Consider the following 89,794-nt stretch of genomic DNA (forward strand, 5'->3'; position numbering starts at 1 on the left):
GAGCTTAAATCAAGGATACAGCTATGATTATGATGGAAAAATTTTAAAAGTATATGAAAATTCCAAAGAACTTCAAGAGGCAAAAGATGCTAATAAAAATTTAAACACCCTAATGCTTGATAATAAAATTGGAGATTTTGCTTTCAATTCTAGCGTCGAAAATACTTCAAATAATCCTATAATCAAACCTTATTTAAGTAAAAACGGAGAAGTTACAAAAAGTGGGTTATTATTAAATTATATTTATAATGATGTAAAAAGTCAAAATGAACAAAAAGCAAATTTTTTCATGTCTCCTATAGAGCTTGATTTTTCCTCTAATGTAAAATTTCAAAAATTAATGAGAGGTGAGCTAGATCCAAAAGATTTCATCGATGAAAACAATAAAGAAAAAATGAGCTTTGATTTATATCTTTACATAAATGGAGTGGATAAAAACACTACTTCAGAAGATAAACTTTCTGTATTTTTTCAACAATACATCAACTATCAACACAGTATCAATATGGAAGAATTTGCAAATTCTAGTTCTATATATAGCCTTTATGTGGAACAAACTCAAAATAGTTTTGAAAAACTCAAAAATGACTTCAATCATAAAAGCGATCATATCGATCTTGAAAAAATAAACTCCCAAAAAGCGTTTTTAGATACTCAGTTTTTAGAAAATAGAAAAAGACAAGCTAATATCAATAAAATTTTACACTCTTATTTGAATGCAATGGCTTAACTTGTGTTAAAATATCAACCATATTTTACACAAGCTAAAAACTTACCTAAAGTTTAAAGTTAAATTTAATATTTTAGTGTATATTACAAAAAAAGATAAAAATTATCCTAATTAAAAGGAGTAAAATTTTGAAAGTATATTTGGATAATAATGCAACAACACAATTAGCTCCAGAAGCATATGAGCTTATGAAACCTTTTTTTGAAGAAAATTATGGAAATCCAAATAGTCTTCATCAATGGGGCAGTGCAACACACCCTGCTTTAAAAGAGGCTATGGATAAACTTTATACTGGACTTGGAGCAAGTGATTTAGATGATATTATCATCACATCCTGTGCCACTGAGAGTATAAATTGGGTATTAAAAGGTGTATATTTTGATCAAATTTTAAACAAAAATAAAAATGAAATAATCATTTCAAGCGTCGAGCATCCTGCCGTAGCTGCAACAGCTATGTTTTTGAAAAATTTAGGTGTTAAGGTTATAGAGCTTGGAGTTGATCATGAAGGAATCCCAAGCGTACAAGATCTAAAAAATGCAATTTCAGACAAAACAGCTCTTGTAAGCATAATGTGGGCAAATAATGAAACAGGAATGATTTTTCCTATAGAAGAAATGGCTCAAGTTGCTCATGAACATGGAGCATTGTTTCACACAGATGCTACTCAAGCAGTGGGTAAAATAAAAGTAAATTTGACAAAAGCTGGGGTTGATTTTGCCTCATTTTCTGCACATAAATTCCATGGACCAAAAGGAGTTGGAGGATTATTTATAAAAAAAGGTTTAGAACTTACTCCTTTATTGCATGGTGGAGAGCATATGGGAGGAAGAAGAAGTGGAACTTTAAATGTTGCTTATATTATTGCTATGGCAGAAGCTTTAAGAATAGCAAACAATATGCTTGATTTTGAAAATTCCCATATTAGAAGATTAAGAGATAAATTGGAAGATTTAATTTTAACTATACCTGATACTAGCGTGGTAGGAGATAGATCAAGAAGAGTACCAAATACTATTTTAGCTAGTATAAAAGGTGTTGAAGGAGAAGCTATGCTTTGGGATTTAAATAAAAATGGCATAGCAGCAAGCACTGGTTCAGCCTGTGCTAGTGAAGCACTTGAAAGCAATCCTATCATGGAAGCAATTGGCGCAGAAAATGATTTAGCTCATACTGCTTTAAGACTTTCTTTGTCAAGATTTAACACAGAAGAAGAAATCGATTATGCAGCTGATCAAATAAAAAAAGCAACACAAAGATTAAGACAAATTTCAAGCACTTATGCTTATAAGCCACAAAATAATTAAAGGATAAAAAATGGCAAAAAATAATTTAATTGGTGGATCAATTTGGGATGAATACTCAAATAAAGTTCAAGATAGAATGAATAATCCAAGACATATGGGTGAATTTACAGAAGATGATGCAAAACAAGCAAATGCAAAATTAATCGTAGCTGATTTTGGAGCTGAAAGTTGTGGTGATGCTGTTAGACTTTATTGGCTTGTAGATGAAAAAACGGATAAAATTATAGATGCTAAATTTAAAAGCTTTGGTTGTGGAACAGCTATAGCAAGTAGCGACACCATGGCTGAACTTTGCATAGGAAAAACAGTAGATGAAGCCGTTAAAATCACAAATTTAGATGTAGAATTTGCGATGAGAGATAATCCTGAAACTCCAGCAGTTCCACCTCAAAAAATGCATTGTTCTGTTATGGCTTATGATGTTATAAAACAAGCTGCAGCTCAATACAAAGGAGTTAATCCTGAAGATTTTGAAGATCAAATCATAGTTTGTGAGTGTGCTAGAGTAAGTCTTGGAACAATAAAAGAAGTTATAAAATTAAATGATTTAAAAAGTGTAGAAGAAATCACTCAATATACAAAAGCAGGAGCTTTTTGTAAATCCTGTGTAAAAGCTGGTGGTCACGAAAAAAGAGAATATTATCTAGTAGATATATTAGCCCAAACTCGTGCTGAGATGGATAAAGAAAAATTAAAAGAGCAAAGCAAAGGCGATCTTTCTTTTGATGAAATGACCACGGTTGGACAATTAAAAGCCGTAGAAGCTGTTTTAGATAGCGATGTGCGTCCTATGTTACATGGTGATGGTGGGGATTTAGAAGTAATTGATATTCAAAAAAGCGATAATAAAAATATAGATATATATATTCGTTATTTAGGAGCTTGCAGTGGTTGCTCAAGCGGAAGTGGTGCGACTTTATATGCTATTGAAAACATCTTACAAGAAGAACTTAGCCCAAATATACGCGTTATTCCAGTTTAAGTAGTTTTCTACTTAAACTTTTTATACAAAAATAAACCTTTTATGATAAAATATTTATTTAATCTATATTAAAAGGTTATTTTTATGCAAAGACTTCAAAATCTTATAAAAAGCGAAACTTTTCCTGGAGTTTTATTAATATTTTTTACAGTACTTGCTCTGATTTTACAAAATAGTTCATTAACTAATCAATATACAGATTTTTTAAATATTCCTTTTGGATTTCAAGCTGGAAGTTTAGAAATTTTCAAACCCTTATTGTTATGGATAAATGATGGTTTGATTGCGATTTTTTTCTTTGCAATTGGACTTGAATTAAAATATGAAGTTACAAGAGGACAATTAAACAGCATAAAAGCCATGTCTTTACCTGTATTTGCAGCACTAGGAGGGATGATAGTTCCAGCTTTAATTTTTGCATTTTTTAATTATAAAGATCCTTTTGCTTTACAAGGTTGGGCTATACCAACTGCGACTGATATAGCTTTTGCAATTGGAATTTTAATGCTTTTAGGAAAAAAAGTACCTATTGCTTTAAAATTATTTTTGCTTTCTTTGGCTATATTTGATGATTTGGGTGCTATTATAGTAATAGCGTTGTTTTACACAAGCGAACTTTCAGTGGTTGCAATGATCATAGCTTTAATTTGTATGTTAGCACTTTATATCTTAAATCATTTTCATGTGACTAAAAAATCTTTTTATATTATCGTAGCTATTATTTTTTGGATTAGTATGTTAAAAAGCGGAGTTCATGCTACTTTAGCAGGAGTTATCACTGCATTATTTATACCATTAGACACTAAAGATGGAAAATCTTTTTTAAAAGAAATAGAACATGATTTAGCACCTTGGGTAAGTTATTTTATACTTCCTATTTTTGCTTTTGCAAATGCTGGGGTAGATTTAAAAAATATGGATCCTAGTTTTATGTTTTCTTCTGTTAGTTTAGGAATCATACTAGGACTTTTTGTTGGAAAACAAATAGGGGTATTTTTATTTTCTTACATTAGCATCAAGTTAGGTCTTGCAAAACTTCCACAAAATGTAAATTTCAAACAACTTTATGGAGTGTGTATCCTAACGGGCATTGGTTTTACTATGAGCTTTTTTATCGATGGTTTAGCTTATCAAAATAGCGATATTTTTGCATATTCTGATAAGCTAGCTATCTTAATAGCATCATTTTTAAGCGCGGCGATAGGATATCTTTACTTAAAAATTATTTATCGTTCTTCAAAAACATGAACATAAAAAGATATTTTAATTTTATATCCATAGAAATTCTAGGAGGATTGTTGCTATTAGGTGCGACAATCTTTGCTTTGATATTAAAAAATAGTTCATATGGTGATAGCTATATGGAATTTCTTAGTGTCGAGATGGGTTTAAAGATAGGAAATTGGGAGCTTTTTAAACCTTCATTACTATGGATAAATGATGGTTTGATTGCGATTTTTTTCTTTGCAATTGGACTTGAATTAAAAAAAGAATTCACACAAGGAGAATTTAAAACTCTTAGTAATATCACACTACCACTCATAGCTGCTATAGGTGGTATAGTAGTTCCTGCTTTAATATTTTATGTTATAAATTTTAACGACCCTTATGTTTTAAGAGGATGGGCTATACCTACTGCTACCGATACTGCTTTTGCGCTAGTAATACTAGCTATGTTAAAACAACGCATTCCAAGCTCATTAAAAGTATTTTTAGTCTCACTTGCAATTTTTGACGATGTAGGAGCTATTTTAATCATAGCCATTTTTTATACTAATGAACTTTCTGCTTTAGCTTTTTTTGTAGCATTTTGTTGCATATTAGGCCTATTTATTTTAAATCGTCTAGGAAATGAAAGAAAATCTTTTTACTATATACTTGGCACCCTACTTTGGCTTAGTGTTTTAAAAAGTGGAGTTCATGCTACTTTAGCAGGTATTATAACTGCTTTGTTTATACCTGTTTATACTAAAAACAATCATCCTTTGCTAGAAGAAATCGAACATGGACTTAAATTCTGGATAGCTTTTGTTATTTTGCCATTATTTGCCTTTGCAAATGCTGGAGTTGATCTTTCTAAAATCGAATCGCATATGCTTTTTAGCGGTGTTAGTGTGGGAATTTTTCTAGGTCTTTTTGTTGGAAAACAACTTGGAGTATTTGGCTTTGCTTATATGGCGATTAAATTTAAATTAGCAAAATTACCAAAAGAAGCCAATTTTAAACAACTTTATGGAGTGTGCATTCTAACAGGCATTGGCTTTACTATGAGCTTTTTTATCGATGCGCTTGCATATGAAGTGAGTGATATTTTTAATTTTGTGGATAATTTTGCGATTTTACTTGCCTCACTAGCTTCTGGTATATTTGGTTATTTTTATTTGCGTTTTATCAAATAATTAATTTTTTTTTAAATTAAATTCAGATATAATTGCATTTTTAAATTTGGCCCATTCGTCTAGCGGTTAGGACATCGCCCTTTCACGGCGGTAACACGAGTTCGAGTCTCGTATGGGTCACCACTTTTTAACTTCTAAATGACTTCATAGCAAAAAGATTTAGAGCGAAATTTGCGTTGAAAATTACAAATAATCTATCTAATTAAATGTAAAAATGATTTAAAAAGATAATAAATCTCACTTACCCCAGAGATTGTAAGATTTTATAAAAAATATGATGGAATTTATTAAAAATATTTATGGATAATAAAGCTTACTCTTTAAAAGTTTATAAAATAAAAATTTAGCTTTATTTGTTCTCGCTATCTTTAAAAGAAAATATAGGCAAGCTTAAACCATAATATATCGCCAAAAGTCTTGCTATAGTTCCTACAATCAACGAAGCAAGAATAACCCATAACTCATCAATACCTAAAGTATATAATGTATAATACAAAGCTCCTGTTAGTATAGCCACGCCTGCATAAATTTCTTTTTGAAAAACCAAAGGAATTCTAGCACATAAAATATCTCTTAATATTCCTCCAAAAACCCCGGTAATCACAGCAGCGCTCACAGCTATTATAAAGCCATATCCCATTTGTATTGCAATTTGTGCTCCCAAAACACTAAAAACTACTAAACCTATAGCATCTAGCACTAAAAAAAGTTTTTCAAGTCTAATTACATATTTTGAAATTTTTGTTGTAATCATAGCTGCTATGCAAATTAAAATCACATATTCAGGAGTTTTCACCCAAGTTAAAGGATAATGATCAAGCAAAATATCCCTTATAGAACCCCCACCAATTGCAGTTACCAAAGCTATGAAAATCACACCAAAAAGATCCATCTTATGACGCCCAGCAGCAATAGCTCCAGTCATCGCATCAACGGTGATACCTATAATGTAGAGTATGGTTAAAAGCATGGCAGAAAGACCCTTGTAAAAACAAGGGCTTAGTTATTACTTACGATGTTAATGATATTTTGAGCAACTTTTTTAGCAATAGGCTCAACAAATTCAGCAGGAGAAGTAAATCCTACACAAGAGCAATTAATCTCACCTAAAACATATTTATCTTTACCATTTTCATCTGTGTCTAAAATAAAATCTGCTGTCCAAATCAAAGGTATATCGTAATTTCCAAGTTTTGAACGAATTTCTGGCAAGGTTGCTAAAAACCAATCAACCAATTCTTGCCAATCTTTTGGCTCATCGTATCTATATTTTGCACCTGAAAAAAGTGTAGCAGAAAATGCATCAGCACCTTCAGCAGGTTTTTTATGCACTACATAAATTGGAGTATGATAAAGCATTAAAATTCTAATTTCGCCTTCTTTGATACGAGGTAAAAAAGTCATATCTACAAGCATTCCATTATCACCAACTATATATTGCTCACAAAAATCCATAAATTCACCAAGCTCTCTTTCTTCTGTATGATTATCTTTAGCTTCTGTGCATTTGATTTTTGCATTTAAAGGCACACTTGTAGCTCCCGCCGGCAATTCATCTATCAATCTCACACGCCAAATACCCTCACCAGTTGAACCACGATTTTGTTTTAAAACTCTCTCACCTTTTGCTAAAGTCTTAACAAAACTTTCTTTAAAAGTTTTGATATCATAGTATGCATAAGTATCTTCAGGTACTAAAGCAGTTTTATTTAGCTTAGTTAAAGCATCTTTAGCACCATAACCAATCATCGCATCAGGATGAGGCATACCTATAACACCATTAGCACAAAGCTTTCTTAGCATGTCAAAATATTCATTTTCTTCTTTTAAATTTCCTGGATTAATCCTAGAAACATAAGCATCAGCATTATTTTTTACATATTCATAAATTTCATCTTTTTTTTCAACTTCAAAAAAGATAACCTCAGCATTCCATCCTTGCTCTTTTAAAGCATTTACCATAGGCATAGTATCTTTTCTATGTCCATCTTCGCCTTTGTCGCTTCCGCCTCTAACTTCAAAAAAAACAATATTTTTTTTCATACTAGTTCCTTTTTATAAAATGTAATAAAATAATAACCAAGCAAGTATTAAATTTCATTTATAAATTTTCTTTAAATTAGATAAATTTGAATTTGCGTTTAATAATAACACATCTGCCATCACAACTCTAGCCATAGCATTTACCACTATAGCTCCTCTTATACCTACACAAGGATCATGCCTACCTTTTAACTCACATATGACATTTTCACCTTTAATGTTTTGGGTTTGCTGTGGTAAAAATATAGAAGGAGTTGGTTTAAAAAATGTTTTAAATTCTATAAAATTTCCATTTGAGATTCCTCCTAAAATTCCACCACTATGATTGCTTAAAAATTTATCATCTTTGATTTCATCATTATTTTGACTACCAAGCATATAACTACTTTTACACCCGCTACCAATTTCTATAGCTTTAACCGCATTTATACCCATAATAGCATGAGCAAGTTTAGAATCAAGCTTATCATACAAAGGCTCTCCTAAATTTTTAAAAGGATTTTTAATTCTAGTAAAAACCCTCGCTCCTATGCTATCTTTTGCCTTTTTAGCTTTTAAAATCTCATCTTTAAAACTCTGTTCTAAATTCACATCTAAAGCATAAATTTCACTCCTTGATGCAAATTTAAAATCAAACTCATCATTTTTTAATTGACTCTCAATCTCTCCAACCCCATAAACACCACTCATAATTTCTATATCAAATTCTTTTAAAAGCATTTGTGCCACAGCTCCAGCTGCAACCCTAGCTATGCTTTCTCTAGCGCTTGCTCTTCCACCACCTGTATAATCTCTAATACCATATTTGTGAAAATAAGTATAATCAGCATGAGCAGGTCTAAATAGCTCTTTTAAATTTTCATAATCTTTTGAATGTTGATTTTCATTAAAAACCATTATAGCTATAGGAGTTCCTGTGGTATAACCCTCAAAAACACCGCTTAAAATTTGAGCTTTATCATTTTCTTTACGCGGAGTAGAAAATTTATTTTGTCCTGGCTTTCTTTTATCAAGCTCATTTTGTAAAAATTCTTCATCAAATTTAACACCAGCTGGCATACCATCTATAACACATCCTATCGCCCTGCCGTGTGATTCTCCAAAGCTTGTAAATTTAAATTTTGTTCCAAAGGTATTCATAATTGTCCTAATTTCTCTAAAGCTATTTTTGCACATTGTTGTTGGGCTTCTTTTTTACTACCTGCTATTGCTCTTGCAAATTCTTCACCTTGAATTTTTACAGCAATTTCAAATTGTTTTTTATGATCAGGCCCAAAAGCTTTAACAACAATATATTCTGGAGTTACTGCCATATCTGCTTGAGTGATTTCTTGCAGTTTGGTTTTATAATCTTTAAACAAACTTTGCGTATCAATATGCGGATAAACTTCTTCTAATAATTTTAAAGCTATATGTTTAGTTTTTTCAAAACCTATCTCTAAATACAAAGCCCCCATTAAAGCTTCAAATGCATCAGAAAGTATTGATGGTTTATTGCGACCATCATTGTTTTCTTCTGCAGCCGACATAAAAATACATGCTCCAAGATTTAATTTTTGAGCTAAATGTGCAAAAGATTTTTCATTTACCAAAGCAGCTCTTAATTTAGAAAGATTTCCTTCAGAATCTTTTTGAAATTTAAAAAATAAAAATTCCCCTACCACTAAATCCATAACCGCATCGCCTAAAAATTCTAATCGTTCGTTATTATAAGGCTTTTTATAACTTTTGTGGGTTAAAGCTTCGATTAATAATTTTTCATCTTTAAAAGTATAGTTTAAACACTCTTGAAGTTTTTTAAGCATTATTTAGCCTTTCTTCTTGAAGTTTTAAAGCTGCTTGCCTTGCCAATGTATCACAACGCTCGTTAAATTCATGCCCATTATGTGCTTTTACCCAAATAGCACAAATATCATGATTTTTTGCTACTTTGATATATTCTTTCCATAAATCCACATTTTTTTTACCCTTAAAATCTTTTTTTATCCAATCTTTTAGCCATTGATTAATACTTTGAACCATTAAATTAGAATCAGTGTATAATTTTATCTCACAGGGTTCTTTTAAAGCTTCTAAAGCTTTGATAATAGCCATTAATTCCATACGATTATTAGTTGTATTTTCACAAGCACCACTATGTTCTTTAATATGATTTTTATAGCTTAGCACATAAGCCCATCCACCAAAACCAGGATTATTTAAACACGAACCATCGGTATAAATTTCAATACTTTTCAAGTTCTAACCTCATAATAAATCTTACATGTGTTAAATTCATAACATATTGGACAATGATAAAAAAACAACGGGTGTTGGTTTTTACAATTATTACAAACATAAGTAAAAAAAAGTCGAGCTTTTATATCATTATCATTTAAAATTTTTAAAATTTTAAATTTTTCATTAGTCAATTTAATGGCCGTTTTTTCAATACCTTTAGCATAAAAAAATTCATGATATTTTAAATCTTTGATATTAAAAGCTTGTGTAAAATTATCAAGCAAATCAATGATATTTTCAAAACTAGGCATTATTTGCATATCATCTTTATAGTAAGTAAAACAAAGCCTTAAAACACTTTCATTATCTTTTGAAAGAGCTAAAATTTCTTGTTTTTTTTCATCTTCACTTTTAGCACTTGCTTGAATTTTTAAAGCCTTGATTAAAGCTTTTTCAGTATAAATATTTTCTCCAAGCTCAAACAAACATTCTAAAACTTCTAAAACTCTATCATAATCTTTTAATTTCAAATAAACTATTTTTAAAAGTTTTAAGCTTTCTTTGTTGCGTGATTTAATTTTTAAAGCATTAAGTAAAGCTTCTATGCTTCTTTCTAAAAATCCTGCTTTTAAATACACACTAGCTAAAGAAAAAAAGATATATTCTTTTTGATTTGCGTCATTAGATTTTTGCAAGGCAATCAAATATATACCTACTGCTTTTTCAAATTCTCCACTTTTAGTAAAAATTTGGGCTAAAAAATTTAAATTTTCTATGCTTAAATTTGCATTTTTTAAAAGTTGCTGATGAGTTGAGTTGATTTCAAATTTTTTAACAAAACGATCTAGTTTATTTTTTTGATCTTTACTAGCAAACATACGCCATATATAATGCGAACTAGCCACGCATAAAACCAAAGCAGTTAAAACAATTAGTCCAAACAAAGGATCTCTATATTCTACAAAGAAAAAATCCATCTAATCTCAACTTAAACTTCATAAATTTATAACAATTATAGCTAAATGCTTATATAATTTTCTTTAAGGTTTAAAAATGATAGAACAAACTAGTATAGAACAACTTTTACAAAAAACAGACATTGTTGATATCATAGCTCATTATGTAGAAGTAAAAAAACAAGGTTCAGGCTATGTATGCGTATGTCCTTTTCATGATGATAAAAATCCAAGTATGCATATTAATTCTATTAAAGGTTTTTATCATTGCTTTGCTTGCAAAGCTGGGGGAAATGTCTTTAAATTTGTAATGGATTATGAAAAATTAAACTTTGTTGAAGCAGTCGAAAAAGTCGCTTCGTGGAGTAATTTTTCACTCACTTATACTTCGCAAAAACAAGATAATAAAAAATCTATTGTGCATATATTGCCTAGTTTGAATGCCTTTTATAAACAAAATCTAAGTAAAAACAAAGAAGCCTTAGCTTATCTTTACAAAAGAGGCTTAAATGATGAAGACATTAGAAAATTTGAGTTAGGCTATGCTCCTAGTTCAAATGAAACTTTAAGATTATTACAAAATGAACAAATTAATACCCAAGAAGCCTTAGAAGCTGGAGCTATAAAGCAAAATGAAAGTGGAATTTATGCAAGCTTTATTAATCGCATCACTTTTAGCATTTATGATCATAAAAATTTACTCGTAGGCTTTGGCGGTAGAACCTTAGATGAAACCAATATGGCTAAATATGTCAATTCTCCTCAAAGTAAATTATTTGACAAATCAAGAATTTTTTACGCACTTCATTTGGCAAAAGATGAAATTTACAAACAAAAAGAGATGATAATTTGCGAAGGTTATATGGATGCTATAGCTTTACATAAAGCTGGTTTTACTAATTCTGTAGCAGTTTTGGGCACAGCTTTAGGGGAAAATCATATTCCTTTGATTAAAAGATTACAAGCTAGAGTGATTTTATGTTTTGATAATGATAATGCAGGATTAAATGCTGCTCTTAGATCAGCTCATTTGCTAAGCTTGGCAAAAATTGATGGTAAAGTTGTCTTGATCGAAGGAGGTAAAGACCCTGCAGAACTTGTAGCAACACATCAAGAAAAGCTTTTATTTTCTATACTAGAAAAAGGCATAGAACTAGGCGAATTTTATATAAGAAATTTAATCACTCATTTTGATTTAAATTCAGCATTAAATAAACAACAAGCCTTAGAAGAAGTGCAAAAATACACTTTTTCGCTAGAACCTTTAATAGCAAATTCATATGTTAATTTGGTTGCAAATTTACTTGGAGTAAATCATCAAGACATTAAACTTAGCAAAAACACAAAGACTCAAAATACTTTTTTAAAATTACGCCCACAAAAGCAAAATTTTACTAACAATATAAGCGAATTAGAATTATTAAAATTTTTACATGAAAATCCAAATTCCATATCTATTTTTAATGCTATAAGTTTGCAAGAATATTTTTTACACCAAGATATCATACAAGCTATTTTAACCCATCAAAATTTTGAGAATGCAAGTATAAGAGAACTTTATGAGTATAAAAATATCAAAGATTTGGCTAATTTGGAAGAATTTTTATATGCAATTTGTAAAATAAATTTAGCTTTTTTTAATAGATTAAAAAATCTTGATTTTACTCAAGCTTTAAAAAAACAAATTTTTAATTTGCTCAACCAAAATTTAGAAAAAATCAAAAAAATCTATCAAAATGAAGAAATTTTTCTTTCTCACTTAAATGAAATTTTAAAAACCATACAAACATTAAAAGACGATGAATTAGAACTTTTTTTTATCAATTTGCAAAGAAATATCAAAAACAAACAAGAGCTTTATGTTCATTATGATGAAACTTTTTAAATTTTAGAAAATAAATTAAAAATCTTTCAATAAAATTATGAAAAAAATGAAAGGAAAAAATGAAAGCACTAGCACTTTTTAGTGGTGGACTTGATTCTATGCTTGCTATAAAACTCATTACTTCTCAAGGCATAGAAGTTAAAGCTCTAAATATCAACATAGGATTTGGTGGAACAAGCGATAAAAGTGAGATCATGGCCAAACGCGCTGCTATGGCAGGAGCTAGTTTTGAAATGATAGATGTAAGAAATGCTTATTTGCAAGAAGTTTTGTTTAATCCACAATATGGATATGGAAAACATTTTAATCCTTGCATAGATTGTCATGCTTTTATGTTTAAAACTGCTCTTTCTATGTTAAAAGATGAAAATGCTGATTTTATCATCACTGGAGAAGTTTTAGGCCAACGCCCTATGAGTCAAAGAAATGATGCTATGGCAAAGGTTAAAAAATTAGCACTTGATGAAGAAGATCTTGTCTTGCGTCCTATGTGTGCTAAAAATTTACCTTTAACCAAGCCTGAGCGTGAGGGTTGGGTTGATAGGCAAAAACTAGAAAATATCAGCGGACGCAGCAGAAAAAGACAACTTGAACTAGCTGCCAAATTTGGATTTGAAGATTTTGAAAGCCCTGGTGGTGGCTGCTTGCTTACACTTGAAAGCTTTGCTAATAAAATTAAAGATTTCATAAAATTTGATAAAAATATGCAAGTAAATGATGCTCAGCTTTTAAAATATGGTCGTCATTTAAGGCTTCCAAATGGCTCTAAAATGATCATTGGAAGAAATGAATTAGAAAATCGATTTTTAAAAGAATTAAAAACTCAAAAATACGAAGAATTAAAACTTTTTGATTTAGTAGGAGCTTATTCTTTAGTGGATGAAAATATAAATGATGAGGATTTAAATTTAGCTCTTATTATAGCATTAACCTATGCTAAAACTAGCCCAAATACTCCTTATAATATAGGCTTTAAGGATAAAATTTTCCAAAGCATAGCTTTTGAAAGCAAAGATAAAATTCAAGAATTTTTCATCAATTAGCTCTACAAAGGTATTAAAATACCTTTGTATTTTCACAATACATTAAAATTTACAAAATCACTCAAGCCGCTTTGACTAATGATATTAAGTGTGTATTTGCCTTTTTTTAAATCAATATAAATTTGATCATCATTCCCTTCAAATACTAATTTTTGATTTAAATACCAAAATACCTTCTCTTTTTTTGGATTTGAAATTTTAATGAGCAGTTTTTGCTTTGATGTTAAATCTTTTGGCAAGATGATATTAAGATTGTTTAAAGGATAAATAATTTTTATTGTATTGTTTGAAATTTTAAAATTTTGCTTTTGTTTAGAAAAAAATTCTTGGGCGTATGATGGTAAATTTAAAATAGTTTTTTTACTCGCATAGATAAAATTTTCATCTTTTGAATTTACTTGTTTATCTTCATACAAAAAAACTTCTTTTAAAAAAGGAGAAATTCGCAAGATCTTTGCACTTTGAGGATATAACACCTCTTTAAAATCAAATTGATCATCATAACGATATGCTGTTTGATTTTCTATTTTAACAAAAATCAAATCATTAGGTTTATTAAATTCTACATTTACCTCATCAAGTAAAGATAAAAGTTCAAAAAATAATTCCCCAGCTACACTTACCCCAAAAAGATTTGCATTAGCTTCACCTGTAAAATTACCAACCCACACCCCTAAAGTGTATCTAGGTGAAACTCCAACCGCCAAAGCATCCTTTCTACCATAGCTAGTTCCTGTTTTCCAAGATACAATAGTGTTAAAATCATATTGTTTTAATCCTACCCTATCTAAATCTTTTAAAACCTCTAAAGTTAAATAACTTGCACCATCGCTAATAAGTTTTTTTTCATTTAAAATATGTGCATTTTGTTCATATAATACATCTTTAAATTTTCCATAATTTCCAAGACTAAGATAAATTTTTACTAAATCTTCTAGACTTAATTCTTTAGTGCCTAGTATCAAAGAAAGGCCGTATTTTTTAAAATTTTCATCATCAAATTCTAAAATTTCTTTAAGTTTATAAAAAAATTTTTCATAACCATACTCTAAAAGTAAATTGACAAAAGGGATATTAAGAGATTTTTGCAAAGCTTCTTTAGCACTGATTAATCCATAGTATTTTTTATTAGCATTTTGTGGTGCAAAATTTGAAAAATATGTAGGCACATCAAGCACTAAAGAATCAGGAACCAATAAACCTTCATCTATGGCCAATGCAAAAAGTAAAGGTTTTAAAGTCGAACCCACACTACGCTTTGCAATAACCCCATCTACTTGACCAAAATTAGCAAAATCATAAAAATCATTAGATCCTACATAAGCTAAAACTTTATTTGTTTTTGTATCAGCAAGCAAGATGGCTAAATTCTTAATGCCTTTTTGGTGGAGTTTGTAGCTATATTCTTTTGCTTTATTTTCAAATTTAAGCTGAATTTTTTTATCAATACTTGAAATGATTTTAGTTTGATTTTTTAAAAGCCTACGAGCTAAATGCGGAGCTATATTTTTCCTTGATTTAAAAGTAGGCAAATTTTCAGCAAGAGCTAATTGTAAAATGTCTTTGGAAAAATAACCCTTTTCAAAAAGTCTTTGAAGTAAACGATTGCGTTTTTGCAAAAGTTTGTCTTTATTTTTTTCAAGATTAATAAGACCAGGATTATTTGGAAGCACTGCAAGTAAAGCTGCCTGACTCCAAGTGATATCTTTTAAATTCTTTTCAAAATAAAACAAACCAGCACTTGCAACACCAACTAAATTTCCACCATATGGAGCATTATTTAAATAAAGCTTTAAAATTTCTTCTTTACTATAAGCATTTTCTAAAGCAAAGGCTTTAATGATTTCATTAAATTTATTAAAATAAGTGCGTTCATTTTGCTCTAAAAGCTTTATAGTTTGCATAGAAATAGTGCTTGCACCGCTTCTTTTTTCTGAAAAAAGATTGTTTTTAAAAGCCCTTAAAAGAGCTAAAAAATCTACTCCAAAATGAGAATAAAAATTTTTATCCTCATATAAAATCACAGCATCTTTAAGTTTTTGTGGTATATCATTGCTTTCTAAATGCCATTGTTCATTTGCATCTAAAAAAACACTTAAAATTTCTTCGTTTTTGTCTAATAAAACCTTGCTATAAGAATCTTTAAATAAATTCTTACTATCAAAAAAACTATATACAAAAGCTATATAAGAACAAAAACTTACAAAACATATGCAAAAAAATATTTTCAATTTTACCAAGTCACTTTAACTCTCTTACTTTGGCTTAAAGCTCTATAAGCATTATCATACATTACTTCAACATAAGCTCCACTTAGTGTATAAATACCTGGGGTAATTGCGTTTAATTTTACAAAAAAATTCTTTTCTTTCTCAGGATAAAGCGAGAAAAAATACATTATCTTATCATCTCTAATATCTACAAAATCATAATTTGAATCATTTATAAATTCAGGTTTTTCACTACTTAAAAAATCATGCACTATTTCCCACCCGCTTGGTAAAATTTGAGTTAAAGCAACATTGTGAATTTCTTGGCTAGTTTTATCTAAAGATATGGTTAATTTCATATAAAAAATTTGCGAACTTTTGATTGAACTTTCATCGATTTCATTGCCATTTTCATCATAAAAAGTTCTTGTGATAAATAACCCTTGCGCAAAAGGCAAAGCTACTTCTTTTTTAATGCCTTCTATACCAAAATGCACAAAAGTATCTTCTTTAGCTTTTATTACGACCTTGCCTTTGTTAAATTCAAACTGCTCAAAAGAAGTTTCATTTAAATTTTGAGTTTTTTCATCAATATTTATAGTAGCATTGAGTGTTTTAGAATTTTTTTCATTAAAACTATTTGATAAAGCATATAAAGCATATCCTGCACTTTGAGTGCTAAGCCAAGCATTACTTTCTAAATTCCTTTTAATATTTTCCAATAACTCCTCATTGTTTTTACCATAGATGATTTTATATGCATTAGCTATAATAGCTTCATCTCTTAAAAACGATCCATATGTGCTAGTATAATCATCACTATCAGGCTTTATGCTTAAATTTTTTACCAAATTTAAAGCTATCTCATCAAAACCAGCAAGTTTATACGCACTACCAAGCTGCCAAAGACTGACATTGCTTAAATTTTTTAAATATTGTTTGTTTTCATAAATACTATTCATAACGCTTAAATTTGGCTCTTTAGTTAAAGCTAAAAGATATAAAGAATTAATTTTTATGTCTTTATTTACATCATCTTTTAAAATATAGGCTTTTTCATAATCAAGCCAAGCATTAAACATAGCATCACTTACATAATAACCCTTTTCTTTGGCTAATATCAAAAACATACCAGCATAATTACTACCCCAATCATCAGACTCTTTTAATCCTTGCCAATATGCAAAACCTCCATTAGAAGTTTGAAAATTTATATATTTATTAATCAAAGCATTAGTATTATCAATAATTTTTTGCTTATTAATATCTAAATTTAATTTGTCTAAAAACAATTGTGGTAAAACCGCTGAAGTGCTTTGCTCTATACATCCATAAGGATAATTTTGCAAATATTTTAATCTATGATTGATATTTAAAATAGGCTTAGAGCTAATGCTTAAAAATGCACTTGGATTGATGTATTCTTTATCGATGTTAAATTCCATGGTGCTATTAGCAGGAATTTTTAAAGATTTTCCTTCATAGCTTATAGTGTTTAATGCTTTTATATCAATTTGGGTATTTTGCGTATAAGTATAATCTTTTGCATTTAAACTAAATTCTAATTCTTCTGTGCCTAAATTATCAGAATCTACCTTAGCATCAATATAAACATCTTTAACTTTTTCATTATCAAAATCAATCAAAATTTCATTGCTATTAAAGCTTATAAGTGAATTTTTAGCCTTTAAGGATAATTTTGCATTTTTTACATCCTCATCTATTTTAAATACTTGCACCAAAAGCCTAAATTCATCACCCATTCTTAATGCTCTTGGCAAAGTTTCAAGCATTATAACTGGCGCACTAACTTGTATATTTTTAAAAGCACTACCAAAACTATTTTGATTATTTGCTACTACCATTACCCTTACAGAGCCCAAATAAGAAGGCATTTTAAAATTAAGTTTTGCATAGCCATTTTCATCGCTTTTAACAGGCTCTTGAAACAAAACTATGGGCTTAAAGCGTCTAGCTTTTTCATCGCTTTTGCTTTTATTTGCTCTACTTTCTAAAAAGCTATCTCCACCTGTGGTTAAAACTTTAGATACATTAGAAGTATTTTTTGTGATAATCTTATCGTAAGTATCATATATGCTCATATTAAAGCGAATTTTTTGATAAAAATATTCCCAAATATCTGGAGTTTTAAAAGCATTAATATCTAATAACCCCTCATCTACAATAGCCACAGTATAAGTATAGCTTTGCTTATCTTTGCTTTGAATTTCTATTTGAAAATCTTGTTTGGGCATAACTTTACTAGGAGCTTTTATATCAAGCTCGATTTTACTATGTTCATCAACTACTTTTAAAGGTACCACACCAAAAAGTCTCAAAGCTCTATCATTGGTATAATCATTATAATCTTGCAACAATATTACACTTGCATAGATATTTGGTGCATATTCTTTGCTTATAGGAAATTCAACCTTGGTAGTATTTTCTTTTGTCTCAAGCACAAAACGCTTTAAAATTTTTGTATTGTCATTAAAAGTAACAATAGCTTTTGCACCTTTAACACTTTCAAATTCTATCGTTGCAATATCATTTGGTTTGTATTCTTTTTTATCGCTTTTAATCTTTAAAGAACTTACAATATCACTATCACTTGGTGCACCAAAACTACTAATATAAAAATACTCTCCTGTGCTAGTTTTATCTTGGACATCTTCAAGTTCTATAAACATTTCTCCATGATAATCTTTTGGATCAAATTCAATTTTTACTGGTTGATCTTGGCTTATAATTTCACCCTGATAAATGATTTTAGTGTTTTTATCTCTTTTTAAAGATTTTAAAAAATCATCGTAATTATCATAATCCCACCACCAAGAATAATCATTAGCATAAATAGTATATTTGATTTTTCTATTGGCGATTAAATTCTCTTTTAAATCACTTACAACCACATCAAAATTTACTATAGACCCTGAATTTAAATAACGATTTTTAAGTTTTTTAATACCTACAAAATTTTCATGCAAAATAATTGGAGTTTGCGTCACAGCTTCTACTGATCTTGCACCTGTTTCAAAAACCCTAGTACTTAATGTAGCTTCTAAATTATAAGGAATGTTTTTAAAAAAATCTTGAAATACAAAATGCTGTTTAGTTTGACCATTTTCATCCAAATTTCCTTCTAATTTATCTTGGTATTGATAAATTAAAACACTAGGATTTGAAAAAATATACTCTGAGTATTTGGAATTTTGATATTCTTTTTTATTTACAAATAAATCTGTTTGAAATTTTAATTTACTAGCTGGTGAGCCAAAAAGATATTTTGAACTTATATTAAAATCAAGTTGTTCATTTTCTTTTAGCATTTTTGGTGCTTGCATAGCTACTTTAATGCGATTTGCAACTATATTTTGGACTAAAATTTCTTTATCAAAAACTAAATTTGCAAATTCAACCCTAGCTAAATATATCCCGCTTTGAGCTTGCGGATTTAAATTTATTTTCTTATAAAAAGTTCCATTGCTTAAAGGCTCAAGTTTGATTTTATCTAAAAGTTTTTTATTTCTTGGATCAAAAAAACTTAAAAATACAGGATGATTAATAACTCCTTTATCATTACGCCCAACTATGCTCAAATGTATATCATCACCTGGCCTATACACTCCTCTTTCTGTATAAATAAACACTTTGTTTTTAGAATTTAATTCTAATCCTCCTACATCAAAACCATCATAAAGCAAAGGTGAAGATAAACGCACTATAGAAGCTTGATTATCTTTAGAAGCTAAAACAAAAAGTGCATCACTTTTTATATCATCAAAAACCACCAAACCATTTTCATCACTCAATTTAGACGCTAAAATTTGATTTTTATTACTAACTACCTCAACTTTAACATCTTTTAATGACTTTTGAGTAGTAAAATCTCTTATATCAATAAAAAGTTTTTGATCTAATTTTTGGACAATCAAAGCTATATCTGAAAAGATAAGATTTTTACTAATTCTTGCTTTTTGATTAAAAAATCTATATTTTTTCCAACTTTCTATATCTTTATCAAAAGTAAAATCTACATCCTTTTCTTCAAAATAAAGTTTTACTATAAAAACACCGCTTAAATCTTTTAAACCATCTAAAGCAATTTCATGCTCAACCCATTCATTTTTTACATTTTCAATATCAAAAGATTTTTTAAGAACCATTTGGCTTGTATAATCAGTTTCTGAAAAAATATCACTATCATAATCGCTTAATTTCTTAGAACCTTGGAGATTTTTATAACGCAAATATTCACTTAAGTTATTTGAAAAAATTTGCCAAACTTCTAAATGAACTTTTTTAACATTTAAACTTTTAAAACCTATTTTTTTATCTGCTTTGCTTGATAAAAATACACCTTGACTTGAAAAACTAATAGCAGGCTCATAATCTTTAAAACTTACTTGTGTTTGATAAGTATTTTTAATATTTATATTTTCATCACTCTTAAGACTTGAAGAAATATTTATATTATAAGTTGTATTAGGATTAAAATTGCCTATAAGTTTGATTTTGTTTGAGATAGCTAGTGCTTTAAATTCTACACTAGGATTAATAGAAATTAGCTCTGCTAAATTTTGATTTTGCAAGATATTTTGCGAAAAAAACAATTCTATATCTTTATTAACTATATTAGCATTTTGGAAAATAAAATCATTTTTTGCAAGTAATACATAATCAAATTCTAAATTCTTTTGCAAACCTAAAACATCTTTATCAAAAACAACTTTGATGTTTGTATTAGTATTTTTAATACTTAAATTTTTAGAATAAACACTAGCTATGTTATCTTGAACTACAATTTTATCTATATTTATGTTTTGAGCTTGAGTGCTTATTTTAATTGCTTTTAATAAATCTTGTTCATTTATAGCATAATAGCTTTCAAGATTTAAAATTAGCACACTTTCTTTAGAAGTTTGATTTTGAAAAAAACCCTGCACAGCTAATTTTTCAAAAGGAGTTTTTATTTTAAAATTTAATTTTTCATTGATTGCTATATCATTTAAATCTATAAAAATATCATAGTTTTGATTAGCCTTTAAAGGAGCAAAAATATACAATCTTGAAAAACTATCAAATTTAGACTTAGCCTTTATTTTTTCGCCATTAAGTGTTATTTCTCGTTCTTTGATGATGCCTAAGTTTTGATTAGAAATATTAGTGTTAAATTCTATAAAAATGCTTTGAGTTTGCTCATCAAATCCATAAGCTCTAACAATAGAATTTTTATCTTCATTTTTAGCACATGAAAAAAATAAACTTGCTATTAAAATTACAAATAAAAATTTTAAAATTTCTTTCATGTTTTTCCTTAATTTTTTATGTAATATTTGGTAAATTATAACCAAATTCACTCTTGCTTCACTTAAAAGATTATATAATTTTATCAACAATTTAAAAGGAGAAAAAATGAAAAAGAAAATGATTGCTTTTTTAGCAGTATTGGGTTTTTCAAGTTTTGCTTATGCATCAGATGGGATATATGGAACAATAATTGATATTAATGATGGTGCAAAAACTATTGTAGTAGATACCACTTATGGTCAAAAAATAAATATGAAAGTATTACCAAATACAGAAATAGATATGGATGATTGTGGAGTTTTTGGTATGGATAAAACTGGAACTTTTGCTGATTTAAAAGTAGGTAGTTTTATAGAAGCTGAACCTTTCCATTCAAATATCCAACAACCCTTAGATCAAACGCAAAGTATTACAGTTAAAGAAATTAAAATAGATTGTAAAAAAAGAGCTTACTAAGATTTTTGATGTAAAATAACTCCAAAAAAGGAGTTATTTTATGAAAATTTTATTTATTTTATTATTTTTTACTAATTTTGTCTTTGCTTATAAAGTACAAGGTGTTTTAAAAAATACCACTCAAAATACTCTTAGCTTACAAACTAATTTTGATAATAATCTTATCATAACTATACTACCTCAAACAACAATCAATATTTATGGTTGTGGAGTATTTGGAAATAATAAAAAACAAGGCAACATTCAAGATTTAAAAAAAGGAAGTATAGTAAAAGTCAATGGACAAAAAAATGGCAGTATAATTTTAGCTAAAGAAATTTTGGTTGAATGTGAAACAAGAGCTTATTAAAAGCTCTTGGAAAGTTATTCTTTGTTGATTTTTTCTATATACAAACTTTGCGATGGAAAGGCAAAACTAAGATTATTTTTTTCTACAATTTTCATTAATTCTAATAAAATAGCTTGTCTTGCTTCTCTAAAACCTCTAGCATCTACAGCTTTAGTGTAAAAATATACTTCTATATCTATAGAACTTGCACCAAAACCATATACGCTTACATACGAAGCATTTTTATAACCTTCTAAATCATTAACTGAAACTAAATTTTGTCTATATTTAGCACGACTTCCGCCTTTTTTCAAAGCACTATCATCTACTTGAGCTATCAAAGGACTACTAGCTAATAATTCTTTTATATCTTCAACGCATTTTTCTAATTGCTCTGGTCTTGCATCATAAGTAACACCTATAAACATTTTAACATGTCTACCAATTTTTCTTTTACTCCAGTTTTTAATATTAGTTCCCATAATGGTAGAATTTGGCAAAAATACCAAAGAATTATCAAAAGTTCTAATCGTAGTCTTTCTAAGACCTATTTCTACTATGGTTCCTTCTATACCTGAAATTTCAACCCAATCACCTTGATTAAAACTATCATCAAAAAGCAATAAAACTGAAGCAAAGAAATTTGCAATGATGTCTTTAGTAGCCAAAGCAACTGCCAAACCACCTATACCCAAAGAAGCAATTAATGCAGATATATTAAACCCTAAATGAGCTAAAATAAACAATGCTGCTATAACTATAATGATAAAATATAAAATTTTAATGATTAAATTTACAACTTCTCTTTTACCACTTTTTTCTGCTAATTTTGCAACTACAACCATACCATAACTATCAAAGATATTGATTGCAAGCCATGCTATTAAAATCGCATAAACAATATATAAAATATTACTAATTCTAATATCTACTGGAACTGGATAATAAACAATCGTAAAACAAATCCCCAAAGCATATACAAACAAAAACCACCCAATAGGCCCTTGTAATTTTTCTAAAAAATGGGTTTTTATGTCAATATTGTCTGAATTTTTGCCAAATAACCTAATCAAGAAAAAATATAAAATTTTTGCAAGATAAAATTTTAAAGAATAAAAAAATACTATCACGGCAATGGAAATAACAATTTTTCCAAGATTTACACTTTCTATAGATGTTTGCTCATTAATATAATTAATAGCATTTTGTAATCCTAACTCACTAAATAAAAAATTCGTTTCTAGTAAATTTGCATTATTTCTTAAATATACCAATATTTCATTATAAGATTTAACAGTATTTCTTAAATGATTCTCGGCTATTTCTAAAGCTTTAAGTTGCTCTATATCAATAACTTTTTCCTTGTCTAAAGAAAAATCAAAAGAAACATCTTCTTTTAAAGAATCAATACTTTTATCAATAACAATCTTTATCTTATCGCTTTGTGCTCCTTGTATAAACATCGCTTCAAGCTCAAAAATAGAGCGATAAAAATGCTCCCCTGAAATCAAAGTTAGTAATTTAATTTTTTTATCTACATATTCATAATATCTTTTTTTAGCTTCTGCAGTTTTGACCTCTTGCTCAAGTTTTTGCTTTATACTTAAAAATTTACTTACTTCTTTATCATCAATCTTTTGAGAAACCATTCTTAATGGAATTTTAGTAAGGATATTTTGTTTTTGTTTTTCTATCTCTTGGATATTATCTTTAAATTCACTGATATTAGAATCACCATTTTTAAAACTTTCTAAAATCAAATTTAATTCTATATAATTTTGAACTAAAGCAAAAATACTATTTTTATCTTTAAAAACATTTTTTTCTTGCGCATGCAAAGTGTTCATAAAAAAGATAAACAAAATAGCAACAAAAATTCTTTTCATTTTCCAGTCCTTTCTTGTATTAGTGTAAAATTTTCTGATTTAAAACTATATTCATAAATTTCACCTGTTTCAATGATATAATACCAAGCATGAAGTTCAATCTCATTTTTATTTAAAGCTTCTTCTATACCAGGATAAGTAAGCAAATTTTGTAAAGAATTTACTAAATTCATTTTTTCAGTCATCCAAGCTCTCATAGCCTGATCTTTTTTAGCTATCTTGCTAACTTCTTCTTTTATGGGCTCAAGCAAAGTAAGCCATTTTTTTACATTTGGCATTTTTTTTAATTCTTCTTCGCTAGCATATAAAGCTGCACATCCTCCACAATTACTATGACCGCAAACTATAATATTTTTAATGTGCAAAGAATTAAAAGCATATTCTATAGCAGAAGTTGTCGCTAAAAAATCATCTCCTACTCTATAAGGAGGGATTATATTTCCGATATTTCTAATCACAAAAAGCTCTCCTGGGCCTGTATTTGTAATTAAATTTGGTATAACCCTAGAATCAGCACAACCGATAAAAAGAGTATGAGGATTTTGCTTATTTTTCAAACTTTCAAACAACTGAGCATGTTCTTTAAAATCTTCTTGCATAAATTTTAAAGCACCATTAATCAAATCTTTCAAAAATTTCCTTTAAAAGTATCATTGTAAAAATTATACTAAATATTCCTCTTTATTTATAAATAGACAAATTTATTTTTTGTTATATTTTTGTAAAATTTAATCTTTTATTTATCTTTTTTTTGTAAATTTAAAGTCTTATTTTTAAAATTTATTCGGAGGAAATTAATGAGTCTTTATGATAGAGATTGCTCAAACTCTAAAACTCAAGAATTTGAAGGTTATGCTAGAAGTGATTTGAGTATTTTTATAAAACAAACTTATCAGCTTTTTGCTGCTTCATTGTTGGCTGCAACTGCTGGAGCATATGTGGGAATTTATGCATTAGCTCATCTTTTTGCACAATCTCAAGCAACTTTTTGGATTTTATTTATTGTTGAAATTGGTTTATTGTTTGCATTACAATGGAAAAAAAGAGAAGCTCCTTTAAATCTTATATTACTTTTTGGATTTACTTTTTGTTCTGGGCTTACTTTAACACCTCTTTTATATTCAGTATTAGCGATGCCAAGCGGAGCTGATATCATAGCTCAAGCCTTTGCTTTAACAACAGTAGCTTTTGGAGCACTAAGTGTATTTGCAATGAATACAAAAAGAGATTTTACTATGATGGGTAAAATGCTATTTGTAGCTTTAATTGTGCTTGTAGTAGCTTCTTTAATCAATCTACTTTTTCAAAGTTCAATTTTAAGCTTAGCTATATCAGGAATTGGAGCGATACTGTTTTCATTCTATATTCTTTATGATACGCAAAATATTATAAGAGGAAATTATGAGACACCTATAGAAGGCGCTGTTGCTCTTTATCTTGATTTTGTTAATCTTTTTATTTCTCTTCTTAATATTCTAAGAAGCTTCAATAATAGATAAAATTTGCGAGATTTTTTCTCGCAAATTTATTTTCATCTTTTCAAGTTAATATCAAGCTTTTTAAGTTAAAATACCTTTTTTATAACACAAGGAAGATCTTATGACTACTCTTTTGATTATTTTACAATTTGCTATTGTTGTTATTATTTGTATTGCTGTTTTATTACAAAAAAGCTCTAGCATAGGACTTGGGGCATATAGTGGGAGTAATGAAAGTTTATTTGGAGCAAAAGGTCCTGCAGGATTTTTAGCTAAATTTACTTTTATTATGGGTGTATTACTTATTGCAAATACTATTGCACTAAGCTATATGTATAACAATTCTAGTTCAGATTCTTTAGCTACAAAAGCTGAACAAATTTTACCAAAAGCACCAGAAGTAAATGCAAGTGTACCTATGGCACCTATTACCCAAGAAGTAGAAACAAACACTAGCAAATAAAGGAAAAAATATGCTAAATGAAATTTATACTAAACAAAAACAACAATCAGACAAAAGCTTAGAAAGTTTAAAAAAAGATTTTACAACCATTAGAACTGGGAAAGTAAATATCAATATCTTAGATCATGTTCATGTTGATTATTATGGTAGTGCAACTCCTTTAAATCAAGTAGCAACAGTCTTAGCAACAGATGCTTCAACCATAAGCATAACCCCATGGGAAAAAACCATGCTAAAAACAATAGAAAGCGCAATTGCTGCTGCAAATATAGGGGTAAATCCAAATAATGATGGAGAGAGTGTAAAATTATTCTTTCCACCTATGACAAGAGAACAAAGAGAAGAAAATGCTAAAAGCGCAAAAGCCATGGGAGAGAAAGCAAAAGTAGCTATAAGAAATATCAGAAAAGATGCAAACGATGGTATTAAAAAACTTGAAAAAGATAAAGCCGTTTCTGAAGATGAAGCAAAAAAAGCTTACGATGAAGTTCAAAAACTAACCGATAACTACACGGCTAAAATCGATGAATTAGTAAAAAATAAAGAAGCAGAACTTTTAAAGGTCTAAGATGAATTTAGAACAAATTTACAAAGATTGTGGTGCTTATCTGCAAGGGCATTTTTTACTAAGCTCAGGTAAGCATTCTGAATTTTATCTTCAAAGTGCTAAAGTTTTAGAAAATCCAAAACTTGCTGGAAAATTATGCAATGAATTAGCTAAAATCATTGCAAGTTATAACATTACTTTTGATAGTATTTGCTCTCCTGCTCTTGGTGGAATTTTAGCAGGATATGAGCTTGCAAGAGCTTGTGATAAACGCTTTATATTTACCGAACGCGTAGAAGGTATAATGACTCTTAGACGCGGATTTGAAGTAAAACAAGGTGAAAAATTTATAATTTGCGAAGATATTATAACCACAGGTGGTTCCGCATTAGAAAGTGCTAAGATTATTGAAAGTTTAGGTGGAAAAGTTGTCGGCTTTGCAGCGTTAGCAAATCGTGGATTTTGTTCTGTTAAAAATTTAAATAACCCTAGAAAAGAAAATGCTAAATTACCTGAAGATTTGCCTCTTTTTGCACTAGGAAATTTTGAATTTGAAATTTATGAAAGCAATAATTGCCCATTATGTATAAATGGAAGCAAAGCTATTAAACCAGGTAGTCGTGGTAATTAATGAAAGCAAAGGCAAAAATAGCCTCTCGTTTTTTAAGGTTTAAGGCTTTTTTAATAGACATGTTTTTGCTTTATGTGCCTATTTTATATTTATTTTATTTTGCTTTAGGCTCAAAAGAAGCTTTTTTAAATAATCAATTTATCATATTTTTATGTCCTTTGCTTTTTGGATTTTTACAAGCTTTATTTTTAACAAAATCAGCTCAAAGCCCTGGATTAAAAGCTTATGATTTATATTTAATCAATATAAAAACTGGAAAAAAGTTGAATTTTTTCCAAATTATTTTTAGATATATTATATTTATAGTCAGCTTTGGCTTGCTTATAGGCTTTATAGTAAGTTTTTTAAGAAAAGACACACTCACTTTGCATGATGTATTAAGTCAAAGCACTATTGTCGTAAAGGTAAAAAATGAATAGAAAAAGAATCTACAATCCAAAATCAAACGAAACATTAAATGATAGAAAAGTGTTTAATGGTAATCCTCATGGAATTTTAAATTTCACCAAAGCAAAATACACTTGGGCTTTAAAACTTTGGGATTTGATGGAAGCAAACACTTGGTTTCCAAAAGAAGTTGATACCACTAAAGATGCATTAGATTATCGCTGTAATCTTACCTTAGCAGAAAAAAGAATGTATGATCTTGTATGGTCTCAGCTTATTTCCATGGATAGCTTTCAAACTAATAATCTAGCAGATAATATCAATCCTTACATCACTGCGCCTGAAATCAACGCGGTTTTAGCAAGACAAGCATACGAAGAAGCCAATCACTCAAAATCTTATGCAGTAATGGTTGAAGCAATCTGTGAAAACACTGATTTAATCTATGAAATGGAAAAACATGATGAAACTTTAAGAGAAAAAAATGATTTCATTTCAAGCATTTATGAAGAATTAGCAGGTGAAGTAGATGATAATAAACTTTTACTAGCTATGGTAGCAAACCAAATTTTAGAAGGAGTGTATTTTTATAGTGGCTTTACAGCTATTTATGCGCTAGCTCGTGCAGGAAAAATGCTAGGCTCAGCTCAAATGATACGATTTATTCAAAGAGATGAAATTACTCATTTATTATTATTTCAACATATGATTAATTCAACTCGCAAAGAAAGACCAGATTTATTTAATGATACTAATATCAATAAAATTTATGATATGTTTAAAAAAGCAGGAGAGCTTGAAATAAAATGGGGTAAATACATCACTCAAAACCAAATCATGGGATTTACTGATGATATTATAGAAGAATATATCCATTATCTTGTAGATCAAAGATTAATTGCTATCAACCTTGATAAGATTTATAACGCTAAACATCCTATAAAATGGGTGGATGATTTTTCTAAATTTAATGATCAAAAAAGCAATTTCTTCGAAAGCAAAGTAACCAACTACTCTAAAGGTAGTTTAAGTTTTGATGACTTTTAGTCTCAAAGCTTAAACTATACAAATTAAATTTTAGTTATTTTTTTATTAGTATTTCATATTTATTCAACTTTTTGATATACAATCGCTGATTTTAATTATTTTTCTAGGAGATATTATGGAGTTTTTAGAACTTTTATTAATTCTAATTGCCATAATCTTAATGATAGTAAAACCAGAAAAAGAAAAATTGGCTTTTTCTATACTTATAGTATCATGGGGTATTATGGTATTTGACTATTTAGGTCGTAAATCAGGCGCAATTTTGGGCTTAATGAATCTATAAGGCGGGTAAAATGTGTGATATTAATAAAACTAAATTCTTTTATTTTTTAATGTGTTTAGCAGGATTTTTAATCATATTATTGCCTGTTGGGATTGCGAATTTAATTTTTGGTTATATTCTTGCTGATAGTCCTTGTACTTCTTGTTGGGGTCAAAGAGAATCTATGATTTTCATAGGTGTTGCAGCTTTATTTATAGTGCGTTATGGTATAAAAGGTAAATTTTTAGCCTTTATGTTGATTGCAACTGCATTTGGTTTATGGCAATCATTTAATCATATTAGTTGGCATGCTCATCGTGATCTTGATCAAGGCTTTGGATTGCCTATTTTTGGATTACATACTTATTTTTGGGTTGAAGTAGTATTTTGGGCTGTTGTTTTAGTATTAGGTGTGATTTTTGCATTTGCTCCAAAATTTGGATCTTTTGAGAAAGAAATCAATGGAGAAAAATTCAGAAAACTTACAAAATTTAATTTAGTTGCAATGTCTATTGTAGCGTTTATTGTGGCTTCAAATGTATTTCAAGCTTTCGTAAGCACAGGACCAGTTCCATATAGCGGTCAAGGAGATCCTGTTAGATTTAGTCTTAATCCAAAATATATCATTTGGGATGACTCAGGATGGAGTAAAAGTTGGAAAAGTGTTTCTTTCCTAGGAAAACGCGATGTTAAAGATCCTGATTTTGCATTTGCTCCAGCTAATGAAAAACTTGGAATCACTTTTGATAATAATATTAGTAATTCTCCATTTGTAAATATTGATGAAAATTTAAAAATCATCAATGAAACCAAATTAAGCGTTAGCAAACCTTTAAATACACTTGATTATATCAACAATGAATATGTAGCTAGTTCAAAATACGATGTATATTTTTTAGATGATAATTTTAATATTAAAGAAGAATTTATTTTAGATCCATATTTTTCAGCTACTATAACCCCAATTATTGGAATCATTCCATATCTAGAAAATAAATACATCTTAATGGGGTCAAACAAAACATTTTTAAGATTTGCTAAAAATCCAAATGCTGATGATGCTTTACAATATGCTGATTTTGTAAAAGGTTCAGATAAATTTGAAGGTCAAGGCAAAGATTTGGGTCGTGGAAGAATTGATACAGTTAGAGCTAAATTTAATCATATAGCTAGTATAACAACAGATGATAATTACATATACACAGCAACAGTTCCAAATAACAAAGATGCAAAAACATTTGTAATTTCTAAAATTTCGCTAACAGATAGAGTTCTTTCAGCAGAATTTACTCCAAAAGCAAAATTAAAAGATAAAGCTAGTTTGGGCGATCTTTATATTACTTCCATGGCTTATAAAAATGGCAAACTTCATGCAATGAGTAAAAAATACAATACTATTGCTGTAATTGATCTTGATAAAGAAGAAGTAGTTAAAACTTTATCTTTCCCAGAAAACATCACTAACGCAAGAAGTTTATTTTTTAAAGATGGTAAAATACACATTTTATCTTATCAAGATAACACAAACATCCTTTATACACTAGATTAATTCTTAAGGCTTTATGGCCTTAAGAATTTAAGCTTTATAAATAAAAACTAAGATAAAATAACGCTTTTATTTAAGGGGTTGTTATTGAATCATATATTTGAACAAAAACAATGCCAAACTATGGCAGAAGAAATCAAAAAAAACACTTTTATCAATGAAGAATTATTTAAGGCATTTTGCTCTACACCTAGAGAAATTTTTTCTCCATTAAAAACCCATGCTTATAGACTTGATGCGCTTCCTTTGATGGGAAATCAATGGATTAGCTCTCCATTAACTGTGGCAAAAATGACTATGGCTTTAGATTTTAAAAATGCTGATAGTGTATTAGAAATAGGCTGTGGAAGTGGTTATCAAGCTGCGATTTTAAGCAAGCTTATACGAAGAGTTTTTACTATAGAACGCATAGAAAAATTAGCAACTAGTGCTATAGAAAAATTTAAAAAATTAAATTATCAAAATATACATGTAAAATTTGATGATGGGCAAAACGGATGGAAAAATTATGCTCCTTATGATAGAATTTTACTTTCTGCTTATATAGAACATATTCCAGATATTTTATTTGATCAGCTTGAAGATGGTGGGATTTTGGTTGCTCCATTACTTATAGGAAACCAACAATTTATCACGAAATTTATAAAAAAAAATGGTGAGATTAACAAAGAAATTTTGGAAGAATGTTTATTTGTACCTATTAAAGATGGCAAAGAGTAATTAAAGTTTCATTTTTAAAGCAACAAAAATATTTATCTGTGCATCCATCTCTTGTATAAATCCAAATTTTTATAAAAATAATACGCTTATTTGTTATCTTTATTTACTTTAACAAATTTCAAATCACATTCATTTAAAGCTTTAGACATCAAAGCAAAAATAGTACCTTGATTAAAATATTGAGGTTTTAAAAACAACATTTCGATTTTTTTCTCATCAAATGCCAAAAAACCTATCATCTTATCATCAATATAACAAACTAAATATTTTAAATTAAAAAATATTTGAGAATCTAAAAGTTCTTTTTTTTATAATTTCTTTATCTTTTTTAGATAAAAAATGATGAGAATGCTCGATACCATCTTCCCATATAAGTATCAATTGACTTTTAATTTGATTTGTAATTTTTTCAATATATTTAATATCAATATAATTATTTTTTAATATAAGCTTTCCGTATGATATATTTTCCTATAATTATAACAAAAAAGGAGATATGATGAAAATTAAAATTTTATTTATAAGTGCTTTGCTAACTAGTATACTTTTTGCTTATGAATCCATTCCACAAAATGCTTCTCATGGAAATTTTACCGATAAAGACAAATGGAAAAATTTAGATAAAAATTGGGTATATTGTGAAAGTGGATTCAACCAAGATTTTATAAATCTTGACACTAAAAATGCTATCAATAAAAATCATTCTTTAGAGTTTAATTATCTTGATGATTCTTTTGGACTAATTAATGATGGCTATACTATAAAAATGCATTTTGCTAGCAATGGAAGTAATATTGCGTTAGATGGAATAAATTATAATTTATCTCATTTTCATTTTCATAGTCCTTCGAAAATTTCTTTAAATAAACAATCTTATCCTTTAGAAATTCATTTTAGTCATGTCAGCCAAAAAGGTGATATAGTAGTAATAGCTGTATTTTTTCAAGAGGGTGAAGAAAATCAATTTTTAAAAAAAATCACTCGTGCTTTTCCTAAAAAAGAAGGTGATAAGCTTTATGTACAAGGTTTAAATGCAAAAAAATTACTACCAAATAATACCAATTCTTTTTATATATTCAAAAATAAACTCAATCAACCTTGCAATCAAGAAATCACTTGGGTAGTATTAAAAGAAAATTTAAAAGCTTCCAAAGAACAAATTCAAACCATAAAATCTTTAATGGGCAAAAATGAAAATCTAAAAATTCAAAATATTAAAAAAATAGAAGAAAACAATTAAACAAGTTTTACTTGTTTAATTGTCTAAAAGTGTTTGAATTTTTTCCAAATTAACTCTAAAAAGTTTAAAATTCAACTCACTAGATATTTTTAAATCTGCAAAAAAAGGATTTTTTAAACATGCTATAAGTAAAAAGTCATCTTTTTTTAATATTTTTTGTATAGAAAATTCTTTATCTTTAACTTTTTCAAAAATATCATTTGTCACTTGTATGTCTTGTTTTAAATTCTTACTACAAAGCAAAATACCACAAAAGAAATTTCCAAATTCATCTTTAAATTTCACATCATATAAAGTAAAATTTTTAAAAACAAAAGAATTTTGAGAATGATAATTTTTTAAAGTAAAATCAAAGCCAATTTTTTCAAAATATTCTTGTTTAAAGCCTTGTTTATCAAAACTAGCATTGTTTTGTTTTAAAAATTCTTCACACATTTTAAACACAAGTTCATTACGACCCCACATGAGTTTTTTTCCTAAAATTCTAAAAAACAAAACTCCAGCCAAACTTGCTCCAAACAAAGCAATAATCAAATCTTTGCTAAATTGAAATATCAAAAAAAATACAACCAAAGCTTCAGCAAATGCTAAAATTTGCAAAGCTTTGAGTCTTTTGTTTAAGGCTATTCGTATAGCTTCAAAGTCCATTAAGACTTAGCCTTTTCCATTCTTTTTCTTTGAGTTGGATCAAGATATCTTTTTCTAACCCTTATATTTTGAGGTGTAACTTCTACTAATTCATCTTCTTCTATCCACTCTAATGCTCTTTCAAGGCTTAATTTTCTAGGTGGAACTAATTTTATAGCATCATCGCTTCCACTTGCTCTAACATTGGTTAGATTTTTACCTTTGATAGGATTTACATCTAAATCATTTGGACGAGAATGCTCACCTATAATCATACCCGTATATACTTTTGTTTGAGGCTCTATAAACAATACTCCTCTATCTTGAAGATTAAATAAAGAATATCCCAAAGCTACTCCATTTTCCATAGATACTAAAGCGCCGTTATTTCTTTTTTCAACTGCCCCGCTAAATGGACGAAATTCTAAAAAGCTATGATTCATCACACCTTCGCCTTTAGTATCTGTTAAAAATTGCGATCTAAAGCCTATAAGCCCACGCGCTGGAATTTCAAATTCTAATCTTGTTTGACCATCTCCTGTTGGAGTCATAGTTTTCATTTCAGCTTTTCTTTTTCCAAGTTTTTCTATCACAACTCCTGTAAAATCATCAGGCACATCAATTACCAAATGTTCAAATGGTTCAGTTTTAACCCCATCTTCAACTTTTACTATAACTTCAGGTCTTCCCATACAAAATTCAAAGCCTTCTCTACGCATATTTTCAGCCAAAATGGTTATTTGAAGTTCTCCTCTACCACTTACTTTAAATTTACCTTCACCTGTGCTTTCATATTTCATAGCTATATTTGTTTTCATTTCAGCTTCTAAGCGTTCTGCTATTTTATTTGATGTTACATGTTTTCCTTCTGTTCCTGCTAGTGGTCCATCATTTACTGAAAAAACTATGCTTAATGTAGGCTCTTCTATATGTAAAGGATCAAGTGGTAAGATGTTGTTTGGATCACATACACTATCTCCTACATCTAAAGCTTCAAAACCAGCTATGGCTACTATATCTCCACAATATGCTTCATCTATATCCATTTTTTCTAAGCCCATAAAACCTATAAGTTTTGAAACCCTTCCATTTACTTTTGTTCCATCAGCTTTTGCTAAAGTAACGCTTTCATTTTTCTTTACTTTTCCATTAAAAATTCTAGCAATTCCTATTTTTCCTACGAAATTATCATATCCTAAAGTAAAAACTTGAAGTTGTAAAGGATTATCTACGCTTCCACTTGGTGCTGGAACGCGTTCTAATATAGTTTTAAATAATGGCTCCATATTATTGTTATCATCTTCTAAATTTAATTTTGCATAACCATTTTTAGCAGCTGCATACACCACAGCAAAGTCAAGCTGTTCATCGTTTGCTTCTAAAGCTACAAAAAGATCAAAAATTTCATTAATCACGCGTTCTGGATCTGCTGCTGGTTTGTCTATTTTATTGATAACTACTATTGGTTTAAGTCCTAAAGATAAAGCCTTTTTGACTACAAATTTAGTTTGAGGCATTACTCCTTCTTGAGCATCAACTAAAAGTAAAACTCCATCTACCATTTTTAAAACACGCTCTACTTCACCACCAAAATCAGCATGGCCTGGAGTATCTATGATATTTATTTTAGTACCTTTATAATCTATAGCCGTATTTTTAGAAAGTATGGTTATACCTCTTTCTTTTTCTATATCATTGCTATCCATTACGCGTTCGGCTATTTGTTCGCGTTCGCTAAAAGTTCCTGATTGTTTTAAAAGTTCATCCACCATAGTAGTTTTACCATGATCAACATGCGCTATAACTGCTATATTTCTTATGTTATCCAAATTATTCTCCAAAACTTAAATTTAAAATAAGATTATATATAAAAAATACTTAAAAATTAAATCTAAAAAATTGGAACACTTATTGCTTTTAGTATGGTAGTTATTATTTTTAAGGAGAAAAATATGTCAAACTTAGATACTCAAATCTTAAACACTAATTTAGAAAAACAAGGAACTTCAGTTTTAAATAGTGTATATTTTATGGAACTTTTAAATTATTTAGAAGTTATAAAATCAGAAGAAAAAGAATTAAATTATGCAAAACTATCAGGTCAAATGAGTGAAATTTTAGATGATGCTCACAATGAAAATGCTATTTTAAATGCTAAAAATATAGAAGAATTATTAGTTGTATTTAAAAATTTCAATCTTTCGCATGAAAATCTTAAAGTTGATTGCGTAATGCAATTGCAAAATTTATTCCCAAATTTAGCAAAGAGTAATTTTATTATAGGTTAATTTATGTCAAATGTGCAAACAAACGAGGCTTTAAATTTATTAAGCCTCACTCCAAAAAATGAAAACATCACAAAAGATCAAGAAAAAGGCGATGGAGAAGAATTTTTAAAATCTTTAATCCAAGCGATTGATGAAAAAAGCGCAAGCTTACCAAAAGATTACAAAACTCCAGAAAAAAAAGATACTAAAGATATCAAAGATACTAAAGATCTAGTTTTACCAAATGACATCAAAGCTCTTGATGATAAAGATGCTTTAAAATTGTTTGAAAATGCAAATTTTATACAAATTCTTTCTTTGTTAGAAGTATTACAAAGCGATAGTAAAGATATAAAATTAAACAAATTAGTTAAAGATAATTTTGCTTTATTAAGTGTTGAAAAAAACATCCACAAATTAAAAAGCATTAAAAACATTAATGAACTTTTAAATATAGCTAAAGATTTAGGTTTAAATATCAAAAATATAAAATTTGAACAAATAAAAGATTTAAAAGAAGCTTTTCCAAATTTAGATAAAAAAGGATTTTTTGATATTCCTAAACAAAACAACACAAATGTTTTTCAAGATTTAATCAATCAAAAAATTTCAAACTATTTAAAAGAAGAACCTGTTAAAAAAACTACTTTTAATAAAACTAAAGAAAACGATTCAACATCATTGCTATCATCAGCTTTAAAAAACATAGATTTGTCTAAAAAAACTAAAGAGCTTGATAAAAAAGATGATATTAAAAAACTTGACTTAAAAGAACATATCGATGAAAAAATTCAGCTTAATAACGAAAAAGAAATAAAAGATAAAAAAATTATTGATAATCCTTTAGAGACAACCAAAACAAAAACTACTTCTAAATTAAATGATGTAGAAATTATCAATCTTGCTCAAAATTCCAATAAAGATTTAACTCAAGATAAGAAAAAAATTGATAAAAAAATAAACACAGAAGAGCTAAAAATAACAAACAATGAAGAAAGTTTTTCCAAAAAAATAAATTCTGTTTTAGAAAATTCAAAAGAATTAAAAACTGAGCCTGCTAATACAAAAAATCAAACTTCACAAGTTCAACAAGCTCAGCAAATTCAGCAAGAAAATAAAATAAATTTAGAAAATTTGTTAAGTTCTCAAGATAAAACTTTAAAAACTCAAAAAAATGAGCAAAACTCTACCATGTTTAGTGATATATTTAAAAATACTCAAGAGCATACAAAAAATGATGAGCAAACACCACAAGAAAATTTAAATTCTTTTGTAAAAGACATGAATAGAGTATCGAATAATTTTATTAAAAATCAAAACATACCAATGAAAGAAACTTTTAATGATTTTGCTCAAGAATTTAAAGAAAAGGTAGAAAGTTATAAAGCACCTATTACTAGATTTAGCATTACTTTAAATCCTCATAATTTAGGAGAAGTTGAAGTAACATTGGTTCAAAGAGGATCTAATCTAAACATCAGTTTTAACTCAAATCAAAACACACTAAATCTTTTCATACAACACCAAGCAGAATTTAAAAATGCTTTGGTAAATATGGGATTTACTAACTTAGAAATGAATTTTAGCGATCAAGGAAGAAAAGAACAAAACCAACAACAAAAACACAAGCAAAACAACAATCACAAAGAAGATAAGGTGAATTTTGAAAAAGAAATTCAAGAAAAACCAAGCTTAGAAATGGTTTTAGCAAAATATTTCTAAATGGAATATTTTTTGCTTGATAGTTAAAAAACTATAAAAAAGGATTTTTATGTCAAATATCAACACACAAAATTTACAAAGTCTTTTGACTGCAAACACAAGAGATGCTCAAAGTCCTTTAGCAGCTAGTGCAAGAAATGCTCAAAATCCTTCCACTGCCAATACAAGAGATGTTAAAAACACAAAAGATGATTCTCATATAGAACAGGGCAATGATGGTATAGTAAGCAACCCTGGTGCAGAACTTGACAAAGATGCTTTCTTAAAACTTCTTTTGATAGAGCTTCAGCACCAAGATCCAACAGATCCTATGGACACAGAAAAAATGCTTACTCAAACAGCTCAGCTTTCAGCACTTGAAATGCAAGATAATACTAATAAAACTATGACTCAATTAGTTGGAGCGATGACGAAACTACAAAATTCCATCGCAGCAAGCACAGGTATGAGCGCACTAGCTGCTGTTGGAAAACTTGCAACTGTTAGAGATAATTATCTTATAGTAGCAGATGATGATATACAATTTCAAATCAATATGTATTTACCTAAAGAACCTCAAAAAGGTAATAAAACAGATGTTGAAACTAAAGAATTTGAGCTTAAGAAAAATGGTGAAGATAAATTAGATATCACAGGTAAAGTAGATAAAGAAGTTGCAAAACCTGGTGATACCATCCACATTAAATTAAAAGATGATAAAGGCCAAGAAGAGACAGTTCAAGCTGTTGTAGGAGAAGATCAAACATTTAAAATATTAGGTCATACACCAAGTGTTGATATCAAAACTGCTAAGATTGATTCAGCTTATAAATCTGATAGTGCTCCTGTTACTTTTACAATTTATAACGAAGCTGGAGATCCTGTTAGAACTATGAGTGTTAAAGATATGAGCGCTGGTATGAAACAAATAGTATGGGATAGAACTGATGATAGTGGAAATCCTGTACCATCTGGAAAATACTATGTTAGAGCAAGCTATGTAGCAGAAGGTGGCGAAACAGTCAATTCAACTTATGGTGCATACCCTATAACCGGTGTTAAATTCGAAGAAGGTGAAGCCTTAGTTGGGATGGGCGGTAGCTGGGTTAAATGGGAAGATATTAAAGAGATTACAGGATAAAATATGTTTACAGCATTTTATAATGGAGTAAATGGAGTAAAATCCCAAAGTTATGGTATAGACAATACCGCTCATAATATCTCTAATGTTAATACAGTAGGTTTTAAATACTCTGAAGTTGGATTTAAAGATGTATTTTATAGCACTTTAACAACCCAATCTTACAATAATGGTCAAGTAGGATATGGCTCAGTAGCTGGATCTGCAACAGATATATTTGAACAAGGTCCTTTAGTAGCAACCGATCATGAATTTGATGTAGCTATAAATGGAAAAGGATTTTTTGGAGTATCTAATGGCAATGGGGTGTATTATACTAGAAACGGAGCTTTTAGACCTGATGCTAATGGAAATTTAGTAGATGCTAATGGAAACTATGTCTTAGGAACTATGAATCCATCATTACAAGAAATTCAATTAAGCGATAGAGTTTCAAATATGTTTGGACAACAATTTGGTCAAAAAGTAACCACTGCTATCACAGGAAAACCTGGAGAAAATTTCCAAATAGGAGGGGTTAATACCCAAGGTCCAATTTCTGTTCCTAAAAATCTTTATTTACCACCTCAACCAACCCAAAATATAACTTGGAGTGGAAATTTAGACACAAGCACTAAAACTGAAGCTGTAAAGGTTGATGTTGATATTAAAAAAATTAATTTTAAACAAAACGAAGATGGCACTGTAAATATTTCAGGTAGTGTTAAAGATGATAAAATATTTGGATTAAAACCTGGTGATAGTATTTATTTTACCATAGCAGATGAAAAAGGAGCTACTCAAACCCTAGAAGCTAAGTTGGATGAAAATTTTGCTTTTACTTTAGAAAATAAAAAATTAGACAAAATTGATACTACAACTGCCAAGCTTCAAGAAGCACACTTAAGCGTAGAAAAAGAAGTAGCTGATAGCACCGAATTATCAGCAAAATTGATTAATCCTGATGGTTCTACAAGCTGGGTAAAAGTTAAACTAGATAGAGTCTTACCTCAAAATGGAACCAATTTAGAATACAAAGCCGTAGCGCAAGTATATGATCAAGATGGAAACAAAACAGGCGGGACAACAGAAGGCTTAATAACTTTTAATGAATCAGGAGCTTTAGTTTCAAACACACTAACTTCTATAGATAACAATGGGGTAAGAGTAAATATAAATCTTGGTTCATACTATGATCCAAATATACCAAATTCAGGGTATGATGGTCTTCATGCACTAAAAAATAAACAACCTTCAGTGCATACTAAAACAGATGGTCTTGGAGAAGGGTTTTTAAATAATTATGCTATTAATACAGATGGAACTATTATCGCAACCTTTACAAATGGCGAACAAATTCCTATAGCAAAATTAGCATTATTTAATTTTATGAATGAACAAGGTTTAGAAAAACTTGGTGAAAATTTATACGGACAAACTTCAAATAGCGGTGCTCCAACTTTTTTACTAAGCGATAATGGAACCTTTAGCACAGCTTCATTTAAGGGTAGTTATTTAGAGCAATCTAATGTAGATTTATCTATAGAATTTACCAACTTAATCACTTTACAAAAAGCATATGATTCAAGCAGTAAAAGTATCACTACTGCTGATCAAATGATACAAAAAGCTATTAATATGAAACGCTAATTTTATTTGGCGTTTCTTTGTTTTGATCTTTTTCTATAATATAACCTACTTCTTGTTCAAAAAATTCAATCACTCTTTGTTGGATCAAAGAATCTTCTTCATTTTGTTCTAAAAAAAGCTTAAGTTTATCAAAATTTATCTTTTGAGCATAACGCGGATGAGTTTTTAAAAGAAAGGCTATATTTTTAAGCAAAGAATCCAAACTCATAGCATTTTTCAAAACCCTTTCTGCATATTCTTTGGAAGTTTGGACTAAAACAGCTTGCCTACTTTTATCATTAGGATAAATATCTTTAGCTGCTTGAGCTAAAACATCCCATGTTTGTGGTTTTATATTTTTACTAGTTGCTATTACTGCTGCAAAAGATTTTGCCCTAAATTCTAAAGATAAATGACTTGGAACAAAAATTTCTCTAAATTTAGATAAAAAGTTTGCAAATAAATTCATCATTTTACACCTCAATGTTTTTTAAGATATTTTAAGCTATCATTTTGTTCGCCTTCTCTTAGACCTGTGCAATGCTATTTTTAAGCACCGCTTCAGGGTGGGAACACAGCAGAGCACTTGATCTTAGTGTGTGCCGCAGTCATCTGGGAGAGGGTTTTAAATTTTAAAATACTCTTTAATATTCTCACATATCTTAAAGAAATTTACTCCATTAATTGTTGGATTTTCCTTAAAATTATCAAACATTCCATTAAAGCCACTTTCTAATTCTTTAGACTTTACCCCATAACTTATAGACAAAGCTGCTTCTATAAATGCTGCAAGTTTATCACAATATTTTAAAGCCTTACCATCAATTGCTTTAAAATGATCTTCATTAACCGCATCCAAACTTCCACTATAAACGCTTGGCTTGTTATTAAAAATACGATTTTCAAATTCATTCTTTATAAATACATTATCAGATTTTTCTCTAATACCTAATATATAGCTAAATTCTTCTTTTAAAGAATGTGGTATAAAAGGTAAAATCTTCTCATTTATAAGCTTCATCTCATATTCATTAATAATTTCATTTAAACCATCTATGCCATATTTCACAGGAGATATAATATCTCTTGTCAAACTCTCTGGCAAATCATGAAATAAAGCACAATAAAAATTACTTTCTAACCTACCATCGCAAGCATTTATTTTTAAAGAATAAAAATAACTTAAAATCGCCACTACAAGCATATGACCTAAAACTGCAGTTTCTGGAATCCTTGGAGTTTGAGCCCAACGCTTTTGAAAACGCAAACGCCCGCTTAAGTCAATGATTTTTGCTATTTTTTGATTTAGAGCAATTTTTCTAGCTCCAATTAACTCATAATAATCTTCTAATTCTTCTTCAACCTTAGCTTTAATCTCATCAATATCATGTAAAAAAGAACTGGTTTGATACACTATATTAAATTCCCATTTTGTAGCAAAATACGAAGCAGCTTTTAAAATAAGTCTTTCTTTTGCGTGATCTTGCCCTTTTAAAAAATTTTCATATCTTGCTAAAAATTGACCATTTTCTATATCTTGTATCATAGGAGAAATTTTACTCAATACCCAAGCACTCATTTGCTCATTTTTAGCACGCATAATCTCATGATACACATCAGGACGGATGTCAGTTACTACAACCCTGCTTAAAAATTCAAAAATCCCAGCTTCTATAATAAAACACATATTGACATCTTTTTCCATCTTAGCCATAAAATATGCGATAATAAATTTATGTGCTTGTTTATCAAGCTCAACTAAATTTGTCATTCTAGGATAATCATTCCATCTTGAAATAGACGCAGCTTTAAAAATATGCTCTATTAATTCTACACTAATCATTATTTGCCTTTTTAATTGTGATTTTACTTTATTTTAAAATCTTTAGCAAATTTTATTTATCTTTTATATATTAAAATCAATATAATTGTTTTATTTTATAAAGCATATATCCTTCATAATGATAACTTGCATCAATCCCTCTTGCAAACACATTAAAACTATTAATATCGTCACTCAAGGCATTTTTGATTAAAATTTTTATTTCTACATCTTTAATAGGACTTCTTTGCATGGCCATTATATAATCATCTTTGTCTATCAAACTCCAATCAACTACTTTTTTTAATTCTTTTTTGAGTATCAAATCAAGCCAGATTCTCATACTCCTACCATTTCCTTCTCTAAAAGGATGGGCTATATTCATTTCTACATATTTTTCTATGATTTGTTCAAAACAAGATTGTTCCATAAGTTCGATTTTTTTAATTGCTTCATGCAAATAAACAGCGGGAATAAATCTAAAATATCCTTTTGAGATATTTACATCTCTAATTTTTCCTGCAAAATCATAAATATCTTCAAATAATTTTTGGTGAATTATCTTTAAACTTTCAAATTTTCCAGCTTTCAAAGTATCTAAAAATCCGCTCTCAAACAATGCTTTTACTTTTAGTTTGCTTATTTTTTCTTCTTCTTTGGCCAGCTCTAATTCATTTTTTATGCCAAGTTTATTATCAAGTATCATATCCTAAGCCTTTAAAGCTTATATTTTATAAAATATTTATTATAAAATTGATTAATTTTTGCAATTTAAAGATCTTTTATATTATTTAACTTAAGATAAATTTTTTCTCCTATAGTAATTTTTTCATTATGATAGATACTAAATTTATTTCCTTTTAAATCGAGTCCAATTTCATAAAATTCACCATAAAAATTACACTCTAAAACCAAAGCTTGCAATGAAGTTTGATTTTTAGAAATTTTAAGATCATTTGGACGCAAAATTCCATTTTTTTTCTTTAAATACTCTTTAAAAGCAAAATCACTAATTTTAGCCTCATCGATATAAAAAGCCTCTCCTAAAAATCTTGCACTTTCGATATTTTTAGGGAAATAATACAAATTATAAGCATCATTATAATCTAAAATTTTACCCTCATGGATTAAAGCAATATTATCAGATAAATAAAAAGCATCTTCTTTATCGTGTGTGACAAAAATCGCACTAAGCTTGTGAGCTTTTAAAATATTTTTAATTTCTTTACGCATTTTTACGCTTAAAGTGTGATTTAAATTTGAAAAAGGCTCATCAAAAAGTACTAGTTTTGGCCTTGCGACTATAGTCCTTGCCAAAGCTACTCTTTGAGCTTGCCCACCACTTAGCTCATTAGGATAACGACACAAAAGCTCATTTAAATTTAAAATTTCTAAAAGCTCATTTAATCTTTTATTTTGTTCATTTTTATTTAAATGTGAAATTCCAAAACAAATATTTTCTTTCACATTTAAATGAGGAAATAAAGCATAATCTTGAAATAAGACCCCAACATCTCTTTGCTGAGGAGGTAAATATAATTTTTTTGAAGCAACTAGCTTATCTTCTATATAAATTTCTCCTTCATTAATTTCAAAAAACCCAGCTATACACCCAAGCAAAGAACTTTTTCCACAACCACTCTCACCTAAAATGCTTAAAATTTCACCTTCTTGCAAACTAAGAGAAATACCCTTTAACACACTTGTAGTTGAAAATGATTTGTGTAAATTTTCTATTTTTAATACTTGCACGAATTTTCCTTTTGGTTATTTTTATCTTGTAAATAATGCATCAAAAAAGTAGGAATAATTCCAAATATAACAATCACCAAAGAAGGCAAAGAAACATTGTAGATTAATTCTGTTTCGCTATATGCAAATACCAAAGAAGATAAGGTTTGAAAACCCGATGGTGAAAGTATGGTTGAAATAGGAAGTTCTTTTAAAATATCTACACAAATTATCACCACAGCCAAGGCTAAATAATGCTTCATTAAAGGCAAATGAATTTGAGTAAAAATTCTAAATGGACTACTTTTTAATGTCAAATTTGCATAGTCTATGTTTTTAGAAATTCTTTCATATCCTGATTGAGTGGCAAAGATTCCAGAAGCTAAAAATCTCACAAAATATCCAAAAAACAAAACTAAAAATCCCCCGCCAACTGCATACTCAAAAGATAAAAAATCAAAAAACCAGTTTAAACCACCAAGTATCACTAAAATTCCAACAGCCACAACAGCTCCAGGTAAAGAATACCCAAGAGTAGTAACCCAAAGAACAAATTTTGAAATTTTATTATCATTTAATCTTGTAACAAAGCACAAATAAAAAGCTACAAAAACTATGCAAAATGAACTCACCAATGATACGCTTAAACTATAAAAAGCAGGAGTAAGGGTATTATAAAAATTTTGTATAAAATCAAATTTAGCCCAATAAATTAGCCAAACTATAGGCACAACAAAAGCTAAAAATCCCAATACAAAACACCACAAAAAAGCTAAAAATGATTTAAAGCCCTTAAGCTCATCTTTTGGAGTGGCTATAAAGACATTTTGGGTAAAAGTTTTTCTTCCTCTTTGAATTTTTTCTAACAACATCAACAAAGCTATAAAAACAAGCAATCCAACGCTTAAAGCCACAGCACTAATTTCATCACCACCACTTCCCCAAGTCCTAAAAATTCCAGCACTAAAGGTATCTACTCCAAAATACGCTACTAAACCATAATCACTTAAAGTTTCCATAGCTACTAAAAATAAAGCTCCAACTATACCTACTCTACAAAAAGGCAAAATAACTTTAAAAAATGTCTTTAAATTAGAAGCTTTAAGGGTTTTTGCACTTAAAATGATATTTCCAAGTCCATAAGAAAAGGTGTTCTTAGCAAAAAAATACACATAAGGATAAAGAGCAAATGATAAAATCACCACCACTCCATATGCATTCATGATATCTATGCGCTTATCTACTCCTAGCATACTTGGTATAATACCTTCAAATTCAAATAAGTCAATCCAAACAAAACCCATCACATAAGAAGGTATAGCCAAAGGCAATATCAAAAACCACTCAAAAAATTTAGAACCAAAAAATTTATAAAACGATATCAAATACGCACTGATTAACCCAAGTATCAAACAAAGCACCAAGGTGCCAAATAAAATCAAAGCACTACCATAAATATAACGAGGCAAGACATTTTTACTTAAATGTTTTAAGGTATCAAGATCTATAAAAGGGATATGAAAGATGATAGCGATTATAGGTAATATTATAATTACACAGAAAAAAAAGGTGGCCAAAGACCACCTTAAACTTAAAAATTTCAAATTTTAATTTTCCTTTATTTCCATTGAACTTCATCAAATATTTTTAAGGCTTCTTTAGCATTTCCCCAATAAGCTTCAAAATTTGGTTTTTCTATTTTAAATTCGCCCCAAGATTGTAAAATTTTAGCAGGTTTTACTTCTTTATTAACTGGATACTCATAGTTTTGATTTGTTAAAATTTCTTGTGCTTCTTTTGAAAGCATAAATTCTATGAATTTAATCGCAGCTTCTTGATTTTTAGAAGTTTTTAAAACACCTATACCGCTTACATTTATGTGAGTTCCTCTATCTTCTTGATTTGGAAAAATCACTTTTACAGAATTAGCTGCTTCTACATCTTTTGGATTTTTAGAATTAGCTAAATGTCCTAAATAATAACTATTTGAAATTGCCACATCTCCTTCTTTTGCATAAATTGCACGAATTTGATCACGATCTCCACCTTTTGGAGTTCTAGCAAGATTTTCAGCTATACCCTTAGCCCACGCTTTTGCTTTTTCTTCACCTAAAGTATCTATCATAGCACTAAGTAAAGAGATATTATAAACATTGTTTGAACTTCTTACTAAAACCTTACCTTTAAATTTTGGATCAGCTAAATCTTCATAAGTTTTAATTTCTCCATCTTTAATTCTATCTTTTGAAGCAATGATAATTCTAGCTCTTGTGGTAAAAGCATACCATTCGTTATTTTTACCTCTTAATTCTTTTGGAGAGAGTTTTTCTAAAGTCGGAGAGCTAACAGAAACAAAAAGATTATTTGTGCGTACTTGCTCTAAATTTCCAGCATCTGCAGTCATAAATAAATCTGCTTTTGAATTTTTACCCTCAACCTCTAATCTTTTTGCAAGCTCATTAGCTTTTGCTTGTACTACATTGATACTAATACCTGTTTTTTCTTTAAAAAGTTTAAAAATACCTTTATCAGAATCATAATGACGATGAGAATAAATCGTAAGCTCTTGAGCGCTTAAGCTCATAGCAGCCAATAAAGACAATAAAACTATTTTTGCTTTCATTGTGTAATTTTCCTTTTATATATTTTTGAAATTGATAAGGATTATTATATTAATTTTGTCTTTATATTTACTTAAATTGATACACATAATCATTTTTGTGTGCAATTTTACAAAATTAACATTAATCAAGATATTTCTACTCTTATTTTTATACAATTTTTAAAAACATTTCAAACCAAAGGATTAAAAATGACTCAAGAACAAATTCAAATCATAAAAGATTGTGTGCCTATTTTGCAAAAAAATGGAGAAGATTTAACAAAAGAATTTTATAAAATCATGTTTAAAGAATACCCTCAAGTAAAACCTATGTTTAATATGGAAAAACAAGCTTCAGGTGAGCAACCAAAAGCTTTAGCAATGGCTATTTTAATGGCTGCAAAAAATGTAGAAAATTTAGAAAATATGAGAACTTTTGTAGATAAAGTTGCCATCACTCATACAAATTTAAATGTTAAAGAAGAACACTACCCTATAGTAGGTGCTTGTCTTTTAAAAGCTATTAAAGTGGTATTAAATGCAGATGAAACAACACTAAAAGCTTGGGAAGAAGCTTACAAAGCTATTGCTAAATTTTATATAGATATAGAAAAAGAAATCTACGCTAAAAAATAATTTTAGGCTTTGAAAAAAGCCTATTTTAAAAACGAAAGTCCTGCTTTAGCGATTTTCACATCTTCTTCTAAATGTGCACCACCAACGCCTATACCACCTATGATGACTCCATCTACTTCAATAGGAACCCCACCTGGCATGATAGAAAATTTATCATCTAAATAGCGAATATCTTCAGGAATTTTACCCTCTTTTACACCTTGAAAAATTACAGCTGTTTCTCTTTTTTGAGAATTTGCAGTATAAGCTTTTTTATAACTAGCACTTAGCGTATGCACTCCTGCTTTTTCATCTCTTAACACAGCTAAAATTTGACCTGATTTATCTACTATGGTTATGCTTACATTAAAACCATTTTTCTTTGCTTCCTTTTTAGCTAAATCCAAAATTCCCTCAACCATTTGAGTAGTTAAAACCGGCTCTTTAACAAGATCAAAAGACTTTGCCATTAGACTAACTCCTAAAAATAAACATAAAAATATAATTTTTTTCATTTTACTCCTTTAAAATTTTTCAACCACTTCTTTAGTAATGGTTTTTATATCTCCCTTTAACTCTTGAATTTGTCCATTTTGTGCAAGTAAAATTCTATCAGCTATATCAAAATAAACATCATCATGAGTAATAGCAAATATAGTGATGCCTTTTTGTTTTAAAAGCGGCAAAAGCTTAGTATAGAAAAATTTTCTAAACATAGGGTCTTGATCAGCAGCCCATTCATCGAGTATTAAAATGTCTTTTTTCTCAAGTAAAGCATTAAGCATAGCAAGACGCTTTTTTTGTCCAGCAGAAAGTTTGGTGGTGCTAAAATTTTCTTCTATGATTTCAACCTTACTATCAAGCTCTAAAATTTTAAGCCAATATTCTAAATCATCTTGTGAAAATTTTTCATCTTTTAAAATTTGTGTAAATAAATGAAAATCACTAAATATTGCACTAATTAATGCTCTATATTTATAAATATTTTCTGATGTTATTAGCTCATCATCAAGAAAAATTTTTCCTTTAAAGTCTGTAAAAAGCCCCGCTAAAATCATAGAAAAAGTTGATTTTCCACTGCCATTTTTACCGATTAAAAAAATACATTCTCCTTTTTTTAACTCAAAATTTACAGGATAAAGCATGAATTTTTCATTATAAGCAAAAGAAACATCTTTTAAACTTATCTTACTCCATTGAGTTTTTTCTTGTGTGAATTTAAATTCTTGCTGGTATTCTTGCAGATTTAAATTTGAAATTTTATCCAAAGCTATTTTTGCCATAAGTATGGTTGGAAAACTTCCTATCATCGATACTAGTGGGGTTCTTAAAAACAATACGCTTAAAGCAATGGTTGTAGCATTTTCAATACTTGCAAATTCATATGCTAAAGCTATGTAAAATTCTACTCCAACTAAAGCTAACATCGCACTATTGCTCCAATTATTCGATAAAATATGTAAAATATTTCCTATAGTTGAGCTTTTTTTCTTTTTTAATGCATTGATTTGGAACTCATTTTCATAGTATTGTTTTGCCCTTAAAGGGTTTAAGGTAAGTTCATTGTGTCCTTGGAGTATGTTTTGATAATTTTTTTGCAAAGCATCATCATTTTCTCTTGCATTTTTAAAATAAAAATAAACCTTGCTCATTAAAAAGTGATTGATAATAAATACACAAATTATCCACACCAAGCACAAAAAGAAAAGCTCTAAAGAAAGATAGGATATATAAGCACTTGTACAAAAAATCAAAACACTAGATTGAACAAATTCAGGAAAACGCAAAAGTCCAAAAGAAATGCTTCTTACATCATTATTTAAAGATGCAAGTATCCTTGCTTTTGTAGTATTTAATATACTTAAAATATTAGTATCTAAAATTTGCTTTACAACCCTTCTTTGCATTTTGAAAATAAAATTTTGTCCAAAAGAACTAAGAGTGATTTCTACAAAAGAAGAACTTGCAAAAAACAAAAGCAATAAAAGTACAAAATAAATAATAATATATGGATTTTCAAGTTTTGATTTAAGTAAAAATTCATTGATAAAAACTAAGGTTAAAACGCCTATTAAACTAGTTAGGATACTAAAAAATAAAAAAAGACATATTTTGATTTTATTTTCTTTAAATAAGGCTAGTATGAAATTCAAATCAATTACCACTTAAAATATATACTTTACTTGCTAAATCCTTAAATGTCTTAGAATGGATTAAATTTTGGCAAGATTTTGATTTTGAAAGACTTTGAAATTCTGTATTTGCTAATTCTTTTAAGGCATTATCAAGTTGATTTTTTAAATTTAAATCACTAGGTTTTTTTAAAAGCTCATTTTTTAAATTGGCTATATTTTGAAAATTATTATTTGTTTTTGTGCTAATTCCTAAAAGCAAAACACTTTCTTGATCAACAAAAACTACCTTAAAACATTCTTCATCATTACCAACACCAAAATAAAGCTCTTTGCTAGAATTTTGCAAAGAAGATAAATCCTCGTTTTTAATATTTGCTACATTACTCATTAAAGCAATGCTTGAAAGTGCTTCATTTTTTAAAACATAATTGCTTACATCATTGATAAATATTTTAAGATTACTTAGTGCTTGAGTAGCACTTGCTTCATCTTTACTAGCACCAAGCTTTGGCAGGGCAATAGCTGCTAAAACTCCTAGTATAATCACCACAAAAACTAATTCCATGATAGTAAATGCTTTTTTCATAATTTACCTTGTAAATTTTGCACTTTTGGATTAATAAGATCCTCACAAATATCAACAAATTCTTGTTTTTCATAAGCTTCACAAGCTGCTCTTGCTATCATTAGAGCATTATCTGAGCAATACTCAAGTGGAGCTAATAAAAGCTCACATTCATAAATTTTACATAAATTTTCAATTTGCTCTCTTAAGCTTAAATTAGCACTAGCACCACCTACTACACCAAAGCGTTTAAATTTATATTCTTTAAAAATTTTTGATAATTTATCCATGATATGTGCTATAGCTGTTTTTTGAAATGCATTAGCAATCTCACATTGTCTTTCTTTGGAAAGTTCTTGTTTTAAAATTTCTAACCTAACTTGATTTTTAAGCCCTGAAAAACTATAGCTTAATTCTTTAGAATGGAGCAAAGGTGTGCTAAATTCCAAAGAATTATTTTTTGCTTGTTTGGCCAAATTTTCTATGATAGCCCCTCCAGGGTATCCTAAATTCATCATTTTGGCTACCTTATCAAAACTTTCACCAAAACTATCATCGCTAGTTCTTATAAGCTCACTAATTTTGCCTTCATTATTGACAAAAAGCACCATAGTATGGCCACCACTTACAAGCAAAACTCCCATATCTAACTTAATGCTTTGCTCTAAAAATAAAGAATAAATATGACCTTTTAAATGATTTATCGCAATCAATGGTAAATTTAAACTAACTGCAAGCATCTTAGCCATAGCCACACCACCAATCAAACTCACACTAAGGCCAGGTTCATTAGTAACAGATATAGCACATAATTGATCAAAATATTTTTTACATTGATCTAAAATTTGTGGCAAGGCTTGAGTATGCAATCTCGCAGCAAGCTCGGGCACTACTCCGCCATATTGATTGTGCTCGTTTTCTTGTGATATTTTTTTATAAAAAATACACTCATAAGTATTTTTATTTATAATAGCAATAGAACTATCATCACAAGAACTTTCTATAGCTAAAATAAGATTTTTCATTCAAATTCCACTAAAATCATTCCAAGGAATTTATCTTTTTGATCTGCTTTTTCTATGAAATTATTTGAAATATCTACATTTTTAATTTCTTTTGTATGGGTATTTTTAGCCAAAATTTGCTCGTTTAAATTTGCATTTTTAAGCTCATAAAATTCAACTCTATAAATTTTTCTTTTTTTATCTAAAGAATATCTACTTTGCATTTGATTTTTAGAAATTAATATCTCGCTTTCATCTTTACCTCTATCAAATCCTATAACATTGACTCTCACGCCAGAAATAGCAGGAATTTTGAAATTTTGCTTCACCATAATTTTCTTTGCAAATGAAGTTTGTATGTTTTGACCATCTACTATTAATTCTACACTATCTAAAGCATTTGAAAATTCAAAATACTCAGGATAAATTCTAGTTTGCAAACGATTTCCATAATTAATCGAGTATGAATTTTTTCCTGAAATTACAGCTGTAATTTCATTACTTGCTTCATAGTTTAAAGCTTGATTTACAGGGAAAGGAAGGAATTTTATAGTCGGATTTGGACGATCTAAATAAATTAAAATTTTATCATTAAATAGCCTTACTTCCAAAGGTTTTTCTATGGCTTTATAAACACCATTTGGGGTTAATTCAAAAGTTCTAGTAAATTCTATATTTGCTTTTTTTAAATAATACTCTATTGCTAAAAGATGATAATACACTCTTAAATGCGTAGGTAAATTTTTACTTGCTTCATTAGCAAAAGCTGCTTTGTGGTTAGATACAACAAAATAAGTTAAAGCTTTAAGCATATCTTTGTCATTTTTTTCTTGGGTTTTGGTATTTTTTAAATGATATTGGTGTTCTTGAGTTATCAAAGCTTTGTTTATATTTTCTACTGCTTCTTTAGCAATATTTTCTAAATCAGCATATTTAGTCGAATTAACCTCGCTTTGGTCAATTATACTAGTATTTCCCCATCTGTTTGGATTTTTATCTTTATTTTCATACTTTGGTCTATAAAATCCACTACCATCGTGTAGATTAATTACCATATTTATTTCAGGAGTTAAAATAAGCTCTTTTATACGCTCGATGGTGTGATAGTCAGGATCGTTTTTATCAAGATTTGCAAATTTTCTATTTAAATCTCCAAAATTACCTCTATTTCTAGCAATAATGCTTTCAAAAGCTAAATTTGGAACTACGATAATTTTACCCTTAGTGATATTATAATCACTCAAAAGCAAACTCGCAGCATGAAATCCTCCTGGCTCATCTCCTTGTATGCCTCCAAGAATTAAAACCGTATTATTATCATCTAAACTCTTACCATTTTCTTTAACGCTAAATGTCAAAGAAAAAGCTAAATTTATAAATACACCCAAGCATATTAAAAATTTCATCTTATCTCCCATCTAAATATAATTTAACTTGAGCATTATACTCAAAAACATCTTCTATATCATTGATTTTTGGCACCCCAAAATGATCAAGTGCTTTAAAAATTCCTTTAGCTATATCTAAAAACCCAACCTTTTCTTCTAAAAATTTATACACCATATATTCATTTGCACTATTAATAATCACACCTAAATCAGGATTTTTCAAAAGTTCATCTTTTAATGTAAATATAGGATATTTTTTTAAACTAATCTTTTCAAATTTCAAATTTTGCATTTTTATTAAATCAAGCGTTTGTATATAAGTTTTATTATGATTTTTTAAAATGGCTTGTGCTATAGATAAACGCATATTAGCATGAGAAAAATACGCACTAATACCACCATCTTTAAATTCACACAAAGCATGCACTAAAGATTTTTTTTCTATCAAAGCATCGATATTTGTAAAACCATATAAATGATAAGCTTCTATGATTTCAAAAAGCTTATTGCACATACTAGCACTATCTATAGTTATCTTAGCACCCATAGACCAATTAGGATGTTTTAAAGCTTGTTTCAGAGTTACATCTTTTAAATCTTTAATTTTGTATTTATAAAAAGCCCCACCACTTGCGGTAATAAAAAGTTTTTTAATGTTTTTTCTTTTTTCAATTAGACATTTTAATGCTGCATGCTCACTATCAATTGGCATAATTTTAGAAGTATCAAAAAATTTTCCTGCTACTACTAAGCTTTCTTTGTTTGCTAAAGCTAAATTTTTTCCTAGTTTTTGCGCCATTAGGCTAGAATTTAAACCTGCAAAACCTACGATGGCATTTACCACCAAAGAGCTTTTACACTGACTAATCATCTCTTTTAAACCCTCTTGAGCGACAAAAATTTTATTATGATTGACTAATTTTTTATCTTTAAAATCTTGTATGCAAACAAATTTAGGCTTAAATTTGGCAATTTGCTCATTTAAAAGTTTTATATTTTTTCCACAAGATAAAGCCTCTATGGCAATATTATTTTTATGAGCTATATAAAGAGTATTTACACCTATACTTCCTGTGCTTCCAAGTACAATCATACCAATGCTGCCATTGCAAATGCTGCTATCATTATCGCATCAATTCTATCTAAAATTCCACCATGACCTGGTATGAGATTTCCGCTATCTTTAATTCCTGCTTGTCTTTTAAAATAACTCTCAAGCAAATCCCCAATCACAGCAAAAATCGCAACAACTAAAGAAATATAAATACTTTTTACAACACTAAATTCAAAAGTACCTATTATAGTTCCTAAAATTCCAGCACATACAATACCTCCAACAACCCCTTCTAAAGTTTTATTAGGACTTGTCGGTGAAAATGCTCTTTCGCCTATTAGTTTTCCTATAAAATAAGCCCCGCTATCACAAGCAACCACTATAGCTATAAGCCAAAACAATACAAACATACCCTCATAGCTTAAAACTTGATATAGCATTAAAATAGGCAAAGTCGGATAAATATATGGCATTAATTCGTTTAAATTATCACTTTTTTTATAAACTAAATACCCTAAAATCAAAATCACACCTGCTAATCCTACATAAAAAGGCTTATCTAAAATCACAGCAATAATAAAAACACCTAAGGCTAAAAAAACACTTGCGTATTTAGTTTTAAACATGGCTTTAGCTTCATTAAAAGCTAAAAAAAGTAAAATTCCAAAAAGTATAAAATTAATAAAAAAATTATCCAACAAAGCTATAACCAAAACAGCAACTATCATAATAATCGCACTTGCAATTCTTGTTTTAGAAAACATTTTTTTCCTTATTTAAATACTCAAATCAAGCAAATGAGAGCTTTTTTTAACCTCTTCTTCTTGTTCTTGCTCATCATCTTCTTCTTGAGCTTGCATATTTTTTTTAGAAGAATGTTTTTTTTCTTCCTCTTGTCTTTCTTTTACTTCATCGCTTAGCTCATGAGATTGATTAACCTTTTCAAGCTTTTCTACGGTTTTTTCTTTGGCTTGAAATTCGCTCATATTTACTAAAGTAGCAAAAGAATCCTTTGCAAGATCATTGCTTGCTTGCGCTGAATGCACTGGTGCATTTTGATTAGCAAAATGTATGCCACCTATTTGACTTATAGGCATATTTACTCCTTTAAAATGCTTAAAGTCTTGTAATTTGTATAATTTACAAAAGCTTTTTCTTTTATTTTAACAAAATTCTTACTAGTATAATCGACCAAATAAGTCCCAGAACTTAATTTTGAAAATTCCACACAAATTTTTGCTGCAAATTCTAACACCATTTGGCTTATTTTTAATTTATTTGAAGTGATGATAACATGCGCACTTGGATAATCTTTCACATGAAACCACAAATCATCTTTTTTTGCTATTTTTAACAAATATTCATTGGCTTTTTCATTGCGTCCTACACTGATTTTAAATCCATCTATGTAAAAACTACTCACCCCTGCATTTATTTCTTCTTTTTTCACTGCTTTAGTTTTTTTAGGCATTAAAATTTCAAGCTCATACAAAGAAAAACTTTTCACAATCATCGCTTTAAGATTAACCAAAAAATCTAATTTTTCAGTCAAAATTTCTCGTTCGATGTTGATATTTTTAGCCTTTTGCTTAAGTTTTTTTGCCATTTTATAAAATTCATTAGCGCTGATTTTAGGAGTATTTTCCAAATTGAAACTAAGCTCATTACCTTCAAAATCTTGCAAAGTAAAATTTCTTTGAAAATTTTGCAAAGAATTTAAATTTGCAAATAAAACATCTGCTTTCTTGCTCAATAAATTTGCATTTTCTATTAAGATTTCTTCTTTTTCTAAATCATTGATATTTTGCTCTAAAGTTTTAATCTTTTTATCTATATTTAAAATCTTATTTTCTTTTATATTTTGCAATCTTTTTTGCTGAATTTCTTTGGATTTTTGTAAAAAATATGTATCAAAATCATCAATTTTTACAAATTCTTCTTTTATCTCAAAAGCTTTTAAAGCCTCTAGTTTTTCTCCTATTTTTACTACCCGATAGCTTTTATCTATATGCCTTAGAGCTTCTATGATAAAATCTTTCATATCGGTTATAATTACATTGGTATTTTTACCTGTAAATTCAAAGTAAATTCTTGCATCATAACTTTTATATGATTTTTCAGATAAAACATCAAAACACAAAATTCTATTATTTTCTAAAACCTTTATATCTAAAATTTTTGCATTGGAAAAATATTTTTTAAGCATAAAATCAAATGGCGCATTGTAATTTTTAGCTTGGATTTTATCTTTATAAATTGCACTATTAGCTCTAGTTAAATCCATGATAAAACTTTGATGATCTAAACTTAATTCTAAAATATTATCATCAAGTCTTTTTAGATAATTTAGTCTTTTAAAGGATAAAAAATAATCTTTTATTTGTATTAAATCTGTATATTTCATACAAAGTATTATAAAATATTTTAACCAATTTGTGAGGTTTTATGGAAAAAATTCCTTATCCTTGTGTGATTTTATGTGGTGGAAAATCTTCTCGTATGGGGCAAGATAAAAGTTTATTAGAAGTTAATGGAAAAAATTTAACGCTTTATCAATATGAAAAATTTTCACAAATCTTTAATCAAGTTTTTATTAGTTCTAAAGACAATAAATTTCATCAAAAATTGCCATTGATTTTAGATGAAAATAATTCTTTTTATTCACCGCTTTTAGCTTTAAATTCTATATTTAAATATTTTCAAAATACTTATATATTTATCATTAGCGTAGATAGTCCAAATATAAATAAAAAAAGTATTTATACGCTATTTCATCGTTTAAATTCACAAAATATACTTTTGGCTAGCACAAAAAATTATAAGCATTACTTATGTGGATTTTATCATAGTAAAAATTATGAAAAATCTTTACAATTTTTAAAAGAAAATAATCACAAACTAAGTGTTTTTTGCTCTACAATGAAAGCTGAATTTATAGAATTTGAAAATGAAGATGAATTTATCAATCTAAATTATTTTGATGATTATCAAAAATGGCAAAGAAGTCTTAAAGACTTCTAAATTTAAAGCAAGAAAAAAGCTATAATGCTACCTAAAACCAATAACGAGCCATTAAAAAATATAAAAGTAGGTATGCAAGTATCTTTTATATGATCACCTTGTCCATCTGCGTTTAATCCTACGCTCACACCTAAAGTAGTCTCGCTAGCAGGAGATCCAGCATCCCCTAAAGCTCCAGCCACTCCTATGATAAAAATAATCGCAACAGGAGAAAAACCAAGCTGAAGACAAATTGGGCAAAATAAAGTCGCTATAATAGGAATAGTTCCAAATGAACTTCCTATACCTATGGTGATTAAAAGCCCTATAGCTAACATAATCAAAATAGCTAAAAAATGACTTTGATCCATAAAAGGCACACTTACTCTAACAAGCTCATCAATACCACCACTTTGCTTTAAAACTTCACTATATCCAGAAGCTACAAGCATTACAAATGCTATATAACCCATGATTTTAAGCCCATCATCAAACACTAAATTTACTTTATTATATTCTACTCCACCCAAAAGCACCATCAAAACAAAACCCAAAAGACCTGATAATGGAAGATTGTGTGTTAAAATTTGCAAAAGTAAAGTCAGTCCAAGACCAGCTAAAACTCCCCATTCTTTTTTACCCATAGTCAAATTATCAAAATCCATTTTAGAAATTTGCTCTTCTTTATACTCTCTTGGTTTTGCATAGAATACAAACACAGCTAAAAATAATCCTACTAACATACAAATTACAGCAAAAATCATCGTGTTTGAAACTTGATCAAGATTAATCAAAACACCATTTGAATTTAAATTATCCACTAATAGAGTTTGATAAATAAGTCCAAATCCTAACGGAACCACCATATAAGGAGTAGTAAGTCCAAAAGTCAAAGCACAAGCTATAGCCCTACGATCAATTTTTAATTTATTAAAAATCATCAACAAAGGCGGTATAAGTAAAGGAACAAAAGCCACATGTATAGGAATTAAATTTTGCGAAAAACACGCAATCAAAGCCAAAGAAAGTATTAACACATATTTTCTATGGGATATAAAATTTGATACAAGTTTTATCAAATACGCCGTAAGATTTGTCTTTGATATAGCAGCAGCAACTGCACCAAGTAAAATATAACTCAAAGCAGTTTGTAAATTTCCTTGCATACCATCGATCAAAATTTTCATAGAATCCATCATAGCTTGAGGTAATTGTGTAAAAAAACTTATAAAATCAAGATGTTCTAAATGCATATATTTTGACCAAACACCTACAAAAATACCACTAAGTAAAACACTAAGCAACACATTAAACCTAAAAAAACACAATAGCGTCATTAAAATAACGCCCATAAAAACAGGATTGGTCAAAAGCATTTTTTTCCTTACAAAAATAAAAATAAAAGATTTTACATTTTAAATGATTTTTTTAAATATTCTTTTAAGTTTAAAAAATTTAAGCAAAAATTGCAAAATAAAAGCATAAAATGATTTTTTACTTTTAAAAAAGGCTTATTGATGAGAAGTGATGCTATCAAAAAAGGACATTTAAAAGCACCAAATCGCTCTTTACTTAGAGCATGTGGATTAAACGATGATGATTTTAACAAACCTTTCATAGGAGTTGCAAATAGCTATATAGATATCATTCCAGGTCATTTTTTCTTAAACGATTATGCAAAAATCATTAAAGATGAAATCAAAAAAAATGGCTGTATTCCTTTTGAATTTAATACCATAGGAGTAGATGATGGCATAGCAATGGGACATGATGGTATGCTTTATTCTTTGCCAAGTCGTGAAATCATAGCAAATTCTATAGAAACTGTGATGAATGCTCATCAACTTGATGCTTTAATTTGCATACCAAATTGCGATAAAATCACACCAGGTATGTTAATGGGAGCTTTAAGAGTAAATGTTCCTACTATTTTTGTAAGCGGTGGGCCTATGAGAGCTGGGGTAAACAAACATGGTGATAAAATCAGCCTTAGTTCAGTTTTTGAAGCAGTTGGTGCATATGAAGCAAAAAAAATCAATGAAGATGATTTAAAAGATATAGAATGCAAAGCCTGTCCTAGCGGTGGTTCATGTTCTGGAATGTTTACTGCAAATTCTATGAATACTTTATGTGAGGCTATGGGTATAGCACTAGAAGGCAATGGCACCATACTAGCTTTAAGTAAAGAAAGAGAAGAGCTTTTAAGAAAAGCAGCGCGCAGAATTTGCCAAATAGCACTCGATGAACGCTTTAAAATTAAAAATATCATCACTAAAAAATCCATAAAAAACGCTCTAATAGTTGATATGGCTATGGGTGGAAGCTCTAATACAATACTACATATGCTTGCAATTGCCTATGAAGCAGGTGTAAATTTAAATATTAAAGAATTAAATGAAATTAGTAAAAATGTAGCGCACATTGCCAAAATAGCACCTTCGCTAAATAGTGTATATATGGAAGATATCCATAAAGCTGGTGGAGTAAGTGCTGTAATAGCCGAACTTGCAAATAAAAAAGATCATATTTTAGAGCTTGATGCTATGGACATACTCGGACAAACTTTACAAGATCGTATAAAAAATTCAAAAATCAAAGATGAAAGCATCATTAAAAAATTAGACAATGCTTATTCTAGTGTAGGTGGACTTGCGATTTTATTTGGAAATTTGGCTGAGCAAGGTTGTGTTATAAAAACTGCTGGAATCATGGGTCAGCGTAAATTTAAAGGCAAGGCAATATGTTTTAACTCTCAAGAAGAAGCTATAAAAGGCATTATAAAAGGAAAGGTTAAAAAAGGACAAGTGTGTGTTATACGCTATGAAGGTCCAAAAGGTGGGCCTGGCATGCAAGAAATGCTAAGTCCTACTTCACTTTTAACTGGCATGGGACTTGGAGCTGATGTAGCATTGATTACAGATGGACGCTTTAGTGGTGCTACTAGAGGACTTAGTATAGGCCATATCTCCCCTGAGGCTGCTGAAGGTGGGTTAATAGCCCTTTTAAAAGACGGGGATGAAATTGAAATAGATGTGGATAATTATAGTATAAATACAAATTTAAGCAATGAAGAAATAACAAAAAGAAAAGCTGAATTTAAGCCATTGCAAAAAGAAATAAATTCAAGATGGTTAAAAATGTATCAAAAATTAGTAAGCAATGCTAGCAAGGGTGCTGTTTTAGACGCATAAAAGTGGCCGGGAGAAAGGGATTCGAACCCCTGGAGGTGTTACCCTCAACGGTTTTCAAGACCGCCGCTTTCGACCACTCAGCCATCTCCCGAATATATAAAATTTTCAAAATGATTGGAGGCGACATCCGGATTCGAACCGGAGATCAAGGCTTTGCAGGCCCATGCCTTACCGCTTGGCTATGTCGCCTTGAGTTACCCCAATAAATGTGGTGCCCGAGGCCGGACTTGAACCGGCACGGAAGAAAAATTCCGAGGGATTTTAAGTCCCTTGTGTCTACCAATTCCACCACCCGGGCGGGTGATAATGGAGCGGGAAACGAGATTCGAACTCGCGACCCCAACCTTGGCAAGGTTGTGCTCTACCCCTGAGCTATTCCCGCAAATAAAAATGAAGTCAAAATTATATCAATATAAGCTTAAATATATATAAAAACTATTTTTATTACAAATTAATAAAAAATTTAATTTTTTTAAATATAATTCCATCTACTAAACTAAAAATATAATAAAAATTAAATGAAAAGTTATTATATTTTTAAAAAATAAACAACAAATTACAAACAAAATTAAGATAAGGAGAAATTAAACGATGTTGAAACTAAATGTATCAGGCAAAATGACATCAATAGTTGGATTTTTGATTGTCATGATTTTAAGTATAGTCAGTGTTTTAGGTTATTTTCAAACCAAAAATAATACTTTTGAACTCATCAAAGATGTTCAATTAAAAACAATGGATGATGTAACTTTAACATTTAACAATTATGGACAAAGCAAAAGAAATGCTATCAATACCTTAGCAGATGAACTTTCTAAAGTTCCATTGGATGATAAAGAACAAATTCTATCACTTATTGGGTCTTTTCAAAAGGCTTTTAATTTCCAATTAACTTTCTTTGGTATTGAAGAGCTAAATGGTGTGTTTTTATCAAATGGGCAGTTTTTAAATTCTGCAAAAGGTTTTAATTTACAAAATAGCATATGGTATACACAAGCAAGACAAGCAAAAGCAGTCATCGCAACTAACCCTTATAGATCATCAACAGATGGCGTTGTTACTATGACTTATGCAGCACCTGTATATAAAAATGGAAATTTTATAGGCGTTGTTGGTGGTGATTATACACTAAGTTCTTTTTCTAAAGATGTTTTAGCTTTTGGAAGATCTGCTACTACTTATGCAGTTGTTTATAACAACGAAGGTGAGATTATGTTCCACGAAAATCAAGATAAAATCTTGACAAAAGATCAACTAGGAACAAATATTTCAAAAATCATTAATACAAATCCATCATACTATCTAGATCCAGATAATAGAGATTCTTTATTTGAAGCAAAAGATGACAAAGGCATAGCTTATCAAGTAATGTGTAATGCCACTATTAATCCAAATTTTAAAGTTTGCACAATTACAGAAAATCGTGCTTATACAAATCCTATAAAAAAAGCTTTGTTTGCTCAAATTATCGTAGGTTTAATAGCAATAGTAATTGCTTTAATCATAGTCAAACTAGTAATCCAATACAACCTCTCCCCACTCCAAAAAATCCAATCAGGTCTTAACTCATTCTTTGACTTTATCAATCATAAAACCAAAGATTCTAATCTAATAGATGTTAAAACCAATGACGAATTTGGAGCTATAGCTAAAGCTATCAATGAAAACATCACTAAAACTAAAAATGCTTTAGAACAAGATGCTAAAGCAGTAGAACAATCGGTTGAAACAGCTAAAGAAATAGAACATGGTAATCTAACAGCAAGAATTACAGCAATTCCTGCTAGTCCTCAATTAGTAGAATTAAAAAATGTATTAAACAATATGCTTCATGTATTACAAGCTAAAGTTGGTTCTAATATGAATGAAATTAATCGTGTATTTGATAGCTATAAAGCATTAGACTTTACTACAGAAGTAAAAGATGCTAAAGGTGAAGTAGAAATTACTACTAATGTATTAGGACAAGAAATCATACAAATGTTAAGACAATCTTCTGAATTTGCTAATTTACTTGCTACTGAAAGTGGTAAATTACAAAGTGCAGTAAAAGACTTAACTGATTCTTCATCTTCTCAAGCTTCTTCTTTAGAAGAAACAGCTGCTGCTTTAGAAGAGATTACTTCTTCTATGCAAAATGTTTCTTCTAAAACTAGTGAAGTAATTGCTCAAAGTGAAGAGATTAAAAATGTTACTTCTATTATTGGAGATATTGCTGATCAAATCAATCTATTAGCATTAAATGCTGCAATTGAAGCAGCACGTGCTGGAGAACATGGTCGTGGATTTGCTGTTGTTGCTGATGAAGTTAGAAACCTAGCTGAAAGAACTCAAAAGTCTTTAGGTGAAATAGAAGCTAATACTAATATCTTAGTTCAATCTATTAATGAAATGGGTGAAAGTATTAAAGAACAAACTACAGGTATTACTCAAATTAATGATGCTGTAGCTCAAATTGATCATGTAACTCAAGAAAATCTTAAAATAGCTAAAGATAGTGCTGCAATATCTGAAAATGTTAATCAAATTGCTAATGATATCTTAGAAGATGCTAGGAAGAAGAAGTTTTAGTGTTAGTTAATAAGCATTTTAGACTTGAAAGTCTAAAATGCTAAATAAACTTTTAGTAAATATTTTTGTTCTTAATAATTTATCTTACTCACTATTTACAATAAAAACATTAATATAAAATCATTTGTTTTTTTATAATTAAAAATTTAATTTGTTTTTTAGCTATAAAATTTCAAAATTATGTAAATAAAACATATTAGGAGAATTTATGAATAGCATAAAGATAAAAATAGCTTTAATTGCTTCTATTTGTTCAGCAATAATGCTGATAATTTTAGGTTTGCTAAGTTTTATTCTTAGTAAAGATATATTGATACAAAATCAACAAACCGATGAAATATCAAAAGTATCTTCAGCAAATACCATTTTTAATACTTTCATAACTGGTAAAATTGATGGTTTTGAAAATTGGATAAAATATGTCGATAATGAAGTTAAAAATACACAATCAAGCAATGAAATTCTTTTAAATGATCTTTCTTATAAGTTAAAAACATTAAAAACAATGGGTGCTTTAAGTTCTTTTATAGGATTACCAAATGGAGATGTTATTATTAGCTCTCCTGTATCTGATAAAGAAAATAAATTTTTTGATGTTATTAAAAAAAGTTCTACTTTTGATGCTAGAGAAAAAGAATGGTTTAAACAAGCAATAAGTAAAAACGAATTATATGTAACACCTGTGTATATCGATGAATTAACAAAAAATCCTTGCATCAGTATAGTAAGAGCTATATACAAAGACAATAAATTATTAGCTGTTTTTGGTATAGATATCGACTTAGAAAGTATCAAACCTTCAATGGAAAGTGTTGGAGAAAAATTAGTCGTTATGGATTCTAATCAAATTCCTTTTATATCATCTGAACATATACAAGAAAAAACCAAAGAACATGATATTTTATTTGCAGAATCTTCCAAATCAGGTAATATGCAAATTTTTGAATATCAAGACATGAAAGGCAATGATACTATTGGTGTTTGTAATAATGTTAAAAATTTCTACGGAACATCTTATTCTATTTGTTCATCAGCGAGTTTAGACACGATTTTAAAAGAAGCCAATAGAGGATTAGTTGGACAAATAATAATTGTAATAATTTTAGTTTTAATTTCAACAATGTTTTTATACTTTTTAATGTCATATTACCTCTCCCCACTCCAAAAAATCCAATCAGGTCTTAACTCATTCTTTGACTTTATCAATCATAAAACCAAAGATTCTAATCTAATAGATGTTAAAACCAATGACGAATTTGGAAAAATGGCAAGTGCTATCAACGAAAACATCACTAAAACTAAAAATGCTTTAGAACAAGATGCTAAAGCAGTAGAACAATCTGTTGAAACAGCTAAAGAAATAGAACATGGTAATCTAACAGCAAGAATTACAGCAATTCCTGCTAGTCCTCAATTAGTAGAATTAAAAAATGTATTAAACAATATGCTTAATGTATTACAAGCTAAAGTTGGTTCTAATATGAATGAAATTAATCGTGTATTTGATAGCTATAAAGCATTAGACTTTACTACAGAAGTAAAAGATGCTAAAGGTGAAGTAGAAATTACTACTAATGTATTAGGACAAGAAATCATACAAATGTTAAGACAATCTTCTGAATTTGCTAATTTACTTGCTACTGAAAGTGGTAAATTACAAAGTGCAGTAAAAGACTTAACTGATTCTTCATCTTCTCAAGCTTCTTCTTTAGAAGAAACAGCTGCTGCTTTAGAAGAGATTACTTCTTCTATGCAAAATGTTTCTTCTAAAACTAGTGAAGTAATTGCTCAAAGTGAAGAGATTAAAAATGTTACTTCTATTATTGGAGATATTGCTGATCAAATCAATCTATTAGCATTAAATGCTGCAATTGAAGCAGCACGTGCTGGAGAACATGGTCGTGGATTTGCTGTTGTTGCTGATGAAGTTAGAAACCTAGCTGAAAGAACTCAAAAGTCTTTAGGTGAAATAGAAGCTAATACTAATATCTTAGTTCAATCTATTAATGAAATGGGTGAAAGTATTAAAGAACAAACTACAGGTATTACTCAAATTAATGATGCTGTAGCTCAAATTGATCATGTAACTCAAGAAAATCTTAAAATAGCTAAAGATAGTGCTGCAATATCTGAAAATGTTAATCAAATTGCTAATGATATCTTAGAAGATGCTAGGAAAAAGAAGTTTTAATAAAATAAAGCTTTGATATACTACAAAATAATAAAACAATAATTTAAGTCTATATAGATAATATATAGACTTAAAATATAAGCTTAAGAGGTTTTTTAAAACTAAAACTTATAAAACTTATAAAATCTATAATTAAAACCTATAATATTATAGGTTTATTATATTAGTAGTGTTGTTGATTTTAATATAAGTAAAAAATTAAATGATTAAAACATCAAAATTGATAGCTTATTAACTCTATAAATAAATAATTATTCAAGATGGTTGGGTTGGGTTGATAAAAGTTTATTGATAATATTTATTTAGACTATTAACATTTTTTAAACGCATTACACTCATTATACTAGAAAATAATCCAATGAACTTTTTTATTAATATTAAAAAGTAATTTAAATTATCTTTTAAATTTAAATATATAATACAGAATGTAAATTAAAAAGTTTAGGAGATGTTTATGATCAAAACTATCAGTGCTAAAATTACTATTGTAGTTTGCATTTTAATTGTTGTAGTGTTATCTATCGTGAGTTTTATCAGTTATAATAATACGCAACATAGAGAAAGTGAAATTTTACAAGACATACAACTTAAAACATTATTTGATGTGAAAAAGATGTATGAGCTTTATTCTTTTAGCAAAGAAAATGTCGTTAAAGAATTTTCCAAACAAATTGCTTTAGATCTTACATCTAGAGGAGATCAATTAACAGAAATGCTCAAAACCATCAAAAATGCTAACAATTTTGATTTGTTTTATGTTGGATTTGAAGATACTGGCCTATTACATAGATCAAATGGTGTTGTAAATGGTATTAAACAAGGTTATGATCTAAAAAATAGAGGATGGTATAAACAAGCAAAAAAAGAGGGAAAATTAATTATATCTGAACCTTATAAATCAGCAAGCACTGGTAAAACAAGTATAACTTATGCTACACCTATATACAAAGATGGAAATTTTATAGGCGTTGTTGGTGGTGATTATGATCTTGAAAGATTTTCTAGTGATGTTTTAGTACTTGGGAAAAGCTCCACTTCTTATGCTGCGGTGTTTAACTATAAAGAAGGGTATCCATTATTACATGAAAAACAAGAAAAAATTCTTCAAAATACAACTCTATCAAAGGCAATTGCTAGCATACTATCTGCCCATCCAAAATATATAGACCCAAATAACGATGAATTATTTGAAGCAAAAGATGCTGCAGGAATAAATCAAATGATAGCTTGTTCAAAAATAAATGATAGTAATTATGTTGTTTGCGCTGTAACAGAGAAAAAACTTTATACACAATCTTCAGATGAATTATTATTGCAACAATTTATAATAGGAATTATTGCAATTATTGCTTCTTTAATCATAGTCAAACTAGTAATCCAATACAACCTCTCCCCACTCCAAAAAATCCAATCAGGTCTTAACTCATTCTTTGACTTTATCAATCATAAAACCAAAGATTCTAATCTAATAGATGTTAAAACCAATGACGAATTTGGAGCTATAGCTAAAGCTATCAATGAAAACATCACTAAAACTAAAAATGCTTTAGAACAAGATGCTAAAGCAGTAGAACAATCGGTTGAAACAGCTAAAGAAATAGAACATGGTAATCTAACAGCAAGAATTACAGCAATTCCTGCTAGTCCTCAATTAGTAGAATTAAAAAATGTATTAAACAATATGCTTCATGTATTACAAGCTAAAGTTGGTTCTAATATGAATGAAATTAATCGTGTATTTGATAGCTATAAAGCATTAGACTTTACTACAGAAGTAAAAGATGCTAAAGGTGAAGTAGAAATTACTACTAATGTATTAGGACAAGAAATCATACAAATGTTAAGACAATCTTCTGAATTTGCTAATTTACTTGCTACTGAAAGTGGTAAATTACAAAGTGCAGTAAAAGACTTAACTGATTCTTCATCTTCTCAAGCTTCTTCTTTAGAAGAAACAGCTGCTGCTTTAGAAGAGATTACTTCTTCTATGCAAAATGTTTCTTCTAAAACTAGTGAAGTAATTGCTCAAAGTGAAGAGATTAAAAATGTTACTTCTATTATTGGAGATATTGCTGATCAAATCAATCTATTAGCATTAAATGCTGCAATTGAAGCAGCACGTGCTGGAGAACATGGTCGTGGATTTGCTGTTGTTGCTGATGAAGTTAGAAACCTAGCTGAAAGAACTCAAAAGTCTTTAGGTGAAATAGAAGCTAATACTAATATCTTAGTTCAATCTATTAATGAAATGGGTGAAAGTATTAAAGAACAAACTACAGGTATTACTCAAATTAATGATGCTGTAGCTCAAATTGATCATGTAACTCAAGAAAATCTTAAAATAGCTAAAGATAGTGCTGCAATATCTGAAAATGTTAATCAAATTGCTAATGATATCTTAGAAGATGCTAGGAAAAAGAAGTTTTAATAAAATAAAGCTTTGATATACTACAAAATAATAAAACAATAATTTAAGTCTATATAGATAATATATAGACTTAAAAATATAAGCCTAGGAAAGTTTTTACAAAATTAAGTTTTAACATAATGAAACATTAACAAGAGTTATCAGTTTAATTTTTAAAACCAACAATTTTATTTTTATCAAAAGATGATTCTAATTCTTTTTGTATAGTTTCTAAAAAATAACTCATTTTAAAAATTCCATCTTTACACACAGCAGCTTTTAAGGCAGTATTTTTAATCACCATTACAATTTGCGCTCCGCTAAGTTCATAATTTGCCAGCAATTCTTCATCAAATTCTTCATCAAATTTGGCATTTTTTGGCAAAGATTTTTTCCATATCATTAAGCGTTGTGAAAAATCAGGTTTTTTAAATTCTATTTTATAATCAAAGCGTCTTGAAAATGCCACATCTAAACTTTCTAAAAAATTCGTTGTTGCAATCATCACTCCACTAAAGCGTTCAATTTGTTCTAAAAAAATATTTTGCATTTGATTGTGCATTTTATCAGCACCACCGCTACTTTCAATTCTAGTACTTAAAAACTGATCTGCTTCATTTAAAAGCAAAATTGGACTTTGTTTGCTTGTTTGACAAAGCTCTTTATAAGTATCAAAAATTTTTCTTACATTTTGCTCGCTCTCTCCGACATATTTACTTAAAATTTTAGAGCAATCAAAACTTAAAATAGCCTTTTTCATAGCCTTAGCTATACTCAAAGCACTCATAGTCTTGCCAGTGCCAGCTGGTCCATAAAAAATAATCTTTGCTTCTATATTTTTATTGCTTTTAATACCCCAATTATTTAGTCTTTGAAGGACTTTTTTATCTTGCTGTTTTAAGATATTTTCTAATAAATTTTTTGTACTTTGTGGCATGATAACATCATCGATATTTATATTTGGTTCGATTAATTCAAAAATATCTTGATTTTTCACTAAATTTTGCAGTTTTATTTTTTTATTTTTCTTTGGTTCTTTGTGATTTATAATTCTTTGCAAAATATCATCACTTAAATAAAAAGTCTTAGAAATATCCCCTAAAGAATTTACAAATTCATCAAATTCTATAAGATTAGAGCTAATAAGCTTGCAATCTTCATCTAGTAAAAATTTGTTTTGTTTTTTTTCGTTGGTATCATTGCTAATTAAATGGAGTAAAAAATTATAATCTCTACTATAAGAATTTTCGGTATTTAATAAATATTCTTCTTTTAATAAACTCACAAATATCAAGCGTTCTTTGTCATTCAAAGAATATTCTTTAAAAATATCCATTAAAACATTGGTGATATTACTTTTTTTAAGTCTTTTTTTAATACAATTTTCAAATTTTTTAATATCTTCTTTGATTTTTAATTGTTCCTTGCTATTAGCAAAAAATCTCAATCTTTGATATAAATCTATTTTAAAAAATTCATCTTTTAAATAAGCCATATGATCTTCATAACCTTCTTCTTGTAAAAAGTCTATTTGCTTATTTTCTAAAACTTGCAAAAAAACTTCACTCAAACTCAAATCACTTTGAAGCAAATTCAAAAGCGAATTAGAATTTTTACTAGTTTTAAAATCAGAAAAAATTTGAACTATAAAGCCTTTTTCAATAAGATTTTTTAAATTTTGAAGATGATCAAGATATTGATAATCTTCTGTCTTAAAAATTTCACTCAATAAACTATAAGCATTGATACTAGTATTAGCTTGTAAATAACTTTTACACATTTGCTTTAAGATTAAAATTTCATCTTCGTTACATTGTAGATTTTTATATATATTACTTTTAGTGGTATTTTTTAAAAAAAGTTTTAAATCTTTCATATTTTCCTTTTAATTTTTTATACGAGTAATACTAAATTTAATATTTGATTTTTTTTCGCTAAAGCTCATCTTGCCATCGCAAACTTCATAAAAAATTTCATAATCTTTGCTTTTTAACTCTTGTATAAAGCCACAAGAATTTGTAATTTTATTTTTATTATTAAATATTGCTTTTTGCAAAATAAGATCTTTTAAAAAATCATCATAATACTCATAATTAAAAAATTTTTTATTAAAAAGCTTTTTAGTATAACACACACCATTTATACAGATATTATCTGCTATTTTTAGTGTAAATAGTGCTTTTGAAGCATTATAAAGTTCTAAATTTATATCGTTTTTACCTTGGTATAAAAAGCCATAATCATTAAATTTGATTTGAGAATTTTTCAAAACAACAAAAACGCTTTGTGATTGTGTTTTATTTTTTATAGCACAAGAACTCAAAAACAAACACAAAAAACAAAGAAAAATATTTTTCAACATTTTATTTAAGATTTTTAAAACTTAGATTAAGTTCTAAATTTAAATCTTTTACTATCTTCATAACACTTTGCAAATCATCAATTTGCTTTCCAACGACTCTTATCTCATCACCTCTTATGCTAGAAGTCACTTTTAATTTACTATCTTTTATAGCTTTATTGATTTTTTTAGCACTATCTGCATCAATTGCATCATTTACTTTTAAATTTAATCTAAAATTAGCACCACTTTCTTTGCTTAATTCTTTTATACCATTTGGATTAATCCCTCTTTTAATAAGCTTAGAAATAAGTATATCTTTTAAAACATCAAGCTTGGATTCACTAGAACAAATAAGCTTATAAACACTTTCTTTTTCATTTAACTCGATTTCGCTTTTTATGCCTTTTAAATCATATCTATTATCAAGTTCTTTTTTGGCCTGCTCAAGTGCATTTTTTAATTCTTGTTTATCGATCTCACCGCTTATATCAAAACTATGTTCATTTGCCATTTTCTACATACTCCTTAAGATTTTCATAAACTATTTGGACTAAATTTTGTATCGATTCTACGCTAGCCCATGCAACATGCGGGGTGATGATTAAATTTTCTTTGTTTTTGATTTTAAGCAATGGATGATTAGCAATCATAGGTTCAACTTCTAACACATCAAGTCCTACTTTTATATTTTTTTCATCAATAGCCCAAGCTAAATCATCTTCATTTATAATGCCACCTCTACCAACATTAATCAAAATTGCACCTTGCTTTAACTTATCTAGTTCTTTTTTACTAAGTAAATTTTTTGTCTTTTCATTTAAAGGAGAGTGTATGCTAATTACATCACAAGTTGTTAATAATTCATCTAAACTAACTTGCTTATACTCATCATTAAAATTTACTCCAGAAGTAGAGTAATAACACACATTAGCACCAAATATTTGCGATACTTTTGCCACTTCTTTACCTATAGCGCCAAGACCTATAATGCCATGTCTTTTTCCTGTTAATGTGTGTAAATTTCTACTAAAATCAGTAAAAATAGGACTTTGGCACCATTTTCCTTCTTTGCTCCATCTATCATAATAAGGAATTTGATTTAAAAAAGCAAACATTAGTGCAAAAGTATGGCTTAAAACACTTTTTGTAGAATACCCAGCGGCATTTTTTACTATGATATTTTTTGAATTAGCATAAGCTACATCGATATTATTAACCCCAGTGCCAAGCTGCAAGATTAATTTTAAATTAGTATTATCTATAACTTCTTTATCAATGATGACTTTATTTATCATCACCACTTGTGCGTCTTTGATTCTTGTTATAACTTCTTCTTTAGGGGTTAAATCATAAACTTCAAATTCGCCAAAATTTTTAAAAAGAGATAAATCAGCACCGCCCAAAGTGGCAGCATCTAAGCATACTATTTTCATTGTTCTATCACATGCCCTACAAATTTAGAATAATTATCAAGCACTAAGCCACCTTTTCTAAAGCCCAAGCCACAGCCTTCATACGCAAAAAATACTCCAGCTTGATAATAATCATTTTCATTTTGATTAAACTCGGCAAATTCTTGATAAACAAAACGATTATTATGGTAATCTCCATTTGTTTGAAAACTCACATCACCATTAGCTTCTATAATAGACACATTAGCCCCTTCTCTACCAAAAACAGGCTTTTTAACACATTTTTTACCCGCTAAAGGTTCATCGCTTGTTTCAAGCAATAAAGGATGATTTGGATAAAGCTCCCATAAAATTTTCATAATACCTTTGCTTTGAAAAAGCAAAGTATAAGCAGGGTTTAAAATGATGGCTTTTTGATTTTGCATAATTTGAGTTAAAAGCATAGCAAGCTCACCCTCTTCTATGGCTATATTTTCCCAAGGGATAAGTTTAAATAAATATTCAAAATTAATGTCATTTTTAAAAACTCCATCTGGGGAAAATTCTACCTCATCAATATACGAAAACTCACTCTCAAAACCAGCTTCTTTAGCTATATGAGCTAAAAATTTAGTCGTAATTGCATCCTCATCACTTCCTGCTATAGATGAAAAAAGAATTTTCCATCCATCATAATATTTTTCAAAATCACTAACATTTTCGTCTAAGGTAATTAATCTTTTAAAATTATCTTTTAAAGCTTCATAAATATTATTAAATTGCAAACTTTCATCTAAGTTGTTTTGTTTTAACAAAGCCCATTGCAAAATAGCACTTTCAAATAAAGAAGTAGGAGTATCAGCATTAAATTCTATCAACTTAATAGGTTTTCCATCAAGTCCACCTGCTAAATCAAATCTTCCATATAAATGCCAATGCACATCATTTTCCCAACTCATTTTAATAGCTTCAATCAAATTAAATGGAATTCCAAGCTCATCAAAACGATTATTATCTATAACTTCTTGTGCTGCTGCTACATACATATCATAAAGCTCATTAACAGCTTCATAATAAGCATTGGCTTCATTTTCACTAACGCAAATTAAATTAGAATCTAAATAATCACTTCCATCATTATCCGTATGCCATGAAAAACCCATTTGTTCTAAATAAGATTTTTCCAAAGGATTTACTTTTAAAAATTTCATATTTTTCCTTTTTTACTTAATCAAGAACCAAATGAATTTTGAGTTGAAGAAGTAGCTTTTGAGCCACCGCCAAAAAAACCTGATTTTTTAGCACCTGATCCTGAATTTGTCGTAGCACCTGCTTTATTAAAACTATTAACACTTCTTTGATATGCACTTTGATTTGAAAAAGCTCCGCGTTGTTGGTTTGCAAAATTTTGATTATTAAAAAGCTTTGAACCTATCCAACTACCCAAAATAGCTCCAGCTGCACTTGCAAGTAAAGTTTCTCCTAAAGATAAACCACCACTACTCATAGAAGCATTATTTGGATTGGTTAAATTTGAAGTTCCATTGTCTATTTTTGCTGCTTCTTCTTGGATTAATTTATCCATTTCTTCTTTGCTTAAAACTCTTTCAGTACCATCAAGCTGTTTTAATACAACTCTAGTTTCATCGCTTGGAAATTGATCTTTGATTTTATATTGATTTGGAGCGGTTTCTTCTATAATGACAAAAGCACCTTGAGTATTAGAAGCTTGAGCTAAAGCATTATTTGCACTAGTATCGTTTGAGCCGCCGCAACCACTTAAAGCACCTACGCTAATAGCAGCTATGCCACTAATCATACTTAATTTTAATATACTTTTTATATGTTTCATAAATTTTCCTAAAATTGCAATATTAATTTAAAATAAATTTTAACAAAAATTATATTAACAAAATCTAATCAATAAAACACAATAAAAAATTTACGGAGATAAAGCCGATTTCTCGGCTTTTTGGTATTAGAGTCTTGACTCGTAGCGTCTAAGCATATAAAGTCTTTTAAGCATTTTTTTACGAGCTGAAATTTTTTGTTTTTTGCGAATTTCAGTCATAGGCTCAAAAAATCTTCTAGCACGAACTTCAGTAACAACTAAATTTCTATCTACTTGTTTTTTGAATTTTCTATACGCTTCATCAAAAGACTCGTTAGGATGTACCTTAATTCCTGGCACGACCCTCACCACCTTTCTTAATAAAATTTAGGCTTAAAATTATATCACAATTATCAATAAATATTTTATTTATTCAATACAAACTTTAAAAAAATAAGAATTTTAAAACCAAAGAATATTTTAATTTTTATAAGACTAAAATTATGCAAAATTATACGCACAAGGATTACCATGAGTGGCTGTGTTACCAATTTTACTAAAAAAAGATATATAGCTTATATCACATCTATGATCATTTTTATATTATTACCTTTTGTTAAAATCAATGGAAATCATTTTTTTCTATTAAGCTTTGACCATAAAAAATTAAATTTATTTTTTATTGCTTTTGATACACAAGAATTATACTTAATGCCTTTTTTAATTATAGGGATGTTCTTAACCATACTTTTTATCACGACATTAGCAGGAAGAATTTGGTGCGCATGGACCTGTCCGCAAACCATTGCTAGAGTCATTTATAGAGATCTTTTGCAAACTAAAATTTTTAAAATTTATAAAAGCATTGAAAACAAACAAAAACCTTCTCAAGGTTTTTTTGTAAGAAAATTTTTAAGTATTGTGATTTTTTATATTTTATCTTTAATTATGATGAGTGCTTTTTTATGGTATTTTGTTCCACCTGAAGATTTTTTTATCTATATACAAAATCCTAAAGATCATCTTTTGCTTTTAGGAATTTTATTTTGTGCTTCTTTGGCTTTTACCTTTGATATAGTTTATTTGGGTGAAAAATTTTGCGTTTATATATGCCCTTATGCAAGAATACAATCTGTTATGTTTGATAACAATACCATACAAGTAATTTATGATGAAAAAAGAGGTGGGGTTATTTACGATGGACATACTAAACTTCACAAAAAACCCCCTCAAGGCGAATGCATAGGATGTGAAGCCTGTGTAAAAATTTGCCCAACACATATAGATATACGCCAAGGAATGCAGCTTGAGTGCATTAATTGTCTTGAATGTGCTGATGCTTGCTCTAAAGTTCAAGCTAAATTTGATCGCCCAAGTTTGATTAATTGGACAAGTGCAAAAGCTATCCAAGATAATACAAAAGTTAAATACCTTAGATTTAGAACTATTGGGTATTTAGTGGTTTTATGTATAGTTTTTACAGCTTTAGCAATTATGGGAAGTAAAAAAGAACATATGCTTTTAAACATCAATCGATCAAGCCAATTATATAACATCCATAAAACTTCAAAAAATGAAATCGAAATTACAAATGCTTATATTTTCTTATTTCAAAATACAGATAACAAGCCACACGAATATTATTTTGATGTAAATTTAAAAGATATACAAGATGGCTTAGAAATTATTAGACCTAAAAAGCCATTTAAGCTTGATGCGGGTCAAAAAAGCAAACAAATAGTAGTCTTAAAAGCAAAGAAAAAATTAGCAGATAATGATAGAAAAGATACTGTTATACCTTTGATAATAAAAGCATATGCCTTAGACGATGAAAAAATTGTTGTTACAAGAGAAAGTAATTTTGTATATCCAAAAAATTCTCTTTTAAATCATAGTGAGTAACTTTATGGATAAAAAAATAACAAGTAAATCTCAAGCAAGACTTGATAAGATCAAACAAATCGCAGCAGAATCGTTTTTAAAAAATGGCTATGAAGCAACCAACCTTAAAGATATCATCAAAGAAGCAGGAGGATCTTTTTCCTCTGTTTATCAACATTATAAAAACAAAGAGGGTTTGTTTGAAGCAATTTTAAATGATTTTACAAAAAACCATTTCTTAAAAATCTTTAACGAAACTATGAACATTAAAGAAAATGAAAACTTGGAAGATTTTTTGCATAATTTTGCTCTAGCTTATTTGGGAATTTTTAATAATACAAAAACCATTGCCATAGTAAGACTTTTATATTCTGAAATTTATAATGAAAAAATCGATTTTGCTAAATGGCTAAAAGGCAATAATAAAGCAGGTATAGAATTTATGCTACAACAAAGATTTGCAAAGGAAAACAAAAAGCTAGCAAAGAATGCAAAATTTTTAAGCTACACTTTTTGTGCAATGCTTAGAGGTTCTTTTTTTATACAAAGCACATTTGAAAACAAAGTTTTAATGGATAAAAAAGAACAAAAAGCACATGCGAAAAAAATTGTTAAACTTTTTACCCAAGGACTTGTTAGTTTTAATTAACCAAAAATTGTTAAAATGAATACTAAATTGTGTAATTTTGATTACTTTTTTTAAATAAATACAACACTAAGGAATTAAATGAAAACTAAAATTATCGCTTCTATATGTGCTTTAATGATTTTATCAGCTTGCTCTAAAGAACAAAATAATCAAGCAAAACAACTACCTCCTCAACCTGTAAATATCATAACAATGCAAAGTAAAGATTTGCCTTTGAAATTTTCTTACCCAGCAAAGTTGAGCACAGATTTAGATGTCATGATAAAACCTAAAGTAAGCGGTGAAATAAAACAAAAGTATTTTAAAAGTGGTCAGGCTGTAAAAAAAGGCGACAAATTGTTTTTAATTGAACCTGATAAATACCAAGCAAATGTAAATATAGCTTATGGCGATGCGTTAGTTGCAAGAGCAAATTTTGAAGATGCAAAGAAAAATTTTGAACGAGATAGTGTTTTGATAGAAAAAAATGCCATTTCTCAAAAAGAATTTGATGCGAGTTTGGCTAAATTTAATTCTACAAAAGCAACTTTAGAAAGTGCTAGAGCAAAACTTTCTAATGCGAGATTAGATTTAAAATACACAGTAGTTAGCGCTCCATTTGATGGTGTATTAGGCGATGCATTAGTGGATGTGGGTGATTATGTAAATACTGCAAATACTGATTTAGTACGCATTACAAACATTAATCCAATTTTTGCAGATTTTTATATCTCAGATGTAGATAAAATCAGTATGAATAAAAATATAAAAAATGGCAATTGGCAATTAGAAGATGTTCAAGTTCAAGCTAGTATTGGCGGTGAAATTTATAATGGAAAATTGTATTTTATAGATAGCGTTATAGATGCAAATAGCGGTGGAGTAAAAGCTAAAGCTATTTTTGATAATAATACTTCAAATTTAATGCCTGGATCATTTGCGAATGTAAGTGTTGGAGGATTTGTTCAAAAAAATGGTTTTGAAATTCCACAAGTTGCACTATTACAAGATGATAGCTCTACTTTTGTTTATACTTTAGTTGATGGAAAAGTTGCAAAAACCATTGTTAATGTTATTTATCAAACTTCAGATAAAGTGATTATCAACACAGGATTAAAAGATGGAGATAAAGTGATTATCAATAATTTTAAAAAAATAAGACCTGGTTCAAGTGTTAGCGTATTGGAGAATAAATAATGTTTTCTAAATTTTTCATAGAAAGACCTGTTTTTGCTTGTGTTGTTTCTATCATTATATCTTTGGCTGGACTTATTGGGCTTTATTCTTTACCTGTAGAGCAATACCCATCTTTAACTCCACCTGCTGTTAAAGTAAGTGCTACTTATGCAGGAGCTGATGCACAAACCGTGGCTCAAACAGTTGCAATACCTCTTGAAGATGCAATCAATGGGGTTGAAAATATGATTTATATGGATTCAACCTCAAGCTCATCTGGTGAAATGACTTTAAGTGTGTATTTTAACATCGGAACAGATCCTGATCAAGCAACAGTCGATGTTAATAACAGAATTTCAGCTGCTATGGCAAAACTTCCTGAAGAAGTAAAAAAAACCGGAGTTAGTGTTAGAAAAACCGGAACAAATATCTTAGAAATTGCAAGTTTATACTCACCTGATGGATCTATGGATGTACTAGAAGTATATAATTATGCTGCTTTGAATATTTTAGATGATCTTGCTAGGGTTCCTGGTGTAGGTAATGCTGCAGCAGTTGGCTCAAGAAATTATTCTATGAGAATTTGGTTAAATCCTGATTTACTAAATAGATATCAAATCACAGCCACAGATGTAATAGCAGCAGTTAGAGAACAAAATGCTCAATATGCAACAGGCAAAATAGGACAAGAACCTGTGGTAGAAAAATCTCCTTATGTGTATTCAGTAACTATGCAAGGAAGATTAAAAAATACCAAAGAATTTGAAAACATCATTTTAAGAGTTAATGAAGATGGATCATTTTTAAGATTAAAAGATGTAGCAGAAGTTGCCTTGGGCTCAAGAGAATACACTTTTAATGGAAGATTAAATGGTTCTAGTGCCACTCCTATATTAATCTTTTTACAAACTGGAGCAAATGCTGTTAGCACAGCAGAATTAGTTCATAAAAAATTTGAAGAACTTTCTAAAAATTTCCCTGAAGGCTTAGCATATAAAATTCCTTATGACACTACTTTATTTATCAAAACCTCTATTAAAGAAGTGGTAAAGACATTTTTTGAAGCATTAATCCTTGTTGTGATTGTGATGTATTTATTCTTAAAAAATTTCCGCTCGACCATCATCCCTATGATAGCCGTTCCAGTATCCATACTAGGAACTTTTGCTGGACTTTACATCTTAGGATTTAGCATCAACTTACTAACATTATTTGCACTTATTTTGGCTATTGGTATAGTTGTTGATGATGCGATTATTGTCGTTGAAAATGTCGATAGAATCATACATGAAGATCCAAATATCAGCATAAAAGATGCAACCATTAAAGCCATGGAAGAAGTCGCAGCTCCTGTTGTTTCTATAGTACTTGTGCTTTGTGCAGTTTTTATTCCCGTATCTTTTATATCAGGCTTTGTGGGAGAAATTCAAAAACAATTTGCAATCACCCTAGCTGTTTCGGTTACGATTTCAGGCTTTGTGGCATTAACACTAACTCCTTCTTTATGTGCGATATTTTTAAAAAGAACTCATAGCGAGCCTTTTTATATTGTAAAAAAATTCAATGATTTTTTTGATTGGTCTGTTAATGTTTTTGGTGCTGGGGTTGCTTATATACTAAAAAGAACCGTTAGATTTGTTTTAATTTTTTTCATATTTTTAATAGGATTAGTAGCATTATTTAAAATAGTACCAACTTCTTTGGTTCCTGAAGAAGATCAAGGTAGTTTTTTATCGATTGTCAATTTACCAGCTGCTTCTTCACTCAATAGAACAACCCAATCAGTTGATGCATTAACCGAACAAATAATGAAAAATGAAAATATCACAAATGTTGTTGGATTGATAGGTTATGACCTTTTTACAGGCTCATTAAAAGAAAATTCTGCAGCAATGTTTATCAATTTAAAAAATTGGGATGATAGAGATACAAGCAGTTTTGATATTATTAGTATGTATAATAAACAATATTTTTTAAATCCTAATTTTCAATCATACTTTTTCAACTTACCTCCTATACAAGGATTAAGCTTAACAGGTGGTTTTGAAATGTATGCTCAAAATCGTAGCGGTAAAAGCTATGATGAAATCCAACAAGATGTTAATAAATTATTAGAAGTAGCAAACAAACGCCCAGAACTCATCAATGTAAGAACAACTCTTGATACAAATTTTCCTCAATTTAAACTAGATATTAATCGCGACAAAGTAAAACTATATGGTTTGAATTTAAACGATGTTTTTGATACTTTAAGCGCCACCATAGGAACCTACTATATCAATGATTTTTCAATGCTAGGTAAAAACTATCGTGTTAATATTAGTGCATTAGGGGATTTTAGAAATACCCAAAATGCTTTAAAAAATATTTTTGTTAGGGCAAAAGATGGTTCTATGATAGCACTTGATAGCATTTTAACTTTTTCAAGAAGTGTTGGACCTGATGATGTAAAACGCTTTAATATGTTCCCTTCAGCACTAATCCAAGGAACCCCTGCACCAGGATATACCTCTGGTCAAGCAATCAATGCTATTGCACAAGTTGCAAAAGAAACGCTTGGTGAAGATTATTCCATAGCATGGGCTGGTTCAGCATATCAAGAAGTTACAAGCAGCGGAGCTGGTCAAGTTGCTTTTGCACTAGGACTTTTATTTGTATTTTTAATCCTAGCTGCACAATATGAAAGATGGCTTATGCCTTTAGCTGTTATCACAGCAGTGCCTTTTGCTGTTTTTGGTTCTTTGCTTTTTGTATGGCTAAGAGGTATAGACAATGACATATACTTTCAAACAGGACTTTTACTTTTGATAGGACTTTCTGCTAAAAACGCAATATTAATCGTAGAATTTGCAATGGAAGAGCACCTTAAAAAAGGCAAAAGCATTTTTGAAGCTTCGGTAAATGCAGCAAAATTAAGATTTAGACCTATTATAATGACTTCTTTGGCATTTATTTGTGGAATTTTACCTTTGGTTTTTGCTTATGGAGCAGGAAGTGCGAGTCGTCATGCTATAGGAACAGGAGTTGTTGGAGGTATGATAGCAGCTTCTACCATAGCAATATTTTTCGTGCCTTTGTTTTTCTATTTATTAGAAAGTTTTAACAATTGGCTTGATAAAAAAAGAGGTAAAACACATGCGTAAAATACTACTCTTTATAGGATGTCTTTTTATAGTAGGTTGTAGTTTAAAACCAAATTTAAAAATTTCTGATGTAAATTACACACAAAATCTAGATGAAAACATAAGCATTGACAAACAATGGTGGAAAATGTTTAACGATTCTAATTTAGATACTTTGGTAGAACAAGCATTAAAAAACAACAATGATTTGCAAATTGCTTTTTTAAATTTACAAAAAGCTTATGAAGCTTTAGGTATATCAAGGAGTGATTTGCTTCCTAAACTTGATGGTAGTGCAAGCGGAGCAAGATCTAAAACAAGTATCAACGCACCAAGCAATAAAACTCAAGACTTTGCATATGGAAATGATTTTAACCTAGGATTGAATTTAAGCTACGAAGTTGATTTATGGGGAAAATATAGAGACAACTATGGAGCGTCTAAATCAAAGCTCAAAGCAAGCGAATTTGATTATGAAAGCGCTAGACTTAGTTTGATTTCTAATGTTGTAAAAACATACTTTAATATATCAAATTTAAGTGAGCAAGAAAAAATTTTAGAAGAAAGTATGCAAAGTTATCAAAAAACTTATAACTTAAAATTAGAACATTTTAAATTAGGAGTTATAGGAGAATACGAGCTTAATCAATTCAAAGCCGAGCTTGAAAATTCTAAAATATTACTCACTAATACCAAAATACAAAAAGAATCAAACATCAAAGCTTTAAAAATACTCACTTCAAACAATATCGATGATATACTTTATAATGGTATAAACTATTCAAAAATTGGACAATATGATATTAAAATACCACAAGGCATAGGGAGTGAAATTTTACTTCAAAGACCTGATATCCAAGCTAGTTTAAAAACTTTAGAAGAAAAAAACTATCTTGTTGGGGTTGCTAGAAGTGCATTTTTACCAAGTCTTTCTTTAACAGGACTTTTAGGCTTTCAAAGCAAAGATTTAGATTTATTAGTCAAAAATGGAAGTGGTACTTGGGGAGTAGCTGGAAATTTTATGATGCCAATTTTTCATTGGGGTGAAATAGTCAATAATGTCAATATAGCAAAACTCACTAAAGATGAAGCATTTTTACAATATGAAAATACTTTAAAAACAGCATTTGCAGAAATCAGACTGGCTTTGTTTAACCGCAAAAGTTATTATGAAAATGAGCAAAATTACAAAAATCTCTTTATAGCTCAAAGCAAAATCTATGAAATTTCTACTTTAAGATATGAAAATGGGGTGATTAATTTAGCTGATTTTTTACAAGATCAAAGAAATTATTTAAACGCAAAACTTTCATATACTAGCTCTTCTTATGAATTAGCAAATTCTATAGTAGATGTGATTAAAGCATTTGGCGGTGGATTTAATGCTAAGGAAAATTCTAAAGAAAACATTAAAGCTATGGAAGAAAATTTAGAAACAAATTTTTATAACAACTAAGTCTTTAAGGCTTAGTTGTTTTTGAATTATTAGCATCTACTACAAAATGATAACATTTCTTTGGTGGTGTAAAAAAAATTAAGATTTTCAATAGCTTCTTCTAAAGGAATGCAACTGGCTATACTTACAAAAAATATAAATACTAAAATTACTTTTTTCACAAATTGTTAATGTGTTGGGATTTTAATTCTTTGATGAGATTTATCATTTCTATCTTTAGGGCTGTTGTATTCAAAACGATATTGCATCTTACCTGAAACATTGATATCTTAAAAAATTTCATCTAAAGGGGCTGCATTTATCATATTTAAAAATGCCATTATAAAAATAAAACAAATTATAAATATTTTTTTCATATTTAAACCTTTGTAAAAAAATATGATACAATTATAACCTTATTTTAACAACTACATATTTTTTAGGAAAAGCATGAATTTTTTACAAAAAACCGCACTTGCATATTCACATAAAGCTATGCAAAAATCTTTAGAAAATGGCTTTGATGTGAAACTTTTAAAAACAGGACAAAACAAAAAGGTAAATCCAAATAAATCTTATATGTTATACGCTCATATACCTTTTTGCCACACTTTTTGTCCATATTGTAGTTTTCACAAATATTACTATGATGAAAATTTATCAAAAAGATATTTTGAAAGCTTAAGAGAAGAAATTAAACAAATTAAAGATAAAGGTTTTGATTTTAGCTCCATGTATGTTGGAGGCGGTACTACTTTGATCAACGAAGAAGAACTAGCTAAAACTTTAGAACTTTGTAAAAAACTTTTTAATATCAAAGAAATTTCTTGCGAAACTGATCCTAATCATATAGAGCCAAAAAAATTAGAAATTTTTAAAGGATTGATCGATCGCTTAAGCTGTGGCATACAAAGTTTTGATGATGATATACTCAAAAAAGTAGCAAGATATCATAAATTTGGATCTAGTGAGCAATTACAAGAAAAACTTTCTAAGGCTATTGGAATTTTACCTGTAATGAGTCTTGATTTAATTTTTAATTTTCCAAGTCAAACCAAAGAACAATTGCTAAAAGATTTACAAATTGCTAAAAATTTAAAACCTCAGCAAATCACTACTTATCCATTGATGAAATCAAATCTCACTAAAGACAATATAGCCAAAACTTTAGGGGTAAGCTTTGAAGATAATGAGTTTGAATTTTATAAAATAATTGTAGATTTTTTCAAAGATTATGAAAGAAATAATGCTTGGTCTTTTTCTTTGGAAAAAAGTAGTTTTAATGATGAGTATGTAAGCTCTCATCATGAATATTTAGGAGTTGGAAGCGGTGCATTTAGCTTCTTAGATGAAGAACTTTTAATCAATGCTTTTAATTTAAATGATTATTCTAATTTGATTAAAGAAAAACAAAATGCAAACATAGCTAAAGCTAATTTTAGCAAGAAAGAAATTATCAAATATGTATTTTTAACAGAAATGTTTGCAGGAAAAATAGAAATTAATAAATTCAATCAAACACTAAATTGCGATCTTGAAAAAGATCTTTTCATAGAACTTTTAGGACTTAAATTAAGCAAAGCCATTAAAAAAGAAAATGATACATTATATGTGAGTGAATTTGGGCGTTATTTGTTTATGGTTTTAATGAAAGATTTTTATACAGGTATGGATTTAGTGCGTGCTGTATTTAGAGACGATAAGCGTATTAAAAACAAAGATCATATTAGCATTATGCATGAAAATGTTGAACCATTAAATTTTAAAAGTATGGAATTTAAAGGATAAAAGCCATTTTTGGCTTTTATCAAAATGGCCTTATAACCATCATTATCGCAATGATAATAAACAATATAGTCGGAACTTCATTATAAATTCTAAAAAATTTACCGCTTTTTTTGCAAACATCATTTTGTAGTTGTCTTAAATAATAATAATTTTGCAAATGATAAATAATCAAAAGCAAAACACAGGTTAATTTTGCATGCATAAATCCTGATCCTACCATCAAAACTTTATTAGCATGAAGCATTAAGCTACCGCTGATTAAAGTTGCTATCATTGCAGGAGTTTGTATATAAAAATACAATTTACGCTCTTGAATTTTTACTACATCTACAAAACCTTTATTGTTACTATTTTCTGCATGATAAACAAAAAGTCTTGGCAGATAAAACAATCCAGCCATCCAAGATACAAAAGCCAAATAATGCACCATTTTAATCCATAAATACCATTCGGTTATAAAATCTAACATTTCTCTCCTTTATTTAAAAATTCTTTTATCAAAATCAATACCACGCTAATATTTATCATCACATCAGCTAGATTAAATACAGCAAATTCAAACCATTTGTGCCAAAATACAAAATCAACCACGCCAATATGAACAAATCTATCTAATAAATTTGAACACCCTGCACTTAGCATTATCGCAAAAGCCACAAGATGGGTTTTTAAAAATTCTTTTTGATAAAACAAATATCCAAACAAAACCACAATAAATATAAGTTGTATGTATTTTAAATATGCACCTAAAAAAGCAAACATTGAAAAGGCTACACCTGTATTATAAGTCAAAACCAAATCAAAAAATTCACCTTTATACCCTAAACCTTGTAAAAATAAATATTTGCTAGCTTGATCTAATGCAAAAACAATAGCAAAAATAATCCAAAATTTCAAAGGAAAAATTTTAAGCATTAAGTGCTTTCATAAAAAATTTTTCCACATCTTTCATTTGTTTTTCTAGTATTTTTATATCTTTAGCTTCTAATAACAAACGAATTAAATTTTCAGTCCCTGAGTATCTAAACAAACTTGCAATTCCTTTTTTTTCTAAATCTTGTTTTAAAGCATCTAAACCTTCAAGGGTAGATAAATCTTTTTTTTCTGAAATTTTAAGATTATGCAAAAGTTGAGGATAAGGCTTAACTTGGCTTAAAATTTCACTAGCACTTTTTTCTTCACTAAGCATTAAAGCACTAAATTGTAATGCAGCCACCAAACCATCGCCTGTCTTAGCATAATCACTAAAAATGATATGCCCACTTTGCTCGCCACCAAAGTTACCATCACATTCTTTTAATTTTTCTAAAACATATTTATCGCCAACATTGCAAGTTTCGTGTTTAATTTTGTGTTTGTTTAAAAATTCTTTTAAAGCACCATTACTCATTATAGTGCTTACTACGCTTGATTTTAATTTTCCTTGTTTTTTCAAAAACAAAGCCAATACTCCAAGCAAACTATCTCCATGAGCTACTTCACCTTTTTCATCTACAACCACCAAACGATCTGCATCTCCATCAAAAGCAAACCCCACATCAGCTCTAAATTTTTTCACTTCTGCTGCTAAAGTCAAAGGATGTAAAGCTCCACAATTTTCATTGATATTTAAACCATTTGGTTTATCATTAATTACAATTACATCAGCACCAAGCTCTTTAAAAACGGTTGGAGCAACCTTATACGATGCACCATGAGCCACATCAAGCACCACACGCATTGACTTTAAAGTCAAATTTTTAGGGAAAGAATTTTTTATAGAAACGATATATCTACCAATAACATCATCAATTCTTTTTGCTTGACCAATTTGTGATTTAGTAGTTTTAGCTTCTTCTATAAGCTTATCGTTAAAGTAAATTTCTTCTATCTTAGCTTCTGCTTGTTCATCTAATTTATTGCCATGTGCATCAAAAAATTTAATCCCATTATCATAGTAAGGATTATGCGAAGCTGATATCATAATGCCCGCATCACAACGCATATCTTCAGTTAAAAACGCAATTGCAGGAGTAGGCATAGGTCCTATTTCTATAACATTATAACCTATAGAAGTTAGTCCTGAAACTATGGCATTTTCTATCATATAACCACTTCTTCTTGTGTCTTTTCCTACTAAAATATTATTTGTAAGAGCTTTGTCTTTAAAATAAATTCCAGCAGCCATAGCCAAACGCATTGCTAAAAATGAATCTAAAAATTCCCCTGCCTTTCCTCTAACTCCATCAGTTCCAAAAAGTTTCATTTTTTTACCTTTATTTAAAATAATGCAATTATAGAAAAAAAAGTTAAGTAATGTATAAATATAAAAATTTTATAATACTCGGTTTTTTTAAAATACTTACCAAAATTAAAAATCAAAATTTATTTTTAAGGAAAATTATGAAAAAAATTATTGCAGGAATCGTCCTTTTAGCAACACTTGTTGTTTTATTTTTCATTTCAACTTCTTATGTTAGCTCTGTCAATGAAAAAATTTTTAATCACATAAGCAAAAGCACAGATTATTATGAAGTTAAAGATGTCAATTTTACTAAAAACTTTTTAGATTCTAAAGGAAGCTTTAAAATTTCATTCAATGACTTTTATATTTTTACAATTAATATTGATTTTTCAAATATTTTCTTTGTAAGTAATAATGCAAAAATTTCTATTATCAATGAAAATGAAGATATGAATGATTTATTTACAAACAAAGAAATTATGAAAATATTTGTTAATGTCAAAGCAAATGATAAAATAGCTATCAATGCTAAAGTTAACGATATTAACACTACTAAAGATAATAAAACATTATTAGTTAAAAATTTTGATATAAATATCGATCTTAAAGAAGAATTTGTAAAAGAAATCCAATTAAATCTAAATCATTTTTTATTTGAGGATGATTATAATAAAATGGAATTGAAAAATGTTAAAATAGCTGAATTTCCTTTTGAAAATTTAAAACTCGAAGATATTTTCACTCCTGCACGCACTGGTGAGCAAAAAATCGATATAGAATTGATTGATTTAAAAGATGTAATAGTTAGCAATTTAAAGGCTAATGCAAAAACTCTTACAAATACAAACAATGAATACGATGGCGCATTGAAATTTAGCATGGATAAATTCTCTCTACCTTCTAACAATCTTTCATTAGATAATATTAATATGGATATGAAATTGGTTAATATCTCTAAAAAAGCTTATGATCAATACCTAAAATCAGATGGAAATATTTTTTCACTAATGGTTTTATCAAATCAATTTTTACAAAGCAATCCAGAAATTTTCTTAAATGATTTTTCATTCTCAAAAGAAGAAAAGAAATTTCAAGCAAAAGCTCAAGCTATAATCAAAGATAACAACATAAAAGCTCAAGCAAATATTAACTCTGAACTTCTTCCAAGCCAAATCATTCCTGAATTTAATAATTTTGATATGTATTTTGTAGATAACAATGGAAGTTATACGCTAGATTTTAGCTATGATGATAGTAACAAAAGTGATGTCAAAGCTATCCTTAATGGAGAAGAATTTAATCCAAACTTATAATGTCAAATTTAAATTTGAAATTTCGTCCTAAAACTCTTGATGAGATTTTAGGACAAGAAAATTTAGTAGAAATTTTTAAGCAATTTATCTTTCTTTCAAAACTTCCTCATAGTATATTTTTTGGTCCAGCAGGATGTGGAAAAACTTCTTTTGCAAGAGCTGTGGCAAATGATTTTAAAGTAGATTTTTTTGAATTTGATGGTGGAAATTTTAAGCTTGAAGATCTAAGAAAAATACTAAACAACTATGACAATTCTTTATACAAACCTTTAATTTTTATCGATGAAATTCACAGGCTCTCAAAAACCCAACAAGAAATGCTTTTAGTGCCTTTAGAAAATCAAAAGTGTATTTTCATAGGTGCAAGTACTGAAAATCCTTATTTTACTTTAACTTCAGGCATTAGAAGCAGGACTATGCTTTTTGAATTCAAAGGTTTAAAAAACCAAGATTTAGAAAAATTAGCTTTAAAAATTCAAGAAAAATTACAATGCAAAATCGATGATGATGCAAAAGATTTTTTAATCACTTCAAGTGCCAATGATGCTAGAAGTTTTTTAAATTTATGCGAATTTGCATTAGCATTAAATCCTACACATATCAAACTTGAAACTTTAAAAAAACTAAGAGCTAATGTTTTAAGCGATGGCACTTCAAGCAAAGATACGCATTATAAACTTGCAAGTTCTTTGATAAAAAGTCTAAGGGGAAGTGATGTAAATGCAAGTTTATATTATCTTGCAAGGTTGATTGATGGGGGAGAAAGTGCTGATTTTATCGCTAGAAGATTAGTTATCTTTGCTAGTGAAGATATCTCTAATGCAAATCCACAAGCACTAAATTTAGCCACAAGCACATTAATAGCTGTAAAAAACATAGGTTATCCTGAAGCTAGGATAATCTTAGCTCAATGTGTAGTTTTTTTAGCAAGTTCTCCTAAATCAAATTCAAGCTATCTAGCTATAAATTCTGCCCTAAATTATGTCCAAAACAACCCTGCTTTAAAAATCTTACCTCATCTTGATAATAATCACCCACAAAGAAAAAACTATCTTTACCCACATGATTTTGGAGGCTGGGTAAAACAACAATACTTAGAAAAAAATTTAAAATTTTATCATAGCAAAGGTGTAGGTTTTGAAGCGCAACTGGATTTGTGGTTAAAAGATATGAAAAAACCTAAAGGCTAAATTTAAGCACAATGTAAAAATATTTTTATATAATTTTTGTTTTTTAAGGTTCCGTAGCTCAGTTGGTAGAGCACCACCTTGACATGGTGGTGGTCGTTGGTTCAAGTCCAATCGGAGCCACCATTTTTTATTTCTTTCAAGAATTTTTCAAATAAAAATAATTTTGTTTTAAATAAAATATATTATTGTAAATTATTTTAAAAGCATCTCAATCATTTGTTGTTGAAAAGAATTATTTTTACTAAGTAATAAAGACCCGCTTTCGCGTATAATCTTTAGTTTTACAAAATTTGCACTTTCATCAGCAAAATCAAGATCTTTTATATTAGAAGCACTGCTTAAGAGATTAATACTAGTTATAGTTATATTAGATATTGCAGATTGTAATTGATTTTGAACACTACCTAAATCAGATCTTATAGAATCTAAAGTTTTTAAAGAATTATCAGCTATATCCATCAAAACCATAGATCTTTTTAAGGTTAAAAACACACTATCACTTTTATTATAAGAATTTGCAAACATTCCCATAGCATCAGCTATTTCTTTATCTATAACACCCATCATTTCTCTTAAACTCACAAAAGCACCATTACAATCTTTTAAATCATCATCTAATCCTATTATAGTATTATTACTAACACCATTACCTGAAATTTGTATATCTATCACACCGCTAGAAACTAAAGATAATCTACCATATTCTTCCCATTTCTGATCCAATCTTACGCCAGTTGCCTCTTTTAAATTTTCAGGTCTTAAACCTAATACTCCAGCACCATTATTTGGTGGAGTTGGGCGATTTGGATCTTCATTATCATTGGTATTAAATCCGACTATTGTTTTAACATTATCTGGAGCACTTATAGATAATCTTAATTGCCCTTTATCATTTTTTTCAACCTTAGCACTAAAACCTAATTGTGCAGTTGTAGCATTAATAGCATCTGCAAAATCATACATATTAAATTTTTCTTGACCATCACTTTTCAAAAATGGTATAAAGTCTGAAGTATGCTTTACACCTGCATCATCTATATATACTATAGATATGCCTGGTTTATCTTGATACCTAATCAAAGCATTGTCAGCATCAACATAATCTCCTTTAAATGTTGTAAATTTTAATCCAGTATTTTTGGCTTGATTACCAGTAACTTCAATAACTCCATTTGGGTCACCAACTGAATAAATTCTATATTGATCTCCTTCTATAATCGCGTATACTCCACTTTTTTCACTAGTCTCATTAATATTATCTACAAATTCTTGAACATTTGATGATGCTTTTATATCAACTCCATTTATTTGAACTCCACCATCATTAAATGCTTTAAAATCCTTTATCTTAGCTCCAGTATAAATTTTTGCATCAAGTCCAGCTAAAGCCATAAAAGAATTTGAACTATCTTCTATCTTTATACCTCTACCATCAATACTATCTAATGTCAATCTGCCATTTTCATCTAAAAAAGCTTTGACACCAGTATATTGAGTTTGGGAATTAATTGCGTTTATTAAAACCCCATTTTTATCGCCATCTTGAATTTCTATAGCACCTATTAACACTCCATTTATAGAAAAATCATTTCCAGTCCATCCAGCTTTAACACCACCATGTCCTTTATATTGAACTTCATAATCAGCTCTTACACCTGTTTTATCAGATATTTTATTTATCTCTGTAGCAAGTTCACCTATACCTTCACCTTCTTTATATCCTATATTAAATTTTATATCATATCTTGTATTTTTGTCAAAAAGAGATCCTATACTCATATTTAAATCATTACCACTAACAATTATATTTGCACTGGTTAAAAAATGAGTTGTACCTAAACTACTTGATTGAGTTGAACCTATACTAGCATTTATAGTTGTATTTGATAAATTACCTATTTGAAATTGCTTATTTATAAAAGAACCATTAAGCAATGATAAACCATTATAAATCGTGTTATTTGCTATGTTATCAAGGCTATTTATTAAAAGATTTATTTCTTCTTGTATAATTCTTCTTGTTTTTTGACTTTGCCCATCTTGAGCTGCTTGAGTAGCTTTTATCTTTATAAGTTCTACTATTTTAATTTGTTCATCCATTGCTTTATCTGCTAAAGATAGTATACCTATAGCATCGTTTGCATTATTTATAGCTTGTTGTAATGTTTTAGAATTTACATCAAGATTATGGGCTATACTTAATTCTGATGCACCATCTTTAGCACTATTTATACGCAAACCTGAAGATAGTCTTTCTAAAGAATTATCAAGTTGACTTGATATTTTTGTTAAATATGTTGTTATATTAAACCCTCTAATTCCATTTACCATAAAAAAATAGTATCCTCAAAAAATATATAGAATATACCCAAATCGTTTTTTAAAAAAAATATTTAATACATAATTATACTGATAAAAAATCGATAATTTTAAAACAAATTTAAAAAGTTTTTTATAGAAAATAAATATATATTTAATAAAAATTATCCAAGAAATTAAATATTTTTTTGTTATAATTTATTATAAAAAATAAGTAAGGATAATAAATGCTTAAAGAACTACTTGAAATCAAAAAAGAAATGGAACCTATAATCCACGAATGTTCAGTAAAAATTCAAGTAGCATCAAGAGAAGTTATCGTAAGAAAAAGAGAATATGAAATTTATGGTCCTATGATAGATAGGGTTTATCTTGATAATGCTATTTATGTCAAAGTTTTTGGAAGTGGAAGAGATACAAAAAGTACTAAAGTAGATATTAAAAATGGTTTTTACATGGTTTATACAGCTCCTGATAAACCAACAAATCAAGAAACTATGAATAAACTCAAAGTTTCTTTTGAAAGCATTGATAATAAATTTATTTCAAAAATTTTAGAACTCAATAGAAGAATGAAAGAAATTCTTAATAAAACTCAAACCACTCTAGCAAAAGCATCAAATATGAATGTAGTCATAGAAACCAATCTTGGCGAAGCAAGTGCTGCAACTAAATTTATAATTACTATCAAGTATGTAAAAGACAATCAAAAATTAGAAATGAAAAATTCAAAATCTGCAGGAAGTTTTAGAGATACTAAAAATCACATCAATCTAGTTGTCGATAAAAATACAGATTCAGCTGTATGTGAAAAACTTTTACATGATGTTGAAATTTATTTTATAGGGAAATAATTAAACTTTTATTTTAAAATTAGCCAAATGAGTTAAAGCCACTGCTATAGCATCGGTTATATCAAGTGGTTTTATATCTTTTGAAATTCCAAGTAATCTTTTTACCATAAATGCAACTTGTTCTTTTGTAGCCTTTGCTTTACCTGTAACTGTTTTTTTTACTTGTAATGGTGTGTATTCAGCAAATTCCCCATGCATTTGTAAAATTTTTAAACTCAAAGCTCCGCGAAACTGAGCAAGTTTTAAAACCGTTTTTGGATTATAAGCAAAAAATATATCCTCTATTGCTACCTCATCAAAATGATGATTTTTAAAAATCAAATCAAGACCTTCGCAAAGTTCTGTGATTTGGTATTGTAAGTCATTGGGTTTGATTTTTATAAGTCCTGCTTCTATGAGTTTATTTTTATTATTAATTTTTTCAACAATTGCATACCCACAATACCTAGAACCAGGATCAATTCCCAAAACTTTCAACTTTTCACCTTTTATTCACATAAATGTGAAATTTTATATTTTATTGTGAATAATTTTAACAATTTTTTATAAACTCTAAGCTAAAATTCAAGCTTTTAAACTACTAAAAATTTTAAGAAAAATTA

Annotated in this window: 79 protein-coding genes, 6 tRNA genes, 1 other RNA gene and 3 pseudogenes (1 of these 89 only partly in view); 44 read left to right on the forward strand and 45 right to left on the reverse strand. The window is 28.7% G+C overall.

Annotation, left to right across the window (positions count from 1 at the left end):
* From CVOLT_RS07435 to CVOLT_RS07460, 6 genes are all read left to right on the forward strand, one after another.
* Positions 1 to 730: the 3' portion of a Cj0814-related protein gene (locus CVOLT_RS07435; RefSeq protein WP_039666136.1), read on the forward strand. The gene continues 425 nt to the left of window position 1, outside the view; 730 of the gene's 1,155 nt are visible here — the last part of the coding sequence; the start codon falls outside the window, past its left edge; the stop codon is at positions 728 to 730.
* A 128-nt stretch (positions 731 to 858) separates the two neighbouring features.
* Positions 859 to 2,037, forward strand: a complete 1,179-nt coding sequence (locus CVOLT_RS07440; RefSeq protein WP_039666137.1) for a NifS family cysteine desulfurase — start codon at positions 859 to 861, stop codon at positions 2,035 to 2,037.
* A gap of 10 nt (positions 2,038 to 2,047) precedes the next feature.
* Complete coding sequence (locus CVOLT_RS07445; protein ID WP_039666138.1) at positions 2,048 to 3,019, forward strand: Fe-S cluster assembly scaffold protein IscU; 972 nt, start codon at positions 2,048 to 2,050, stop codon at positions 3,017 to 3,019.
* Positions 3,020 to 3,103: 84 nt separating this feature from the next.
* Entirely contained in the window at positions 3,104 to 4,267 is a 1,164-nt protein-coding gene (gene nhaA / locus CVOLT_RS07450; RefSeq protein WP_039666139.1) for a Na+/H+ antiporter NhaA, read from the forward strand.
* Positions 4,264 to 5,418, forward strand: a complete 1,155-nt coding sequence (gene nhaA, locus CVOLT_RS07455) for a Na+/H+ antiporter NhaA (protein WP_052243197.1) — start codon at positions 4,264 to 4,266, stop codon at positions 5,416 to 5,418. The genes nhaA (CVOLT_RS07450) and nhaA (CVOLT_RS07455) overlap by 4 nt, the downstream gene beginning before the upstream one ends.
* Before the next feature lie 48 nt (positions 5,419 to 5,466).
* A tRNA-Glu gene (locus CVOLT_RS07460) sits at positions 5,467 to 5,541 on the forward strand.
* A 226-nt stretch (positions 5,542 to 5,767) separates the two neighbouring features.
* Here the strand turns inward: CVOLT_RS07460 and CVOLT_RS07465 are convergent.
* From CVOLT_RS07465 to CVOLT_RS07490, 6 genes are read right to left on the reverse strand one after another with little or no spacing between them, the layout of a single operon-like run.
* Positions 5,768 to 6,388: a trimeric intracellular cation channel family protein gene (locus CVOLT_RS07465; RefSeq protein ID WP_039666140.1), complete on the reverse strand. Its 621-nt coding sequence runs from the start codon at positions 6,386 to 6,388 to the stop codon at positions 5,768 to 5,770.
* A 29-nt stretch (positions 6,389 to 6,417) separates the two neighbouring features.
* Positions 6,418 to 7,461, reverse strand: coding sequence for a Cj0069 family protein (locus CVOLT_RS07470; protein WP_039666141.1), 1,044 nt, complete (start codon positions 7,459 to 7,461; stop codon positions 6,418 to 6,420).
* A 54-nt stretch (positions 7,462 to 7,515) separates the two neighbouring features.
* On the reverse strand, positions 7,516 to 8,601 hold the full coding sequence (gene aroC / locus CVOLT_RS07475; RefSeq protein WP_039666142.1) for a chorismate synthase: 1,086 nt from the start codon (positions 8,599 to 8,601) through the stop codon (positions 7,516 to 7,518).
* Positions 8,598 to 9,266: a ribonuclease III gene (rnc, locus tag CVOLT_RS07480; protein WP_039666143.1), complete on the reverse strand. Its 669-nt coding sequence runs from the start codon at positions 9,264 to 9,266 to the stop codon at positions 8,598 to 8,600. Before rnc ends, aroC begins: the two co-directional genes overlap by 4 nt.
* Entirely contained in the window at positions 9,259 to 9,699 is a 441-nt protein-coding gene (gene rnhA / locus CVOLT_RS07485; RefSeq protein ID WP_039666144.1) for a ribonuclease HI, read from the reverse strand. The genes rnc and rnhA overlap by 8 nt, the downstream gene beginning before the upstream one ends.
* A complete protein-coding gene (locus CVOLT_RS07490) occupies positions 9,696 to 10,658 on the reverse strand; it encodes a hypothetical protein (RefSeq protein WP_039666145.1) in 963 nt (320 codons plus the stop codon). The genes rnhA and CVOLT_RS07490 overlap by 4 nt, the downstream gene beginning before the upstream one ends.
* A 76-nt stretch (positions 10,659 to 10,734) precedes the next feature.
* Between CVOLT_RS07490 and dnaG the strand changes: the two genes are divergently transcribed.
* Both dnaG and CVOLT_RS07500 read left to right on the forward strand, forming a co-directional pair.
* Entirely contained in the window at positions 10,735 to 12,522 is a 1,788-nt protein-coding gene (gene dnaG / locus CVOLT_RS07495) for a DNA primase (RefSeq protein WP_039666146.1), read from the forward strand.
* Between the two features lie 59 nt (positions 12,523 to 12,581).
* Complete coding sequence (locus CVOLT_RS07500) at positions 12,582 to 13,565, forward strand: MnmA/TRMU family protein (protein ID WP_039666147.1); 984 nt, start codon at positions 12,582 to 12,584, stop codon at positions 13,563 to 13,565.
* A 32-nt stretch (positions 13,566 to 13,597) separates the two neighbouring features.
* Here CVOLT_RS07500 and pbpC read toward each other — a convergent pair whose 3' ends face one another.
* Complete coding sequence (gene pbpC, locus CVOLT_RS07505) at positions 13,598 to 15,796, reverse strand: penicillin-binding protein 1C (RefSeq protein ID WP_235362400.1); 2,199 nt, start codon at positions 15,794 to 15,796, stop codon at positions 13,598 to 13,600.
* A gap of 2 nt (positions 15,797 to 15,798) precedes the next feature.
* A complete protein-coding gene (locus CVOLT_RS07510) occupies positions 15,799 to 21,084 on the reverse strand; it encodes an alpha-2-macroglobulin domain-containing protein (protein ID WP_052243198.1) in 5,286 nt (1,761 codons plus the stop codon).
* Between the two features lie 106 nt (positions 21,085 to 21,190).
* On the opposite strand from CVOLT_RS07510, the gene CVOLT_RS07515 reads away from it, so the two are divergent.
* Both CVOLT_RS07515 and CVOLT_RS07520 read left to right on the forward strand, forming a co-directional pair.
* Positions 21,191 to 21,541 (forward strand): hypothetical protein, encoded by a 351-nt coding sequence (locus CVOLT_RS07515; RefSeq protein WP_039666149.1) that lies wholly within the window; start codon positions 21,191 to 21,193, stop codon positions 21,539 to 21,541.
* A 40-nt stretch (positions 21,542 to 21,581) separates the two neighbouring features.
* Positions 21,582 to 21,890, forward strand: coding sequence for a hypothetical protein (locus CVOLT_RS07520; RefSeq protein WP_039666150.1), 309 nt, complete (start codon positions 21,582 to 21,584; stop codon positions 21,888 to 21,890).
* 14 nt (positions 21,891 to 21,904) lie between these two features.
* Here the strand turns inward: CVOLT_RS07520 and CVOLT_RS07525 are convergent, their stop codons facing one another.
* Both CVOLT_RS07525 and CVOLT_RS07530 read right to left on the reverse strand, forming a co-directional pair.
* Positions 21,905 to 23,755 (reverse strand): mechanosensitive ion channel family protein, encoded by a 1,851-nt coding sequence (locus CVOLT_RS07525; protein WP_039666151.1) that lies wholly within the window; start codon positions 23,753 to 23,755, stop codon positions 21,905 to 21,907.
* Entirely contained in the window at positions 23,752 to 24,387 is a 636-nt protein-coding gene (locus CVOLT_RS07530) for a carbonic anhydrase beta (protein WP_039666152.1), read from the reverse strand. The genes CVOLT_RS07525 and CVOLT_RS07530 overlap by 4 nt, the downstream gene beginning before the upstream one ends.
* Positions 24,388 to 24,552: 165 nt before the next feature.
* On the opposite strand from CVOLT_RS07530, the gene CVOLT_RS07535 reads away from it, so the two are divergent.
* The 9 genes from CVOLT_RS07535 to CVOLT_RS07575 all read left to right on the forward strand — a co-directional run bounded on the left by CVOLT_RS07535 (position 24,553) and on the right by CVOLT_RS07575 (position 30,836).
* Positions 24,553 to 25,254: a Bax inhibitor-1/YccA family protein gene (locus CVOLT_RS07535; protein ID WP_039666153.1), complete on the forward strand. Its 702-nt coding sequence runs from the start codon at positions 24,553 to 24,555 to the stop codon at positions 25,252 to 25,254.
* A 100-nt stretch (positions 25,255 to 25,354) separates the two neighbouring features.
* Positions 25,355 to 25,696 carry a preprotein translocase subunit SecG gene (secG, locus tag CVOLT_RS07540; RefSeq protein ID WP_039666154.1) on the forward strand — a complete coding sequence of 114 codons (342 nt, stop codon included), beginning with the start codon at positions 25,355 to 25,357 and terminating at the stop codon, positions 25,694 to 25,696.
* 10 nt (positions 25,697 to 25,706) lie between these two features.
* The gene (frr, locus tag CVOLT_RS07545) at positions 25,707 to 26,264 is read left to right on the forward strand and encodes a ribosome recycling factor (RefSeq protein WP_039666155.1); all 558 of its coding nucleotides are present in this window, start codon (positions 25,707 to 25,709) and stop codon (positions 26,262 to 26,264) included.
* Position 26,265: 1 nt separating this feature from the next.
* Positions 26,266 to 26,874: an orotate phosphoribosyltransferase gene (gene pyrE / locus CVOLT_RS07550; protein ID WP_039666156.1), complete on the forward strand. Its 609-nt coding sequence runs from the start codon at positions 26,266 to 26,268 to the stop codon at positions 26,872 to 26,874.
* A complete protein-coding gene (locus CVOLT_RS07555; protein WP_039666157.1) occupies positions 26,874 to 27,293 on the forward strand; it encodes an RDD family protein in 420 nt (139 codons plus the stop codon). Before pyrE ends, CVOLT_RS07555 begins: the two co-directional genes overlap by 1 nt.
* Positions 27,286 to 28,308, forward strand: coding sequence for an aerobic ribonucleoside-diphosphate reductase Ia, B2 protein subunit NrdB (locus CVOLT_RS07560; RefSeq protein ID WP_039666158.1), 1,023 nt, complete (start codon positions 27,286 to 27,288; stop codon positions 28,306 to 28,308). The genes CVOLT_RS07555 and CVOLT_RS07560 overlap by 8 nt, the downstream gene beginning before the upstream one ends.
* Before the next feature lie 115 nt (positions 28,309 to 28,423).
* The gene (gene dba, locus CVOLT_RS07565) at positions 28,424 to 28,591 is read left to right on the forward strand and encodes a disulfide bond formation protein Dba (RefSeq protein ID WP_039666159.1); all 168 of its coding nucleotides are present in this window, start codon (positions 28,424 to 28,426) and stop codon (positions 28,589 to 28,591) included.
* A 10-nt stretch (positions 28,592 to 28,601) separates the two neighbouring features.
* Positions 28,602 to 30,119, forward strand: a complete 1,518-nt coding sequence (dsbI, locus tag CVOLT_RS07570; protein WP_039666160.1) for a disulfide bond formation protein DsbI — start codon at positions 28,602 to 28,604, stop codon at positions 30,117 to 30,119.
* Positions 30,120 to 30,212: 93 nt separating this feature from the next.
* The gene (locus CVOLT_RS07575) at positions 30,213 to 30,836 is read left to right on the forward strand and encodes a protein-L-isoaspartate(D-aspartate) O-methyltransferase (RefSeq protein ID WP_390621662.1); all 624 of its coding nucleotides are present in this window, start codon (positions 30,213 to 30,215) and stop codon (positions 30,834 to 30,836) included.
* Positions 30,837 to 30,922: 86 nt separating this feature from the next.
* Here CVOLT_RS07575 and CVOLT_RS07580 read toward each other — a convergent pair whose 3' ends face one another.
* Complete coding sequence (locus CVOLT_RS07580; RefSeq protein ID WP_084059223.1) at positions 30,923 to 31,075, reverse strand: hypothetical protein; 153 nt, start codon at positions 31,073 to 31,075, stop codon at positions 30,923 to 30,925.
* A gap of 260 nt (positions 31,076 to 31,335) precedes the next feature.
* Between CVOLT_RS07580 and CVOLT_RS07585 the strand changes: the two genes are divergently transcribed.
* On the forward strand, positions 31,336 to 32,076 hold the full coding sequence (locus tag CVOLT_RS07585) for a carbonic anhydrase alpha (RefSeq protein ID WP_039666161.1): 741 nt from the start codon (positions 31,336 to 31,338) through the stop codon (positions 32,074 to 32,076).
* Positions 32,077 to 32,091: 15 nt separating this feature from the next.
* On the opposite strand, the gene CVOLT_RS07590 is transcribed toward CVOLT_RS07585, so the two are convergent.
* Both CVOLT_RS07590 and typA read right to left on the reverse strand, forming a co-directional pair.
* On the reverse strand, positions 32,092 to 32,724 hold the full coding sequence (locus CVOLT_RS07590) for a hypothetical protein (protein ID WP_039666162.1): 633 nt from the start codon (positions 32,722 to 32,724) through the stop codon (positions 32,092 to 32,094).
* Positions 32,724 to 34,532 carry a translational GTPase TypA gene (gene typA, locus CVOLT_RS07595; RefSeq protein WP_039666163.1) on the reverse strand — a complete coding sequence of 603 codons (1,809 nt, stop codon included), beginning with the start codon at positions 34,530 to 34,532 and terminating at the stop codon, positions 32,724 to 32,726. The genes CVOLT_RS07590 and typA overlap by 1 nt, the downstream gene beginning before the upstream one ends.
* Before the next feature lie 123 nt (positions 34,533 to 34,655).
* Here typA and CVOLT_RS07600 point away from each other — a divergent pair, with 123 nt between their 5' ends.
* From CVOLT_RS07600 to CVOLT_RS07615, 4 genes are read left to right on the forward strand one after another with little or no spacing between them, the layout of a single operon-like run.
* Positions 34,656 to 34,991 (forward strand): hypothetical protein, encoded by a 336-nt coding sequence (locus CVOLT_RS07600; protein WP_039666164.1) that lies wholly within the window; start codon positions 34,656 to 34,658, stop codon positions 34,989 to 34,991.
* Positions 34,992 to 34,994: 3 nt separating this feature from the next.
* Complete coding sequence (locus CVOLT_RS07605; RefSeq protein ID WP_039666165.1) at positions 34,995 to 36,692, forward strand: flagellar hook-length control protein FliK; 1,698 nt, start codon at positions 34,995 to 34,997, stop codon at positions 36,690 to 36,692.
* 49 nt (positions 36,693 to 36,741) lie between these two features.
* Positions 36,742 to 37,812, forward strand: a complete 1,071-nt coding sequence (locus tag CVOLT_RS07950) for a flagellar hook assembly protein FlgD (protein WP_052243199.1) — start codon at positions 36,742 to 36,744, stop codon at positions 37,810 to 37,812.
* 3 nt (positions 37,813 to 37,815) lie between these two features.
* A complete protein-coding gene (locus tag CVOLT_RS07615; RefSeq protein ID WP_039666166.1) occupies positions 37,816 to 39,441 on the forward strand; it encodes a flagellar hook protein FlgE in 1,626 nt (541 codons plus the stop codon).
* Here the strand turns inward: CVOLT_RS07615 and CVOLT_RS07620 are convergent.
* Positions 39,425 to 39,892 (reverse strand): hypothetical protein, encoded by a 468-nt coding sequence (locus CVOLT_RS07620; protein ID WP_052243200.1) that lies wholly within the window; start codon positions 39,890 to 39,892, stop codon positions 39,425 to 39,427. The two genes, CVOLT_RS07615 and CVOLT_RS07620, sit on opposite strands and share 17 nt — an antisense overlap.
* 52 nt (positions 39,893 to 39,944) lie before the next feature.
* Here CVOLT_RS07620 and ffs point away from each other — a divergent pair.
* An RNA gene (gene ffs / locus CVOLT_RS07625) (signal recognition particle sRNA small type) lies at positions 39,945 to 40,042 on the forward strand.
* A gap of 3 nt (positions 40,043 to 40,045) precedes the next feature.
* On the opposite strand, the gene CVOLT_RS07630 is transcribed toward ffs, so the two are convergent.
* The 5 genes from CVOLT_RS07630 to CVOLT_RS07650 all read right to left on the reverse strand — a co-directional run bounded on the left by CVOLT_RS07630 (position 40,046) and on the right by CVOLT_RS07650 (position 45,596).
* A complete protein-coding gene (locus CVOLT_RS07630; RefSeq protein WP_039666167.1) occupies positions 40,046 to 41,263 on the reverse strand; it encodes an HD domain-containing protein in 1,218 nt (405 codons plus the stop codon).
* 76 nt (positions 41,264 to 41,339) lie between these two features.
* On the reverse strand, positions 41,340 to 41,948 hold the full coding sequence (fic, locus tag CVOLT_RS07635) for a protein adenylyltransferase Fic (RefSeq protein WP_039666168.1): 609 nt from the start codon (positions 41,946 to 41,948) through the stop codon (positions 41,340 to 41,342).
* A 65-nt stretch (positions 41,949 to 42,013) separates the two neighbouring features.
* Entirely contained in the window at positions 42,014 to 42,994 is a 981-nt protein-coding gene (locus CVOLT_RS07640; protein WP_052243201.1) for an ABC transporter ATP-binding protein, read from the reverse strand.
* Positions 42,982 to 44,550 carry an ABC transporter permease gene (locus tag CVOLT_RS07645; protein ID WP_052243202.1) on the reverse strand — a complete coding sequence of 523 codons (1,569 nt, stop codon included), beginning with the start codon at positions 44,548 to 44,550 and terminating at the stop codon, positions 42,982 to 42,984. Before CVOLT_RS07645 ends, CVOLT_RS07640 begins: the two co-directional genes overlap by 13 nt.
* Positions 44,551 to 44,591: 41 nt before the next feature.
* A complete protein-coding gene (locus CVOLT_RS07650; RefSeq protein ID WP_039666169.1) occupies positions 44,592 to 45,596 on the reverse strand; it encodes a Fe(3+) ABC transporter substrate-binding protein in 1,005 nt (334 codons plus the stop codon).
* A gap of 189 nt (positions 45,597 to 45,785) precedes the next feature.
* Between CVOLT_RS07650 and cgb the strand changes: the two genes are divergently transcribed.
* Positions 45,786 to 46,211, forward strand: a complete 426-nt coding sequence (cgb, locus tag CVOLT_RS07655) for a single-domain globin Cgb (protein WP_039666170.1) — start codon at positions 45,786 to 45,788, stop codon at positions 46,209 to 46,211.
* Positions 46,212 to 46,231: 20 nt separating this feature from the next.
* Here the strand turns inward: cgb and CVOLT_RS07660 are convergent, their stop codons facing one another.
* From CVOLT_RS07660 to CVOLT_RS07700, 9 genes are read right to left on the reverse strand one after another with little or no spacing between them, the layout of a single operon-like run.
* The gene (locus CVOLT_RS07660) at positions 46,232 to 46,705 is read right to left on the reverse strand and encodes a GlcG/HbpS family heme-binding protein (protein WP_039666171.1); all 474 of its coding nucleotides are present in this window, start codon (positions 46,703 to 46,705) and stop codon (positions 46,232 to 46,234) included.
* 9 nt (positions 46,706 to 46,714) lie between these two features.
* Complete coding sequence (locus CVOLT_RS07665; RefSeq protein WP_039666329.1) at positions 46,715 to 48,343, reverse strand: multidrug ABC transporter permease/ATP-binding protein; 1,629 nt, start codon at positions 48,341 to 48,343, stop codon at positions 46,715 to 46,717.
* 1 nt (position 48,344) lies between these two features.
* Complete coding sequence (locus CVOLT_RS07670; RefSeq protein ID WP_039666172.1) at positions 48,345 to 48,911, reverse strand: type II secretion system protein; 567 nt, start codon at positions 48,909 to 48,911, stop codon at positions 48,345 to 48,347.
* A complete protein-coding gene (gene tsaD, locus CVOLT_RS07675) occupies positions 48,908 to 49,915 on the reverse strand; it encodes a tRNA (adenosine(37)-N6)-threonylcarbamoyltransferase complex transferase subunit TsaD (RefSeq protein ID WP_039666173.1) in 1,008 nt (335 codons plus the stop codon). Before tsaD ends, CVOLT_RS07670 begins: the two co-directional genes overlap by 4 nt.
* Positions 49,912 to 51,300 carry a peptidoglycan D,L-carboxypeptidase Pgp1 gene (pgp1, locus tag CVOLT_RS07680; RefSeq protein WP_039666174.1) on the reverse strand — a complete coding sequence of 463 codons (1,389 nt, stop codon included), beginning with the start codon at positions 51,298 to 51,300 and terminating at the stop codon, positions 49,912 to 49,914. The genes tsaD and pgp1 overlap by 4 nt, the downstream gene beginning before the upstream one ends.
* A gap of 1 nt (position 51,301) precedes the next feature.
* Positions 51,302 to 52,375, reverse strand: a complete 1,074-nt coding sequence (dxr, locus tag CVOLT_RS07685; RefSeq protein ID WP_039666175.1) for a 1-deoxy-D-xylulose-5-phosphate reductoisomerase — start codon at positions 52,373 to 52,375, stop codon at positions 51,302 to 51,304.
* The gene (locus CVOLT_RS07690) at positions 52,372 to 53,100 is read right to left on the reverse strand and encodes a phosphatidate cytidylyltransferase (RefSeq protein ID WP_039666176.1); all 729 of its coding nucleotides are present in this window, start codon (positions 53,098 to 53,100) and stop codon (positions 52,372 to 52,374) included. The genes dxr and CVOLT_RS07690 overlap by 4 nt, the downstream gene beginning before the upstream one ends.
* A gap of 12 nt (positions 53,101 to 53,112) precedes the next feature.
* The gene (locus CVOLT_RS07695; protein WP_039666177.1) at positions 53,113 to 53,433 is read right to left on the reverse strand and encodes a hypothetical protein; all 321 of its coding nucleotides are present in this window, start codon (positions 53,431 to 53,433) and stop codon (positions 53,113 to 53,115) included.
* Between the two features lie 2 nt (positions 53,434 to 53,435).
* Positions 53,436 to 54,740, reverse strand: coding sequence for an NFACT RNA binding domain-containing protein (locus CVOLT_RS07700; RefSeq protein WP_039666178.1), 1,305 nt, complete (start codon positions 54,738 to 54,740; stop codon positions 53,436 to 53,438).
* A 41-nt stretch (positions 54,741 to 54,781) separates the two neighbouring features.
* Between CVOLT_RS07700 and CVOLT_RS07705 the strand changes: the two genes are divergently transcribed.
* Positions 54,782 to 55,357, forward strand: coding sequence for a molybdenum cofactor guanylyltransferase (locus CVOLT_RS07705; protein ID WP_039666179.1), 576 nt, complete (start codon positions 54,782 to 54,784; stop codon positions 55,355 to 55,357).
* Between the two features lie 2 nt (positions 55,358 to 55,359).
* On the opposite strand, the gene CVOLT_RS07710 is transcribed toward CVOLT_RS07705, so the two are convergent.
* Positions 55,360 to 56,712, reverse strand: a complete 1,353-nt coding sequence (locus CVOLT_RS07710) for a Na+/H+ antiporter family protein (RefSeq protein WP_039666180.1) — start codon at positions 56,710 to 56,712, stop codon at positions 55,360 to 55,362.
* Between the two features lie 141 nt (positions 56,713 to 56,853).
* Here CVOLT_RS07710 and ilvD point away from each other — a divergent pair, with 141 nt between their 5' ends.
* Complete coding sequence (ilvD, locus tag CVOLT_RS07715) at positions 56,854 to 58,527, forward strand: dihydroxy-acid dehydratase (RefSeq protein ID WP_039666181.1); 1,674 nt, start codon at positions 56,854 to 56,856, stop codon at positions 58,525 to 58,527.
* Between the two features lie 3 nt (positions 58,528 to 58,530).
* On the opposite strand, the gene CVOLT_RS07720 is transcribed toward ilvD, so the two are convergent.
* The 4 genes from CVOLT_RS07720 to CVOLT_RS07735 all read right to left on the reverse strand — a co-directional run bounded on the left by CVOLT_RS07720 (position 58,531) and on the right by CVOLT_RS07735 (position 58,909).
* Positions 58,531 to 58,618 (reverse strand) — tRNA-Ser (locus CVOLT_RS07720).
* 24 nt (positions 58,619 to 58,642) lie between these two features.
* Positions 58,643 to 58,716: transfer RNA gene (locus CVOLT_RS07725), tRNA-Cys, on the reverse strand.
* Positions 58,717 to 58,736: 20 nt separating this feature from the next.
* A tRNA-Leu gene (locus tag CVOLT_RS07730) sits at positions 58,737 to 58,825 on the reverse strand.
* A 9-nt stretch (positions 58,826 to 58,834) separates the two neighbouring features.
* Positions 58,835 to 58,909 (reverse strand) — tRNA-Gly (locus CVOLT_RS07735).
* A gap of 266 nt (positions 58,910 to 59,175) precedes the next feature.
* On the opposite strand from CVOLT_RS07735, the pseudogene CVOLT_RS08285 reads away from it, so the two are divergent.
* The 6 genes and pseudogenes from CVOLT_RS08285 to CVOLT_RS08310 form a co-directional block, all read left to right on the forward strand.
* Positions 59,176 to 59,838: pseudogene (locus tag CVOLT_RS08285) on the forward strand (cache domain-containing protein); the annotation flags it as partial.
* An 819-nt stretch (positions 59,839 to 60,657) separates the two neighbouring features.
* On the forward strand, positions 60,658 to 61,098 hold the full coding sequence (locus CVOLT_RS08290) for a methyl-accepting chemotaxis protein (RefSeq protein WP_417903404.1): 441 nt from the start codon (positions 60,658 to 60,660) through the stop codon (positions 61,096 to 61,098).
* Positions 61,099 to 61,603: 505 nt separating this feature from the next.
* Positions 61,604 to 61,882, forward strand: a pseudogene (locus tag CVOLT_RS08295) (cache domain-containing protein); the annotation flags it as partial.
* Positions 61,883 to 62,053: 171 nt separating this feature from the next.
* On the forward strand, positions 62,054 to 63,289 hold the full coding sequence (locus CVOLT_RS08300; protein WP_417903405.1) for a methyl-accepting chemotaxis protein: 1,236 nt from the start codon (positions 62,054 to 62,056) through the stop codon (positions 63,287 to 63,289).
* A 613-nt stretch (positions 63,290 to 63,902) separates the two neighbouring features.
* Positions 63,903 to 64,562 (forward strand): annotated as a pseudogene (locus CVOLT_RS08305) (PDC sensor domain-containing protein); the annotation flags it as partial.
* A 714-nt stretch (positions 64,563 to 65,276) separates the two neighbouring features.
* Positions 65,277 to 65,717 (forward strand): methyl-accepting chemotaxis protein, encoded by a 441-nt coding sequence (locus CVOLT_RS08310; protein ID WP_417903404.1) that lies wholly within the window; start codon positions 65,277 to 65,279, stop codon positions 65,715 to 65,717.
* A 145-nt stretch (positions 65,718 to 65,862) separates the two neighbouring features.
* Here CVOLT_RS08310 and CVOLT_RS07755 read toward each other — a convergent pair whose 3' ends face one another.
* The 7 genes from CVOLT_RS07755 to rpsU form a co-directional block, all read right to left on the reverse strand.
* Positions 65,863 to 67,572, reverse strand: coding sequence for an ATP-binding protein (locus CVOLT_RS07755; RefSeq protein WP_039666184.1), 1,710 nt, complete (start codon positions 67,570 to 67,572; stop codon positions 65,863 to 65,865).
* 9 nt (positions 67,573 to 67,581) lie between these two features.
* Positions 67,582 to 68,055, reverse strand: a complete 474-nt coding sequence (locus CVOLT_RS07760) for a hypothetical protein (protein WP_084059243.1) — start codon at positions 68,053 to 68,055, stop codon at positions 67,582 to 67,584.
* 4 nt (positions 68,056 to 68,059) lie between these two features.
* The gene (locus tag CVOLT_RS07765; protein ID WP_039666186.1) at positions 68,060 to 68,551 is read right to left on the reverse strand and encodes a YajQ family cyclic di-GMP-binding protein; all 492 of its coding nucleotides are present in this window, start codon (positions 68,549 to 68,551) and stop codon (positions 68,060 to 68,062) included.
* Positions 68,541 to 69,473 carry a D-2-hydroxyacid dehydrogenase gene (locus tag CVOLT_RS07770; RefSeq protein WP_039666187.1) on the reverse strand — a complete coding sequence of 311 codons (933 nt, stop codon included), beginning with the start codon at positions 69,471 to 69,473 and terminating at the stop codon, positions 68,541 to 68,543. The genes CVOLT_RS07765 and CVOLT_RS07770 overlap by 11 nt, the downstream gene beginning before the upstream one ends.
* Positions 69,470 to 70,642, reverse strand: a complete 1,173-nt coding sequence (locus CVOLT_RS07775; RefSeq protein ID WP_039666188.1) for a glutathionylspermidine synthase family protein — start codon at positions 70,640 to 70,642, stop codon at positions 69,470 to 69,472. The genes CVOLT_RS07770 and CVOLT_RS07775 overlap by 4 nt, the downstream gene beginning before the upstream one ends.
* 20 nt (positions 70,643 to 70,662) lie before the next feature.
* Positions 70,663 to 71,283, reverse strand: coding sequence for a UPF0323 family lipoprotein (locus CVOLT_RS07780; RefSeq protein ID WP_039666189.1), 621 nt, complete (start codon positions 71,281 to 71,283; stop codon positions 70,663 to 70,665).
* Positions 71,284 to 71,409: 126 nt separating this feature from the next.
* Entirely contained in the window at positions 71,410 to 71,622 is a 213-nt protein-coding gene (gene rpsU / locus CVOLT_RS07785) for a 30S ribosomal protein S21 (protein WP_002780697.1), read from the reverse strand.
* A 171-nt stretch (positions 71,623 to 71,793) separates the two neighbouring features.
* Here rpsU and ccoG point away from each other — a divergent pair, with 171 nt between their 5' ends.
* The 6 genes from ccoG (at position 71,794) to CVOLT_RS07815 (ending at position 81,292) form a co-directional block, all read left to right on the forward strand.
* Positions 71,794 to 73,164 carry a cytochrome c oxidase accessory protein CcoG gene (ccoG, locus tag CVOLT_RS07790; RefSeq protein WP_039666190.1) on the forward strand — a complete coding sequence of 457 codons (1,371 nt, stop codon included), beginning with the start codon at positions 71,794 to 71,796 and terminating at the stop codon, positions 73,162 to 73,164.
* Positions 73,165 to 73,168: 4 nt separating this feature from the next.
* Complete coding sequence (locus CVOLT_RS07795) at positions 73,169 to 73,792, forward strand: TetR/AcrR family transcriptional regulator (protein WP_039666191.1); 624 nt, start codon at positions 73,169 to 73,171, stop codon at positions 73,790 to 73,792.
* 78 nt (positions 73,793 to 73,870) lie between these two features.
* On the forward strand, positions 73,871 to 74,968 hold the full coding sequence (locus CVOLT_RS07800) for an efflux RND transporter periplasmic adaptor subunit (protein WP_039666192.1): 1,098 nt from the start codon (positions 73,871 to 73,873) through the stop codon (positions 74,966 to 74,968).
* Positions 74,968 to 78,090: an efflux RND transporter permease subunit gene (locus tag CVOLT_RS07805; protein WP_039666193.1), complete on the forward strand. Its 3,123-nt coding sequence runs from the start codon at positions 74,968 to 74,970 to the stop codon at positions 78,088 to 78,090. Before CVOLT_RS07800 ends, CVOLT_RS07805 begins: the two co-directional genes overlap by 1 nt.
* The gene (locus tag CVOLT_RS07810; RefSeq protein WP_039666194.1) at positions 78,083 to 79,525 is read left to right on the forward strand and encodes a multidrug efflux system CmeABC, outer membrane lipoprotein CmeC; all 1,443 of its coding nucleotides are present in this window, start codon (positions 78,083 to 78,085) and stop codon (positions 79,523 to 79,525) included. The genes CVOLT_RS07805 and CVOLT_RS07810 overlap by 8 nt, the downstream gene beginning before the upstream one ends.
* 429 nt (positions 79,526 to 79,954) lie before the next feature.
* Positions 79,955 to 81,292, forward strand: coding sequence for a coproporphyrinogen III oxidase family protein (locus CVOLT_RS07815; protein ID WP_039666195.1), 1,338 nt, complete (start codon positions 79,955 to 79,957; stop codon positions 81,290 to 81,292).
* A gap of 19 nt (positions 81,293 to 81,311) precedes the next feature.
* Here CVOLT_RS07815 and hemJ read toward each other — a convergent pair whose 3' ends face one another.
* Genes hemJ through glmM form a run of 3 tightly spaced genes read right to left on the reverse strand, consistent with a single transcriptional unit; the run spans position 81,312 to position 83,537 of the window.
* Positions 81,312 to 81,761: a protoporphyrinogen oxidase HemJ gene (gene hemJ / locus CVOLT_RS07820; protein WP_039666196.1), complete on the reverse strand. Its 450-nt coding sequence runs from the start codon at positions 81,759 to 81,761 to the stop codon at positions 81,312 to 81,314.
* Positions 81,755 to 82,207: a signal peptidase II gene (gene lspA, locus CVOLT_RS07825; RefSeq protein ID WP_039666197.1), complete on the reverse strand. Its 453-nt coding sequence runs from the start codon at positions 82,205 to 82,207 to the stop codon at positions 81,755 to 81,757. The genes hemJ and lspA overlap by 7 nt, the downstream gene beginning before the upstream one ends.
* The gene (gene glmM, locus CVOLT_RS07830) at positions 82,200 to 83,537 is read right to left on the reverse strand and encodes a phosphoglucosamine mutase (RefSeq protein ID WP_039666198.1); all 1,338 of its coding nucleotides are present in this window, start codon (positions 83,535 to 83,537) and stop codon (positions 82,200 to 82,202) included. Before glmM ends, lspA begins: the two co-directional genes overlap by 8 nt.
* 137 nt (positions 83,538 to 83,674) lie before the next feature.
* Between glmM and CVOLT_RS07835 the strand changes: the two genes are divergently transcribed.
* The 3 genes from CVOLT_RS07835 to CVOLT_RS07845 all read left to right on the forward strand — a co-directional run bounded on the left by CVOLT_RS07835 (position 83,675) and on the right by CVOLT_RS07845 (position 86,142).
* Complete coding sequence (locus CVOLT_RS07835; RefSeq protein ID WP_039666199.1) at positions 83,675 to 84,829, forward strand: YdgA family protein; 1,155 nt, start codon at positions 83,675 to 83,677, stop codon at positions 84,827 to 84,829.
* Positions 84,829 to 86,019: a replication-associated recombination protein A gene (locus CVOLT_RS07840; protein ID WP_039666200.1), complete on the forward strand. Its 1,191-nt coding sequence runs from the start codon at positions 84,829 to 84,831 to the stop codon at positions 86,017 to 86,019. Before CVOLT_RS07835 ends, CVOLT_RS07840 begins: the two co-directional genes overlap by 1 nt.
* 47 nt (positions 86,020 to 86,066) lie before the next feature.
* Positions 86,067 to 86,142, forward strand: a tRNA-Val gene (locus tag CVOLT_RS07845).
* A gap of 69 nt (positions 86,143 to 86,211) precedes the next feature.
* Here CVOLT_RS07845 and CVOLT_RS07850 read toward each other — a convergent pair.
* Complete coding sequence (locus CVOLT_RS07850) at positions 86,212 to 88,350, reverse strand: flagellin-like protein (RefSeq protein WP_052243203.1); 2,139 nt, start codon at positions 88,348 to 88,350, stop codon at positions 86,212 to 86,214.
* A gap of 215 nt (positions 88,351 to 88,565) precedes the next feature.
* Here CVOLT_RS07850 and CVOLT_RS07855 point away from each other — a divergent pair, with 215 nt between their 5' ends.
* Positions 88,566 to 89,192 (forward strand): hypothetical protein, encoded by a 627-nt coding sequence (locus CVOLT_RS07855; protein ID WP_039666201.1) that lies wholly within the window; start codon positions 88,566 to 88,568, stop codon positions 89,190 to 89,192.
* Here CVOLT_RS07855 and ruvC read toward each other — a convergent pair whose 3' ends face one another.
* Positions 89,193 to 89,669, reverse strand: coding sequence for a crossover junction endodeoxyribonuclease RuvC (gene ruvC, locus CVOLT_RS07860; RefSeq protein WP_039666202.1), 477 nt, complete (start codon positions 89,667 to 89,669; stop codon positions 89,193 to 89,195).
* Between the last annotated feature and the right edge of the window lie 125 nt (positions 89,670 to 89,794).

Source organism: Campylobacter volucris (genome assembly GCF_008245045.1).
Lineage (GTDB): Bacteria > Campylobacterota > Campylobacteria > Campylobacterales > Campylobacteraceae > Campylobacter_D > Campylobacter_D volucris.

Bases quoted from the DNA above. Each gene is read 5' to 3' on its own strand.
- CVOLT_RS07445 (WP_039666138.1), top strand. From the start codon at position 2,048: ATGGCAAAAAATAATTTAATTGGTGGATCAATTTGGGATGAATACTCA.
- nhaA (WP_039666139.1), top strand. From the start codon at position 3,104: ATGCAAAGACTTCAAAATCTTATAAAAAGCGAAACTTTTCCTGGAGTT.
- nhaA (WP_052243197.1), top strand. From the start codon at position 4,264: ATGAACATAAAAAGATATTTTAATTTTATATCCATAGAAATTCTAGGA.
- CVOLT_RS07465 (WP_039666140.1), bottom strand. From the start codon at position 6,388: ATGCTTTTAACCATACTCTACATTATAGGTATCACCGTTGATGCGATG.
- CVOLT_RS07470 (WP_039666141.1), bottom strand. From the start codon at position 7,461: ATGAAAAAAAATATTGTTTTTTTTGAAGTTAGAGGCGGAAGCGACAAA.
- aroC (WP_039666142.1), bottom strand. From the start codon at position 8,601: ATGAATACCTTTGGAACAAAATTTAAATTTACAAGCTTTGGAGAATCA.
- rnc (WP_039666143.1), bottom strand. From the start codon at position 9,266: ATGCTTAAAAAACTTCAAGAGTGTTTAAACTATACTTTTAAAGATGAA.
- CVOLT_RS07490 (WP_039666145.1), bottom strand. From the start codon at position 10,658: ATGGATTTTTTCTTTGTAGAATATAGAGATCCTTTGTTTGGACTAATT.
- dnaG (WP_039666146.1), top strand. From the start codon at position 10,735: ATGATAGAACAAACTAGTATAGAACAACTTTTACAAAAAACAGACATT.
- CVOLT_RS07500 (WP_039666147.1), top strand. From the start codon at position 12,582: ATGAAAGCACTAGCACTTTTTAGTGGTGGACTTGATTCTATGCTTGCT.
- CVOLT_RS07510 (WP_052243198.1), bottom strand. From the start codon at position 21,084: ATGAAAGAAATTTTAAAATTTTTATTTGTAATTTTAATAGCAAGTTTA.
- CVOLT_RS07515 (WP_039666149.1), top strand. From the start codon at position 21,191: ATGAAAAAGAAAATGATTGCTTTTTTAGCAGTATTGGGTTTTTCAAGT.
- CVOLT_RS07520 (WP_039666150.1), top strand. From the start codon at position 21,582: ATGAAAATTTTATTTATTTTATTATTTTTTACTAATTTTGTCTTTGCT.
- CVOLT_RS07525 (WP_039666151.1), bottom strand. From the start codon at position 23,755: ATGAAAAGAATTTTTGTTGCTATTTTGTTTATCTTTTTTATGAACACT.
- CVOLT_RS07535 (WP_039666153.1), top strand. From the start codon at position 24,553: ATGAGTCTTTATGATAGAGATTGCTCAAACTCTAAAACTCAAGAATTT.
- secG (WP_039666154.1), top strand. From the start codon at position 25,355: ATGACTACTCTTTTGATTATTTTACAATTTGCTATTGTTGTTATTATT.
- frr (WP_039666155.1), top strand. From the start codon at position 25,707: ATGCTAAATGAAATTTATACTAAACAAAAACAACAATCAGACAAAAGC.
- pyrE (WP_039666156.1), top strand. From the start codon at position 26,266: ATGAATTTAGAACAAATTTACAAAGATTGTGGTGCTTATCTGCAAGGG.
- CVOLT_RS07555 (WP_039666157.1), top strand. From the start codon at position 26,874: ATGAAAGCAAAGGCAAAAATAGCCTCTCGTTTTTTAAGGTTTAAGGCT.
- CVOLT_RS07560 (WP_039666158.1), top strand. From the start codon at position 27,286: ATGAATAGAAAAAGAATCTACAATCCAAAATCAAACGAAACATTAAAT.
- dba (WP_039666159.1), top strand. From the start codon at position 28,424: ATGGAGTTTTTAGAACTTTTATTAATTCTAATTGCCATAATCTTAATG.
- dsbI (WP_039666160.1), top strand. From the start codon at position 28,602: ATGTGTGATATTAATAAAACTAAATTCTTTTATTTTTTAATGTGTTTA.
- CVOLT_RS07580 (WP_084059223.1), bottom strand. From the start codon at position 31,075: ATGATAGGTTTTTTGGCATTTGATGAGAAAAAAATCGAAATGTTGTTT.
- CVOLT_RS07585 (WP_039666161.1), top strand. From the start codon at position 31,336: ATGAAAATTAAAATTTTATTTATAAGTGCTTTGCTAACTAGTATACTT.
- CVOLT_RS07590 (WP_039666162.1), bottom strand. From the start codon at position 32,724: ATGGACTTTGAAGCTATACGAATAGCCTTAAACAAAAGACTCAAAGCT.
- CVOLT_RS07600 (WP_039666164.1), top strand. From the start codon at position 34,656: ATGTCAAACTTAGATACTCAAATCTTAAACACTAATTTAGAAAAACAA.
- CVOLT_RS07605 (WP_039666165.1), top strand. From the start codon at position 34,995: ATGTCAAATGTGCAAACAAACGAGGCTTTAAATTTATTAAGCCTCACT.
- CVOLT_RS07950 (WP_052243199.1), top strand. From the start codon at position 36,742: ATGTCAAATATCAACACACAAAATTTACAAAGTCTTTTGACTGCAAAC.
- CVOLT_RS07615 (WP_039666166.1), top strand. From the start codon at position 37,816: ATGTTTACAGCATTTTATAATGGAGTAAATGGAGTAAAATCCCAAAGT.
- CVOLT_RS07620 (WP_052243200.1), bottom strand. From the start codon at position 39,892: ATGATGAATTTATTTGCAAACTTTTTATCTAAATTTAGAGAAATTTTT.
- CVOLT_RS07630 (WP_039666167.1), bottom strand. From the start codon at position 41,263: ATGATTAGTGTAGAATTAATAGAGCATATTTTTAAAGCTGCGTCTATT.
- fic (WP_039666168.1), bottom strand. From the start codon at position 41,948: ATGATACTTGATAATAAACTTGGCATAAAAAATGAATTAGAGCTGGCC.
- CVOLT_RS07650 (WP_039666169.1), bottom strand. From the start codon at position 45,596: ATGAAAGCAAAAATAGTTTTATTGTCTTTATTGGCTGCTATGAGCTTA.
- cgb (WP_039666170.1), top strand. From the start codon at position 45,786: ATGACTCAAGAACAAATTCAAATCATAAAAGATTGTGTGCCTATTTTG.
- CVOLT_RS07660 (WP_039666171.1), bottom strand. From the start codon at position 46,705: ATGAAAAAAATTATATTTTTATGTTTATTTTTAGGAGTTAGTCTAATG.
- CVOLT_RS07670 (WP_039666172.1), bottom strand. From the start codon at position 48,911: ATGAAAAAAGCATTTACTATCATGGAATTAGTTTTTGTGGTGATTATA.
- tsaD (WP_039666173.1), bottom strand. From the start codon at position 49,915: ATGAAAAATCTTATTTTAGCTATAGAAAGTTCTTGTGATGATAGTTCT.
- pgp1 (WP_039666174.1), bottom strand. From the start codon at position 51,300: ATGAAATTTTTAATATGCTTGGGTGTATTTATAAATTTAGCTTTTTCT.
- dxr (WP_039666175.1), bottom strand. From the start codon at position 52,375: ATGATTGTACTTGGAAGCACAGGAAGTATAGGTGTAAATACTCTTTAT.
- CVOLT_RS07690 (WP_039666176.1), bottom strand. From the start codon at position 53,100: ATGTTTTCTAAAACAAGAATTGCAAGTGCGATTATTATGATAGTTGCT.
- CVOLT_RS07695 (WP_039666177.1), bottom strand. From the start codon at position 53,433: ATGCCTATAAGTCAAATAGGTGGCATACATTTTGCTAATCAAAATGCA.
- CVOLT_RS07700 (WP_039666178.1), bottom strand. From the start codon at position 54,740: ATGAAATATACAGATTTAATACAAATAAAAGATTATTTTTTATCCTTT.
- CVOLT_RS07705 (WP_039666179.1), top strand. From the start codon at position 54,782: ATGGAAAAAATTCCTTATCCTTGTGTGATTTTATGTGGTGGAAAATCT.
- CVOLT_RS07710 (WP_039666180.1), bottom strand. From the start codon at position 56,712: ATGCTTTTGACCAATCCTGTTTTTATGGGCGTTATTTTAATGACGCTA.
- ilvD (WP_039666181.1), top strand. From the start codon at position 56,854: ATGAGAAGTGATGCTATCAAAAAAGGACATTTAAAAGCACCAAATCGC.
- CVOLT_RS08290 (WP_417903404.1), top strand. From the start codon at position 60,658: ATGCAAAATGTTTCTTCTAAAACTAGTGAAGTAATTGCTCAAAGTGAA.
- CVOLT_RS08300 (WP_417903405.1), top strand. From the start codon at position 62,054: ATGAAAGGCAATGATACTATTGGTGTTTGTAATAATGTTAAAAATTTC.
- CVOLT_RS08310 (WP_417903404.1), top strand. From the start codon at position 65,277: ATGCAAAATGTTTCTTCTAAAACTAGTGAAGTAATTGCTCAAAGTGAA.
- CVOLT_RS07755 (WP_039666184.1), bottom strand. From the start codon at position 67,572: ATGAAAGATTTAAAACTTTTTTTAAAAAATACCACTAAAAGTAATATA.
- CVOLT_RS07765 (WP_039666186.1), bottom strand. From the start codon at position 68,551: ATGGCAAATGAACATAGTTTTGATATAAGCGGTGAGATCGATAAACAA.
- CVOLT_RS07770 (WP_039666187.1), bottom strand. From the start codon at position 69,473: ATGAAAATAGTATGCTTAGATGCTGCCACTTTGGGCGGTGCTGATTTA.
- CVOLT_RS07775 (WP_039666188.1), bottom strand. From the start codon at position 70,642: ATGAAATTTTTAAAAGTAAATCCTTTGGAAAAATCTTATTTAGAACAA.
- CVOLT_RS07780 (WP_039666189.1), bottom strand. From the start codon at position 71,283: ATGAAACATATAAAAAGTATATTAAAATTAAGTATGATTAGTGGCATA.
- ccoG (WP_039666190.1), top strand. From the start codon at position 71,794: ATGAGTGGCTGTGTTACCAATTTTACTAAAAAAAGATATATAGCTTAT.
- CVOLT_RS07795 (WP_039666191.1), top strand. From the start codon at position 73,169: ATGGATAAAAAAATAACAAGTAAATCTCAAGCAAGACTTGATAAGATC.
- CVOLT_RS07800 (WP_039666192.1), top strand. From the start codon at position 73,871: ATGAAAACTAAAATTATCGCTTCTATATGTGCTTTAATGATTTTATCA.
- CVOLT_RS07805 (WP_039666193.1), top strand. From the start codon at position 74,968: ATGTTTTCTAAATTTTTCATAGAAAGACCTGTTTTTGCTTGTGTTGTT.
- CVOLT_RS07810 (WP_039666194.1), top strand. From the start codon at position 78,083: ATGCGTAAAATACTACTCTTTATAGGATGTCTTTTTATAGTAGGTTGT.
- CVOLT_RS07815 (WP_039666195.1), top strand. From the start codon at position 79,955: ATGAATTTTTTACAAAAAACCGCACTTGCATATTCACATAAAGCTATG.
- hemJ (WP_039666196.1), bottom strand. From the start codon at position 81,761: ATGTTAGATTTTATAACCGAATGGTATTTATGGATTAAAATGGTGCAT.
- lspA (WP_039666197.1), bottom strand. From the start codon at position 82,207: ATGCTTAAAATTTTTCCTTTGAAATTTTGGATTATTTTTGCTATTGTT.
- glmM (WP_039666198.1), bottom strand. From the start codon at position 83,537: ATGAAACTTTTTGGAACTGATGGAGTTAGAGGAAAGGCAGGGGAATTT.
- CVOLT_RS07835 (WP_039666199.1), top strand. From the start codon at position 83,675: ATGAAAAAAATTATTGCAGGAATCGTCCTTTTAGCAACACTTGTTGTT.
- CVOLT_RS07840 (WP_039666200.1), top strand. From the start codon at position 84,829: ATGTCAAATTTAAATTTGAAATTTCGTCCTAAAACTCTTGATGAGATT.
- CVOLT_RS07850 (WP_052243203.1), bottom strand. From the start codon at position 88,350: ATGGTAAATGGAATTAGAGGGTTTAATATAACAACATATTTAACAAAA.
- CVOLT_RS07855 (WP_039666201.1), top strand. From the start codon at position 88,566: ATGCTTAAAGAACTACTTGAAATCAAAAAAGAAATGGAACCTATAATC.